105 protein-coding genes and 1 riboswitch (1 of these 106 cut by a window edge) are annotated in these 113,716 nt (G+C 72.7%); of the genes, 36 read left to right on the forward strand and 69 right to left on the reverse strand.

The features are described from left to right. Positions 1-228 precede the first annotated feature (228 nt). Complete coding sequence (locus ABTW95_RS11675; RefSeq protein ID WP_396451731.1) at positions 229-1,563, forward strand: UDP-glucose dehydrogenase family protein; 1,335 nt, start codon at positions 229-231, stop codon at positions 1,561-1,563. A 42-nt stretch (positions 1,564-1,605) separates the two neighbouring features. After that, positions 1,606-2,019: a CoA-binding protein gene (locus ABTW95_RS11680; protein WP_396451733.1), complete on the forward strand. Its 414-nt coding sequence runs from the start codon at positions 1,606-1,608 to the stop codon at positions 2,017-2,019. A 4-nt stretch (positions 2,020-2,023) separates the two neighbouring features. On the opposite strand, the gene purE is transcribed toward ABTW95_RS11680, so the two are convergent. Then, the gene (purE, locus tag ABTW95_RS11685; RefSeq protein WP_396451756.1) at positions 2,024-2,491 is read right to left on the reverse strand and encodes a 5-(carboxyamino)imidazole ribonucleotide mutase; all 468 of its coding nucleotides are present in this window, start codon (positions 2,489-2,491) and stop codon (positions 2,024-2,026) included. 19 nt (positions 2,492-2,510) lie between these two features. Further along, positions 2,511-3,755, reverse strand: a complete 1,245-nt coding sequence (locus ABTW95_RS11690; protein WP_500226234.1) for a 5-(carboxyamino)imidazole ribonucleotide synthase — start codon at positions 3,753-3,755, stop codon at positions 2,511-2,513. A gap of 221 nt (positions 3,756-3,976) precedes the next feature. On the opposite strand from ABTW95_RS11690, the gene ABTW95_RS11695 reads away from it, so the two are divergent. Then, entirely contained in the window at positions 3,977-4,561 is a 585-nt protein-coding gene (locus ABTW95_RS11695) for a GtrA family protein (protein WP_396451737.1), read from the forward strand. Here the strand turns inward: ABTW95_RS11695 and ABTW95_RS11700 are convergent. The 5 genes from ABTW95_RS11700 to glgX form a co-directional block, all read right to left on the reverse strand. Further along, a complete protein-coding gene (locus ABTW95_RS11700) occupies positions 4,558-5,829 on the reverse strand; it encodes an ATP-binding protein (RefSeq protein WP_396451739.1) in 1,272 nt (423 codons plus the stop codon). The genes ABTW95_RS11695 and ABTW95_RS11700 overlap by 4 nt on opposite strands. A gap of 98 nt (positions 5,830-5,927) precedes the next feature. Further along, positions 5,928-6,599, reverse strand: a complete 672-nt coding sequence (locus ABTW95_RS11705; protein WP_026402549.1) for a response regulator transcription factor — start codon at positions 6,597-6,599, stop codon at positions 5,928-5,930. 140 nt (positions 6,600-6,739) lie between these two features. Further along, positions 6,740-8,512, reverse strand: a complete 1,773-nt coding sequence (treZ, locus tag ABTW95_RS11710) for a malto-oligosyltrehalose trehalohydrolase (protein WP_500226235.1) — start codon at positions 8,510-8,512, stop codon at positions 6,740-6,742. Continuing rightward, the gene (treY, locus tag ABTW95_RS11715) at positions 8,509-10,842 is read right to left on the reverse strand and encodes a malto-oligosyltrehalose synthase (protein ID WP_500226237.1); all 2,334 of its coding nucleotides are present in this window, start codon (positions 10,840-10,842) and stop codon (positions 8,509-8,511) included. Before treY ends, treZ begins: the two co-directional genes overlap by 4 nt. A gap of 12 nt (positions 10,843-10,854) precedes the next feature. After that, complete coding sequence (gene glgX / locus ABTW95_RS11720) at positions 10,855-13,041, reverse strand: glycogen debranching protein GlgX (protein ID WP_396451743.1); 2,187 nt, start codon at positions 13,039-13,041, stop codon at positions 10,855-10,857. A gap of 230 nt (positions 13,042-13,271) precedes the next feature. Between glgX and ABTW95_RS11725 the strand changes: the two genes are divergently transcribed. Both ABTW95_RS11725 and bfr read left to right on the forward strand, forming a co-directional pair. Continuing rightward, entirely contained in the window at positions 13,272-13,589 is a 318-nt protein-coding gene (locus ABTW95_RS11725) for a (2Fe-2S)-binding protein (protein WP_396454881.1), read from the forward strand. Positions 13,590-13,690: 101 nt separating this feature from the next. Further along, positions 13,691-14,188, forward strand: a complete 498-nt coding sequence (bfr, locus tag ABTW95_RS11730; protein WP_396451746.1) for a bacterioferritin — start codon at positions 13,691-13,693, stop codon at positions 14,186-14,188. Positions 14,189-14,239: 51 nt separating this feature from the next. On the opposite strand, the gene ABTW95_RS11735 is transcribed toward bfr, so the two are convergent. After that, positions 14,240-15,277, reverse strand: a complete 1,038-nt coding sequence (locus ABTW95_RS11735) for an adenylate/guanylate cyclase domain-containing protein (protein ID WP_500226238.1) — start codon at positions 15,275-15,277, stop codon at positions 14,240-14,242. A 123-nt stretch (positions 15,278-15,400) separates the two neighbouring features. Further along, the gene (locus ABTW95_RS11740; RefSeq protein WP_396451750.1) at positions 15,401-16,246 is read right to left on the reverse strand and encodes a biotin--[acetyl-CoA-carboxylase] ligase; all 846 of its coding nucleotides are present in this window, start codon (positions 16,244-16,246) and stop codon (positions 15,401-15,403) included. Between the two features lie 81 nt (positions 16,247-16,327). On the opposite strand from ABTW95_RS11740, the gene ABTW95_RS11745 reads away from it, so the two are divergent. Next, positions 16,328-17,101 carry an enoyl-CoA hydratase/isomerase family protein gene (locus tag ABTW95_RS11745; RefSeq protein WP_396451752.1) on the forward strand — a complete coding sequence of 258 codons (774 nt, stop codon included), beginning with the start codon at positions 16,328-16,330 and terminating at the stop codon, positions 17,099-17,101. Positions 17,102-17,262: 161 nt separating this feature from the next. Here the strand turns inward: ABTW95_RS11745 and ABTW95_RS11750 are convergent, their stop codons facing one another. The 4 genes from ABTW95_RS11750 to ABTW95_RS11765 form a co-directional block, all read right to left on the reverse strand. Further along, complete coding sequence (locus ABTW95_RS11750) at positions 17,263-18,000, reverse strand: DUF899 family protein (protein ID WP_500226239.1); 738 nt, start codon at positions 17,998-18,000, stop codon at positions 17,263-17,265. 87 nt (positions 18,001-18,087) lie between these two features. Next, positions 18,088-19,299: an RNA polymerase sigma factor gene (locus ABTW95_RS11755; protein ID WP_500226240.1), complete on the reverse strand. Its 1,212-nt coding sequence runs from the start codon at positions 19,297-19,299 to the stop codon at positions 18,088-18,090. After that, positions 19,296-19,631: a YciI family protein gene (locus ABTW95_RS11760; RefSeq protein WP_500226241.1), complete on the reverse strand. Its 336-nt coding sequence runs from the start codon at positions 19,629-19,631 to the stop codon at positions 19,296-19,298. The genes ABTW95_RS11755 and ABTW95_RS11760 overlap by 4 nt, the downstream gene beginning before the upstream one ends. 21 nt (positions 19,632-19,652) lie before the next feature. Continuing rightward, entirely contained in the window at positions 19,653-22,241 is a 2,589-nt protein-coding gene (locus ABTW95_RS11765) for a phosphoenolpyruvate carboxylase (protein ID WP_500226300.1), read from the reverse strand. Between the two features lie 133 nt (positions 22,242-22,374). Between ABTW95_RS11765 and ABTW95_RS11770 the strand changes: the two genes are divergently transcribed. The 4 genes from ABTW95_RS11770 to ABTW95_RS11785 all read left to right on the forward strand — a co-directional run bounded on the left by ABTW95_RS11770 (position 22,375) and on the right by ABTW95_RS11785 (position 26,706). Further along, positions 22,375-23,967, forward strand: a complete 1,593-nt coding sequence (locus ABTW95_RS11770) for an acyl-CoA carboxylase subunit beta (protein ID WP_396452700.1) — start codon at positions 22,375-22,377, stop codon at positions 23,965-23,967. A gap of 28 nt (positions 23,968-23,995) precedes the next feature. Further along, complete coding sequence (locus tag ABTW95_RS11775) at positions 23,996-24,238, forward strand: acyl-CoA carboxylase subunit epsilon (RefSeq protein ID WP_396452701.1); 243 nt, start codon at positions 23,996-23,998, stop codon at positions 24,236-24,238. A 118-nt stretch (positions 24,239-24,356) separates the two neighbouring features. Further along, positions 24,357-25,406 (forward strand): NYN domain-containing protein, encoded by a 1,050-nt coding sequence (locus ABTW95_RS11780; protein ID WP_396452703.1) that lies wholly within the window; start codon positions 24,357-24,359, stop codon positions 25,404-25,406. Positions 25,407-25,491: 85 nt separating this feature from the next. Further along, complete coding sequence (locus tag ABTW95_RS11785; RefSeq protein ID WP_500226242.1) at positions 25,492-26,706, forward strand: YncE family protein; 1,215 nt, start codon at positions 25,492-25,494, stop codon at positions 26,704-26,706. Between the two features lie 34 nt (positions 26,707-26,740). Here the strand turns inward: ABTW95_RS11785 and ABTW95_RS11790 are convergent, their stop codons facing one another. The 11 genes from ABTW95_RS11790 to ABTW95_RS11840 form a co-directional block, all read right to left on the reverse strand. Continuing rightward, on the reverse strand, positions 26,741-29,863 hold the full coding sequence (locus ABTW95_RS11790; RefSeq protein ID WP_500226243.1) for a BTAD domain-containing putative transcriptional regulator: 3,123 nt from the start codon (positions 29,861-29,863) through the stop codon (positions 26,741-26,743). 61 nt (positions 29,864-29,924) lie between these two features. Continuing rightward, the gene (locus ABTW95_RS11795; RefSeq protein ID WP_396452139.1) at positions 29,925-30,353 is read right to left on the reverse strand and encodes a pilus assembly protein TadG-related protein; all 429 of its coding nucleotides are present in this window, start codon (positions 30,351-30,353) and stop codon (positions 29,925-29,927) included. A 10-nt stretch (positions 30,354-30,363) separates the two neighbouring features. Further along, on the reverse strand, positions 30,364-30,807 hold the full coding sequence (locus ABTW95_RS11800) for a TadE family protein (protein WP_396452138.1): 444 nt from the start codon (positions 30,805-30,807) through the stop codon (positions 30,364-30,366). Continuing rightward, positions 30,804-31,253, reverse strand: coding sequence for a TadE family protein (locus tag ABTW95_RS11805; protein ID WP_500226244.1), 450 nt, complete (start codon positions 31,251-31,253; stop codon positions 30,804-30,806). Before ABTW95_RS11805 ends, ABTW95_RS11800 begins: the two co-directional genes overlap by 4 nt. 6 nt (positions 31,254-31,259) lie before the next feature. Continuing rightward, entirely contained in the window at positions 31,260-31,481 is a 222-nt protein-coding gene (locus ABTW95_RS11810; protein ID WP_396452136.1) for a Flp family type IVb pilin, read from the reverse strand. A gap of 37 nt (positions 31,482-31,518) precedes the next feature. Then, a complete protein-coding gene (locus ABTW95_RS11815; RefSeq protein WP_500226245.1) occupies positions 31,519-32,466 on the reverse strand; it encodes a type II secretion system F family protein in 948 nt (315 codons plus the stop codon). Next, a complete protein-coding gene (locus ABTW95_RS11820; RefSeq protein WP_396452132.1) occupies positions 32,463-33,443 on the reverse strand; it encodes a type II secretion system F family protein in 981 nt (326 codons plus the stop codon). Before ABTW95_RS11820 ends, ABTW95_RS11815 begins: the two co-directional genes overlap by 4 nt. After that, a complete protein-coding gene (locus ABTW95_RS11825) occupies positions 33,440-34,741 on the reverse strand; it encodes a TadA family conjugal transfer-associated ATPase (RefSeq protein WP_396452131.1) in 1,302 nt (433 codons plus the stop codon). Before ABTW95_RS11825 ends, ABTW95_RS11820 begins: the two co-directional genes overlap by 4 nt. Further along, positions 34,742-35,674, reverse strand: a complete 933-nt coding sequence (locus ABTW95_RS11830) for a hypothetical protein (protein WP_500226246.1) — start codon at positions 35,672-35,674, stop codon at positions 34,742-34,744. A 2-nt stretch (positions 35,675-35,676) separates the two neighbouring features. Beyond that, complete coding sequence (locus ABTW95_RS11835) at positions 35,677-36,549, reverse strand: hypothetical protein (protein WP_500226247.1); 873 nt, start codon at positions 36,547-36,549, stop codon at positions 35,677-35,679. Between the two features lie 228 nt (positions 36,550-36,777). Further along, positions 36,778-37,479 (reverse strand): TetR/AcrR family transcriptional regulator, encoded by a 702-nt coding sequence (locus ABTW95_RS11840; protein WP_500226248.1) that lies wholly within the window; start codon positions 37,477-37,479, stop codon positions 36,778-36,780. 111 nt (positions 37,480-37,590) lie between these two features. Between ABTW95_RS11840 and ABTW95_RS11845 the strand changes: the two genes are divergently transcribed. The 3 genes from ABTW95_RS11845 (at position 37,591) to ABTW95_RS11855 (ending at position 43,561) form a co-directional block, all read left to right on the forward strand. Then, a complete protein-coding gene (locus ABTW95_RS11845; protein WP_500226249.1) occupies positions 37,591-38,070 on the forward strand; it encodes an SRPBCC family protein in 480 nt (159 codons plus the stop codon). 50 nt (positions 38,071-38,120) lie between these two features. Further along, the gene (locus ABTW95_RS11850) at positions 38,121-39,062 is read left to right on the forward strand and encodes an NAD-dependent epimerase/dehydratase family protein (RefSeq protein WP_500226250.1); all 942 of its coding nucleotides are present in this window, start codon (positions 38,121-38,123) and stop codon (positions 39,060-39,062) included. An 83-nt stretch (positions 39,063-39,145) separates the two neighbouring features. Further along, positions 39,146-43,561 carry a type VII secretion EssC family protein gene (locus ABTW95_RS11855; protein ID WP_396452122.1) on the forward strand — a complete coding sequence of 1,472 codons (4,416 nt, stop codon included), beginning with the start codon at positions 39,146-39,148 and terminating at the stop codon, positions 43,559-43,561. Here the strand turns inward: ABTW95_RS11855 and ABTW95_RS11860 are convergent, their stop codons facing one another. From ABTW95_RS11860 to ABTW95_RS11895, 8 genes are all read right to left on the reverse strand, one after another. Then, on the reverse strand, positions 43,562-43,993 hold the full coding sequence (locus tag ABTW95_RS11860; protein WP_396454748.1) for a hypothetical protein: 432 nt from the start codon (positions 43,991-43,993) through the stop codon (positions 43,562-43,564). 62 nt (positions 43,994-44,055) lie between these two features. After that, the gene (locus tag ABTW95_RS11865) at positions 44,056-44,526 is read right to left on the reverse strand and encodes a hypothetical protein (RefSeq protein ID WP_500226251.1); all 471 of its coding nucleotides are present in this window, start codon (positions 44,524-44,526) and stop codon (positions 44,056-44,058) included. Between the two features lie 110 nt (positions 44,527-44,636). Further along, the gene (locus tag ABTW95_RS11870) at positions 44,637-46,793 is read right to left on the reverse strand and encodes a hypothetical protein (RefSeq protein WP_500226252.1); all 2,157 of its coding nucleotides are present in this window, start codon (positions 46,791-46,793) and stop codon (positions 44,637-44,639) included. A gap of 3 nt (positions 46,794-46,796) precedes the next feature. Beyond that, positions 46,797-47,045: a hypothetical protein gene (locus ABTW95_RS11875; RefSeq protein ID WP_396449822.1), complete on the reverse strand. Its 249-nt coding sequence runs from the start codon at positions 47,043-47,045 to the stop codon at positions 46,797-46,799. 102 nt (positions 47,046-47,147) lie between these two features. Continuing rightward, positions 47,148-47,417 carry a WXG100 family type VII secretion target gene (locus ABTW95_RS11880; protein WP_067795563.1) on the reverse strand — a complete coding sequence of 90 codons (270 nt, stop codon included), beginning with the start codon at positions 47,415-47,417 and terminating at the stop codon, positions 47,148-47,150. A gap of 233 nt (positions 47,418-47,650) precedes the next feature. Continuing rightward, positions 47,651-48,193: a hypothetical protein gene (locus ABTW95_RS11885; protein WP_396449823.1), complete on the reverse strand. Its 543-nt coding sequence runs from the start codon at positions 48,191-48,193 to the stop codon at positions 47,651-47,653. Between the two features lie 136 nt (positions 48,194-48,329). Then, positions 48,330-48,659, reverse strand: coding sequence for a hypothetical protein (locus tag ABTW95_RS11890; protein WP_500226253.1), 330 nt, complete (start codon positions 48,657-48,659; stop codon positions 48,330-48,332). 12 nt (positions 48,660-48,671) lie between these two features. After that, complete coding sequence (locus tag ABTW95_RS11895) at positions 48,672-49,700, reverse strand: SPFH domain-containing protein (RefSeq protein ID WP_396449825.1); 1,029 nt, start codon at positions 49,698-49,700, stop codon at positions 48,672-48,674. A 204-nt stretch (positions 49,701-49,904) separates the two neighbouring features. On the opposite strand from ABTW95_RS11895, the gene ABTW95_RS11900 reads away from it, so the two are divergent. Both ABTW95_RS11900 and ABTW95_RS11905 read left to right on the forward strand, forming a co-directional pair. Continuing rightward, the gene (locus ABTW95_RS11900; RefSeq protein WP_396449826.1) at positions 49,905-51,671 is read left to right on the forward strand and encodes an acetyl/propionyl/methylcrotonyl-CoA carboxylase subunit alpha; all 1,767 of its coding nucleotides are present in this window, start codon (positions 49,905-49,907) and stop codon (positions 51,669-51,671) included. Positions 51,672-51,822: 151 nt separating this feature from the next. Further along, a complete protein-coding gene (locus tag ABTW95_RS11905; protein WP_396454495.1) occupies positions 51,823-53,310 on the forward strand; it encodes a hypothetical protein in 1,488 nt (495 codons plus the stop codon). Between the two features lie 129 nt (positions 53,311-53,439). Here ABTW95_RS11905 and ABTW95_RS11910 read toward each other — a convergent pair whose 3' ends face one another. Continuing rightward, positions 53,440-54,033, reverse strand: coding sequence for an SPFH domain-containing protein (locus ABTW95_RS11910; RefSeq protein ID WP_396449828.1), 594 nt, complete (start codon positions 54,031-54,033; stop codon positions 53,440-53,442). 156 nt (positions 54,034-54,189) lie between these two features. Between ABTW95_RS11910 and ABTW95_RS11915 the strand changes: the two genes are divergently transcribed. Continuing rightward, on the forward strand, positions 54,190-55,203 hold the full coding sequence (locus ABTW95_RS11915) for a HAMP domain-containing sensor histidine kinase (RefSeq protein WP_396449829.1): 1,014 nt from the start codon (positions 54,190-54,192) through the stop codon (positions 55,201-55,203). On the opposite strand, the gene ABTW95_RS11920 is transcribed toward ABTW95_RS11915, so the two are convergent. Then, positions 55,200-55,859 carry a response regulator gene (locus ABTW95_RS11920; RefSeq protein ID WP_396449830.1) on the reverse strand — a complete coding sequence of 220 codons (660 nt, stop codon included), beginning with the start codon at positions 55,857-55,859 and terminating at the stop codon, positions 55,200-55,202. The genes ABTW95_RS11915 and ABTW95_RS11920 overlap by 4 nt on opposite strands. A gap of 303 nt (positions 55,860-56,162) precedes the next feature. Here ABTW95_RS11920 and ABTW95_RS11925 point away from each other — a divergent pair, with 303 nt between their 5' ends. Together ABTW95_RS11925 and ABTW95_RS11930 are read left to right on the forward strand one after the other, a co-directional pair. Then, a complete protein-coding gene (locus ABTW95_RS11925) occupies positions 56,163-56,621 on the forward strand; it encodes a CBS domain-containing protein (RefSeq protein WP_396449831.1) in 459 nt (152 codons plus the stop codon). Between the two features lie 43 nt (positions 56,622-56,664). Further along, on the forward strand, positions 56,665-57,948 hold the full coding sequence (locus ABTW95_RS11930) for an ArsB/NhaD family transporter (RefSeq protein WP_396454496.1): 1,284 nt from the start codon (positions 56,665-56,667) through the stop codon (positions 57,946-57,948). 102 nt (positions 57,949-58,050) lie between these two features. On the opposite strand, the gene ABTW95_RS11935 is transcribed toward ABTW95_RS11930, so the two are convergent. After that, on the reverse strand, positions 58,051-59,436 hold the full coding sequence (locus tag ABTW95_RS11935) for an NAD(P)H-quinone dehydrogenase (RefSeq protein ID WP_396449833.1): 1,386 nt from the start codon (positions 59,434-59,436) through the stop codon (positions 58,051-58,053). A gap of 150 nt (positions 59,437-59,586) precedes the next feature. Between ABTW95_RS11935 and ABTW95_RS11940 the strand changes: the two genes are divergently transcribed. The 3 genes from ABTW95_RS11940 to ABTW95_RS11950 all read left to right on the forward strand — a co-directional run bounded on the left by ABTW95_RS11940 (position 59,587) and on the right by ABTW95_RS11950 (position 62,569). Continuing rightward, the gene (locus ABTW95_RS11940) at positions 59,587-60,039 is read left to right on the forward strand and encodes a gamma-glutamylcyclotransferase family protein (protein ID WP_396449834.1); all 453 of its coding nucleotides are present in this window, start codon (positions 59,587-59,589) and stop codon (positions 60,037-60,039) included. Between the two features lie 36 nt (positions 60,040-60,075). Continuing rightward, positions 60,076-60,876: a purine-nucleoside phosphorylase gene (locus ABTW95_RS11945; RefSeq protein ID WP_396449835.1), complete on the forward strand. Its 801-nt coding sequence runs from the start codon at positions 60,076-60,078 to the stop codon at positions 60,874-60,876. 70 nt (positions 60,877-60,946) lie between these two features. After that, a complete protein-coding gene (locus ABTW95_RS11950) occupies positions 60,947-62,569 on the forward strand; it encodes a phospho-sugar mutase (RefSeq protein ID WP_396454498.1) in 1,623 nt (540 codons plus the stop codon). A gap of 11 nt (positions 62,570-62,580) precedes the next feature. On the opposite strand, the gene ABTW95_RS11955 is transcribed toward ABTW95_RS11950, so the two are convergent. The 5 genes from ABTW95_RS11955 to ABTW95_RS11975 form a co-directional block, all read right to left on the reverse strand. Continuing rightward, on the reverse strand, positions 62,581-63,225 hold the full coding sequence (locus tag ABTW95_RS11955) for a PH domain-containing protein (RefSeq protein ID WP_396449837.1): 645 nt from the start codon (positions 63,223-63,225) through the stop codon (positions 62,581-62,583). 7 nt (positions 63,226-63,232) lie between these two features. Next, positions 63,233-64,324, reverse strand: coding sequence for an adenosine deaminase (locus tag ABTW95_RS11960; protein ID WP_396449838.1), 1,092 nt, complete (start codon positions 64,322-64,324; stop codon positions 63,233-63,235). Between the two features lie 256 nt (positions 64,325-64,580). After that, complete coding sequence (locus ABTW95_RS11965; protein WP_396449839.1) at positions 64,581-64,937, reverse strand: cupin domain-containing protein; 357 nt, start codon at positions 64,935-64,937, stop codon at positions 64,581-64,583. A 144-nt stretch (positions 64,938-65,081) separates the two neighbouring features. After that, on the reverse strand, positions 65,082-65,687 hold the full coding sequence (locus ABTW95_RS11970) for a class F sortase (protein ID WP_396449840.1): 606 nt from the start codon (positions 65,685-65,687) through the stop codon (positions 65,082-65,084). Between the two features lie 63 nt (positions 65,688-65,750). Then, entirely contained in the window at positions 65,751-66,299 is a 549-nt protein-coding gene (locus tag ABTW95_RS11975; protein WP_500226254.1) for a hypothetical protein, read from the reverse strand. Between the two features lie 845 nt (positions 66,300-67,144). On the opposite strand from ABTW95_RS11975, the gene ABTW95_RS11980 reads away from it, so the two are divergent. Genes ABTW95_RS11980 through ABTW95_RS12000 form a run of 5 tightly spaced genes read left to right on the forward strand, consistent with a single transcriptional unit; the run spans position 67,145 to position 70,814 of the window. Beyond that, positions 67,145-68,806 carry a sensor histidine kinase gene (locus tag ABTW95_RS11980; protein ID WP_500226255.1) on the forward strand — a complete coding sequence of 554 codons (1,662 nt, stop codon included), beginning with the start codon at positions 67,145-67,147 and terminating at the stop codon, positions 68,804-68,806. 30 nt (positions 68,807-68,836) lie between these two features. Next, positions 68,837-69,271 (forward strand): roadblock/LC7 domain-containing protein, encoded by a 435-nt coding sequence (locus ABTW95_RS11985; RefSeq protein ID WP_500226256.1) that lies wholly within the window; start codon positions 68,837-68,839, stop codon positions 69,269-69,271. After that, entirely contained in the window at positions 69,268-69,633 is a 366-nt protein-coding gene (locus ABTW95_RS11990) for a DUF742 domain-containing protein (RefSeq protein ID WP_396449843.1), read from the forward strand. Before ABTW95_RS11985 ends, ABTW95_RS11990 begins: the two co-directional genes overlap by 4 nt. Continuing rightward, the gene (locus ABTW95_RS11995; protein ID WP_396449844.1) at positions 69,614-70,198 is read left to right on the forward strand and encodes a GTP-binding protein; all 585 of its coding nucleotides are present in this window, start codon (positions 69,614-69,616) and stop codon (positions 70,196-70,198) included. Before ABTW95_RS11990 ends, ABTW95_RS11995 begins: the two co-directional genes overlap by 20 nt. A gap of 34 nt (positions 70,199-70,232) precedes the next feature. Next, positions 70,233-70,814 carry a GAF domain-containing protein gene (locus ABTW95_RS12000; protein WP_396449845.1) on the forward strand — a complete coding sequence of 194 codons (582 nt, stop codon included), beginning with the start codon at positions 70,233-70,235 and terminating at the stop codon, positions 70,812-70,814. A 9-nt stretch (positions 70,815-70,823) separates the two neighbouring features. On the opposite strand, the gene ABTW95_RS12005 is transcribed toward ABTW95_RS12000, so the two are convergent. Continuing rightward, on the reverse strand, positions 70,824-72,323 hold the full coding sequence (locus ABTW95_RS12005) for an acyl-CoA dehydrogenase family protein (protein ID WP_396449846.1): 1,500 nt from the start codon (positions 72,321-72,323) through the stop codon (positions 70,824-70,826). 879 nt (positions 72,324-73,202) lie between these two features. Then, positions 73,203-73,658 (reverse strand): TIGR03618 family F420-dependent PPOX class oxidoreductase, encoded by a 456-nt coding sequence (locus ABTW95_RS12010; protein WP_500226257.1) that lies wholly within the window; start codon positions 73,656-73,658, stop codon positions 73,203-73,205. A gap of 59 nt (positions 73,659-73,717) precedes the next feature. On the opposite strand from ABTW95_RS12010, the gene ABTW95_RS12015 reads away from it, so the two are divergent. Both ABTW95_RS12015 and ABTW95_RS12020 read left to right on the forward strand, forming a co-directional pair. Then, a complete protein-coding gene (locus ABTW95_RS12015; RefSeq protein ID WP_500226258.1) occupies positions 73,718-74,515 on the forward strand; it encodes an ArsR/SmtB family transcription factor in 798 nt (265 codons plus the stop codon). A 23-nt stretch (positions 74,516-74,538) separates the two neighbouring features. Continuing rightward, on the forward strand, positions 74,539-75,009 hold the full coding sequence (locus ABTW95_RS12020; protein ID WP_500226259.1) for a DinB family protein: 471 nt from the start codon (positions 74,539-74,541) through the stop codon (positions 75,007-75,009). Between the two features lie 9 nt (positions 75,010-75,018). Here the strand turns inward: ABTW95_RS12020 and ABTW95_RS12025 are convergent, their stop codons facing one another. Further along, the gene (locus tag ABTW95_RS12025) at positions 75,019-75,552 is read right to left on the reverse strand and encodes a DUF6817 domain-containing protein (protein ID WP_500226260.1); all 534 of its coding nucleotides are present in this window, start codon (positions 75,550-75,552) and stop codon (positions 75,019-75,021) included. A 215-nt stretch (positions 75,553-75,767) separates the two neighbouring features. Between ABTW95_RS12025 and ABTW95_RS12030 the strand changes: the two genes are divergently transcribed. After that, positions 75,768-76,685 (forward strand): LysR family transcriptional regulator, encoded by a 918-nt coding sequence (locus tag ABTW95_RS12030; RefSeq protein ID WP_396449851.1) that lies wholly within the window; start codon positions 75,768-75,770, stop codon positions 76,683-76,685. Positions 76,686-76,697: 12 nt separating this feature from the next. On the opposite strand, the gene ABTW95_RS12035 is transcribed toward ABTW95_RS12030, so the two are convergent. Continuing rightward, positions 76,698-77,351, reverse strand: a complete 654-nt coding sequence (locus ABTW95_RS12035) for a maleylpyruvate isomerase N-terminal domain-containing protein (RefSeq protein WP_500226261.1) — start codon at positions 77,349-77,351, stop codon at positions 76,698-76,700. 240 nt (positions 77,352-77,591) lie between these two features. Here ABTW95_RS12035 and ABTW95_RS12040 point away from each other — a divergent pair, with 240 nt between their 5' ends. After that, complete coding sequence (locus tag ABTW95_RS12040; RefSeq protein ID WP_500226262.1) at positions 77,592-78,356, forward strand: alpha/beta hydrolase family protein; 765 nt, start codon at positions 77,592-77,594, stop codon at positions 78,354-78,356. 127 nt (positions 78,357-78,483) lie between these two features. On the opposite strand, the gene ABTW95_RS12045 is transcribed toward ABTW95_RS12040, so the two are convergent. The 10 genes from ABTW95_RS12045 to ABTW95_RS12090 form a co-directional block, all read right to left on the reverse strand. After that, a complete protein-coding gene (locus tag ABTW95_RS12045; RefSeq protein WP_396452415.1) occupies positions 78,484-78,693 on the reverse strand; it encodes a DUF397 domain-containing protein in 210 nt (69 codons plus the stop codon). A 123-nt stretch (positions 78,694-78,816) separates the two neighbouring features. After that, entirely contained in the window at positions 78,817-79,401 is a 585-nt protein-coding gene (locus ABTW95_RS12050) for a Uma2 family endonuclease (protein ID WP_500226263.1), read from the reverse strand. 139 nt (positions 79,402-79,540) lie between these two features. Next, positions 79,541-80,815 carry a thymidine phosphorylase gene (locus ABTW95_RS12055; RefSeq protein WP_396452411.1) on the reverse strand — a complete coding sequence of 425 codons (1,275 nt, stop codon included), beginning with the start codon at positions 80,813-80,815 and terminating at the stop codon, positions 79,541-79,543. A 4-nt stretch (positions 80,816-80,819) separates the two neighbouring features. Beyond that, positions 80,820-81,224, reverse strand: coding sequence for a cytidine deaminase (locus ABTW95_RS12060; protein WP_396452410.1), 405 nt, complete (start codon positions 81,222-81,224; stop codon positions 80,820-80,822). Positions 81,225-81,229: 5 nt separating this feature from the next. Then, positions 81,230-82,585, reverse strand: coding sequence for an ABC transporter permease (locus ABTW95_RS12065; RefSeq protein ID WP_396452408.1), 1,356 nt, complete (start codon positions 82,583-82,585; stop codon positions 81,230-81,232). Next, a complete protein-coding gene (locus ABTW95_RS12070) occupies positions 82,582-83,949 on the reverse strand; it encodes an ABC transporter permease subunit (protein ID WP_396452407.1) in 1,368 nt (455 codons plus the stop codon). The genes ABTW95_RS12065 and ABTW95_RS12070 overlap by 4 nt, the downstream gene beginning before the upstream one ends. After that, the gene (locus ABTW95_RS12075; protein ID WP_396455001.1) at positions 83,946-85,484 is read right to left on the reverse strand and encodes an ABC transporter ATP-binding protein; all 1,539 of its coding nucleotides are present in this window, start codon (positions 85,482-85,484) and stop codon (positions 83,946-83,948) included. The genes ABTW95_RS12070 and ABTW95_RS12075 overlap by 4 nt, the downstream gene beginning before the upstream one ends. Positions 85,485-85,608: 124 nt before the next feature. Next, positions 85,609-86,670 carry a BMP family lipoprotein gene (locus ABTW95_RS12080; RefSeq protein WP_396452403.1) on the reverse strand — a complete coding sequence of 354 codons (1,062 nt, stop codon included), beginning with the start codon at positions 86,668-86,670 and terminating at the stop codon, positions 85,609-85,611. Between the two features lie 244 nt (positions 86,671-86,914). Then, positions 86,915-88,321 carry an amidohydrolase gene (locus ABTW95_RS12085; RefSeq protein WP_396452418.1) on the reverse strand — a complete coding sequence of 469 codons (1,407 nt, stop codon included), beginning with the start codon at positions 88,319-88,321 and terminating at the stop codon, positions 86,915-86,917. Positions 88,322-88,454: 133 nt separating this feature from the next. Beyond that, positions 88,455-89,621 carry a glutamate--cysteine ligase gene (locus tag ABTW95_RS12090; protein ID WP_396452401.1) on the reverse strand — a complete coding sequence of 389 codons (1,167 nt, stop codon included), beginning with the start codon at positions 89,619-89,621 and terminating at the stop codon, positions 88,455-88,457. Between the two features lie 483 nt (positions 89,622-90,104). Between ABTW95_RS12090 and ABTW95_RS12095 the strand changes: the two genes are divergently transcribed. Further along, positions 90,105-91,358 carry a D-alanyl-D-alanine carboxypeptidase family protein gene (locus tag ABTW95_RS12095; protein WP_500226264.1) on the forward strand — a complete coding sequence of 418 codons (1,254 nt, stop codon included), beginning with the start codon at positions 90,105-90,107 and terminating at the stop codon, positions 91,356-91,358. A gap of 24 nt (positions 91,359-91,382) precedes the next feature. On the opposite strand, the gene ABTW95_RS12100 is transcribed toward ABTW95_RS12095, so the two are convergent. From ABTW95_RS12100 to ABTW95_RS12115, 4 genes are all read right to left on the reverse strand, one after another. Further along, positions 91,383-92,471: a YihY/virulence factor BrkB family protein gene (locus tag ABTW95_RS12100; protein WP_500226265.1), complete on the reverse strand. Its 1,089-nt coding sequence runs from the start codon at positions 92,469-92,471 to the stop codon at positions 91,383-91,385. 100 nt (positions 92,472-92,571) lie between these two features. Continuing rightward, positions 92,572-93,216: a 2'-5' RNA ligase family protein gene (locus tag ABTW95_RS12105; protein ID WP_500226266.1), complete on the reverse strand. Its 645-nt coding sequence runs from the start codon at positions 93,214-93,216 to the stop codon at positions 92,572-92,574. Continuing rightward, positions 93,206-94,273, reverse strand: coding sequence for a tryptophan--tRNA ligase (trpS, locus tag ABTW95_RS12110; protein WP_396446629.1), 1,068 nt, complete (start codon positions 94,271-94,273; stop codon positions 93,206-93,208). Before trpS ends, ABTW95_RS12105 begins: the two co-directional genes overlap by 11 nt. A 13-nt stretch (positions 94,274-94,286) precedes the next feature. Beyond that, positions 94,287-95,276 carry a hemolysin family protein gene (locus ABTW95_RS12115; protein ID WP_500226267.1) on the reverse strand — a complete coding sequence of 330 codons (990 nt, stop codon included), beginning with the start codon at positions 95,274-95,276 and terminating at the stop codon, positions 94,287-94,289. A gap of 83 nt (positions 95,277-95,359) precedes the next feature. On the opposite strand from ABTW95_RS12115, the gene galE reads away from it, so the two are divergent. Both galE and galK read left to right on the forward strand, forming a co-directional pair. Then, positions 95,360-96,313 (forward strand): UDP-glucose 4-epimerase GalE, encoded by a 954-nt coding sequence (gene galE / locus ABTW95_RS12120; protein WP_500226268.1) that lies wholly within the window; start codon positions 95,360-95,362, stop codon positions 96,311-96,313. Then, on the forward strand, positions 96,310-97,446 hold the full coding sequence (gene galK / locus ABTW95_RS12125; protein WP_500226301.1) for a galactokinase: 1,137 nt from the start codon (positions 96,310-96,312) through the stop codon (positions 97,444-97,446). Before galE ends, galK begins: the two co-directional genes overlap by 4 nt. Positions 97,447-97,465: 19 nt before the next feature. Here galK and ABTW95_RS12130 read toward each other — a convergent pair whose 3' ends face one another. Continuing rightward, positions 97,466-100,150 carry a hypothetical protein gene (locus tag ABTW95_RS12130; RefSeq protein ID WP_500226269.1) on the reverse strand — a complete coding sequence of 895 codons (2,685 nt, stop codon included), beginning with the start codon at positions 100,148-100,150 and terminating at the stop codon, positions 97,466-97,468. Further along, on the reverse strand, positions 100,147-101,910 hold the full coding sequence (locus ABTW95_RS12135) for an HSP90 family protein (protein ID WP_500226270.1): 1,764 nt from the start codon (positions 101,908-101,910) through the stop codon (positions 100,147-100,149). The genes ABTW95_RS12130 and ABTW95_RS12135 overlap by 4 nt, the downstream gene beginning before the upstream one ends. A gap of 283 nt (positions 101,911-102,193) precedes the next feature. Here ABTW95_RS12135 and ABTW95_RS12140 point away from each other — a divergent pair, with 283 nt between their 5' ends. Further along, positions 102,194-103,258 (forward strand): class I SAM-dependent methyltransferase, encoded by a 1,065-nt coding sequence (locus ABTW95_RS12140; RefSeq protein WP_396454625.1) that lies wholly within the window; start codon positions 102,194-102,196, stop codon positions 103,256-103,258. A gap of 106 nt (positions 103,259-103,364) precedes the next feature. On the opposite strand, the gene ABTW95_RS12145 is transcribed toward ABTW95_RS12140, so the two are convergent. The 3 genes from ABTW95_RS12145 to ABTW95_RS12155 all read right to left on the reverse strand — a co-directional run bounded on the left by ABTW95_RS12145 (position 103,365) and on the right by ABTW95_RS12155 (position 106,418). Continuing rightward, positions 103,365-104,354, reverse strand: a complete 990-nt coding sequence (locus tag ABTW95_RS12145) for a malate dehydrogenase (RefSeq protein ID WP_396446636.1) — start codon at positions 104,352-104,354, stop codon at positions 103,365-103,367. A 267-nt stretch (positions 104,355-104,621) separates the two neighbouring features. Further along, positions 104,622-105,839, reverse strand: a complete 1,218-nt coding sequence (locus ABTW95_RS12150) for an NADP-dependent isocitrate dehydrogenase (RefSeq protein WP_396454626.1) — start codon at positions 105,837-105,839, stop codon at positions 104,622-104,624. A gap of 126 nt (positions 105,840-105,965) precedes the next feature. After that, entirely contained in the window at positions 105,966-106,418 is a 453-nt protein-coding gene (locus ABTW95_RS12155; protein WP_500226271.1) for a DUF3017 domain-containing protein, read from the reverse strand. 239 nt (positions 106,419-106,657) lie between these two features. Between ABTW95_RS12155 and ABTW95_RS12160 the strand changes: the two genes are divergently transcribed. After that, a complete protein-coding gene (locus tag ABTW95_RS12160) occupies positions 106,658-107,386 on the forward strand; it encodes an FHA domain-containing protein (protein ID WP_396446640.1) in 729 nt (242 codons plus the stop codon). Between the two features lie 163 nt (positions 107,387-107,549). On the opposite strand, the gene ABTW95_RS12165 is transcribed toward ABTW95_RS12160, so the two are convergent. The 4 genes from ABTW95_RS12165 to purN form a co-directional block, all read right to left on the reverse strand. Further along, positions 107,550-108,398, reverse strand: a complete 849-nt coding sequence (locus ABTW95_RS12165; RefSeq protein WP_396446642.1) for a bifunctional methylenetetrahydrofolate dehydrogenase/methenyltetrahydrofolate cyclohydrolase — start codon at positions 108,396-108,398, stop codon at positions 107,550-107,552. Positions 108,399-108,452: 54 nt separating this feature from the next. Continuing rightward, positions 108,453-108,537: riboswitch (ZMP/ZTP riboswitch) on the reverse strand. A gap of 70 nt (positions 108,538-108,607) precedes the next feature. Next, positions 108,608-108,784 carry a hypothetical protein gene (locus tag ABTW95_RS12170; RefSeq protein ID WP_500226272.1) on the reverse strand — a complete coding sequence of 59 codons (177 nt, stop codon included), beginning with the start codon at positions 108,782-108,784 and terminating at the stop codon, positions 108,608-108,610. 150 nt (positions 108,785-108,934) lie between these two features. Continuing rightward, complete coding sequence (gene purH, locus ABTW95_RS12175; RefSeq protein ID WP_396454627.1) at positions 108,935-110,500, reverse strand: bifunctional phosphoribosylaminoimidazolecarboxamide formyltransferase/IMP cyclohydrolase; 1,566 nt, start codon at positions 110,498-110,500, stop codon at positions 108,935-108,937. Continuing rightward, positions 110,481-111,170, reverse strand: coding sequence for a phosphoribosylglycinamide formyltransferase (gene purN / locus ABTW95_RS12180; protein WP_500226302.1), 690 nt, complete (start codon positions 111,168-111,170; stop codon positions 110,481-110,483). Before purN ends, purH begins: the two co-directional genes overlap by 20 nt. 105 nt (positions 111,171-111,275) lie before the next feature. Here purN and ABTW95_RS12185 point away from each other — a divergent pair, with 105 nt between their 5' ends. Then, on the forward strand, positions 111,276-111,746 hold the full coding sequence (locus ABTW95_RS12185; protein ID WP_396454628.1) for a hypothetical protein: 471 nt from the start codon (positions 111,276-111,278) through the stop codon (positions 111,744-111,746). 21 nt (positions 111,747-111,767) lie between these two features. Here ABTW95_RS12185 and ABTW95_RS12190 read toward each other — a convergent pair whose 3' ends face one another. Beyond that, positions 111,768-113,531, reverse strand: coding sequence for a cell division protein PerM (locus tag ABTW95_RS12190; RefSeq protein WP_500226273.1), 1,764 nt, complete (start codon positions 113,529-113,531; stop codon positions 111,768-111,770). Positions 113,532-113,664: 133 nt separating this feature from the next. After that, on the reverse strand, positions 113,665-113,716 hold the 3' end of the coding sequence (gene sucD, locus ABTW95_RS12195) for a succinate--CoA ligase subunit alpha (protein WP_500226274.1). 836 nt of this gene lie beyond the right edge of the window; 52 of the gene's 888 nt are visible here — the last part of the coding sequence; its start codon lies off the right edge, out of view — the gene reads right to left on this strand; the stop codon is at positions 113,665-113,667.

A 113,716-nucleotide genomic window follows, 5' to 3' on the forward strand; every position in this document is an offset into this window, starting at 1 on the left:
CTCATCCACCTCCGCCGCGAAAGGAGCGATCTTGGCCTCGGCCAGCTCACGCACCGTACGCCGCAGCAGCTCATGCTCCTCCGACGGCGCGTACGTGGGAAAGTCAGAACTCATGCCGCAGATGCTACCCGTCAGTAGGGGTTGCCGGGCGGCGCGGGTGCGTGTCCGCAGCGGGCACGCTGCAAGTAGGGCCGCTAGTCGGCGACCGCGAATCGAAGGGAGCGGGTCTTGACCCACCGGCTGACGGTCATCGGAACGGGATACCTGGGCGCCACCCACGCGGCGTGCATGGCGGACCTGGGTTTCGAAGTGCTCGGCCTCGACGTCGACGCGGAGCGGATCGCGCGGCTCTCCGCGGGCGACCTGCCGTTCTACGAACCGGGCCTGGAGCCCGTGCTGCGCCGCGGCCTGGAGACCGGGCGGCTGCGGTTCACCACGTCCTACGAGGAGGCCGCCGAGTTCGGCGACGTCCACTTCCTGTGCGTGGGGACGCCGCAGAAGGCCGGGGAGTACGCGGCCGACCTGAGCTTCGTCGACGCGGCGGTCGCGTCGCTCGCGCCCCTGCTCCAGCGGCCCTGCCTCATCGTCGGCAAGTCCACCGTGCCGGTCGGGACGGCGGCGCGGCTGGCGGAGACGCTGAACCGGGTCGCGCCGGCCGGGGGCGACGCCGTCCTCGCCTGGAACCCGGAGTTCCTCCGCGAGGGGTTCGCCGTCCAGGACACCCTGCACCCCGACCGGATCGTGGCCGGGCTCCCCGCCGAGCAGGGCGCCGCCGAGTACGCGGAGAAGGTGCTCCGCGAGGTGTACCGGACGATGATCGCGGAGGGCACGCCGTTCATCACGGCCGACTTCCCCACGGCCGAGCTGGTGAAGGTGTCCGCCAACGCCTTCCTGGCCACCAAGATCTCGTTCATCAACGCGATGGCGGAGGTCTGCGAGGCCGCGCACGCCGATGTGACGAAGCTCTCCGAGGCGCTCTCCTACGACGACCGGATCGGCGGCAAGTTCCTCGGCCCCGGGCTCGGCTTCGGCGGCGGCTGCCTGCCCAAGGACATCCGGGCGTTCATGGCGCGGGCGGGGGAGCTGGGCGCCGACCAGGCCCTCACGTTCCTCCGCGAGGTCGACGAGATCAACATCCGGCGCCGCATCCGGATGGTGGACCTCGCCCGGCAGATGCTCGGCGGCTCGTTCGCCGGGCGGACGGTCGGCGTCCTCGGCGCCGCGTTCAAGCCCAACTCCGACGACGTCCGCGACTCCCCGGCGCTGGACGTGGCGGCGTCCATCCGGGCGCAGGGCGCGCAGGTGACCGTGTACGACCCGCAGGCCATGCCGAACGCGCGCCGCGCGCATCCGACCCTGGAGTACGGCGAATCGGCCCTGTCCGCGGCCGGCGGCGCGCACGTGGTGCTGCTGCTGACCGAGTGGGCCGAGTTCCGGTCCATGGACCCGTCCGAGCTCGCCGGGGTCGTCGCCGAACGCAACATCGTGGACGGGCGCAACGCCCTCGACCCCGAGCGGTGGCGCGCGGCCGGCTGGAACTACCGGGCCCTCGGACGCCCCTGAGCCGGCGGGAAGCAAAGGCGCACGGGGGCTGTTGTGCCGGACATGGCTGACGAATTCGCCGACCAGGACGTGATCCGGCGGCTGCTTAGGGAGTCCGGGACGTGGGCGTTCGTCGGGCTCGGCGACAACCCCGCCCGCGAGGTCTACAACCAGGCCCGGCTGATGCAGCAGCGCGGGAAGCGGATCATCCCCGTCCACCCGGACGCCCGCGAGGTGCTCGGCGAGCCGGGGTACGCCTCGCTCGCCGACGTCCCCGGCGAGATCGACGTCGTCGGCGTCTACCGGCGCGCCGAGCACGCGGGCAAGGCGGTGGACGAGGCGATCGCGGCCGGCGCGAAGGCCGTGTGGCTGCCGCTCGACGTGGTCGACGAGGCGGCGGCGCGGCGCGCGAAGGACGCCGGGCTCGACGTCGTGATGGACCGCTGCCCGGCGGTCGAATGGGCCCTGCGCCGCTAGGCGCTCAGAGCCTCTCGCGGAGCCGCGCGCCCTTCGCCTTCGCCTGCCCGTAGAGGTCCCGCTGGAAGACCTCCATCTTGGCCCGCAGCTCCTCGTCGGACGCGGCGAGGACGCGGACGGCCAGCAGCCCGGCGTTGCGGGCCGCGCCGACCGCGACCGTCGCGACCGGGACGCCCGCGGGCATCTGGACGATCGAGAGCAGCGAGTCCATGCCGTCGAGGTACTTCAGCGGGACGGGGACGCCGATCACCGGCAGCGGCGTCACCGACGCGAGCATGCCCGGCAGGTGCGCGGCGCCGCCCGCCCCCGCGATGATCACCCGGAGGCCGCGGGAGGCCGCCTGCTCCCCGTAGGCGATCATGTCGTGCGGCATGCGGTGCGCCGACACGACGTCGGCCTCGTACGGGACGCCGAACTCGGCCAGCGCCTGCGCGGCGCCCTCCATGACGGGCCAGTCGGAATCGCTGCCCATCACCACGCCGACGACCGGATCAGTCACCCGTGCCTCCTCTGCGGGGCGCCCTTGCCCCCATCTTCGTCCCCCACCGCAGGTAGTCGGCGGCGTGGCGGGCCCGTGCGCGGACGTCGGCGAGGTCGGAGCCGAGCGCGGTCACGTGGCCGATCTTGCGGCCGGGGCGCGACTCCTTGCCGTACATGTGCACTTTGACCGCCGGGTCGTGGGCCATGACGTGGAAGTAGCGGGAGTAGACGTCGGGGTCGTCGCCGCCGAGCACGTTGGCCATGACCGTGTACGGCGCGGTGGGCTCGGTGGAGCCGAGGGGCAGGTCGAGGACGGCCCGGAGGTGCTGCTCGAACTGCGACGTGCGGGCGCCGTCGATCGTCCAGTGCCCGGAGTTGTGCGGCCGCATGGCCAGCTCGTTCACCAGCAGCCCGTCGCCGGTCTCGAACAGCTCGACCGCGAGGAGCCCGACGACGTCCAGCTCGTCGGAGATGCGCAGCGCGAGGTTCTGCGCCTCGGCGGCGAGGTCCTCCGGCAGGCCGGGAGCGGGCGCGATCACCTCGGTGCAGATCCCGCCCTCCTGGACGGTCTCCACGACCGGGTACGCGGCGCCCTGCCCGTACGGGGACCGGGCGACGAGCGCGGCCAGCTCCCGGCGGAACGGGACGTGCTGCTCGACCATCAGGCCGACGCCCGCCGCGAGCAGCCGCTCCACCTGGCCGGACGGCTCGTCCACGATCCAGACGCCCTTGCCGTCGTATCCGCCGCGGGTGGCCTTGAGCACCAGCGGCCGGCCGTGCTCGCGGCCGAACTCCTCCAGGAACTCCACCGGCGACGTCTCCGGCACGGGCGCGTACGCCGGGCAGGGGAAGCCGAGCCCGCTCAGCTTCCGCCGCATGTACAGCTTGTCCTGCGCGTGGGCCAGGGCCGCCGCGTCCGGCCGGCACGGGACGCCCGTCTCCTGCAGCGCCAGGATGTGCGGAGCCGGGACGTGCTCGTGGTCGAACGTCACCACGTCGCAGCCCTTGGCGAACGCCAGCAGGTCGTGGTGGGACCGGTCGTCGCCCACCCTGACGTCGGACACGACCTTGGCGGCCGAGTCGTCCGGCGTGCCGGCGAGGACCCGCAGCGACACGCCGAGCGCGATCGCGGCCTGCTGCGTCATCCGGGCGAGCTGCCCGCCGCCCGCCATGCCCACGACCGGGGTGTCCGCCCGGCGGGGCCGGTCCGCCGGGCCCGGTGGGCCGTCGTCCCCCGAAGAGCGCTGAAATGTCACGTCAGAAGGTTACCGGCCGCCCGCCCCGAACGAATCCGCGGCCGCCGGCGTCGTACGTGTGTGGGCATCTCGGCAATGGGCAGGGAACGCCTGGTGAGGGTGAAACGTTCATGTTCCGACGTCCCCGCGGCAGCGGGCGTCTATCCTCGTGGTGCCTCCGCAGCAGCCGCCGCGCCGTCGGCAGCGGCGTTCGACGCAGTCCGGAAGGACGGTTCCCCTCTGTGAGCCTGGTCGCCAGTCTCCATCGGCGGTTCGCGCACCTCGTGCGGGAACTCGCCAAGTTCGGCAGTGTGGGCGCGATCGCGTTCGTGATCACGGTCGTGATCGGGAACGGCCTGCACACTGGGCTCGGGGTGGGCCCCCTGACGTCCAACGGCGTCGCCACGGTCGTCGCGACGACCTTCTCGTACCTGGCGAACCGCTACTGGACGTTCCGGCACCGCGACCGCACCGGCCTCGGCCGCGAGTACGTGCTGTTCTTCGCGCTGAACGGCGTCGGGCTCGTGATCACCGAGCTGTTCATCGGCTTCTCGCACTACGTCCTCGGCCTGGACGGCGCCGTCTTCTACAACATCGCGCTGATCATCGGCACCGGCGTGGCGACGCTGTTCCGCTTCTGGTCGTACAAGAAGTGGGTGTTCCTGCCGTCGACCGCGCCGAGCGTCGCCCCCGCGTCCGGCCTCCCGGAGGCCCCCGGCGCCGAGGGGGCGGGCATCCACCGCGCGGGCGACCGCCCCGCGCCGCGCCTGGGCCACCCGCTGGACGCCCCCGCCGAGAACTACACCGGGAACTACGCCGAGATCTAGGCGGGGCCCATCACCACCCGTTCGGCGGCGAGGCGCGCCTCGGCGGGTTCGCGCAGGAAGACGCCGAACACGGCCGGGCGGGACTGGATGAGCTCCAGCCGGCCGCCGTCGACGACGGCCAGGGAGCGGGCCAGGTAGAGGCCCAGCCCGGTGCCGTGGCCGCCGCTGACGCTGCGGTCGAAGATGCGCGGCTCCAGTTCGGGCGGGATCCCGGGGCCCTCGTCGCCGATCTCGACGACGACCGAGCCGGCGCCCGGCTTGGTGTGGATGGTGACGGTGCCGGCGCCGTGCGCGAGGGAGTTCTCCAGGAGGGTCGCGACGATCTGGGAGAGCCCGTCGGGGTTGGTGAGGCCGACGAGCCCCTGCTCGCCGACGATGCGGACCTCCCGGCCGGCCTTGCGGAAGCTGGGGCGCCACTCCTTGACCTGCTGGGTGATGATGTCGTCGATCGGGGACGGGACGGCGCCGCCGGTCGGGTCGTGCCGGGCGCGGGCGAGGAGCTGCTCGACGACGGCGACGAGGCGTTCGGCCTGCGCGACCGCGGCGGCGCCCTCCTCGCGGACGACGTCGGGGTAGTCGGCGGCCTCGATCATCTCCTCCAGCCGCATGGACAGCGCGGTCAGCGGGGTGCGGAGCTGGTGGCTGGCGTCGGTGGCGAACTGGCGGCCGGCCACGACCAGGTCGGTGATGCGGACGGCGCTGCGGTCGAGCACCTCGGCGACCTGGTCGATCTCCGGGATGCCGTAGCGGCGGGGCCGCGGGCGGGCGTTGCCGCTGCCGAGCCGGTCGGCGGTCTCGGCGAGTTCGCGGAGCGGCAGCATGAACCTGCGGGCCTGCACCATCGCGAGGCCGACGGTGACGGCGACGCCGAGCAGCGCCAGGCTGGCGATCAGCAGGATCAGCCGCAGCGCGGAGTCGCGGACCTCCGACTCCGGTCGCGACACCCGGACGCGGACGGCGCCGTGCGCGGCGGCGGCGGTGAGGGCGGGGCCGCGCCTCGGCGGCCCGGCGGTGATGGTGCGGCCGTCCGGCAGGGTGACCGAGACGTGCCGGCCCGGATACTCGCGGGCGATGACCTCGCCGGTCACGGGCTGCGGCTTCTCCAGGCTGTAGCCGACGCTGCCGGCGATGGAGGACGCCTCCCGGTCGAGCGACCGGCCGGCCTCCTCGTAGACGAGCTTGTGGGCGGCGTAGGCGAGGGGGATGCCGAGCAGGAGGATCGCGACCACCGCCACCGCGAGCGTCGACAGGAGGAGTCGGCGCCTCATCAGGGCTCCTTCGAGGGTGGGGCCGCGGACCGCGCGGCACGCGCCGGGGGCCTCTCGGGAAGGCCCCCGGTCGTCCCGCACGGCCGCGGCGGCCGGTGCTAGTCGCCGCGCTCGAACCGGAAGCCGACGCCCCGCACCGTGGTGATGTAGCGGGGGCTGCCGGCGTCGTCGCCGAGCTTGCGGCGCAGCCAGGAAATGTGCATGTCGAGGGTCTTGGTGGAACCCCACCAGTTGGTGTCCCACACCTCGCGCATGATCTGTTCGCGGGTCACGACCTTGCCGGCGTCCCGGACGAGGACGCGCAGCAGGTCGAACTCCTTGGTGGTCAGCTGGAGCTCCTGCTCGCCCATCCAGGCGCGGCGCGACTCGGCGTCGATCCGCACCCCCTGGACGATCGGGGTCTCGGTGCTGCCCCGGCGCAGCAGCGCCCGCACCCGGGCGAGCAGCTCGGCCAGCCGGAACGGCTTGGTCACGTAGTCGTCGGCGCCCGCGTCGAGCCCGACGACGGTATCGACCTCGTCGGCCCGGGCGGTCAGGATCAGGATGGGCACGCCGTGCCCTTCGGCCCGTACCCTGCGGGCCACCTCAAGGCCGTCCAGCTCGGGAAGGCCGAGATCCAGGACGATCAGGTCCACACCGCCGCCGAGCGCCCGCTCCAGCGCCTGCGGGCCGTCCGGGCTTACTTCGACGGTGTACCCCTCGCGACGCAGCGCGCGGGCGAGAGGCTCGGAGATGGACGTGTCGTCCTCGGCGAGCAGTACTGAGGTCATGAACCGATCGTATGACCATTCTTGACCATTACCGGGCCGCCTCCGCGCTCTTGACCTGCGGTTTGCCACTCGTAGTACATTCGCGAACACGGCATATCCGGCGTTACCCGTATCTACGCCACATTACGCGTGGTCACAGGTCAGCGAAAAACCGCGATCGAGGCGCCCGGAAGCTCCACCGAGGGCGTTCCGGAATCGCCGAGTTCGTCGGCATCGAGATGTATCGCCGGATCCGATGCGAGGAGCAGCCGCGGACGCCCGCCGGGCGGCGCGGCGGGCAGGACGACCGGGACGGCGCCGAAGTTCGCCGCGACGCAGATCTCCCCGCGCCACATCATCAGCCAGCGGGCGCCGTTCTCGTCCACCTCGACGCGCGTCGCGGTGAGCCGGGGATCGTTCAGCTCCGGCCTGGACCGGCGCAGCGAGATCAGCGCGCGGTGCCATTCCAGCAGGTCGGCGTGGTCGGGCTCGTCCGGCTCGGTCCAGTCGAGGACGGAGCGCCGGAAGGTTTCCACAGCCTGTGGATCGGGCACCTCGCCCGCCCAGCCGTGCCGCGCGAACTCCCGCCGGCGCCCCTCGCTGACGGCGCGCGCGAGCTCGGGGTCCTGGTGGTCGGTGAAGTAGCACCACGGGGTGGACGCGCCCCACTCCTCGCCCATGAACAGCATCGGCGTGAACGGCGCGAGCAGCAGGAGGGCCGCGCCCACTTTGAGCAGCCCTGGGGACGGCAAGAGGGTGCCGATGCGGTCGCCCGAGGCGCGATTGCCGACTTGGTCGTGGTTCTGCAGAAAGCCGAGGAAACGGTGTGCGGGTGTTTCCCGGACGTTCACCGGCCGCCCGTGCCGCCTGCCCCGGTACGCGGACATGGTCCCGTCGTGGACGAAGACCCGGGTGACGGCCTTTTTCAGCGTTTCCAGCGAACCGAAGTCGCAGTAGTACCCCTGCCGTTCCCCGGTGAGGGCCGCGTGCAGGGCGTGGTGGAAGTCGTCGCTCCACTGCGCGTCCAGGCCGTATCCGCCCGCCTCCCTGGACGTCACCAGGCGCGGGTCGTTCAGGTCGGATTCGGCGATGAGGAACAGTGCGCGCCCGAGATGAGCGGACTCCGCGGCCACCGCGCGCCCCATCTCCTCAAGGATGTGCACGGCGCTGTGGTCGGTGATGGCGTGCACGGCGTCGATGCGCAGCCCGTCGAAGTGGTAGTCGCGCAACCACATGAGCGCGTTCTCCACGACGAACGCGCGGACCTCGTCCGAACCCTCCTGGTCGAAGTTCACGGCGTCGCCCCACGGGGTGGCGTGGGCGCCGGTGAAGTACGGTCCGAAGCTCCCCAGCCGGTTGCCGTCCGGGCCGAGGTGGTTGTAGACGACGTCCAGGATGACGGCGAGGCCGCGCGCGTGGGCCGAGTCCACGAACCGCTTCAGCCCGTCCGGCCCGCCGTACGGCTCGTGCGGCGCCCAGAGGTGGACGCCGTCGTACCCCCAGCCGTGGTGGCCCGGGAACGACGCGACGGGCAGCAGCTCCACCGCGTCTATGCCGAGCGCCACCAGATGGTCGAGGCGGTCGGCGGCGGCGTCGAACGTCCCTTCCGGCGTGAACGTCCCGACGTGCATCTCGTACAGGACGCTCCCGGGCAGCGGGCGGCCGTGCCAGTGCTGATCCGTCCAGGCGAACCGGTCGTGGTCGTAGACGCGGCTCCGGCCGTGCACACCGTTGGGCTGCCACGGCGAACGCGGGTCGGGCAGCACGTCGCCGCCGCCGTCCAGGACGAACCCGTAGTCCGTGCCGTGCCCCGCGCCGGCGACACGGGCCTCCCACCAGCCGGAGGCCAGCGCCTCCATGGGATGCCTCATCCCCTCGACCACGACCTCGACGCGTTCGGCGTCCGGCGCCCACACCGCGAACCGATTGCTCAACTATCGATCTCCCTGGGGACGAGGAGGGCCACGGGGAGGTGCTCGAAGACGCGCGCCGCGTCCAGGATCGGGCCCATGTGCGTGCAGCCGGTAAGGACGTCCCGCCAGCCCTGGTGCCGGACGTCCACCCGCGTGCCGTCCCAGCCGCCGCGGCGCTCCAGCCCGCGGGGCAGCCGGGTGGCGAGCGCGATCGCGTCGCCCCGGGCGAACCCGATCAGGTGCTCGGCGGCGGGGCCGCGCGCCGCGACCGGCTCGTGCCGCGAGCCCGGCCCGAACCACTCGGGGTGGGCCCGGCGCAGCCGCAGCGTCCGCGAGGTGACCAGCAGCTTCTCGTCGTCGACCTCCTTCGGCCGGCGGCCGGTGTCGAGCCGGGCGAGGTGCTCGCGGCGCCGCCCGAAGTCGACCGGGCGCCGGTTGTCGGGGTCGACCAGCGCCAGGCCGGTCAGCTCGCACCCCTGGTAGACGTCCGGGACGCCGGGCATCGCCAGCTGGACGAGCTTCTGCCCCAGCGTGTTCACCCGCGCGTAGGGGGCCATCTCGGCGACGAACGACGTCATGTCGGTGACGAGGTCGGCATCGGACAGCACGCCCCGCGCGTAGGCGAGCACGGCCTCTTCGTAGTCCGCGTCCTGCTCGGCCCAGGACGTGCGGGTCTTGGCCTCGCGCATCGCCTTGGTGAGGAACTCCTCCAGACGGCCGCGGGTGATCGGCCACGCGCCGACGAGCGTCTGCCAGAGCAGGTATTCGAGATCGGGTTCCAGCGGCGAGGGAGCCGGACCCCACGTCCGCCACCGCTCCACCGCCTCCGCCCACTCGCCCGGGATCTCCGCCAGCACCGCCAGCCAGGCCCGCACGTCCTCCTCGCGCTTGGTGTCATGCGTGGAGAGCGTCGTCATCGTCAGCGGCCAGTCGCGGGCGAGACGGATGCAGTGCGCGTGGAAGTCCTCCGGGCCGACGGAGAACCGCCCCGGCGCGCCGCCCACCTCGTTCAGCGCGGCCATGCAGTTCCACCGGTAGAACGCGGTGTCCTCCACGCCCTTGGCCGCGAGCGGCGCGGACGTCTGCTGGAACCGCACGATGAACTCGGCGTCGGTGCGCTCGCCGCGCCCCAGGGCCAGGTCGACGACGGTGTCCAGGTCGCCGTGCAGGTCTTCGGGCAGGTGGGCGCGGGCCCGGCCGGCGGCCTCGTTCAGCACGTCCACGGCCTGCTGCGGCGCCTCCTCACCGGGCACGACATACGCCCGGTACACGGGCATGGCGACGAGCAGCTCGACCAGCGCCCGTTCCAGGCCGGGGCGGCGTTCGCCCACCACCCGGCGGAGGACGCGCAGCAGCCGGTCGATCTCGGGCTTCAGCCCGTGCGTGGCGGCGTGCAGGCGCGAATCGTGCTCGACCTCCTCGAATGCGGCCGGGTTGCCCGTCAGCGACACGTAGTAGTCGGTGAGCGGCTTCTCGCCGGCCGGGTCGATGAACAGCCCGCCGACCATGCCGAGCGAGTCGTAGCCGGTGGTGCCCGCGCACGGCCAGTCCGGCGGCAGCCGCTCCTCCCCCTCGGTGATCTTCTCGACGAGGATCCAGCGGCCCGGCGCGGCCTCCGCCAGCCGCCGCAGGTAGCCGCGCGGATCGGCGAGCCCGTCCGGGTGGTCGATGCGCAGGCCGTCCACGAGGCCCTGCTCCACCAGGCTCAGCAGCAGCCCGTGCGTGCGCTGGAAGACCTCCGGGTCCTCCTGCCGCAGCCCGATCAGCCCCGAGATGTCGAAGAACCGCCGGTAGTTGGGCTCGCCCTCGCCGGGCAGGACGATCCGGCCGCCGCCCGCCTCCCAGTCGATGTCGAACCACCTCGCGAACGGCGAGGCCGCCCCCTCCTCCAGCACCTCCGCGAGCGGCAGGTTCAGGTCGTGCGGCTCCGGGATCGCCATGTGGTTCGGGACGACGTCGACCAGCACCCGCAGGCCGTGCGCGCGGAACCGGGTCGCCATGGCGCCGAACGCCTCCGCCCCGCCGAGCTCGTCGGAGAGCCGGGAGTGGTCGACGACGTCGTAGCCGTGCGCGGAGCCGGGCGCCGCCTGCAGGACCGGCGACAGGTAGACGTGGGACACGCCGAGGGACGCCAGGTAGGGGGCGAGGGCTGCGGCCTCGGCGAACCCGAAGCGCCCCTCGGGCGTCCCGCGCAGCTGGAGGCGGTAGGTGCCGGACGGCGGCGCGGCGGCGGGGTCATCGGCGGGAGCGGGCGCGTCGGCCCAGGCGGTCTCGGTGCTGTGGTCCTCGGACACGGCTTCCTCTGGGGGGTCGGCGGGGAGCGGTTCCTCGGCGGCGGGTTCGGCGGACATGGACGGACGCCCTCAGACGCGGCGCAGGACCTGGATCGAGCGGGCGGCGACCGGGACGTTCTCGCGGGCCTTCACGATGGGCGACTCCTCCTCGGCGAGCAGCGGGTCCGCGGTGTCCAGCATCTTGATCCACATCTGCCCGTAGACGGCGGGCGGAAGCGTGAACGGCAGGTCCCCGTCGTGCGCGTTGAACAGCAGCAGGAACGAGTCGTCCCCGACCTGCCGCCCGCGCCGGTCCGGCTCGCCGATCGCGTCGCCGTTCAGGAACACGTTCAGCGACTTGTTGAAGCCCGCCGACCAGTCCTTGTCGGCCATCTCATGCCCGCCCGGCGTGAACCAGACCAGGTCGGGCAGCTCCTCCGACTCCGCCGCCGCGTCCGACTTGCGCCGCGCGGCCTTGCGGGCGCGCTTCGTCCGCTGGTCGCCGAGGAAGAAGCGGCGGCGCCGGAAGACGGGGTGCTCGGTGCGCAGGGCCGACAGCCGGCGGACGAAGTCGAGCAGCGGGCCGCGCTCGTCGAAGAACGTGTCGTCGCGCAGGCCCGTCCAGTCGACCCAGGAGATCTCGCCGTCCTGGCAGTAGGCGTTGTTGTTGCCGCCCTGGGTGCGGCCTATCTCGTCGCCGTGCGACAGCATCGGGACGCCCTGGGAGAGGAACAGCGTGGTCAGGAAGTTGCGTTTCTGCCGCTCGCGGAGCGCGATGATGTCGAGGTCGTCCACCGGGCCCTCGTGCCCGCAGTTCCACGACCGGTTGTCGTCGGTGCCGTCCCGGTTGTTCTCCCCGTTCGCCTCGTTGTGCTTGCCGTCGTAGGAGACGAGGTCGTGCAGCGTGAACCCGTCGTGGCAGGTCACGAAGTTGATCGAGGCGATCGGGCGGCGGCCGTCGTCGGCGTACAGGTCGGACGAGCCGGTCAGCCGGGACGCGAAGTCGGGCAGCGCGCCCGGCTGCCCCCGCCAGTAGTCGCGCATCGTGTCGCGGTACTTGCCGTTCCACTCCGTCCACAGCGGCGGGAAGTTGCCGACCTGGTAGCCGCCCTCCCCGACGTCCCACGGCTCGGCGATGAGCTTCACCTGCGAGACCACCGGGTCCTGCTGGACGAGGTCGAAGAACGCCGACAGCCGGTCCACCGCGTGCAGCTCGCGGGCCAGCGTCGCGGCGAGGTCGAAGCGGAACCCGTCCACGTGCATCTCGGTCACCCAGTACCGCAGCGAATCCATGATCATCTGAAGTACGTGCGGGCTCCGCATCAGCAGGCTGTTGCCGGTGCCCGTGGTGTCCGTGTAGTAGCGCGGGTCGTCGTCGGCGAGCCGGTAGTACGAGGCGTTGTCGATGCCCCGGAACGACAGCGTCGGCCCGAGGTGGCTGCCCTCGGCGGTGTGGTTGTAGACGACGTCCAGGATCACCTCCATGCCCGCCTCGTGCAGCGCCTTCACCATCGCCTTGAACTCCAGCACCTGCTCGCCACGCTGCCCGGACGAGGAGTACTCGTTGTGCGGCGCGAAGAAGCCGATCGTGTTGTAGCCCCAGTAGTTGCGCAGGCCGCGGCTCGTCAGCGCGTCGTCGTGGACGAACTGGTGGACGGGCATCAGCTCCACCGCCGTCACCCCGATCGAGCGCAGATGATCGGTGATCACCGGATGCGCGAGGCCCGCGTAGGTGCCGCGCAGCGCCGGCGGGATGTCCGGATGCCGCGCCGTGAGGCCCTTGACGTGCGCCTCGTAGATCACCGTCTCGTGGTACGGGATGCGCGGCGGGCGGTCGTCGCCCCAGTCGAAGTACGGGCTGACCACCACCGACCGCATCGTGTGACCCGCCGAGTCGGCGTCGTTGCGCGACCACGGGTCGCCGAAGTCGTAGCCGAAGCACGACTCGTCCCAGTCGACCTCGCCCTCGACGGCCTGCGCGTACGGGTCGAGGAGGAGCTTCGCCGGGTTGCAGCGGAGCCCGCGGCGCGGGTCGTACGGCCCGTGCACCCGGTAGCCGTACCTGCGCCCCGGCATCACGCCGGGCAGGTAGGCGTGCCAGACGAAGGCGTCCACCTCCGGGAGCGGGAGCCGCGTCTCCTCGCCGTCGCCCGCCGGCCCGTCGAACAGGCACAGCTCCACCCGCTCGGCCGCCTCGGAGAAGACGGCGAAGTTCGTCCCCGCGCCGTCGAACCGGGCCCCGAGGGGGTACGCGTCGCCCGGCCAAACCTGTGCCACTGACCCGCCCTCCCGTCCAAGGCGCGCGCCGCGGGCCGGCCGCCCCGGCCCGGCGTCGCACGCGGGAAGCCCTTCCCCGTGAGGGGTGGATCACACCGATTGGGAGCCCACTGGCCAGAACGGACATACCTGAGCTATCTTAGGCTTGCCTTACCTCAATAAGGGCGCCCTAAGACCGGGGTCGGGTGCGCCCGAGCCAGCTTCCCGCCGCACGGAAGGCTCCTAGCCGCATGTACGTCTGCATCTGCAACGCCATCACCGAGGATGACGTTCACGGCTGCATGGCGAGCGGTTGCGCGACCGCCAAGGCCGTCAAGGCCGCGTGCGGCTTCAAGCCCGGGTGCGGCATGTGCACGAAGCGCATCTACACCATGGTCAGCGAGTACCGGACGGCGAACGAGCTGGCGGACGCCCTGACCGGCGGCCCGCTCGCCCTCATGGCCGCCCCGGAGCCCCGCCCGGCCGAGCGTTCCGAACCGTCCGCGCCCGCCCCGCCGGCCGTCACGGACATCACCGCCGAGGGAGCCGCCCCGCCGACCGCCGCCTGAGCGCCGTCCAGCACACCCGCACGGCCCGCCACAGGGGCGGACATGCACCGTGCGGGGGTTAGTGCTGTCCTCAACTGTGCGCGCGTGACAGCATGGGCGCCATGGAAGGCGACAAGGACATCATCGCGCTGCTGAACGAGCAGCTCACCGCGGAGCTCACCGCCATCAACCAGTACTTCCTGCACTCCAAGATGCAGGAGAACTGGGGCTTCCTCCGGATGGCGAAGCACACCCGCGACGAGTCGTTCGACGAGATGCGGCACGCGGAGCGGCTCACCAACCGGATCCTGTTCCTGGAGGGACTGCCCAACTACCAGAAGATCGGCACGCTGCGCATCGGGCAGACCGTCCTCGAGCAGCTCAAGGCCGACCTGGAGATCGAGATGGAGGCCGTGGCGCGGCTGCGCCCCGGCATCGAGCTGATGCGCTCGCGCGGCGACGTCACGTCCGCGCGGCTCTTCGAGGACATCCTCGCCGACGAGGAGGAGCACATCGACTACCTGGAGACCGAGCTGAGCCTCGTCCAGGCGCTCGGCGAGCAGAACTACCTGCAGCGCCTCACCGACTCCCCCACCGAGAGCGGCCCCAGCGCCTACTGAACCGGCGCCCTGAACCGGCGCCCACCGAGCCGGCGCCTACCGAATCGGCGCCTACCGAGCCGGCGCCTTCCCCTCGGCGGGCTCCGGGTCCGGCCCGGTCCGGCGGCGCAGCACGTACGGCTGGACGATGCCGAGGCCGCGGACCGGGCGCCGCACGATCCGCGTCACCTGGTAGGCCGGGTCGTTCTCCAGCCGCGCGGCCAGCTCGCCGTCGATCACGACCGAGCCCGGCCGGGCCAGCGAGGTGAGCCGGGCGGCCAGGTTGACCGTCGTCCCGAACACGTCCCCCATCAGCGGCAGGACGGGGCCGTGCGCGACGCCCACCCGGACGTCGGGGACCTCGGTCTCGTCCTGGATGGCCGCCGCCACCGTCAGCGCTATCTCCGCGCCGACCCGCGGCTCCTCCGCGCTGAACAGCACCTCGTCGCCGAGCGTCTTGACCAGCCGCCCGCCGCAGGAGGCGATGATGTCGGCGGCGGTCTCCTCGAACCACTCCACCACCCGGGCCAGCTCGATCTCCTCCAGCTCCCGGCTGACCTGCGTGAACGACACCATGTCGGCGAAGCCGACGGTGGTCATCGGGCGGCCCGCCGGGTCGCCGTTCTCCCGGGTCGCCGCGCCCGCCAGCGCCCGCGTCCCGGCCGCGGCGAGCTGGCGCCGCCAGGCGTGCACGACCAGCGGCTCGAACTCGCCGATGTGCTTCTCGGCGATGTCCACGACCGTGTCGACCGCCTCGGCGGACGGCGTGTCGTGCGGGTCCGTGGCGAGCGTGCTGCGCAGGAGGCTGACCTGCCATTCGGCGAGCCGCGTCATCGTCTGCCCGTAGGCCCGGACGAGCCGTATCACGCCGTCCTCGTCGAGGATCCCGTCGTCGACGAGCTTGCGGAGCCGGTCCAGCGCCGCGACGTCGCCCTCGGTGTAGGCGACGGTGTCGTCCGGCATGGACGGGTAGCCGAACGCCCGCCAGATCCGGCCGGCGAAGTCGCGGGAGACCCCGGCGCGCTGGACGGCCTGGACGCGGTTGTACCGCAGCTCGCCGCCGAGCAGGAGCTCCTCGATCTCCTTCGGATCGGGCAATCCGGCCGCCATTCTCCGCCCCTCAGTCCGCCGCCGCCCGGTGCGGGGGCGGCGGCGTCATGACTAGGTACCAGGACATATCGTCGCAGATCAGCAATCGAGTCAACGCGCGGACGGCCGATCCTCGTTCCCCGTTCACCGGACGTGCACCACGTCGCCGGCGCTGATCGCGCTGTCCCCGACCACCAGGCGCCCCGTCCCGTCCACGTCCCGCGCCGTCCCGGTCAGCCGCTCGCCGCCGGGCATCTCCACCCTGACCTGGCGTCCGAGCGTGGAGCACAGGTCCCGGTAGGCGGTACGCAGCCCGCTGGTCTCCGGATCACCGCCCAGCGCCGTCCACTCCCGGTACCAGGTGGCGAACTCGCGCAGGATCGCGCGCAGCAGCGGCGCACGGTCGCTCAGCGGCGCGCCCTCGATCGCCAGGGACGTCGCGGTCGGCACCGGCAGCTCGTCCTCCCGCAGCCCCACGTTCAGCCCGACCCCGATCACGAGGCCGTCCTCGACCTTCTCCACGAGGATCCCGGCGAGCTTCCGGTCCCCGACGAGCACGTCGTTGGGCCATTTGAGCCGGGCGTCGACGGCCACGTCCGCCGCGTCGCCGAGGAACCGGGCACCCGTCTGCGACCAGGCGGTCATTCTCCGCACGGCCGTGGCGACCGCGACGCCCGTCAGCAGCGACGCCCACCCCAGCCGCGGCACCGGCACGGCGGGCCGCATCAGCATCGAGAACGCCAGCCCGGACCGCGCCGGCGCCGTCCACACCCGGCCGAGACGTCCCCGCCCCGCCGTCTGCAGCTCGGTGACCAGCACCGTCCCCTCCGGCGCGCCCTCCTTCGCCCGCGCCGCGAGGTCGGCGTTGGTGGAGCCGGTCTCGGCGACGACCCGGACCTCCCGCCACAGCCCGCCGTCCCGGACGAGCGCCCGCTGCAGCGCCCGCTCGTGCAGCGGCGGCCGGTCGAGGTCCCCGTAAGGTGAGTCCACACCCCCATCCAACCCCAAAGCCGCCGCGATCTTGGGGCCGCCCGTCAGGGAAGGCGTCCCCCGGTCGTTAGGGTGCGACCTATGGATGGTGTGACGCTGCGGCGCGACGGGAACGTCGCGGAGATCGTGCTGGACCGGCCCGAGGCCCTCAACGCCCTGTCGACGGCGATGGCCAGGCGCCTCGCCGACGTCTGCGCGGAGGTCTCATCGGACGCGGCCGTCCGCGCCGTCGTGCTGAGCGCGGCGGGCGAGAAGGCGTTCTGCGTCGGCGCGGACCTCAAGGAACGCAACGCGATGACCGACGACGAGATCCTCGCGCAGCGCCCGGTCTTCCGCGCCGCCTTCGGCGGCGTCCTGAACCTGCCCCAGCCGGTCATCGCGGCCGTGCACGGCTACGCGCTCGGCGGCGGCTGCGAGTTCGCCCTGTCCACCGACCTGATCGTCGCGGACGAGACCGCCGTGTTCGGGCTGCCCGAGGTGAGCGTCGGCCTCGTCCCCGGCGGCGGCGGCACCCAGCTCGCGCTGCGCCGCCTCGGCCCCGGCAAGGCCGCCGACCTGGTCTTCACCGGCCGCCGCCTCGGCATCGACGAGGCCCTCGCCATCGGCCTGGTCGACCGCAAGGTCCCGGCCGGCGCCGCCCGCGAGGAAGCCCTGGCCCTCGCCGGCCAGATCGCGCAGAACTCCCCGATCGCCGTCCGCGCCGCCAAGCGCGCCCTGCGCCAGGGCGCCGGCGTCAGCCTCGACGCCGGCCTGGACTTGGAGGAGAACGCCTGGCGCACCGCCGCCTTCTCCCCGGACCGCCGCGAGGGCGTCGCCGCCTTCGCCGAAAAGCGCAAACCCAACTGGGATGCCTAAAGCGTCTTTGCCGGGACCGGCCTCCCGCATCCGGGAGAACCGGCGGCAGCTCTCTGAGGCGGCGTGGCACTGCGTTACCTCATGACCGCAGTGCCACGCCGTCTCCCTGCCGCCCCTGAGCAACTCGCCCTACGCGAGGTTCTTCCGGCTGTGGCGGTCGATCAGGCGGGGGTGAGGTCGTCGGAGTGACCGGCTGCCAGGCGCGGCAGCTGGGCGGTGGGGCGGCCATCGGTGCGGAAGAAGCCGGCCTTGTCCGAGCCGTCGCGGGGCCAGCCGGCGGGTGAGTCCTCCCAGTTCTCCTGGCGGCCGTAGACGGTCATGTCCATGAGGGAGTAGGCGATGTCCATCGCTTCCACGCCGCGGCCGTTCGTCCAGTAGGTCTCGAAGACGCGGTCGCCGTCGCGTAGGTAGCAGACCAGGTGGAACATGCCGGCCTTGCGTCCGGTCAGCAGGGTCTCGGCGGAGTCCTGGGCGGAGTACCAGGGCATGGTCCAGCCCATGAAGTCGCGGTAGCGGACGCTCTCGTCGTACGGGCCCTGGCAGAACGTCGCATAGGTGATGTCCGCCGCGTGCAGGCTGGACAGCTCGCGGACCTGCCCGTTGTAGTACGTGCAGCCCTCGCACTGCTCGATGGCGGGACGGCCGGTGTACCACATCATGTAGTACGCGATCAGCTGGCGGCGGCCCTCGAACGTGTCGAGGAGGGTCACGGGGCCGTCCGGGCCGATCAGCGGGGTCTTCGCGTCCACCTCCACCATCGGCAGCCGCCGGCGGGCCGCCGCGATCGCGTCGCCCGCGCGGGTGTGCGCCTTCTCCCGGACGCGGAGCGCGTCCAGTTCGGCCTGGAAGGCGGCCCGGTCGACCACGTCGGGCATCGGCTGTGTCGTGTGGGTGCTCATGGGATCTACCCTTCCTCTCGGCGGACCTTCACCCCACCGACGAAGGGCATCCGCCCGGGATCGACATCGCCGAGAAAAAAGTTCGGATCAGAGCTCGCGGAGACGTTTCGCCAGGAAGCGGCGCTCAGCTTCGGTCGGCGCCAGTTGCAGGGCCTCTTCGTAGGCAGCTCTGGCTTCGGTTATGCGGCCCGCCCGGCGGAGCAGGTCGGCGCGGGTCGCGGGCAGGAGGTGGTATCCGGCCAGACGCCCGGACGCGGCGAGTTCGTCGACGAGGGCCAGGCCGGCCGGGACGCCGTCCGCCATGGCGATCGCCACGGCGCGGTTGAGTTCCACGACCGGGGACGGCGCCAGCCTCGCCAGTTCGCCGTACAGGGCCTTGATCTGCGGCCAGTCCGTGCCCGCCGGGTCGGGCGCGGTGGCGTGGCAGGCGGCGATGGCGGCCTGCAGCTGATAGGGACCGGCTTTCCGCCTGGTCAGCGCCTTGTCGAGCGTTGTCACGCCTTCGGCGATCAGCACCTGGTCCCAGCGGGAGCGGTCCTGGTCCTCCAGCGTGACCAGGACGCCGTCCCGCGTGCGCGTCGCGCGCCGGGCCTCGTGCAGGAGCATGAGGGCCAGCAGGCCGCGCGGTTCCGGTTCGGTGGGCATCAGCCGGACGAGGGTCCGGGCCAGGCGGATGGCCTCGGCGGTCAGGTCGCGTTGCGGATCCGGCTCGTCATAGCCCTGGTTGAAGATCAGGTAGAGGACGACGAGGACGGCGGCGAGCCGCTCCGGGAGCAGTTCGGCGGGCGGGACCCTGTACGGGATGCCGGCCTCCTGGATCTTCCGCTTCGCGCGGACCAGGCGCTGCGCCAGGGTCGACTCGGCGGTCAGAAGGGCGCGGGCGATCTCGGCGGTGCTCAGCCCGGCCAGCGTGCGCAGGGTGAGCGCGACCCGGGCGGGGAACGGCAGCGCCGGATGGCAGCAGGTGAAGATGAGCCGTAGCCGCTCGTCCGGGATGTCCTCGTCAGCCGCCCCGGGGTCGCCCGTCACCGTGAGCCGGCGCAGCTTGGCGGCGCCCGCGGCATCGCGGCGGAGCCGGTCGAGCGCGCGGTTGCGGGCCGCGGTGGTGAGCCAGGCGCCGGGACGGCGCGGGACGCCGTCGCGCGGCCACGTCGTGAGGGCCGCGGCGAACGCGTCCTGGGCGCAGTCCTCGGCCAGGTCCCAGTCGCCGGTCAGGCCGATCAGGGTCGCGACCACCTGGCCCCACTCGTCCCGGTACGCGGCGTCGATCGCCGTCCGGACGTCGTCCGGCGCGGTCATTCCCAGACGGGGCGGACCTCGACGCCGCCCCAGCGCGCGTACGGATGCCCGGCGGCGATCTGGATCGCCTCGTCCAGGTCCGCGCAGTCGACGATCACGAAACCGCCGACGAAGTCCTTCGTCTCGGCGAACGGACCGTCCGAGACGAGGGTCTCGCCGTCGCGGACCCGGACCGTGGTGGCGTCCACCACCGGACGCAGCCGCACGCCGAAGAGCTTGCCGCCCCGCCGCTCCAGGTCGTCCGCCCAGGCCCGGTGCACGGGATCGGCCTCGATCTCCTCGTTGGACGGCGAGACCTTCTCGTCATCGCAGATCAGCAGCGCATACTTCATGCAGCCGATTCTGCCCCCAAGTCAGCCGGTGTTCTGGAGGCCGGCGGCCACGCCGTTGACCGAGAGCAGGAGCAGGTCTTCCAGGTGGGCTCGTTCTTCTTCGTTCTCCACGCCCGCGCGCAGCGCCTTCAGGGCCCGCAGCTGCAGGTGGGACAGGGCGTCCACGTAGGGGTTGCGGAGTTCGACCGCCCGGGAGAGCACGCGGCGGTTCTCCAGGAGGCGCTCGTGGCCCGTCACCGCCAGGACCAGGCGGCGGGTGCGGTCGTACTCGGCCAGCACGGTCTCCGACAGCTCGGGGCGCTCGCCCAGGGCCAGGTAGCGCTCGGCGATCGCGCGGTCGGACTTGGCGAGGCTCATCTCGGCGTTGTCGAGCAGGGTGTTGAACAGCGGCCACGCCTCGTACGCCTCGCGCAGCTCGGCGAGGTCGCGGCCGTCGTCGGAGACGGCGGCGAGGCCGCTGCCCAGGCCGTACCAGCCGGGCAGGTTGACGCGGGTCTGCGTCCAGGCGAACACCCAGGGGATGGCGCGCAGGTCCTCCAGGCCGCGGGCGGCCTTGCGGCGGGCCGGGCGGGAGCCGATCCGGAGTTCGGAGATCTCTTCGAGCGGGCTGACCTGGGCGAACCAGACGGCGAAGCCGTCGGTTTCGATGAGCGCGCGGAACGCCGTCCTGGCCGCTTCGCTGATCTTGTCGGCGAGCGGGCGGAAGCGGGCGGCGGCCTCGCGGGCGCGGTCCTGGACGGGATCGGTCGAGGCGAGCAGGACGGCGCTGGTGACCTGCTCGACGTGCCTGCGGGCGATCTGGCGGTGGCCGTAGCGGGCGAAGATGACCTCGCCCTGCTCGGTCACCTTGAAGCGGCCGGCGACCGAACCGGGGGCCTGGGCCAGGATGGCGCGGTTGGCGGGGCCGCCGCCGCGGCCGAGGGAGCCGCCCCGGCCGTGGAAGAGGGTGAGCCTGATGTCGTGGCGGGCCGCCCACGCGGCCAGCGCCTCCTGGGCGTCGTAGAGGCGGAGGGTGGCGGTGGTCGGGCCCAGCTGCTTGGCGGAGTCGCTGTAGCCGAGCATGACCTCCATGCGGCGGCCGGTCTCGTCCAGGCGGCGCTGGACGGCGGGGATCTCCAGCATCCCGTCCAGGACGGACGGGGCGCGTTCCAAGTCCTCGCCGGTCTCGAAGAGGGGGATCACGTCCAGGACGGGCGCGCCGTCGCCGAGGGATTCGGCGAGGGCGTGCACGTTGGCCACGTCCTCGGCGGAGCGGGTGAAGGAGACGATGTAGCGGTGGCAGGCGCGGACGCCGAAGCGCCCCTGGATCCAGGCCACCACGCGGAGGGTTTCGAGGATCTCCTCCGTCATCTCCGAGCGGGGGCCGCCCGCGCGGACCTCCTCCAGGGCCTGCTCGTGCAGCTCCGAGTGCTGGCGGATCTCCAGCTCGGCGAGGTGGAAGCCGAACGTCTCGACCTGCCAGATCAGCTGCTGGACGCGGCCGTACGCCTGGCGCACCGCGCCGGCGGCGGCGAGGGAGTCCTGCACGGCGCGCAGGTCGGCGAGGAGCTCGTCCGGGGACGCGTAGGCCAGGTCGGCGTCGCGCTCGCGGGTCGCGGCGATGCGGGCGGCGGCGTGCAGCAGCACCTGGCGGTGCGGCTCGCCCGGCGACCGCTTGCCGATCTCGGCGATCAGCCTCGGGTGCGCGGTGCGCGCGGCGGCGAGGACGTCCAGCAGCTCCCCGGACGCGGGCGTGGTGATCTCGTGGACGGTCAGCTCGCGGCCGATCCGGGCGCACGCGTTCTCCAGGGCGCGCAGGACGTGCTCCGCCTGGATCATGATCGCGTCCCGGGTGACCTGCGCGGTGACGTAGGGGTTGCCGTCGCGGTCGCCGCCGATCCAGCTGCCGAACCGCAGGTAGGGGCGGGCCTTCGGCGGGCGGGTGCCGGTGCGGCCGCCGTCGAGCGCCCGGTCGAGGGAGCGGTAGATGTGCGGGACGACCCGGAAGATCGTCTCGTCGAACGCGGCCATCGCGGTGCGGACCTCGTCCAGCGGGTCGAGCTGGGTGTGCCGGCGCAGCGCCGTCCGCCACAGCAGGTCGATCTCCTCGCGGAGGCTGCGCTCGGTCTCCTCGCGCTCGGACGCGCCGGTCTCCTCGTTCAGGTGGGCGAGCAGGTCGCTGATCCGCTGGATCGCGGTGACCACCGCGCGGCGCCGCGCCTCGGTCGGGTGCGCGGTGAACACGGGCCGGAACTCCAGGCCCTCGATGATCGCGTCGAGGCGGCCGTCGCCGGACGCCTCGATCTGCTCGACCGCGGCGGCGACGGAGCCGGGGACGGCGCCGCCGCGGTCGCGCTCCCGCAGCGTCCGGATGCGGTGGTGCTCCTCGGCGAGGTTCGTCAGGTGGAAGTAGACGGTGAACGCGCGGGCGACCTGGCCGGCGCGCTCCAGCGACCAGCCGTCGACGAGCGCGGCGACCTCCTCGATGCCCGTCTCGCCGCGGCGCGCCGCGATCACCGCGTGGCGGAGCCGCTCGACGTCGTCCAGCAGCCCTTTCCCGCCGTACTCCACGAGGGAGTCGCCGAGCATCGCGCCCAGCAGCCGCACGTCGCGGCGCAGCGGTTCGGGCATGTCCTGCCGAAAGGTGTCACGCGTCTTCGTAGCCACCCGCCAAGCCTAACGAGCGGCGCGGGCGCGGGGCCGCGTCCCGGTCACCGGCACCCGGCCGGACCCGCCGGATCAGCGTGCGGTTACCCTGGCCCGCATGGCGACGGAAGCCCCTGAACCCCCCGTGGACTACGACGTCCACACCACGGCGGGAAAGATCGCGGACCTGGAGCGGCGCCGGTACGAGGCGGTGCACGCCGGCTCGGCGCGCGCCGTGGAGAAGCAGCACGCCAAGGGCAAGATGACGGCCCGGGAGCGGATCGACGCGCTGCTCGACCCCGGCTCGTTCGTGGAGTTCGACGAGATGGCCCGGCACCGCTCCACCAACTTCGGGATGGAGAAGAACCGCCCGTACGGCGACGGCGTCGTCACCGGGTACGGGACGGTGGACGGCCGCCCGGTCGCGATCTTCAGCCAGGACTTCACCGTCTCCGGCGGGTCCCTCGGCGAGGTGTTCGGCGAGAAGATCGTCAAGGTGATGGACCACGCGCTCAAGACCGGCTGCCCGGTCATCGGGATCAACGACTCCGGCGGCGCGCGGATCCAGGAGGGCGTGGTCGCGCTCGGCCTGTACGCCGAGATCTTCAAGCGGAACGTGCACGCCTCCGGGGTGATCCCGCAGATCTCGCTGGTCATGGGGCCGTGCGCGGGAGGCGCGGTGTACTCGCCGGCGATCACCGACTTCATCGTCATGGTCGACCGGACGTCCCACATGTTCATCACCGGACCGGACGTGATCAAGACCGTCACCGGCGAAGAGGTGACGATGGAGGAGCTGGGCGGCGCGCACTCGCACAACTCCCGGTCCGGCGTGGCCCACTACCAGGGGTCCGACGAGGACGACGCGATCGAGTACGTCAAGGCGCTGCTGTCCTACCTGCCGTCCAACAACCTGTCGGACCCGCCCGCGTTCGACGCGCCGGTGGACGTCACCGAGCTGGACGAGGAGCTCGACGCCCTCATCCCCGACTCCCCGAACCAGCCGTACGACATGCACACCGCCATCGAGCGGGTGCTGGACGACGGCGAGTTCCTGGAGGTCCAGGAGCAGTTCGCGCCGAACATCATCGTCGGGTTCGGGCGGGTCGAGGGCCGCTCGGTCGGCGTCGTGGCGAACCAGCCGATGCAGTTCGCCGGGACGCTCGACATCGACGCGTCCGAGAAGGCGGCCCGGTTCGTCCGGACCTGCGACGCGTTCAACATCCCCGTGCTGACGTTCGTGGACGTCCCCGGCTTCCTGCCCGGCACCGACCAGGAGTGGAACGGCATCATCCGGCGCGGCGCGAAGCTGCTGTTCGCCTACGCCGAGGCCACCGTCCCGCTCGTCACGATCATCACGCGGAAGGCGTACGGCGGCGCGTACGACGTCATGGGCTCCAAGCACCTCGGCGCCGACATCAACCTGGCGTGGCCGACCGCGCAGATCGCGGTGATGGGCGCGCAGGGCGCGGTCAACATCCTGTACCGGCGCGAGCTCGCCGCCGCCGACGACCCGGACGCCCGCCGCGCCGAGCTGATCACCGAGTACGAGGACACGCTCGCCAACCCCTACATCGCGGCCGAGCGCGGCTACATCGACAACGTCATCAAGCCGTCGGAGACGCGCGGCCAGGTGGTGCGGGCGCTGCGGGCGCTGCGCGACAAGCGCGCGACGCTGCCCCCGAAGAAGCACGGGAACATCCCGCTGTGAGGCGGACACGCCCGGAAGGCCGGATTTCATGAACGCCGAGCAGAGGCCGCACCTGCGGATCGTCCGCGGCGACGCGACCCCGGAGGAGATCGCGGCGCTCGTCGCCGTGCTGACCGCCCGCGCCCGGGCCGCCGCCGCGGCGCGGGACGGCGCGGGCGCGGCCCGTCCGTCGAGGTGGGCGGACCGGTCCCGGCTCGTCCGCGGGACGTTCGCGGGCGACCCCGGGCCGCGCGGCCCGGGCGCCTGGCGGGCCAGCGCCCTGCCCCGCTGACCTGCGCCGTCGGCCGCCGGGCCGGACACCCGCGCAGACCCCCGCAGGGCCGCCACGAGCCACATCTAACCGTGGTTCGCGCCCAGCGGGGCGCTTCGCACGAATAAGGTGGAAGGCCATGGCCACCTCGGAGTACGTTGCCCAGCCCGCGCGATACGCGATCTTCGTCGACGCGGGATACCTTTACGCGGCCTCCGGTGCGCTGCTGCTCGGCTGCGGGTCCCGGCGCGAGTACCGGGTCGCCGCGGAGAAGCTGATCAAGGCCCTGACCGACCACGCCGACGAGCAGCGGCGCGGCGAGCTGCTGCGGGTGTACTGGTTCGACGCCGCGCCGAAGAAGCAGCCCACGGTCGACCAGCGCGTGATCGCCAACCTGCCGCTGGTGAAGCTGCGGCTCGGCAACCTGAACGCGCAGGGCCAGCAGAAGGGGGTGGACGCGCAGCTGCGCGCCGACCTGGAGGCCCTCGCCCGGCACCGCGCGATCACCGACGCGGTGCTGCTGGCCGGCGACGAGGACATGCTGCCCGCCGTGGAGGCCGCCCAGCGCTACGGCGTCCGCGTGCACCTGTGGGGGGTCGAGCCGACGCACGGCTCCAACCAGGCCGAGTGGCTGGTGTGGGAGTCCGACACCGTCGAGGTGCTGCCCGCCGAGTTCCTCCGCCCGTACTTCACCAAGGCCAAGGTGCTGCCGGTGCCCGCGCCGGGCAGCGCCGCCGCCATCAAGGACGCCGCGGCCGCCGCGCAGCGCGCGAACCCCGTCCCGTCCCCGTCCCAGGTGTTCGCCGGCAAGCCGCCGTCGGTCAAGCCGGCGCCCGGCGCCGTCCGCACCGCCGTCCCGGTGACCGGCGCGGTGACGCCCGCCACGGTGGCCGCGTCGATGAACGCCGCCCAGGCCGACGGCAAGCTCGGCCCCGACCGCGACCACATGCTGGAGATCGGCGAGCACGTCGCGCAGAAGTGGATCTTCGAGCGGGGCCGGGACAACATCCGCGACCTGCTGCCCGGCCCGATCCTGCCGCCGGTCATCGACAAGGAGCTGCTGATCGAGGCCGAGAAGGAGCTCGGCTCGTCGCTGCGCCCCTACCAGGAGGCCCGCACCTGGCTGCGGGACGGCTTCTGGGAGCGCGTCTACCGCGAGTTCGGCATCGGCATCGGCAAGTCCGGCTGACCGCTCCGCGAACACGTTTGGCGATTAGCCGGGCACTGCGCGTCATCTCTCGGTAAGGTCCCCGCCGTAATGGGGGTGACCGCGCGTGGGATCTGACGAGCGACGACCTCGGGCCGCCGCGGCCGTGTCCGCCGCGGTCCTCGCGCTGAGCTGCGGCGTCCTCGCCGGGTGCGAGTCGCCCGTCGCGTTCCACCGGCCCGGCGAGCGGTCCCCGGACGACCCGGTGGTCGGGCTGGGCGGCCCCGCGCCCTACCTGAGCGTCCCGCCGGACGCGAAACGCACGGCGGCGCAGGACCCGCCGGCCGCGGACGGCGCGGTGCCGGTCGCGCCCGCCGGCGGCCGGGTCTACGCCGCGACCGGCCCCGGGATGATCGCGCCGCGGGCGCGCGGGCTGCCGCCGCGCGTCTACGTCGCGAACGGGCAGGTGATCGACGTCATCGACCCCGCCGCCGCGCGCGTCACCGGGCGGCTCCGGGCCGGGGCGGCGGCGTCGCGGGTCGTGCCGTCGTGGGATCTGCGGCGGCTGTGGGCCGTCGACCGCGCGCACGGCAGGATCGTCCCGGTGGGGCGGCGCGGGCGCCCGGTCGAGGTCGCCGCCCCCGCCGGCCTCTACTTCACGCCGGACGGCCGGGACGCGCTCGTCCCGGCGCGCCGGCCGCGGCGCATCGACGTCCGCGACCCGCGCACGATGGCGCCGCGGGCGTCGGTGCCCATGCCGTGCTCGGCGGGCCACGCCGACTTCGCGCTCGGCGGCGCCTCCCTGGTGGCGACGTGCACGGCCGCGGGCGCGCTGGCCCGCGTCGACCTCACCGCCCGCCGCGTCGCCGGGACGATCCGGCTCCCCGGCGGGGCCAGGCCCGGCGACCTGCGGCTGTCGCCCGACGGCGGCGTGTTCTACGTCGCGGACGCGGCCAAGGGCGGCGTGTGGCTGGTCGACGCGCGGCGGTTCGCCCCGCTGGGGTTCGTCCCGACCGCGCCGGGCGCCCGCGGCCTCGCGATCAGCCGGGACGCGCGGCGGCTGTTCGTCGTGGGCGGCGGCACGCTCACCGCCGTCGACTTCCGCACGCGGCGGGTCGTGTCGAGCTGGCCGCTGCCCGGCGGCGGCTCGCCCGTGCCGGGCGGGGTGTCGTCCGACGGGACGGCCCTGTGGCTCGCCGACCCCGCCGGGCTCGTCTACGCCGTGTCCACCCGGACGGGGCGCGTCGTCCGCAGGGTCCGGGTCGGCGGCCGCCCGTCCGGGCTGTGCGTCCATCCTCAGCCGGGCCGCTACTCGCTCGGCGGCACCGGCCTCTACCGCTGACGGGAGCCTCCGCCGCCGGCGGGAACCCCTGCCGCTAGCGGGAGCCGACGCGGTGCCAGTCGGGGACGAGCTCCTCCACCAGGGCCTCCGTCTCGGGCTGGAGCTGGTCGAGGTACGGGTCGCGGGCGAGGCGGGCGCGCAACTCGTCCACGACGACCCGCACCTGCGCGACGTCGCCGGTCGCGTGCGTCGCGCGGAGCAGGTCGCGCCACAGGCCCTCGTCGTCGGGCGCGAGCCGCAGCCCGGCGCGGGCCGCGCCGACCGCGCCGCGCGGGTCGCCCTCCTCCAGCCGCAGCACGACGAGCCGGTGCGCGACGTCGATGATCCGCGCGGGGATCTCGTACTCCAGCTCGTGGCCGGCGAGCCACCCGTACCGGCCGCGCGGCCGGTCGGCGAGCAGCGGGCCGCGGACCAGGTCCAGCGCGTACGCCATGTAGGCGGTCTCGGACGCGGGCTCGGCCGCCGACCGCCACACCAGCCAGCGGAACGCGGCGATGTCGACCCGCACCTCCGAGCCGAGCCGGATCCGGCCGCGCTCGTCGTAGTACAGGTTGGGGCGGCCCCGCGCGTCCCGGCCGAGCCAGTCCGACACGCGCGCCACGCACGCGTCGCGGACGCCCGCGCTGACGCCGCGCGGCCAGATCGCGCCGGACAGCACCGTCGGGTGGACGCCCTCCGGGTGCGCGGCGAGGTACACCAGCAGCTCGGTGCAGAGCGCGCGGCGGCTCTCGTCCATCGGCCCGGGCGCCTCGATCTCGATCGGGCCGAGCAGCCGGATGTCGACCGAGGACTGCTGCGCGGTCGGCGGCTCCGCGCCGCCGGCCAGGCCGGGGAGCCGCACCGAGTCCAGCCGGCCCGCCGTGCGGAACAGCTCGAACACACCGCGGTAGTCGTCGTCGCGGACGAGCTGCGCGTCGACGTCGAAGCCGAGCACGCCGGCCTGCAGCCGCCCGGCGGCGTCGACGTCCCACGTCCAGGTGGCGCCCTGCACGTCGCCGGGGACGATGTACCCGGCGGCCATCCGGGTGCCGGTGCGGGCGAGCGCGACGAGCCGGTCGGCCTCCCGCTCGTCCGGCCGGTCCGCCATGATCAGGTAGTGCGGCATCCACGCCTCGCCGAACACGCCGCGGCAGCGCCCGGTGAGCACCGAGTCGACGCCGGACGCGGCGAGCGCCTGCCGCACCTCCTCGCTGCGCCCCTCCAGCTCCGGCAGCGCGTCCTGGAGCGTCGGCGCGGACCGGACGCGGTCCGGCGCGATCTCGGCGAGGCCCTCGCCCAGCTCCGCGTCGAACCCGACGAGCGTGATCCGCATGTGGTCGGACCAGCGGTTGGTGGCCAGCTCCAGCGCGATCGCGGACAGCGCGGCGCGGCGCACGTCCGCGGGGCCGCGGATCGCGATCAGCCCGTGCGCCGCCTCCAGGTCGACGAGGATGCGGCCGTTGGCGTTCGTGCCGATCGACACCAGGCCCGGGTAGGGGGCGAGGACGTCGCCGAGGTCGGCCGCCTCCAGCATGGGCAGCGCGTCGCCGCGCAGCCGCCACACCTGGCCGTCGTCGAACGCCTGCCAGGGGGCGGGCGGGTTCCGGTCGGCGGGCGCGATCCACAGGTCGAGGCTGCCGCGCCCGAGATGCACCCCGTAGACGGTGGGCAGCGCCCGGCCGCCCGCCGCCATGGACTTCGACATGTGCCGCAGCCCGAGGTCGAGGAGCCTGGCCGCGTCGTCGTCGGCGCCGATGCGCAGCGCCCGCTCCGCCTCGGCCGCCTCCCCCTCCGGCCGGACGACCATGTGCCCGAACGCGCGGTGCCACAGCTGGGTGCGGCGGCGCCGGCCGAGCGCGGCGAGCAGCCCGGCGGCGATCAGCGACGCCGCGGCGAGGCCCTGCGGCCAGCCGACGTCGAACCCCGCGCCGGTCTCCTCGTGCCGCGGCGAGCCTCCGCCGGGAACCTCCGCGCCGCCGGTGCCGGCGCCGCCGCCCATCTCGCTGGACGGCCCGCTCCCGTGCGCGGGCGGATGCGCGGGCTCGGACTCCTGGGGCGCGCTCTGTTCGGGGGCGTGGCTCTGCTCAGGCGCGGGGCTGTGCTCGGGCGCCTGGCTCTGCTCGGGGGCGGGGCTCTGCTCGGGCGCCTGGCTCTGCTCGGGGGCGGGGGTCTGCTCGGGGGCCTGGGTCTGCTCGGGCGCCTGGCTCTGCTCCGGGGCGGGGCTGTGCTCGGGTGCCGGGGTGTGCGACGCCGGCGGTTCCGGTGACGCGGGCGGGGCCTCCGCGGCCGGGGGCGGCGCCGGCTGCTTCGGCGCCGGGTCGGGGTCGGGCGCGGGCTTGTCCGGCTCGTCCGGGACGGCGTGCCCGTACCGGAAGTAGTCGTGCAGGTCCTTGGCCGGGATGACCTTCGCGCCCTTGGCGTCCGCCGGCATCTCCAGGATCCAGCCGGGGCGGATCAGGCTCGCGATCGTCAGGCGCGTCCCGTCCGGCTGGATGTGGTTCTTGTTGAGGGCGAAGATCTCCTTGTAGCGGCGGCCGTCGCCGAGGCACTTCTCGGCGATCTCCCACAGGCTCTCGTGGTGGCGGCCCTCCGGGGGCTGCACCCGGTAGATCTTCGTGGTGGCGGACTTCTCGACGGGGTCGGCGGCGAGGTCGTCGGCGACCCGGTCGGCGGCCCGGTGCTCGGGCGCGTCCGGGACCTGGTGGAACGACGCCGCCTGCGGCTGCATCCGCGCCTGGACCGGCGGGCGCTGCGCCAGCCCGCCCGCGGAGAACGCGGGCATGATCGTGGTGGTGGCGGTGAACAGCAGCAGCGCCGCCACGACGAGCCGGTGCACGAGCGACTGCGTCCCGCCCGCGAGGGGCACCCGCGCGGGGACGCCGACGCCGCGGATCCCCGCGTACAGCTCGACGGCGACGCACACCGCGAGCTGCAGCCAGGCGAGCCACACCAGCGCCACCAGGATCGCGATCAGCGAGCCGGGGCCGATCTTCCGCGTGAGGTCGGACGCCGCCGGCACGTGGTCCGGCAGCGGCGACCCGAACAGCGCCAGCAGCGCGAACGGGACGCCGATCACCAGCGCGGCCAGCGCGATGACCGCGCCGATCCCGGCCAGGACGTCGCCCGCGCTGCGGCGCCCGTTCACCCGGACGGGCGTTCGCCGATCCTGCCGCGTCACCATCGCGTCCCTGCCGTTTCCCCGGACGTGGCCCTCATCGTAAATCCGTTCTCGCGCTCGATCACGGCCCATTTCCTCCGGTGACCGGGCGGGCGGTCGCGCCGGAGGTCAGCTGGAACTCGCCGAAGCCGGGGATGATCCCGAGCAGTTGCGGCTTCACGCTGATCTGGACGGTGACCGCGACCTCCTGCTCGTCTGCGTCGCACCGCGACGCGGTGACCTCGTCCGGGTAGGCGGCGAGCAGGTCGCACGCCGCCGCCCTGGCCCGGCCCGGATCGAGGACGGGCTCGCCGGTCTCGCGGAGCGCGTCGGTGTCGATCTGGTTCGCGCCCGCGCGGGCGGCCTGCTCGGCCATGTCGGCGGCGCGCTGCCGGGCGTGGATGGCCAGGCCGCCGTCCACGAGCAGCCCGGCGAGCAGCAGGACCACCGGCGTGAACAGCACCGTGTACATGGCGATGGTGCCGCGGTCGCCGCGGCCGGCGGTCCTCATGGCGCGGTCCTCATGGCGCGGCTCCCGGGTCGTCGGCGCCGCCCGCGTCCGTCCCCCGGTCGGTGAAGGTGTCGACGGGCGCGATCGCGTGGCCCTGCAGGCGCTTGCTGCCGGGCAGCCCGATGAACGCGAGGTCGCCGAGGTCGACGTCGCAGGTGACGGTCACGCCGACGCGCCCGCCCGGCCCCCAGTCGGACACGTCGGTCTGGACGCGGGGGCCGCCCGAGCACCAGCCGGTGCCGCGCATCCCGGCGGCGGCGGTGTCGGCGGCGAGGTCCCGCGCGGATCCGGGGCTGCGGGCGATGGACGCGGCGCGGGCGGCGTCCCGGGCCGCGCCGTCCACCTGGCCCTTCGCGTCCACCATCCGCCCGGCGCCCGCGAGGAACAGCAGGAACGCGACGAAGACGGGCGTGACGATCACCATCTCCAGCGACATCGATCCGCGGTCCCTCACCGGCCGGCCCCCCGCTGGCAGGCGGTGCCCGACCCGACGTCCGGGCGGAAGCACTCGATCGGCCCCTGCGAGCGCTGCGACACGTGGAACGTCATGAACGGGACGACCTGGACCGCCTCGCCGCTGACCTCCACCCACCGCTCGTCGTTCTCCTCGCCGACCCGCACCTGCAGGCCGCTCAGCAGGTCCGGCCCGATCTCGCGGACCGACCCGGTCGCCTTCGCGGACGCCGCGCCCTCCCAGCCGCCGCCGACCGGCGACGTCCGCGCGACGCGGGCGCCCGCCTGCGCGGCGGCCAGCGCCACGTGCCGGGCGTGGAAGACCATGGCGAACTGCACGACGACGAGCATCACCAGGATGAGGATCGGGGTGAGCATCGCCCACTCCATCGACGAGACCCCCGCGTCCGACCGCGGCCGGGACGCGAGGCGCTGCCGGGCCCGCATCGCCGCTCAGCCCGTGTTGATGCTGTTGGCCTTGTCCTGGATCTTCTTCTGGATCACCGCGCCGATGGTGATCGCGATCAGCGCGAGGATCGCGGTGATGATCGCCCACTCGATGGCGGACGCGCCGCGGCTGCGCTCCTCCTCGGCGCGCAGCCGCGCCAGCCGGGCGCCGAGCACGGCGCGCAGATAGGCGACGGCGGGATCGTTCAGGGGGTTGAGCGGATTCATCCAGACACCTCCACGGGGGTTCGGGCGGGCCCTGGGGTCATGACGCGAGCACCCGCATCAGGGCCGGATAGGCGAGGAAGATCAGGAATCCGGCGCACAGGAACAGCTGCGCGACGAGCATCGACTGGGACCGCTCGCCGGCCTTGCCCTCCAGCTCCGACAGCTCCCGGCTGCGCATGGACGCGGCGCGGGCGGCGAGGGACTTGCGGATCTGCGCGCCGTCGTCGGAGACGAGCGCGAGCGCCCCGGCGAGGTCGCGCAGCTCGGCGATGTCGAGCTCCTCGCCGAGCCGGCCGAGCGACTGCCAGGGCGTCTGCCCGGTGATGCGGGCGTTGGACAGGGCGTCGCGGATGCGGAGCATCGCCCAGCCCTCGCCGACGCCCGCCGCGGTCATCAGCGCCTCGGGGACGCCGCGCCCGCCCGCCAGGTTCATCGAGACGAGGTCGAGGAACGCGCCGACGACGTGCCGGAAGTCCTGCCGGCGGGCCTGCGCCTCCTGCCGGAGCTGCATGTCGGGGAAGAAGAAGAACAGCGCGGCGAACAGCACGCAGATCCACGCGGGGACGGCGACGGACGAGCCGAGCCCGAGCAGCGTGAAGTACGCGACGATCAGCGGGATGAACAGCAGCGCGGCGGCGGGCAGCAGGAACTTCGTGGCGAGGAACGCCTCCAGCGACCGCTCGGTGATCGCGAGGTCGGCGCGGACCGACCGGAGCTGCCAGCCGCGCGCCTCGCAGAACCGGGCCAGCTCCCGGCCGACCTTGGCGCGCATCCGGCCGGCCCGCTCGAACCCGGGCGCCGTGCCGCGCCCCCGCGCCCCGGCGGCCCCGGGCCGGCCGAGCTGCTGCTCCTCCAGGTCGCGGCGGCGGGCGGCGTCGAGCGCGGCCATCCGGGCGGCGAGGCCCGGCCGCGCCGGGAACAGCGCCCGGACGAGGACGTAGAGGCCGAGGCCGACGACCGCGCCCGCGATCATCGCGGCGTTCACGGCGCGCCACCCCCTCCGGCGTCCATGGTGTGCCGGCCGCGCAGCGGGAGCTCCCGCTGCTCGCCGCCCTGCCAGCCGGCGACCGTGCTCGGCACCTCGCCGGGCACGCCCGGTTCGGCCGGCCTGCGCGGCTCGCTGAGGAACCGGCTCGGCAGTTCGTACCGCGAGAGCCGCCGCAGCCACAGGAACGCCGCCCCGTACAGGGCGACCACGACGCACAGGACGAGCTGCCCGAGGAAGTCGTCGTACGGCTCGACGTAGGAGTGGTTGAACACGGCGAGGGCGAGGGCCGTCCCGACGGAGACGGCGACGACGATGCGGACGCTGCGCCGGGTGGCGCGCCGGTCGGCCTCGACGCGGCGCCGCATGTCCAGCTCGGCGCGGGCGGACGTCGCGAGCGCGCCGAGCATGTCGCGCAGGCCGGGGCCGCGCAGCTTGGCGTTCAGGATCAGCGCGGCGATCACCAGGTCGGCGGACGGGTCGTCCAGGTCGTCGGCGAACCGGCGCAGCGCCTCCGGCATCGGGACCCGGGTGTGCAGCCGGTCGACGAGGTGCCGCAGCGGCTCCCGCAGGGCGGGCGCGGCGGCGCGCTGCGAGGCGGGGATCGCCTGTTCGAGGCCGACCGCGCCGGCGATCGTGTCGCGGAGCGACTCCGTCCAGCCGGCGAGGGCCTCCAGGCGCGCCATGCCGCGCCGCTCCTCGGCGGCGCCGCCGGCCAGCCCGTCCCAGGCGAGGACGAGCGCGCCGGTGCCGGCCGCGGCGATCGGCCACCGGGTGACGACCAGCACGAGGAAGCCGGTGATCACGGCGACGGCGGTGCGGGTGGTGAGGGTGCGGACGAGGTCCTCGCGGCTGCGCCCGCGCGCCGGCCGCGTGCGGGCGGGCAGCCCGCGCAGCGCGACGGCCAGCAGCAGGAGCCCGCCGCCGGCCGCGGCGCCCGCGGCGATCGCGAGCAGGACGTCCGGCGCGTACGTCACCAGCCACCTCCCGCCGACGGGTCGTAGCCGTGCTCGGCCAGATCGGCGGCGCAGGAGATCGGCGCGGACGGGACGGCGTAGCCGCCCGGCCCGAGCGCGAACACCTCCGACGACAGGACCCGCCCGTCCACGCCGGTGACCTCCCGGACGCTGGACACGAAGCGGCGCAGCCGCCCCCCGGACGCGTAGTCGTTGCGCTTCTCGATGAACACGACGAAGTCGATCGCGCCCGCGATCAGCATGTGCGTCGCCTCGACCGGCAGCCGCTCCTCCGACTGGATCGCGTACGTGGCGACGCGGTTGAAGACCTCCACCGACGAGTTCGCGTGGATGGTGGACAGCGACCCGTCGTTGCCCTGCGTCATCGCGTTCAGCATGGTGACGATCTCGTCGCCGAGGACCTCGCCGACGATCACCCGGGACGGGTTCATGCGCAGCGACCGGCGGACCAGCTCCGCCATCGAGATCGCGCCCTGCCCCTCGGAGTTCGGCAGGCGCTGCTCGAACGCGACGCAGTTCGGGTGCAGCTCGGGGAACGCGTCCAGGCCGAGCTCGAGGGCGCGCTCGACGGTGATGAGCCGCTCGTGCGGCGGGATCTCGTTGGCCACCGCGCGCAGCAGCGTCGTCTTCCCCGCGTTGGTCGCGCCCGCGATCATGATGTTCTTGCGGGCGAGCACGGCGGCGCGGAAGAACTGCCCCAGCTCCGGCGTGAACGTGCCGTTGCCGACCAGGTCGGCGAGGAACACCTTGCCGAGGCGGGCGCGCCGGATCGACAGCGCGGGGCGGACGGTCACGTCCATCACGGCCGACAGCCGGGACCCGTCCGGGAGCCGCAGGTCGAGCTGCGGGTTGGCGGTGTCGAACGGGCGCGACGACAGCCCGCTGTAGGCGGCGAGGATCTGGATCAGCTCGACGAGCTCCTCGTCGCTCTCGGCGACCGGCTCGCCCATCACCTCGCGGCCGTCGGCGTAGCCGATGAACACCCGGTCGCAGCCGTTGATGTCGATGTTCTCGATCTCGGGGTCTTCGAGCAGCGGCTGGAGCCGGCCCACGCCGAACAGCGCCGCGTGCACGCCGGCGGCGAGCGCCTCCTCCTCTTCGGCGTTCGGCGGGCGCCGCCCGGAGGTGATCTCGCCGCGCGCGTACTCCTCCAGCACCTGGCCGATGAGCGCGCGGGCGAACTGCCGCTCGTCCTCCCCGGACATCGGCGGCAGGCCGTTCGCCGCGTCCAGCCGGCGCTGCTGCGCCAGCCGGTCGCCGACCTCCTGGCGGAGGCGCTTGACGAGCCCGTGGTCCATCTACCTCCCCTCCTGCGGGACGCCGGCCGGAACGTGCGGGGCCGCCCCCGGGGGCTGCGCGGAGAGCGGCCCGCCGGGCGGTGCGGAAGGCGGTGCGGAAGGCGGCGCGGCGGGCGCGGCGGCGGCGAGCCGCCCGGTGAGGTCGGCGGCGACCTCGCGCGCCGACCGGATCAGCAGCGACCGGTCCAGCCGCCCGCCCCACCGGCCGGACAGCAGGTCGGCGCCCTTCGGGTCGAGCGCCAGGCCGCCGAGGACGGTCACCCCGGGCGGCGGCGGGCCCTGCGCCGGGTCGGCCGCCTGGCCGCGGCCGCGCGTTCCGGCGACGATGCGGTCGACCTCGGCGACCGAGCCGCGGAAGTCGCGCGGGTCGGCGAGCACGAGCACCCCGATCGGCGGGCCGCCGCGCAGCTCCCCGGTCAGCGCGGCGACGCGCTCGCGCAGGTGGGCGACCTGTTCGAGGGTGGCGCGGGTGAGCAGGACGACCATGTCGGCCTCGCGCAGCAGCTCGATCAGCGGGGTGCCGGCGCCGAGCCGCCCGCAGTCGGCGATCACGTCCACCGGGGCGAGCCCGGCGAACGCGCGGCCGAGCGGCCCCCACAGCCACGTCATCGCCTGCGCCTGCTCGGCGTTGGTGATCCCGACGAGCACGTCGAGGCCGCCGACGAGCCGCTGGCAGTGCTCGGCGATCTGGTCCGGGCGCAGGCCGCGGCGGGCCGTCGCGGCGAGGCTGAGCAGCCCGCGGGACGGGTTGAGCATGCCGCCGTCCCCGTCGCCGCCGTCCGGCGGGGCGGCGGGCAGCCGGTACACGAGGTCCCCGCCCGCCTGGTCGCACTCCGCGACCAGCACGGGACGCGGCCACACGGCGCCGAGCGCGACCGCCGCGGTCGTGACGCCCGGCGCCCCCTTGTCGGCCGCGAGCGCGATGAGTGCCACCGTCAGTACCCGCCCGTGCCCTGGCCCTGCGTGCCCGGCCCCTGCGTGTTCGGGTTCGGCGTGCCGCCCGGGACGGGGTCGACGCCGCCTCCGGGCTCATCGCCGGCGGGCTTCCCGGACGGCGCGGCCGCCTTCGTCCCGGCCGGGATCAGCGCGATCGCGACCGCTCCGGCGGACGCCGCCTGCGTCACCTGCGCCGCGTCCGCGGGCAGGACGGCGACGTCCACGCTGGTCTGGTCGGAGCGCAGCCGGGTGGGGCCGCCGTCGTCCGCGGCTCCGACGGCGACCACGACGGCGTCCTGCGCGAGGACGGTCCCGGCGCGCGGGCCGCCGTTCTGCCCGCCGCCGACCGCGTACAGCGCGACGCGGCTCCCCTCGATCACCTTGGCGGACGGCATCTGGCCGACCTTGAGCGCCAGCCCGACGATCACCCGCCCGTTCTCCGGCGCGCTCTCCGGGCTGATCATGCCGTTGGTCAGCAGCGCGCCCTTCACCAGCGGGACGGCCGCGATGTACCGGGTCACCCTCTCCCGCTCCGACCAGGCGAGGTACTGGATCCCGGTGTCGCCGATCTGCACCTCTTCCAGGGCGCTCGCCGGGATCGGCTGCCCGGCCGCGACCGGCTGCGCCACGCGGATCGCCGACACCCGCTCGCCGCTCGCCATCACCAGGTAGGCGCTGGCGAGGGCGCCGCCGAGGATCAGCAGCACCGCGAGCGCCGCCAGCGCCGGCTTGCGCTCGCGCGGCGAGCTGGGGAGCCGCTGCCCCCCGGAGGTGCCGAGCCCCGACCGGCCGAGGCCCGCCGCACCGCCGGGCGAGCCCGCCGCGCCACCGCCGGAGACGGTCGACTGGTTGGCCTTCATCGCGCTGCCCACGCGCTCCTTCCCGCCCTCCCGCCGGACCCCGTCCTGCGGGATTCCGCGACACCGAGCGATCCATGCTTGCGGGGTCGGCAAGGTCACGTCAATGGATTCGGTCGAGTCAAGCCGTCCCATATCCGGCCGAACCGCGGTGACCTGCGAATTCATTGATCACATGGTCACTTACCACCAGTCACATCCGTCACTGACCACATGCTGGACACCTCCGGAGCGCCCGCGCCGTCACGGTTTCAGGCCGATGAGGCGGCCGAGCAGGGCCACCGAGTGGTCGAAGTAGGCGGCCCGTTCCTCGATCACACCGTTGAATTGCCCGAACACTTCGAAACTGACCGTCCCGTACAAACCGGCCCATGCGGTAAAGGCGCGGGCGATTACGTCGTCGGGGAGGTCCATGGTGAGCGCGTCGCGCGCGCGGGCCAGGTCGGCGGCGATCGAAGGCGGCGCCGGCGGGCACGGGCCCGCGGGGTCGAGCGCGCCGGCGGCGTGGGCCTCGGTGACGATGCGCGTGAACACGACCGTGTCGCGCATCGCGGCGGGGACGGTGTCCTGCGGCGCCTTGTAGCCGGGCACGGGCGACCCGTACAGCAGGGCGTACTCGTGCGGGTGCTCCAGCGCCCACTCCCGGACCGCCCGGCACACCGCGAGCCACCGCCCGGCGAAGTCGCCCGCGGCGGCCTTCGCGTCGGCCCGCTCGACGGCCTCCCCTACCGCGTTGTAGCCGTCGATGATCAGCGCGGTCAGCAGGTCGTCGCGGCTCGGGAAGTACCGGTAGATCGCCGACGACACCATGTCCATCTCGCGGGCGACCGCGCGCAGCGACAGCCCCGCCGCGCCGGCCGTCGCCAGCTGCCGCCTCGCGATCTCGGTGATCTCCCGGATCAGCTCCGCCCGGACCCGTTCCCGTGCCGTACGACCTGCGCTCATGGTCCGAGACTAACAGAGCGGGGCACTGAACCGAGAGCACTGCTCTTGACATCGGTGCTCTCATGAGAGAGCATCGCTCTCGCCACAGAGCACTGAACCAAGGAGGCGGCCATGCCGGACCTGGCGACCCTGCACGACGAGTACGCGCTGCGCGGCCGGATCGACGAGGCCGCGCCCGTCACCAACACGTCCAGCACGTGGATCGACGCGCCGCCGGCCCGGGTGTGGGACGTCCTCGCCGACCTGCGCGGCTGGGAGGCGTGGGCGCCCGGCTTCAGGCTGCGCGCCCTGGACGCCGTCGAACCGGGCCGCGAGTTCCGCTGGAGCCAGAACGGCACGCCGCTGCGCTCCCGCTTCGCCGTGGTCGCCCCTGAGCGCGAGCTGAGCTGGACGGGCAGCTTCCTCGGCTTCTACCGCGCCGTGGACCGCATGGTGCTGGCGCCGGAGCGCGGAGGCACCCGCGTGACCCTCCAGGAATCGCTGGACGGCCCGCTCGTCCGCCTCATCTACGGCCCGGACAAGCTCCGCGCCGGCCACGAGGCCCGCCTGGCCGCCCTGAACTCCCACATCGGGAACCGAGCCCGGCCGTAGCGGCGCTCGCGCCCGCCGCGTCCGGCGAGAACCAGCAGAGGAGAAACACCATGGGAAAGCACGTGATCGTCGGAGCCGGGCAGGTCGGGGTGCACCTGGCCGAGCGGCTCATCGAGCGCGGGCACGACGTCGTCGTCGTGACGCGGTCCGGGTCGGGGCCCGCGGGCGTCGAGCGGGTCGCCGCCGACGTCGAGGACCGGGCCCGGCTGACCGAGGTCGCCAAAGGCGCCGACGCCCTCTACAACTGCGTGAACCCGCGGTACAGCCGGTGGCCGCGGGACTGGCCGCCGATGGCGTCGTCCTTCCTGGGGGCGGCGGAGGACACCGGCGCGGTGCTCGTGACGCTCGGTTGCCTGTACGGGTACGGGCCGGTGGACGGGCCGATGACCGAGGACCTGCCGCTCGCCGCGACGGGCGTCAAGGGACGGGTACGGGCCAAGATGTGGCAGGACGCCCTGGCCGCGCACGAGGCGGGCCGGGTCCGGGCCACCGAGCTGCGGGCGTCCGACTACTACGGGCCGCGCAGCACCGACCAGGCGTACATCGGCGAGACGCGGTTCGTGAAGCCGCTGCTGGCGGGAAAGCGGGTGCCGTACCTGAGCGACCCGTCCGTCCCGCACGCCTGGACCTACCTGCCGGACGTCGCCGAGGCGCTCGCCATCGCGGGGACGGACGAGCGGGCGTGGGGCAGGCCGTGGCACGTCCCGACGGGCCCGGCCGTGTCCACGCGGGAGGTCGCCGAGCGGCTCTGCGCCATCGCCGGCGCGCCGGAACCGCGGATCTACGAGGTGCCGCGCGGCGTGTTCAAGGCGCTAGGGCTGTTCTCGCCGATGATGAGGGAGCTGCGCGAGACCCGCTACCAGTTCGACAAGCCCTACATTCTGGACTCTTCCGCGTTCCAGGCGACGTTCGGGTTGGCTCCCACACCGCTCGACGACGCCCTCAGAACGATCGTCGCCGCCTACCGGGAAACGGCGGGGGCCGGTAATTAAGCTGAACGGGAATTCCAGAGACGTCGGAGGCTCGGATGCGGATCTCGTTCACGGCGCTGACCGGCGAAGGACCTCGCGATGTCGTGATAAATGTCGATTCCGAGGTCACCGTGGGCGGGGTCGCGCAGTCCCTCGCCGCCACTCTGGACGGCCCCGCGCCCGCCCTCACCCCCCGGTTCTCCAAGGCGGCCCTGCTCGCCAAGGACGGGCACGGCCCGCGCCGGGCGCTGTGGATGGACGGCCGCATGCTCGACCCGCAGGCCCTCGCCGTCAAGGAGCTGCGGGACGGCGCCGTCGTCGCCGTCGAGCAGCGCGGCGCCGCCGCCACCGTGCTCGCCGAGCCGACCGGCCTCGTCGAGGTGCGGGTCGTCGGCGGCCCTGCGGCCGGGTCGGTGCACCGGCTCGGCCTCGGCACCAGCACGATCGGGTCCGGCCAGGACGTCGACGTGGTGCTCGACGACCCGTCCGTCCCGGCCCGGTCCCTGCGGCTCACGGTCGGGCGGGAGGCCGTCGAGGTCGAGCCGTCCGCGCTGACGATGCAGGGCTCCGCCGCGCTGGACGGCACGCCGCTCGGCGCGAAGACGATCTGGCCGGCCGGCGCGATGCTGACGGTGGGCGGCAGCGTGCTGACGCTCGCGCCGAGCACCGCGCCCGACACCCACCTGGAGCCGCTGCCCGGCGGCGGGCTGGCGTTCAACCGGCCGCCGCGGCTGCTCCCGCCGCCCCGGGTGCGGACGCTGGACGTCCCGAAGCGCCCCGAACGCAACCCGCGCGAGCGGCTCCGGCTGTTCGGCGCGCTGCTGTTCTCGGCGTTCGGGCTCGTCATGGCGTTCGCGCTCGGCCAGTGGTGGTGGGCGCTGTTCGCGCTGGCCTGGCCGGTGATGACGCTCGGCGAATGGGTCGGCGACCGGCTGCACGGCCGCAAGTCCTACAAGAAGGCGCTGAAGGAGTACCACCGCAGGACGGGCGAGTTCGACGGGGAGATGGAGCGGCTGCGCCGCGAGGACGAGGCCGAGCGGCGCGCCCTGCACCCCGACCCGGCGGAGGTGCTGCTGACCGCGACCGGGCCGCGGCGGCGGCTGTGGGAGCGGCGCCGCGACGACGCCGACGCGCTGCACCTGCGGGCCGGCCTCGCCGACCTGCCCGCCCGCATCGAGCTGACCGGCGAGCCGGGCGAGGTGCGGATCCCGGCGGCCCGGCAGGTCCCGGTGGTGCTGCCGCTCGCCGACCTCGGCGTCATCGGGCTGACCGGCCCGCGGCACGCGTCGCGCGGGCTGGCGCGGTGGCTCGTCGCGCAGGCCGCCGTCCTGCACAGCCCCCGCGACCTGTCCATCGTCGTCCTGTCCGCCGACCAGCGGGCCGGCAACGAATGGAACTGGGTGCGCTGGCTGCCGCACTGCGCGCCGCGCGAAGGCGAGGACTGCGTGGCCCTCGTCGGCACCGACCCCGAGTCGGCCGCGCACCGCGTCACCGAACTCGCGATCCGGGTGACGGAGCGGCGGCGCGCCGCGCAGTCGGAGTCGTCGTTCTTCGGGCGGGACGGGGCGCCCTCCGCCCCGTACAACATCCTGATCGTGCTGGACGGAGCGCGCGCGCTGCGCCGCATACCCGGCATGCCGATGCTCCTGTCGCGAGGCGCCGAGTACGGCCTCTACGCCATCTGCATCGACGACGAGGAGCGGCTCCTCCCGGAGGAATGCCAGGCCGTCGCCGCATGGGAGCCGCAATGGCCGTCACTGGTCCGGCTCCAGGGGCAGGGGCTCGAAGCCATCGGTCCCGTGGTCGCCGACCAGGTCTCGGCGATCTGGTCCGACCGGGTGGCGCGCGCGCTGGCACCCGTCCGGGACGTGTCCCGGGAGGACGCCGAAGACGCGATCCCGGCCGACGTGCGGCTCCTCGACGTCCTGGACATGCCCGAACCCACGGCCGAGCACATCCTCCAGTCGTGGAACCGGACGGGCGGGCGCACCACCCGCGTCCCCATCGGCCTCGGCTCGGGCCGGCCCTACGAGATCGACCTCCGGACGGACGGCCCCCACGCGCTCATCGCGGGCACCACCGGCGCGGGCAAGTCGGAGCTGCTGCAGACGCTCATCGCGTCCCTCGCCGTCGCCAGCCGCCCGGACGAGATGACGTTCGTCCTCATCGACTACAAGGGCGGCGCCGCGTTCAAGGACTGCGCCGGCCTCCCGCACACCGTCGGCATGGTCACCGACCTGGACGGCCACGCGACCGAGCGCGCCCTCGAATCCCTCGCCGCCGAGCTGCGCCGCCGCGAGGAGATCCTGCTCGACGCCGGCGCCAAGGACGTCGACGACTACAACGACCTTCGGATCACCGACCCGCGGCTGCCGGCGGTGCCGCGGCTGGTCCTCGTCATCGACGAGTTCGCCGCCATGGTGACCGAACTGCCCGACTTCATCACCGGGCTGGTCGACATCGGGCGCCGCGGCCGGTCCCTCGGCGTGCACCTGATCCTCGCCACGCAGCGCCCCGCCGGGGTCGTCACCGCCGACATCCGCGCCAACACCAACCTGCGGATCGCGCTGCGCGTCACCGACCCGGACGAGTCCACCGACGTCCTCGACTCGCCCGACGCCGCGCAGATCTCCAAGTCCACGCCCGGCCGCTGCTACGTCCGCTCCGGCGTGGCGGCGCCGCAGGCCGTGCAGTCCGCGCGGATCGGGGGGCGCCGGCCCGGCGCCGGCCCCGCCGCCGGCCCGACCGTCCTGCCGCTGCCCTGGCAGGGCCTCGGCCACCCGCTGCCCGCGCCCCGCGAGGCCGCCGACGACACCGCGACGGCCACCGACCTGGGCGTCCTCGTCCAGGCGATCGACGAGGCGGCCCGCCGCGCCGGCATCGGCCGCCGGCCGTCCCCGTGGCTGAGCCCGCTGCCCGAGCAGGTCAGGCTGGCGCCCCGCACCGCCGCCGGGGGCTCCGTCGTGGACGTCCCGCCGATCCCGTTCGGCGTCACCGACCTGCCCGCCGTCCAGTCCCGCGAGGAGCTGGCGCTCGACCTGACCTCCGGCGGCCACCTCTACCTCGCCGGGTCCGCCCAGTCGGGCCGCTCCACCGCGCTGCGCACCATCGCCGGCTCGCTGGCGGTGTCCTGCTCCCCCTACGACGCCCACCTGTACGCGATCGACTGCGGCGCGAACGCGCTGCTTCCGCTGATCTCCCTGCCGCACTGCGGCGCCGTCGTCACCCGCGACCAGCTCGACCGCTGCGAACGCCTCCTCACCGCGCTGGCCGCCGAGGTCGCCCGCCGCCAGCAGCTCCTCGCCGAGGCCGGCTTCGCGTCCCTCGCCGAGCAGCGCACCGCCGTCGCCGCCACCGACCGGCTCCCCTGGATGGTGCTGCTCCTCGACCGCTGGGAGGGCTTCCTCGGCGCGTTCGAGCACTACGACTACGGCCGCCTCGTCGACCAGGTCATCCGCCTCCTGCGCGAGGGCGCCGCCGTCGGCCTCCGCGCCGTCTTCACCGGCGACCGCTCCGGCCTCGGCGGCCAGATCTCCACCGTCTTCGACCGCCGCCTCATCCTGCGCATGGCGGACCCGAACGACTACGGCTACGGCGGCCTCCAGGACAAGCAGGTCCCCGCCGCCATGCCGCCCGGCCGCGCCCTGGAGCCCACCACGCCGGGCGCGCCGCCGCGCGAATCCCAGATCGGCCTGCTGGGGGACGACCCGTCCGGCACCTCCCAGGTGGCGGTCCTCCAGGAGATCGCCCGTACCTGCGTCTCCCGCTACGGCCGCCTCCCCCGCCGCCGGCGACCCCTGCACGTCGACGAGCTGCCGGTCCGCGTCACCTACCGCGAAGCCATGTCGCTCGACCCCGAGTTCACCGCCCCGTCCCCGCTGTGGGCCCTGGTCGGCGTCGGCGGCGACACCCTCGCCCCCGTCGGCATCGACCTGCTGAACGAGGGCCCCGGCTTCGCCGTCGCCGGCCCGCCCCGCTCGGGCCGCTCCACGACCCTCCGCACGATCGTCCACTCCCTCCTCGACCCGTCCGTCGGCGGCGGCCTGGTCCCGGTCGTGCTGATCACCCCCCGCCGCTCCCCGCTCCGCCTGCTCTCCAGCCGCCCGGGCGTCCTCGGCCTCCTCACCTCCGACGCCGACCCGGACGACCTCGCCGAAGCCATCGGCGACGAGCACCGCTACGCCGTCGTCGTCGACGACGCCGAACTCCTCGACGAGACGGACCTGGACGACGCCCTCCGCGACGTGCTGCGCACGGCCCGCGACGGCGAGCACGCCGTCGTCATCGGCGGCACCACCGCCGACCTGGGCCGCGGCTACCGCGGCTTCCTCTCCGACACCCGCCGCTCCCGCTCCGGCGTCCTGCTGTCGATCGACTCCCCCGACGACGGCGACCTCTTCGGCCTCCGCCTCCCCCGCAACGCCCCCCTGGGCGGCCCCACCGGCCGCGGCCTCTTCGTGGCCACCGGGGTCACCACCCAGATCCAGGTGGCCCTCCCACCCCCCGCCAACACCGACTGATCACCGCCGCCGCCGGTAGTCCACGGTCCCGAACGACGGATCCATCCACTGCGCGACCTTCTCCGGCTCCGGCCCGCCCTTCGCCGACCGCCACACCCAAAAGAACACCACCACGAACGCCACGGACAAATAGAACGCATAAGCGGCGCCGTACATGAGCTCGTACTCCGCACCGCCCGGTTCGAAAGAGAAGGCCAATGTCGAAACGACGGTGACGCAGCCGACCAGCCACGTCACGCACGAGAGCACGCGCGTCGCCGCCGCACTCGCCGCCACTCCCAGCAGAAGCGTGGTCATCATCAGCAGGGGCAGCCAGCGGCTGGGGGCGCTCACGGCCTCCATCGCGCCGAGCTCCCAAAGCACATGAGGCGTGTCGTCCACCTCGACCCACGGCGCCATCGTCCACCCGGTCAGCGCCATGGTGACGGCCATCCCCCACACCGCACACCGGATGCGCCGTTCGAACTCCGCAGCCCGCACGGCAGGCCCTTTACTCATGACGGCCTCACCTCGCACTTGTGGATCTCCCCGAACCGCTTCTCCGCGATCCGCATGAAGTCGAACATGTCCTGCACCGCGTCCCGCCCCCGAACCACCGGCGCAAAATCAATACTGATCCACGGTCGCTTCTTCCCGCATTTGAAGACGGCGATCACATAGTTGGGACGTTTGTTGGCGCCGGCGGTGTGGATGACGACGGCGAGCCCTCTGCCCAACTCGGCGGGAACCTTGTGGGGATCGCTGTCAGCCCAGTTCCGCTCCTGAAAGCGAACGGTCTTCTCTCCGTTCCGGTACTCCCAGCTCACGCCGAGCGGCCACTCGTTGCCCGTCCCCGACGCCAGGCAGAGCCCGTTGTCGGTCTGCGGCCCGTCCCAACTCGATGTGAGCGCGCCGGAGTAACCCGTCACCTGCCTGAAAGCACGCTCCGGAACGAGATCGCAGAGGTAGGGGCGACTGTCGCTCACCGGCTCGTTCACCGGACGCGGCGGGGCAGGAGCAGAACCGCCCCCGTCACAGCCGAGGCTCAACGGGACCAGCAGTACCGATAAGAAAGCAAAACGGATTTTTGCGGGAATCACTTGCGAACACTCTTTGGAACTTCGGATCCGTCGGAGCTCACATAGTTCCGCACGGCCTTCTCTGCGCCGACCTCCATGGAGAGAGTCACATGTTCGCCATGCTTTTCGATCGGCAATTTGTTGCTCGCCCAACGCATGAAATCTTCGAGCTGCAATGGGGTCATCTGCTCCACGGGAATGATCTTGTCATGTCCGTCCACGAAAGACCTCCCGTGGAGAGAGTCCGCCGGATATCGGCCATGAGCCACCAGCGAAGAGGCGATCATCTGTCTGAAGAGGCGCTCCACGCCCTCGACATCGGTCGTCGGCGCGGAGACTGCCGGGTCCTCCTTGTCGGCAAGCTTCGTGGCCAGCACGTCGGCGATCTTGGAGGCGAGCCTGCCAACCGTCGCGGTGAAGAAGTCGCCCGCGATGGGCACCTTGGCGATGGGAGTGTTCTCGACGGGGATCATGCCGAGGCCGAAGCCGATGTAGTTGCGCATCAGGGCGAGGTCATTCGCGAGGCGCAGATTCTCCGCGCCGAGCGACTGGTGGCGCGCCTCCACGATACGGCCGAACATGCCGCCCTCAGCGGCAATGATGTTCGCCAGGTCCCCGTTGTGGGCGACAGAGCGGTCGATGGCGACTTTGGCGTGGGCTACCTGGCCCAGGAGAAGGGTCTCGTAGGCTTTGGCGCTGCGGGTGACGTCCAAGAGCAGATAGTCGAGATCCGATCCCGTCAGGCCAGTGGAGCCCGGCTCGCGGGATTCATCGGCTACCCGGCGGATGTCGTGCAGGTTCTCGATATGCGCGACCAGGACAGTCGCCATGGCAGGACGCAGGCCCGACAGTTCGTCGTAGTGCTTGGGGCGGGCGATGGCGTCAGCGGGAGCGTTGTCCATGAGGGCGTCGAGCGGCGCCTTGTCTCCGACCTGGATCTTGCCGTCCTTGACCACGAAGTTCTTGCGGGCGTCAGCTACGAGGATCTTGCTGGCCTCGAAGGCCAGACGGGTGGACTCCTTGTCATTGCCGATGGCGGCGGCCTGGATGGTCTTGCCCAGGGCGGTGCCGTGGTCGGTCAGGCCCCAAGTGGGGCGGCGGTCGTGGAGTAGGTACTGGAGGGTCGAGCCCTTGAAGTTCGGCTCTGTGCCCTCTTGGAACGGCCCCATGTACACGTGGGTCAGGAGGGCTTGGGACGCCTCCTTCCCGGCGACGGCTGCGGCGGTGAAGAGGGACGCTAAGAAGTCGGTCTTGCGGTCGCTGGGGACGACTTTGGTCGCGGTGGGGTCCAGCGCGTTGCCGAGGCCGGCCTTGCCGGCGAGGGTGGGGAGCGGCTCCTGGCCGAGCGGCCTTCGCAGGCGGCTGTCGTAGGCGATCATGTCGCTGCCCACGACCTCGATGAAGTGGGTGGAGAAGCGGGTGTCGCCTGCGGCGGTCAGGAGGGCGCCCAGGGACTGGTAGCCGGACGTGCCGTTCGGCGGGGTGCTGAGGGGCGGGAAGTTCTTGCGGCCCGCCAGGGTGAGGTTGCGCAGGTAGTCGTCGCCCAGGTAGGCCCCGGTGTCGGGGCGGGTCGCCAGGGCGAGGCTGCGGCCCAGGAGGGCCAGGGTCGCGCGGGTTTCGGCGGCGTTGGCGTCCGCACCCTCTCGGTTGTGGCGGACGTCTGCGGCCAGCGGGACGATCAGGTCCATCGGGAGCTTGAGGAGCGCCTCGGGGCCTAGGGCTTCCAGGAGGCCCTTGGCGAACATCGGGGTGATGTCCTCCGCGTGGAGGCGGCGCAGGGCGGCCTTGGCCTCGGGGTCGCCCGCGGCCGCGCGGCGGAACAGGTCGGCGCTGCGGCGGCCGGCGGCGTACGCGACCTGGTCGGTGTAGCGGTCGGGGAGCTTCAGGTAGTCGCCGTCCTGGTGGCAGACGACGAAGGCGAGCTTCTGCCGGTCGAGGTCGTGCGCCAGCTGGTTGCGGCGGCGCAGGTCGGAGGCGGCCTTGTCGGCCCACGCGGCGATGCGCTTGATCTCCATCGCGGGGGCCGTGCTCACCTGGGCGGCGTGCAGCGCCTGCCACAGCTTGTCGGCGAGTTCGGCCAGCTTCGGGGCTGCCTGCGTCATCTGCCGGGTCATGTGCTCGAACTCGGCGAGCTTCACGCCGCAGGTGTCGGGGTCGAGCCAGGTGTCGCCCACGGCTCAGCCCTTCCGGAGCGGGCTGCGGTCCAGCTCGTCGCGGACGAGTTGCAGGGCCTTGCGCAGCTCGGTGTGCAGGGCGGCGTCGTTGGCGTCGAGGTCGCGGGCGAAGCCGCGGGAGGCGCTGCCGCCGACCCATGCGCGGTCGTCCATGGCCTGGCGGGAGGCGGTGAACAGGTGCCAGTGCTGGTCCGACAGCGTCTGGATGTGGCCGAGGAGGAATTGCAGCTGCAGCGGCGTCGGCTTGCTCACGGAGAGTCCCTCTGGCGTGGGGCGGCTGCGGGGACGCCGGGGTGGGAGCTGATGCGGGTCCCGGCCTCGGGGGGATGGGCCGGGACCCGCGGCTCAGGGGGGTCAGCGGGTGGCGGCCTCGATGTTCTGCTGGGACTTGCGGATGTCCTGGCTGCCCTGCTCCAGCGCCAGCGCCATCTTGTCGAAGGCGGTCTTGGCCTCGGCCCAGGCGGCGCGGAAGCGGTCGGCGCCGGGGCCCCACCAGGCGGCGCTGCTGCTGACGGTGCGGCCGTTCAGGTCCTTGATCAGGGCGTCGAGGTTGCGCGAGTGCTTGCTGAAGATGCGGGACAGTTCCTCGAGTTCGCCCAGGTTGGCTCCGCGCTTGTCGCCCATCGCTCCGGCCCTTTCGTCGCTGATCGCCGAACGTTTTGCGTCGTGGTGCGGAAAGAATGGCGTCAGCTTACGCCCCATCTCTCACGACAATCCAGATGCGCCTCGCCCGTCGTCCCCCGAAACTGCCCTAATCGCACCATCTTGCGGTGTCCGGATGTGGCCACGGCGGGGTTGTGACGAGCTTACTTACTGTCCGTCAAGGGCATTTCAGAGTGTTTTCAGGGGAAAGCGGGTCAGCGGTCGGGGATGACCGGGTCGTTGACCGGGTGGGCGTCCGGGTCGAGGACGCGCTCGGCGACGAGGGTGATCTGCTCGCCGCGCGTCCGGAACACGAACCGCCGCCGCACCGACTGGACGACCTTGCCGCCGCCGTACCGGACCTCGGTGTGCTCGACGGCCTCCAGCGTGATCCGGTCGCCGGACCGGACGGCGCGCGCCGGGTCGAGCCGGGTGCGGGCGCCGGTGTAGGCGGGGCCGCCCTCGACGGGCGCGCGGTTGCGGGTCTCCAGCTCCCGGACGGCCCGCGCCTGCGAGCGCGCCAGCTTCGGGGAGATCCGCACGCCGAGGACCTCGGTCGGCATGTCGCGGCGGTCCCGGTCGTGGTGCGGGACGAGCGCCTGGGAGCGGCGCTGCAGGAAGGTGCTCGCGACGGCGGTGAGCTGCCGGGTGAGGTAGTCCTCCACGGCGGGGCTGTCCCGCCGGACGCCCGACGACGGCGCCGCCAGGCACGCCGCCAGGGCGACGGCGAGGCCGGCCCGGGGCCACGGGCGCACCATCGGCGCCTCCCGCTGATCATGTGGGGGCAGATTCGAGCCGAGGGTACACCGGTCGGTGCGGCGCCGAGCCGGCGCTTTCCCGCGAAGGCCCGCGCCGCCGCGGTGGCGAGCGCGGGCCTTTCCGGGAAATGGCAGGTCAGTTCGCTTCGCTCTGCAGCGCGGCGACGCGGGAACGGGCCTGCGCCATCGCCTCGTGATAGCGCTGCTCCCATTCCGGGTCGCCGTCCGGTATGGCCGCGACCGTCTGCCGGCCGAGCTCGGCGAGCAGGTCGCCGGCGCCGTTCCGGGTGACCTGCCGGACGACGACCGTGGTCACCCCGCCGGACGATTCGGTGTGCGCCTCCCAGCGGGCGCCGCGCTCGATCGCGGCCCTGCCCGCGGACGAGCGGTCGGCGAACGCGTACATCAGCAGGACGACCACCGCGGCGGCCACCGCCAGCGCGGCCAGAACGATCAGGAACCGCACGCTCGGCCTCCGTCACTTGTCCCGCAGGAGCGCCCCGTTCGGGTTGCCGGGCGCGTAGACGGTGATGCCCTGCGGGAGCGCCTTCAGCTCCTCGATCCTCGCGCAGGTCGGGCACTTGTTGTAGCCGTTCTGCCGGGCCTTGTTGGCCGCGGCCTCCGCCTTGGCCGTGGCGACCTTCGCCTGCGCCTCGCTGACCTGCGCGAACGCGGCCTGGGCGCGGTCGACGGCGTCCTGCACCTTCTCCGGCAGGGTGATCCGGACGAGGTTGAAGTGGATGTTGGTGACGAACTTCCCGCCGAGCGTCTGCTCCAGGTCGGCGGCGAGGCTCGTGTTGATCGCGTTCTGCACCTTGGCGATGTTGGCGTTGTTGCTCTGCGCCTTCTGCCCGACGGCCTGGACGTTCTTCGGCTGCGCGGAGGCGTTCTGGACGAGGGCGCAGGACGAGACCAGCTCGGCGCAGCGGAAGCTGTTGATCTGGCTGCGCAGATCGTTGTCGATCACCGGCCGGACGATCTGGTCGAGGAACGCCGACCAGCCCTTGTCGCCGTCGTAGACGTTGTACATCTCACCGCCGGCGCTGCGGAACTTGCGCGTCCCGTACTTCTCGTCGAAGTCCCTCAGCGCCGCGTGGTCCTGGTTGAGGGTGAAGTACAGCGTCCCCTCGATGCCCATGTTGACGCCGTCGGAGCTCGGCACCGTGACGACGTCCACGCCGGTCTCGTCGCCCTTCCGGGCGTCGGAGGTGATCGTGTAGAAGCGCTGCTGGGCGGGGTACTTGTGGACCTGCGAGTAGAGCCCGATCCAGACGCGCCCGGAGCCGGGGTCGATGACCTGCCGGATCCTGTTGTTGTCGAAGAACCCGCCGTTGCGGACGACGGCGATCTCACCGCCGCTGGTCCGCTCGAACCCGCCGAACAGGGCGCTCAGCACCGGCCAGCCGACGACGACCAGCAGGACGGCGGCGATGACGGCGGTGCGCCGGCGGGGCCTGCTCAGCCCGGAGAACCGGTTCCCGCCCGCGGACGACTCCTTCTTGGCCACGATCACTCCTCTCACACCCGCACCACTCGGCTCGCGGGTCCCCGATGAGACGGCGGAGGACGTGTCCGGGCTCCGCCGGTCACCAGACCGTTATCGGGCGAGACCTCCCGCTACACGGGACCTGCACCCAAATAAGGAGGGCCTTACGAAAGCCTGAATCGGCGGTTATCTAGACTGCCTGCGTAGTTCAGGGAGGAGACCCACGTGCGCAAGGTCCTGATCGCCAACCGCGGTGAGATCGCGGTCCGTATAGCCCGTGCCTGCCGCGATGCGGGGCTGGCGAGTGTGGCGGTGTACGCCGAGCCCGATCTGGAGGCGCTGCACGTTCGGGTCGCCGACGAGGCGTTCGCCCTCGGGGGGCGGACGGCCGCCGAAAGCTACCTGGACATCGAGAAGCTGCTGAGGATCGCGAAGGAGTCGGGGGCGGACGCCGTCCACCCCGGATACGGGTTCCTGGCCGAGAACGCCGACTTCGCGGCCGCGGTGGAGAACGCCGGGCTGACCTGGATCGGTCCGCCGCCCGCCGCGATCACCGCGCTGGGCGACAAGGTGCAGGCCCGGCACATCGCGCAGAAGGTCGGCGCGCCGCTGGTGGCGGGCACCAAGGACCCCGTGTCGGGCGCGGACGAGGTGGTCGCCTTCGCCGCGGAGCACGGCCTGCCCATCGCGATCAAAGCGGCGTTCGGCGGCGGCGGGCGCGGCCTGAAGGTCGCCCGGAAGCTGGACGAGGTCGCCGAGCTGTACGAGTCCGCCGTCCGCGAGGCCGTGGGCGCGTTCGGCCGCGGCGAGTGCTTCGTCGAGCGGTACCTCGACAAGCCGCGCCATGTGGAGACCCAGTGCCTGGCCGACAAGCACGGCAACGTGGTCGTCGTCTCCACCCGCGACTGCTCGCTGCAGCGCCGGCACCAGAAGCTCGTCGAGGAGGCCCCGGCCCCGTACCTGTCGGACGAGCAGGTCGAGCTGCTGTACAGCTCGTCCAAGGCCATCCTGAAGGAGGCCGGGTACGTCGGCGCCGGCACGTGCGAGTTCCTCGTCGGGCAGGACGGCACGATCTCCTTCCTTGAGGTCAACACCCGCCTCCAGGTCGAGCACCCGGTCACCGAGGAGGTCGCGGGCATCGACCTCGTCCGCGAGATGTTCCGCATCGCCGACGGCGAGGAGCTCGGCTACGGCGACCCGGAGCTGCGCGGCCACTCGTTCGAGTTCCGGCTGAACGCCGAGGACGCGGGCCGCGGGTTCCTGCCGGCCGTGGGAACGCTGACCGAGTGGCGGCCGCCGTCCGGTCCGGGCGTCCGGCTGGACGCGGGGTACGAGGCGGGCCAGACCGTCCCGCAGGCGTTCGACTCGCTGGTCGCGAAGCTGATCGTGACGGGCGCGACGCGGCGGCAGGCCGTCGAGCGGTCCCGCCGCGCCCTCGCCGAGTTCGTCGTCGAGGGCATGCCGACGGTGCTGCCGTTCCACCGGGCGGTGCTGGACGATCCGGCGTTCGTCCCGGCGGACGACGAGACGCCGTTCTCCGTCCACACCCGGTGGATCGAGACCGAGTTCGACAACCGGATCCCGCCGTTCGACCACGCTCCCGCCGGCGAGGCCGAGGACGGCGAGCGCGAGCGCGTCACCGTCGAGGTCGGCGGCAAGCGCATCGAGGTCGTCCTGCCCGCCGGGTTCGGCGCCTCCGCGGCCCCGGCCGCCGGGAACGCGCAGCCCGCCAGGCGGCGCGGCGGCAGGAAGGGCGGCGGCGCGCAGGCGTCCGGCGACTCCCTCGTCAGCCCGATGCAGGGCACCATCGTCAAGATCGTCGCCGAGGACGGCGCGACGGTCGCGGCGGGCGACACCGTCGTGGTGCTGGAGGCCATGAAGATGGAGCAGCCGCTCACCGCGCACAAGGCCGGGACGATCACCGGGCTGTCCGCCGAGGTCGGGCAGACCGTCTCCGCCGGCGCCGCGATCTGCGAGATCAAGGACAGCTGACCGCCGGCCGCCACGCCCGGACGCGCGACCGCCACGCTCGGACACCGGGCGGGGCGGCACCCGGCATGGGTGCCGGACCCCATTTGAGGACGTCCGCAAATCCTCCTCGCGAACGAGGCTTTAGGCCGTCCACATGGGCAGATAGTAGAACATGAGCACCGAGAAGCGGGCCATCCGGGCGGCACGCCGCGGCGCCGCTTCGGCGATCATCGGCGCCCTCGCCGTGCCGGCGTTCGCCCTGACCGCCCCCGCACACGCCGCCGCGACGCAGTTCGCCCCGCCCCAGAACAGCACACACCGCACGACCGCCCCCCAGACCACCGGCCTCCAGGCCGCGGCCCAGGACGGCGCCCGGGCGAGCGTGCCCCAACCCGCCGCGGACCGGACGGGCGCGCTCGTGATCACGTCCCGGAACGCGGCCCCGCAGAGCAGCGCGGCGGCGGACACCGTCGGGCAGATCGCCAACGGGCTCATCGACTCGCGGCTCTACGTGACCAGCGAGGCGGGGAACGTGCTGTCCGCGGCCGACCAGAGCCAGATCGAGCAGAGTCTCGCCGGTGAGCGGGACGCCGACATCCGGGCCGTGGTCATCAGCAACGCCGCCACGGAGACGCAGGTCAAGCAGCTGCTCCCCGCGGTCGCGCAGCGGGTCGGGAAGGGCGAGACGTTCGTCGCGGTCACCGCCGACGGCAGCCGGATGGCGGCGATCTCCAAGAAGCTCGACCGCGCCGAGATCAACCAGATCATCACCCGCACCAACGGGCAGCCGCTGAAGCAGCGGCTGATCGACTTCGGGGACCGCGCGGAGAAGAAGGTCGACGACAACGCGGCGTCCAGCGCGGTCGTCGGGTACGTCGTGATCGGCCTGCTCGCGCTGCTGGTCGCGGCGGCCGTGGGCGTGTTCCTCACCGCGAGCAAGCGGCGCCGGGCCCGCGAGGCCCGGGAGATGCTGGACCTCAAGCAGGGCGTGCAGGAGGACGTCACCCTCCTCGGCGAGGACATCGCGCGCCTCGACCTCGACGTCATGGACAAGGACCTCGACCCGGCGACCCGCGCCGACTACGAGCGCGCACTCGACTCCTACGACCACGCCAAGCGGGCGGCGGAGCGCGCCACCAGGCCGCAGGACATGCAGGCCGTGACGACCGCGCTGGAGGACGGCCGCTACTACATGACCGCCACCCGCGCCCGGCTCGCCGGCGAACCCGTGCCCGAGCGGCGTCCCCCGTGCTTCTTCAACCCGCAGCACGGGCCGTCCGTCGAGGACGTCATGTGGGCGCCGCCCGGCGGCACGCCCCGCTCGGTCCCGGCGTGCGCGGCCGACGCGGAGGCCGTCACGCACGGCACGGACCCGGACATCCGGATGGTCCCGTACCAGGGCGCCCGGCAGCCGTACTGGAACGCGGGCCGCGCGTACGCGCCGTACGCCGGCGGCTACTACTACGGCTACGGCGGGTTCGACCTGCTCGGCGGGCTGGTGATCGGCACCGCGCTCGGCTCGATGATGGGCTCCGGCCTCGGCTGGGGCGGCTACGGCGGCATGGACGGCGGGTTCGGCGACGGCGGCGGCGACATCGGCGGCGGCTGGGACTTCGGCGGCGGCGACTTCGGCGGGGGCGGCGACTTCGGCGGCTTCTGACCCCGGCCCGGTCAGCCCGGCCCGGTCAGCTCGGCCCGGTCAGCTCGTCCCGGTCAGCTCGTCCCGGTCGGCGCGTCCCGGCCGGCGCGGCCCGGTCGGCCCCGGCCCGCCGGGGCAGGCGCGGGCCGGTCAGCTCGGAGCGGCCTCGTACGCGCAGCGCTCCGAGGCAGGGGCGGAGCGGACCGGGACCGTCGCGTCGGTGATTGAGACGAGGCCGGCGGCCACTCCCCACGGCCGAACCGCCTCGTTGACGCGCCGGACCAGCTCCGGATCGTCCCCGTCCGCCAGCAGGGACGGCAGGTCCGCCAGGTCCCGGTCCGCTATGACGCCGCGCAGGACGGCTTCGGTGCCGGCCTGCGCGGCGGAGGACGGCGAGTCCGCGGACTCGGCGTACCTGACGGGGTCGTCGGCTCCCATCAAGGCGCGCGCCTTCACGCGCACGGACACGCCGTCCCTGGTCGTCGCCCTGAGCCAGATGTCGTGCGGCCGCGCACCCACCGGGACGCGCACGCCGGTGTCGGCGAGCGGCAGCAGGTAGCGCAGCCCGGGGCCGCGGACTCCGCGCGTCCGGCCGAAGCGGCGGACGACGAGCCGCTCGGACGCGCCGACGCGGCGGAGCCCGGACACGGCGAGCACGGCGACCGCCAGCCCGAGGACGATCAGGAACGCGGTGGACGCGGCCAGCGGGCCCTCCCGCACGGCCAGCGCGGCACGGACGACCATCTGCCCACCTCCACCTGTTCTCACCCTCCACCATCGGCGAGGGGGCGGGCTGCCGCCATCGGGCCTGGTGCCCATAGTCGAGGGGGCGCGTCATGCAGGCGGATCGCGGGGTGTCCCGCATGGACAAGAGGCGGTGTCATGCGGTGACGTGGACCCATGAGCAGGACACCCGCCTCGGCACTCTACTGGCGCATCCTGGGCATCAACGGGCTGATCTTCGCGATCGGCACCGCCCTGCTGGCCGTGGCGCCGGTCACCATATCCTCGCCGATCCTGCTGCGCGAGCTGCCCGTCCTGGCGGTGGGGCTGGTCGTGATGATGGCGGCGAACGCGCTGCTGCTGCGCGCCAGCCTGTCGCCGCTGGAGCGGCTCACCGCGCTGATGGCGCGGCTCGACTCGCTGCGCTCCCGGGACCGGCTCTCGAACACCGGCAACGGCGATCTGTTCCATCTCGTCGACCAGTTCAACGCGATGCTCGACCGGCTGGAGGCGGACCGCAGCATCAGCACGGCCGTGGTGCTGGACGCGCAGGAGGCCGAGCGGCGCCGCATCGCGCAGGAGCTGCACGACGAGATCGGGCAGTCCCTCACCGTGGTGCTGCTCGAGCTGAAGTCGGTGGTGGACCGGGCGCCGGAGGAGGTGGCGGAGGAGCTGCGGGGCGTCCAGGAGGTCGTCCGGTCCAGCCTGGACGAGGTGCGCCGCGTCGCCCGGCGGCTGCGTCCCGGCGTCCTGGACGACCTGGGCCTCACCAGCGCGCTGACCGCGCTCGCCGGGGACTTCTCCGAGGCGGGCGACGGCCCGCGCGTGACCCGCCGCGTCCAGGCCGGGCTGGAGGGCCTCGGCCCGGACGCCGAGCTGGTGATCTACCGGATAGCGCAGGAGGGCCTGACCAACGTGTGGCGCCATTCGGGCGCCCGCAACGCGGAGCTGTCGCTCACGCAGGACAAGGACGGAAGCGTCGTGCTGCGGGTCGTCGACGACGGGTCCGGCCCGCCGACAGAGTCGGAGGTCGGCTCCGGCATCCACGGCATGCGGGAACGCGCGATGCTCATCGGCGCGCGGCTGACGATCGGACCGGCCGATGGCGGCGGGACGGAGGTGCGGCTGGAGGTTCCGCCGGAGGGCACGAGGGCCGCCCCGGAGGGCACGAGGCCCGCCCCGGCCGGCTAGGGCTCGACGAGCCCGACCCTGATCGCGTACTTCGTCAGCTCAAGCCGGTCGCGCATGCCGAGCTTGCCGAGGATGTTCGCGCGGTGCCGGTCGACGGTCTTCACGCTGATCGTGAGCGTCTCCGCGATCTGCTTGGAGGAGTAGCCCTCCGCGATCAGCTTGATGACCTCCTCCTCGCGCGGGGTGAGGATGCCGTCCGGGCCGTCGCCGTTGCGGTCCCGGCCGAGGTACTCGCGGATCAGGGCCGTCACCGCCCCCGGGTACAGGAACGGCTCGCCGCGCATCGCGGCGCGGACGGCGTGCAGCAGGTCGCGGTCGGCGACGGACTTCAGCACGTAGCCGGACGCGCCCGCCTTCAGCGCCTCGAACAGGTACTGCTCGTTGTCGTACATCGAAAGGATCAGCATCCGGACGGTGGGGAACCGCCGGGAGATCTCCCGCGCCGCCTGCAGCCCGGTCATCCGCGGCATCGCGATGTCGAGGATGGCGAGGTCGACGCCTCCGGCGGCGAGCGCGGCGAGCGCCTCCGCCCCGTCGGACGCCTCCGCGACCACCGTCATGTCGGGTTCGGCGTCCAGGATCAAGCGCAGCCCGCGGCGCACCAGTGCGTGATCGTCGGCCAGCAGTATCCGGGTGGCGGACTCGCGAGTGTGCACCCGATCACCTCCGGTCTCCCCTCCATCCTAGGCTGGGGCACCGGAAACGGGACTCCTTCAACTGCGAATACATGATCCACGACGCCCATATGGGGGATGCCCCCTATATAGGCGTGAGCCCCCGACGCGAAGACTGGACAGTGTACGCGAAAGGGGCGGAGCATGGCACAGCGAATGACCGGCGGGCATCGCCACCCGCCGAAAGCGCCGCGGAGGCCGTCTTGCGACTCGGCCGCCCCCGGCGTCAGAAGGAGGAACCTATCAACTCGAAGGGCGAGGCTTTCCGGAAGCCGAAAGGACGACATGCAAGCGCGGGACATCGCCATAAAGGTGCCGACCGTGACGCGCGACGATTCGATCGCGCACGCGATTCAGGTCATGGCACTCGGCCGGCTGCCCGGCCTGATCGTCGTGGACGAGGACGACCGTCCGCGGCTCGTGCTGCCCGGCACCCAGGTGCTGCGCCTGGCGGTGCCCGTCGCCTACCAGGAGGACGCGGCGCTCACCCGGGCCGTGGACGAAGCGCACGCGGACATCTTCTGGCACGAGATCCGCGACATGAAAGTGGGCGAATGCCTCGGCACGCACACTCCCCGCCCGGTCATCGTGAAACCGTCCGCGACACTGCTGGAGATCGCCACCCTGATGGCCCGCCAGCGCAGCCCCCTCGTCGCCGTGGTGGACGACGACGGCCTGCTCACCGGGGCGGTCATCCTCGACCGGCTGCTGTCGGCGCTGGCGCTGACCAGGCCCGAGGACTGACCCTCCCGCCGCCCCGCAGGCCCGGCACGGCAGGGGTCCTGCGATGACGGCGGTGGCGGCGCTCGCCATCTTCGTCGTCGCGTTCTTCTTCATCGCCACGGAGAAGGTCGACAAGGTCAAGGTCGTCCTGATCGCCGCGGGCCTGATGACGGTGCTCGGCCTCGCGCCGGGCGCCGACGTCTTCTTCTCCGAGCACGACGGGATCGACTGGAACGTCATCTTCCTGCTGCTCGGCATGATGATCATCGTTGGGATCATCAAGGGCACCGGGCTGTTCGACTTCCTGGCGATCTGGGCGGCCAAACGCTCGAAGGGCAGGCCGTACCGGCTGCTGGTGATGCTCATGGTGATCACCGCGGTCGCGTCCCCGTTCCTGGACAACGTCACCACGATCATGCTGGTGGCGCCGGTGACGGTGGTGGTCTGCAACCGGCTGCGGATCCCGGCGCACCCCTACCTGATCGCCGAGGTGCTGGCGTCCAACATCGGCGGCGCCTCGACGCTCATCGGGGACCCGCCGAACATCATCATCGCCAGCCGGGCGGGGCTGACGTTCAACGACTTCCTCGTCCACATGGCGCCGATCGTGGTGGCCATCTTCATCGCGTTCGTGCTGCTGGCGTGGGTGCTGTTCCGCAAGTCGTTCCATTACAACGAGCAGTACGTCGCCGAGGTGATGTCGCTGGACGAGCGCAAGGCGATCACCGACGCGAACCTGCTGGTGCGCTGCCTGATCGTGCTCGGCCTCGTCATCATCGGGTTCACGCTGCACTCGGTGGTGCACGTGGAACCGTCGATCGTCGCCCTCGTCGGCGCGGGCGTGATGCTGCTGGTGTCGCGGGTCGAGGTGTCGGACGTCCTGGCGGAAGTCGAATGGTCCGTGCTGGTCTTCTTCATGGGCCTGTTCGTGATGGTCGCCGGCCTCGGCCACACGGGCGTCATCGAGTCGATCGGGACGTGGGCGGCGGACGCCATCGGCGACAACTACTTCGTCGCCGCGACCAGCCTGCTGTTCGGGTCCGCGGTGCTCGGGGCGTTCTTCGACAACATCCCCTACGCGGCGACGATGGCCCCGATCGTGGAGGGGATGGCGGCGGGCGCCCCCGACCCGGACACCGCGCAGGCGCTGTGGTGGTCGTTCGCGCTGGGCGCCGACTTCGGCGGCAACGGCACGGCCGTCGCGGCCAGCGCCAACGTCGTCGCGATCGGCATCGCCGCCAGGACCGGCAACCCGATCAGTTTCTGGCAGTTCACCCGCTACGGCATCGTCGTCACGCTGCTGAGCACGCTGATGGCGTGGGTGTACGTGGCGCTGCGCTACTTCTAGCGGACGCTGCTTCCAGCGGACGCCTCCTCCGGGGGGCACTGCCTCCGGGGGCACTGCCTCCGGGGGGGACTGCCTCCAGCGCGGCTGCGGCCGGGCGCGCCTCTAGTAGGCGTGCTCGGCCATCAGCCGCCGGGACGCCTCGGTGATGCTGCCCGACAGCGACGGGTAGACGGCGAACGTCTGCGCCACCTGGTCGACGGTCAGGTGCTGCTGCACGGCGATCGACACGCCCAGGATCAGCTCGCTCGCCCGCGGCGCCACGATGACGCCGCCGAGCACGATCCCCGTGGACGGGCGGCAGAACAGCTTCACGAAACCGTCCTCGAAGCCCTGCATCTTGGCGCGCGCGTTGGTGAACAGCGGCAGCATGACCGTCCGGGCGTTGACATCGCCCGAGTCGACCATCTGCTGCGTCACGCCGACCGCCGCGACCTCGGGGTCGGTGAAGATGTTGGACGCGACCCAGCCCAGCTTGAGCGGCTGCACCGCCTCACCCAGCGCGTGCCACATCGCGATGCGCCCCTGCATGCCCGCGACGGACGCCAGCATCAGCACGCCCGTGCAGTCGCCGGACGCGTAGATGTGCGGGACGGACGTCCGCGACACCTTGTCGACCACCACGAAGCCGCGCTCGTCGCACCGCACGCCGACCTCCTCCAGGCCGATCCCGGTGGTGTTGGGGACCATCCCGACCGTCATCAGGCAGTGCGAGCCTTCGAGTTTCGTCCCGTCCACCAGGGTGACGATCACACCGTCGCCGGAGCGCTCCACGCTCGCCGCCCGGGACCGCGACATGACCTTCATCCCGCGCCGCAGGAACACCTCCTGCAGGACGGCGGCGGCGTCGGCGTCCTCGGTCGGGAGTATCCGGTCGCGCGACGACACCAGCGTGACCTTGGACCCGAGCGACAGGTACGCGCCCGCCAGCTCGGCGCCCGTCACACCGGACCCCACCACGATCAGGTCCTCCGGCAGCTCGGGCAGGTCGTAGAGCTGGCGCCAGTTCAGGATGCGCTCGCCGTCCGGCTCCGCGCCCGGCAGCACGCGCGGCGTGGCGCCCGTCGCGATGAGCACGATGTCGGCCCGGATGTGCCGGTCGCCGACCGCGACGACGTGCGGCTCCACCAGCCGCGCCTCGCCCCGGACGATCTTGACCTCCTCGTAGGCGAGCCGTTCGGCGACGTCGAACGACTGGGCCCGCGCGAGGTCCTTCACGCGTTTGTTGACCTCGGCCATGTCGGCCTCCAGGGCGCCGACGATGCCGTCCGGGCCGCCGTTGAAGCGCAGCCCGAGGCGGCTCGACTCCGACATGACCGCCATCCGGGTCGAGGTGGCGATGAGCGTCTTGGAGGGCACGCAGTCGGTGAGCACGCAGGCGCCGCCGGGACCGTCCCGTTCGATGACGGTCACGTCCGCGCCGAGCTGGGCCGCGACGAGCGCGGCCTCGTAACCGCCCGGGCCTCCTCCGATGATCACGATGCGGGTCACATCTTCCATTCTTTCCTACTCCGGACAGTGAAAAGTCCGGCCCCGCGCCCCGACCCACGGAACCCCCACACCCCCGAAACAAGCGTGGCGTATCACTGTGGGGGACAACCCCCACACCCCCGAAACAGCCTTGGCGTAGCCTTGGCCAACGTGGCACTGTACGCGGCGTACGCCTCCAACATGGATCCCGAGCAGATGGCGAGCCGGGCTCCGCATTCCCCGATGCGCGGCACCGGCTGGCTGGCCGGCTGGCGGCTGACCTTCGGCGGGCAGGACAAGGGCTGGGAGGGGGCCCTCGCGACCGTCGTCGAGGACGACTCCGAGCAGGTGTTCGTCGTCATCTACGACGTGCCCGCCTGGGACGAGAAGGAACTCGACGCCTGGGAGGGGGCCGCGCTCGGCGTCTACCGCAAGATCCGGGTCCGGGTGCAGACGCTGGACGGGGACGTCCTCTGCTGGATGTACGTCCTGGACGACTACGAGGGCGGGCTGCCGTCCGCGCGCTACCTCGGCATCCTCGCGGACGCGGCGGAGAAGGCCGGCGCACCCGACGACTACGTCAAGGACCTGCGCACACGTCCCTGCACGTCGCTCGGCGACTGATCGAAACGGCCGCGACCCGGCGGTAGTGTCGGGCTTGTGAGCAACGACGCTTTTGCACTGGCGCGGGCGGCCGCGGACGCGCTGCGCGACCGGACGTCCATCGACTCCTTCGACGTCGCCCTCGTGATGGGCTCCGGCTGGGTCCCGGCGGCCGACCGGCTGGGCGGACCCGTCGCCGAGCTGGCGGTCACCGAGCTGCCCGGCTTCGCCCCGCCCGCCGTGGAGGGGCACGCCGGGAAGATCCGGGTCGTCGAGGCCGGCGGGCGCCGCGCGCTGGTGTTCCTCGGCCGGACGCACCTGTACGAGGGGCGCGGCGTCGACGCCGTGGTGCACCCCGTCCGGACCGCGCTGGCCGCCGGGGTGACGACGATGGTGCTGACGAACGCGGCGGGCGGGCTGCGCCCCGAGCACCAGAGCGTCGGCGACCCGGTGCTGATCTCCGACCACCTGAACCTGTCCGGCGCGAACCCGCTCACCGGCCCGACCTTCCTCGACCTGACCGAGGTGTACTCGAAACGGCTGCGCGCCCTCGCCAGGGAGGTCGACCCGGCGCTGTCGGAGGGCGTGTACGCGGCGTTCCGCGGCCCGACCTACGAGACGCCCGCCGAGATCCGGATGCTGCGCACGCTGGGCGCCGACATGGTCGGCATGTCGACCGTCCTGGAGGCGATCGAGGCGCGGCGCGGCGGCGCGGACGTCCTCGGCGTCTCCCTCGTCACCAACATCGCGGCGGGGCTCTCGGACGAGCCGCTCGACCACGAGGAGGTCCTCGCGGCGGGCCGCGCGTCCGCCGGGCGGATGGGCGCCCTCCTCGCGACCGTCCTGCCGAAGCTGTGACGCGGCTGGACCGGCGCGGACGGGGAACGTGCAGGCCGTGAGGCCTACCGGAGATGAGGCTGGTCGAGGAATGAGCGATCTGCGTGCACGGGCCGAGGAGTGGCTGGCTCAGGACCCGGACCCGGAGACCCGGGACGAGCTCCGGGCGATCATGGACGACGACCGGGCGCTCGCCGAGCGGTTCGGCTCCCGCCTGGAGTTCGGGACGGCCGGCCTGCGCGGCGAGCTCGGCGCGGGCCCGAACCGGATGAACCGGGTGACGGTCATGCGCGCCGCCGCCGGCCTCGCCGCCTGCCTGCCGCCCGGCGGCCGCGTGATCATCGGCTTCGACGCCCGGCACGGGTCCCGGCGGTTCGCCGACGACACCGCGGCCGTGCTCAGCGGGGCGGGGCTGCGCCCCGAGGTGTTCGCCGACCCCGTCCCGACGCCCGTCCTGGCCCATTTCACCCGGTCGTTCGACGACATCGCCGCCGGCGTCATGGTGACGGCCAGCCACAACCCGCCGCGCGACAACGGCTACAAGGTGTACTGGTCGGACGGGGCGCAGATCGTCCCGCCCCGGGACGCCGAGATCTCCGCCGCCATCGACGCGGTCGGCCGCGTGGACGAGCTGCCGCTCGGCTCCGGCTGGCCCGTGCACGACACGGCCGACCTGTACCTGGACGCGGTGTCGTCCCTCCGCCTCGGCGGCGACCGCGACATCTCGGTCGTCTACACCCCGATGCACGGCGTCGGCCGCGACGTGCTCCTCGCGGCGTTCGACCGGGCCGGGTTCCCCGCCCCGATCGTCGTCCCGGAGCAGGCGGACCCCGACCCCGACTTCCCGACCGTCGCCTTCCCGAACCCGGAGGAGCCGGGCGCGCTCGACCTGGCGCTCGCCCTCGCCGAGGCCCGCGGCGCCGACCTGGTGATCGCGAACGACCCGGACGCGGACCGCTGCGCCGTCGCCGTCCCGTCCGCGGACGGCTGGCGGGCGCTGACCGGGGACGAGGTCGGCGGTCTGCTCGCCGAGCACGTCCTGCGCCACACCACCGGCGGCGACCGCCTGGTCGTCACCACGATCGTGTCGTCGTCGCTGCTGCGCTCGATCGCCGCCGCGCACCGCGTCCGGTTCGCCGAGTCGCTCACCGGCTTCAAGTGGATCATGAAGGCGGGCGGTCCGTCCGACCGCCTCGTGTTCGGCTACGAGGAGGCCCTCGGCTACAGCGTCGGCGACGACCGGGGCGTCCTCGTCAACGACAAGGACGGCATCGGCGCTGCGCTCGCCGTCGCCGCCCTCGCCGCCGACGCGAAACGCGACGGGCGCACCCTGCTCGACCTCCTGGACGCCCAGGCCCGCAAATACGGCCTGCACGCGACGTCCCAGCTGTCGATCAGGGTGCACGACCTCTCCCTGATCACCGCCGCCATGACCCGGCTGCGCGCCGACCCCCCGCGGGAGCTGGCGGGCCGCCGCGTCGAGTCATTCGACGACCTCGCCCACCCCGAGGACGGCCTTCCGCCCACCGACGGCCTCCGCTTCCGCCTGGCGGACGGCGCCCGCGTCGTGATCCGCCCTTCCGGCACGGAACCGAAGCTCAAGTGCTACCTGGAGGTCGTCCTCCCCGTAGCGGGCGACGTCGCCGCCGTCCGCGCACGCGCAGCCGCCGATCTGGCCGCTCTCCGCGAAGCCCTCTCCGCCGCCCTCGGCTGACGCCGAGCGGATCAGTTGACGAGGGCGGTGATCAGGCAGGCGATCAGGGCGGCGAAGGGGACGCCCAGCGAGGCGATCGCCGGGAGGGACCAGGCGACCTCGCCCCTGGCGGTCTCTTCCGCCTCGGCCGCCGCCGCCTTTCCGGGGGCGCCGGACTTCGTCTTCGGGCGGTGCCGGTCGCGCATCTCGTTGAGCTGCTGTGCCGCGAAGCCGGTCGGCGTCCGGCCGCGCAGGTCGATATCGGGCCCCTGCTCCTTGCGGGCCTGCTTCTGCGCGCGCGCCTCCGCCTTGAGCTGCGCGCGCGGCGACGTCTGGTGCACCCAGGCGCGGGTCTCCAGGTCCGTCCCGTCCTGGCCGGTGAAGCGCACCATCACCGCGTTCTTGCCTTCGATCCCGCGGATCGCGCCCCAGGGCGCGCGGGCGTCCCGCAGCGGGTTGCGGACGGTCAGCCCCTCGTCGTCCGCGACGATCGCCGGGCGCAGCCCGACCGTGTAGGCGACGCCGCAGCCGAGCAGCAGCAGGAAGGCGATCGAGACCGTCGTCAGCGAGTAGTCGGGGTCACCGGTGATGCCGACGAACAGGTCGACGAAGTTGAGCACGGCGAACACGAGCCACGCGTAAGCGGCGACGCGCCCGCCGATGGAGCGAATGGTCATGGCCCGATCATGCCAGCGGCCTGGCGCCGCTCCACTTGATCTGCGCGAACCCGGGCTTGATCACCCCGTTGATCAGTTCGAGCCGCTCGTTGAACGGCACGAACGCCGACTTCATCGCGTTCACCGTGAACCACTGCAGGTCGTCCCACCCGTAGCCGAACGCCTCGACCAGCTTCGCGAACTCCTGCGACACCGACGTCCCGCTCATCAGCCGGTTGTCGGTGTTGACGGTGACGCGGAAGCTGAGCCGGCGCAGCAGCCCGATGGGGTGCTCGGCGATCGACTTCGCCGCGCCCGTCTGGATGTTGGACGTCGGGCACATCTCCAGCGGGATCCGCTTGTCCCGCACGTAGTTGGCGAGCCGGCCGAGCCGCGGCTCGTCGCCGTCCAGCTGGATGTCGTCGATGATCCGGACGCCGTGCCCGAGCCGGTCCGCGCCGCACCACTGGATCGCCTGCCAGATCGACGGCAGCCCGAACCCCTCGCCGGCGTGGATGGTGAAGTGCGCGTTCTCCCGCTGCAGGTACTCGAACGCGTCCAGGTGCCGGGTCGGCGGGTACCCGGCCTCGGCGCCCGCGATGTCGAACCCGACGACGCCGAGGTCCCGGTACCGGACGGCCAGTTCCGCGATCTCCATGCTGCGCGCCTGGTGCCGCATCGCCGTGACGAGCGTCCCGACCCGGATGCCGAAGTCCTTGCGGGCGCGCGCGAACCCGTCCAGGACGGCCTCGACGACCTGCTCCAGCGTGAGCCCCATGCCGAGGTGCTGCTCGGGCGCGTACCGGACCTCCGCGTAGACGACCCCGTCGTTCGCGAGGTCCTCCGCGCACTCGTAGGCGACCCGGGTGAGCGCCTCGACGGTCTGCATGACGCCGACGGTGTGCGAGAACGTCTCCAGGTACCGCTCCAGCGACCCGGAGTTCGCCGCCTCCTCGAACCACGCGCCCAGGCTCTCCGCGTCGGTGGCGGGCAGATCCGTGTACCCGGTCTCCCGCGCCAGCTCGATGATGGTCGCGGGGCGCAGTCCGCCGTCCAGGTGGTCGTGCAGCAGCACCTTCGGCGCCCGGCGGATGTCCTCAAGAGTCGGCCGCTCGTTCATCCCTCGAACCTACCCGGACCCACCCGCCCCCACGTCGTCAACTTCCGCCAACCGGCGCCGTCCGGCTCGGGCGAGCGCAAGAACACCCGCGTCGTCGCGACATAGGCGATGAGAACGCCGCCCGGCCCCTTCCATCGCCCCCACTACATGACCGACGGGCGCGGCAGACGCGGGTTCACAGCAGAACCGCTCAGACTGCGGCCGGGGGGCGCTTCTCCGCATCCCCCGGCCGCAATCGGTCGCTGAACGTACCGGGTCAGCCGGCCTTGGCGTAGTCGCCGATGCCGCCCGCGAAGTCGAGCGCGACGCACGGTTCGTCACCGACGACCCATGCGTCATGGCCCGGCTCGACGACGAAGACGTCCCCGGGGCCGACCTCGCCCTCGGAGCCGTCCTTCATCCGGATCCGCAGGCGTCCCTGGAGGATGTAGCCGTTGTGGTGGACTTCGCACAGCTCGGTGCCCGCGATGTCCTTGAGGCTCTCCGTCCAGCGCCAGCCGGGCTCGAACGTCGCCTTCCCGAAGATGAGGCCGGTGAGGTTGACCACCTCCAGGTGCCCCCTGGGGAAGTCGCGCCGGTCGTCCGGCTTCTCGATGCTCTTGATCTCGGTCATGATGGTTCCCCCCTTAACACCATCACCTTTCACGCTCGCACCGCCTCTGAACTGCGTCAAGACGGTTGCGCCCTCAGCCCTTGCGGCCACGCCGGCGCAGTAGCGCGCCTCATGCGGATCGGCGGGGCGCCGACGCGTTCCGGGTCACCGGACGGACGTGAGGGCCGCGTAGACGATGACGTTGTCGCGGTAGCTGCGCGCCGCGCGGTCGAACGCGCCGCCGCAGGTGACGAGCCGCAGGCCGGCGTGGTCGAGCGGGCCGTAGACGCGGCGTGTCGGGAACCGGTCCTTGGCGACCCGTTCCACGGACTCGACGGTGAACACGGCCACGCGGCCGTCCGCGCGGGACACCTCGACGCGGTTCCCCGGCCGCAGGCGGCCGAGGTCGTAGAAGACCGCCGCTCCCCTCGCCGAATCGACGTGCCCCAGGAGCACGGCCGCGCCGCGCTCCCCGGGCGTCGGCCCCCGGTCGTACCAGCCGGCCTCGCTCGGACGGGACGGGACCTCCACCGAGCCGCCGGCGTCGAGGCCCAGCCCGATCAGAGGCGCGCGGACCCCGATCGACGGGACGTCGACGCGGACGGGCACCGAGCGGGGCAGCGCCGCATGGTGAGCGACAGGCCGGGTGGCCGCCGCCCACGCGGGCGGCTGCGGCGGCCCGCCGGAACCGCTCAGCCCGAAAACCACAAAGGTCAGGCCGGCCGCCAGCAGAACGACCGCGAGCACCCACAGGCCGGCCTTTCGCACCATTGCCGTTCATCCATTTCGTGAAAAGGGATCGGCGGCCGCTTCGGCGGCCGCCGATTCCCGCGATCAGGCGTCGCCGCCGCTCCGCCGGCGGGCGGCCATGGCGCCGGCGCCGACCGCGCCCAGCATCAGGACCCCGCCGCCGGCCAGCAGCACGAGGTTCGCGCCGTCGGAGCCCCCGCCGAAACCGGTCTTGGCGCCGCCGCTCGGCGTGGGCTGCGCGCTGCCCAGCGGCGTCGGGTGCGACGTGCCGGTCGGCGTGGGCTGGTGCGTCGTGCCCCCGAGCACCTTGAGGTACCCGACCGACCGGTGGGTCCCGCACCGCACCTGCACCGTGTAGTCGCCGGGGGACGCGTCCGGCTTGACCGTCGCCAGCCCGGCCCGCCCGTCGACCTCTTCGGCGCCGTTCAGCGGGACGGCCCCGCCCACGAAGGCCAGCGAGCCGGCCTCGCCGTCCACCTGGCACTTCTTGCCGACGACGGTGACCTTGTCGCCGGGCCGCGCCTGGCTCGGCTGCACGACCACGTCGCCGCCCTCGGCCATCGCGGGCGCGGCCAGGCCGAGCGTCATCCCGCCGAAGACGAGGCCGAGCACGGCCGCCTTTCCAAGTCGCATCTCTCCCCCATGACGACACGGCGGCTTACTTCCTTCTTCGGCCTGTCACCGTGCCTCTTATGTCCTCATTCGATGCCCCGCCCCCGCCATTGGTTCGCGCGTTTTCTCGGGACCTCAAGATCAGAATTACTCGTCCGGAAGTTCATGTGATAGCCGTCACATCAGCCCTCGGCAGCCCCCCGGAGCACCGCGGCGACGATCGCCACCGGCGGCCCGCGCCGCCTGGTCCGCGCGCGGTCGGCCGCGCGGCATCACCCCGGCCCGGGCCAGCCCAGAGTGTCCTATCGGCAGGCCGGCAGCCGATCGCCGCACCGCCGACGCCGCACAGGAAGATCGCGCATCGATCACGCCGTCGGCGTTCGGGTCGAGTGGGCCCGGCGGAAGTGCGCACTTGAGGCCGTCGAGCGGCCGGTTCGTCCTCTTGGTCTTGCCGAGGGCGTGCGGCGGGTGAGTGGCCGGGAGGCGGCGGGGGTCTTAATGATCTTTTATGCGGTTGAATGCAAGGGGCGTTCTGCTGACTGAGGGTGACGTGCGGCCGGGCGGCGGGGGCAGTCGGCGGAGGTGGCCACTAAAGGTCGTGCAATGGCGTGTTTCGGCGTTGGCTGGTAAGGCGGGCGAGGGGACGAACTCGTTCAATCGTAATATCCGCGTACATTTGCCCGAATTCGGGCGAAATGGGCATAGGGGATGGGGATACTGAAAGTGGGCTGATATCTCTGGAATCTCGGCGATCCGCGCTTGCCCGAACGAGTGCTGTGTCAGCCTAGATACGGACTGTACCCGTAACAGTATGCCTTGCTCAGTAATGTGACCCTGCCGTGCCGTCGACCGTGCTGAGGACGCCGATGTCTGTTTTCTCCGAACCCGACGCCGAACGCCAGGATTACGGGCGGCATGGCAGGCCGCCCGGCCGGGGTGCGCGCCGGCAGAGCCCCATACGGTCCTTTCACCTGTGCATTTCCGTCCTTCCCGCGGTCGTCGCGATAGTCCTCTGCGGCGTCGCCCTGGCGGTGCTGTACAACCGCGACACCGCCACGCGCGGGACGCATCTGATGCTGGCCCTGCTCGCCGTGGGGCTCGTGGTCACCCTGGGCGCGGCCGTGTTCGCGGCGGACGCGGCGACCCGGCGGGTGGACCGGCAGCAGGCCGGCCTCCTCCGCGGGCAGGAGGACGTCCAGCGGCGGCTCGGCGAGCTGTGGTTCTCCATCGCGCGCGGCCGGCAGGGGCTGCGGGAGCTGGTGGAACGCGTCAGCGCCGGGGAGACCGCGCCGCGCAGCGAGGACGTCCCCGTCACCGACTCCAGCGACCCGTTCGTCCGGCTCGCGTACGAGCTGCGGCAGGCGCAGGGCGAGGCGTGGAACGCCGTGCTGGACGCCATGAGCCGGCAGCCCGCGAAGAGCGCCGACCAGCGGGTCGACGTCTTCGTGAACCTCGCGCGGCGCATGCAGTCGCTGGCCCACCGGGCGATCCAGGGGCTCGACGAGCTGGAGAACCAGGTCGAGGACCCCGACCTGCTGAAGGGGCTGTTCCGGGTCGACCACCTCAGCACCCGCATGCGCCGCCAGGCCGAGAGCCTCGCGGTGATCGGCGGCGCGGCGTCGCGGCGGCAGTGGAGCCGGCCGGTGACCGTGTACGAGGTGCTGCGCTCGGCCATCGCCGAGGTGGAGCACTACAACCGGGTCAAGGTGGTGCCGCCCGTCGAGGGGACGCTGGACGGCCGCGCGGTCGCCGACGTCATCCACCTGCTCGCCGAGCTCATCGAGAACGCCACCAGGTTCGCGCCGCCGCACACGCAGGTGCTGATCCGCGTGGACGCCGTCAGCGCGGGCCTGGCGATCGAGGTCGAGGACCGCGGTCTCGGCATCCCGCGCGAGAACCAGCGGCGGCTGAACGAGGTGCTCGCCGACGCCGACCCGGCGGCCACCGGCGAGCTCCTGCAGGAGGGGCGCATCGGGCTGCTCGTCGTCTCGGCGCTCGCGCGCCGGCACGGCGTCCGCGTCCAGCTCCAGGACAACCTCTTCGGCGGCACGCAGGCCGTCGTCATCGTGCCGAAGGACATGATGGGCGCCGAGGAGGACGAGCAGGAGCAGGCGCAGGAGCAGGCACAGGCCGAAAGGGTTCCGGTGGCGGCCGCCGCGACCGTCGGCGCGGCGGCCGCGGCGCCCCAGCCCTCGGCGGCGCGCTCCGAGCGCGAGCCCGTCCCCGCTCATGCGGCGCACCGGCAGCCCGCCGCGGGCGCCGAGCGGCCGGTGCTGCCCGTGCGGTCCGGGGAGCGTGAGCCCGCGGCCGGCCCGCCCGGACCGGCGGACGGCGGGGAGCGGCCGTCGCTGCCGCGCCGGCGCGTCCAGGCGAACCTGGCGCCCGAACTGGTCGATCCGCCCGCGCCGCAGCAGCAGGACGAGGACGAAATCGAACACAATCCCGGGCTCATGGCGGCATTCCAGCGGGGTGTCCGCGGCGCCGAGGAGGATGACGACATTGCGGATGGCGCCGATAGCGCGGGCTGACGAAATTTCACGAGCGATAAGGAGCGTCCATTGAGTGCTGTCTCCCCGAACCAGGCTCAGGATCTTGCATGGTTGCTGCGGGGGCTGGGCGAGGAGGTTCCGGTCATTCGCGGCAGCGTTCTGCTGTCCTCCGACGGCATGCTGAAAGCGGCGCACGGTTTCGACCGCGCCACCGCGGAGCAGTTCGCCGCGCTCGCCTCCGGCCTTTTCTCCATCGCCCGCAGCGCCGGAACGAAGTTCGACGGCAGCAACGAGGTCCGCCAGGTGGTGACGGAGCTGAAGTCCAGCCAGCTGTTCATTTCGTGGGCCGGCTACAACTCCGTCCTGGCGGTTCTGGCGAAGGGGGAGGCGGACCCGGCCGTCGTCGGGTTCGAGATGGCCCGGCTCATCAAGTCCGTCCGGCCGTTCCTCGGCACCGCGGCGCGGACGGCGCCCACCGCGAGCAACCCGAACCCGTCGCCATGACCGTCGGCGACGACGAACTGTGGCTCGACGACGACGCGGGGCCGCTGGTACGCCCGTACACGGTGACGTCCGGCCGCACCCGCCCCGCCGTCGACCTCGACCTGCTGTCCCTGGTGGTGGCGACCGGCCCGCCCCCCGCGTCGCTGGACCCGGAGCACGCCGCGGCGCTCGACCTGTGCCGCACCCCGACGTCGGTCGCCGAGGTCGCGGCGCACCTGCGGCTGCCCGTGGCGGTCGCCAAGGTCCTGCTCGCCGACCTCGTGCACTGGCGGGCACTGACCACGCGGGCGCCGCGCCCCACCGCCGACCTCACCGACCGAGACCTATTGGAGAAGCTGCTCGATGGTCTACAACGAGCCTGATGAGGTGTTCCCCACCCAGGTCAAGATCCTGATCGCGGGCGGCTTCGGCGTGGGCAAGACGACGTTCGTGGGCGCGGCGAGCGAGATCGAGCCGCTCAACACCGAGGAGCTCATCACCGCGGCCAGCGTCGGCATCGACAACCTGGGCGGGGTGGAGCAGAAGACCACGACGACCGTGGCGCTCGACTTCGGCCGCATCACGATCGAGCAGCACGGCATCGTCCTGTACCTGTTCGGCACGCCCGGGCAGCAGCGCTTCTGGTTCATGTGGGACGAGCTGTGCGCGGGGGCGCTCGGCGCCGTCGTGCTCGCCGACACCCGCCGCCTGGAGGCGTGCTTCGAGGCCGTCGACTTCTTCGAGAACCGGGGGACGCCGTTCATCGTCGCGGTGAACGAGTTCGACGGCGCGTTCCGCTACACGGCCGAGGAGGTGCGGGCCGCCCTGGAACTCGACCCGCGCGTGCCGATCGTGCTGTGCGACGCGCGGGACCGCGGCTCCGCCACCTCGGTGCTGCGGGCCCTGATCCGCCATCTCCTCGCCGCAGTGCCCGCCCCATCCGCCTGACCAGCCCGACCGCCCCGCCGCAGAGGGAGATCCCGTGACCCACGAACCGCTGTACGAGCCCGCCGGCCACCTCCTCACCCCCATCGACCACGAAGTCCCGCAGCGCGTCGCGCGCCTCCGCGAACTCGGCCTCGGGCAGGCGCCCGACCCCGAGTTCGACGCGTTCGCCCGGGACCTCGCCGAGGCCGCGCGGCGCCTCGTCGGCACCGGCGTCCCGCCGTTCGCGATGGTCAACTTCGTCACCGACCAGCAGTTCCTCGCCGGCCTGTACGCCCCGGAGGCCCCGGGCGCCGGTCCGGGCGGCGCCGTGCAGCTGGGCCGGGAGGTGCCGCTCGACCACGGGTACTGCCCGCACGTCGTCGTCCGGCGCAAGGCGCTCGTCCTGGACGACGTGTGCGACTACCCGCGCTTCGCCGGCAACCCGGTCGTCGACAAGCTCGGCATCCGGACGTACGTCGGCGCACCGCTCATCGACCGCACCGGCACGGCCCTCGGCACGATCTGCATCATCGACCAGGAGCCGCGCCCGTGGGGCCACCCAGGGCTGAACCTCATCAAGGAGCGGGCCGCGGAACTCGTGCAGCTGATCCGGCGGCGCGAGGAGGTGCTGGGCTGACCGCCCCGGTCACGCCTCGGCGGGGACGGGCACGGACCGCGAGAACCGCACCCCGGCCGGGGCCGGGACGGCGCCGTCCTCGATGCCGAGCACACCGGACGACAGCAGCCCGAACTCCGTGGCGACACCGGCGATGTCGGCCTTGAGGAACTCGATCGCCGCCCGCGCCTGCGCCGGGTCGGCGCCGGGCCTGCCGGCCCACCGCATGACCTGGCCGATGGCGAACGCGTAGGCGATGGCGCGGCCCGCGAGGACGAGGTGCTCCTGCCGGAGGTCCCGGTCGAGGAAGCCGAGGTCGAGCCCCTGCGAGGTGATAGCGGACGCGGTGAGCGGCCACTCCGCCAGGAACTTGCTGAGCGGCAGGCCGTCCGTCCTGGCGAGGCAGTACTCGGTGAGCTGCTGGCTGAGCAGGTCGTTGGTGCCGTCGAAGATGGTGTAGACGCGGGCGTCCAGGAACGCCTGCGCGGAGATGTTGGTGGGCGACCCGCACCGGTACCCCTCGCCGCCGGCGAGCTGCTGGTAGTGGTGCGCGGCGCTGAGCATCCGCTCGGTGGCGACCGTCTTGATCGCCTGGACGGCGGGGAACGCGCCGATCATCTCGGACTTCATGTCCAGCTCGGTCTGCAGGTAGTCGTTGAGCGCCGCGCAGATCGTGGCCGAGGTGTCGATCGCCGCGAGCCGGTAGCGGACGAACCGGATCGCCGACTGCGGGCCGGGACCGATCCGGCGCCGCTCGGCGTAGGCGTGCGCCTCGCGGCTGAGCCGGCGCAGGAACCCGGCGCCCATCGCCGCCATCATCGCGCGCGACGCCATGAGCATCTCGACCATGGGGCGCAGGTTCCGCCCGTCCGCCTGGATCCGGCGGTGCCGGGGGACGACCGCGTCGATCTCGTTCAGCCCGTAGTCGATCACCTTGAGGCCCAGCGGCTCGTACGGCTGCAGCGTGCGGAACCCCTCGCTGCGCTTGACGATGAAGTAGCCGTACTCGCGGCCGCGGTCGTCGTTCTTCGCGCTGACCAGCCACCAGTGCGCGCTGGAGCTGAACGCCTGCCAGTGCTTGCGGCCGCGGATGCGGTAGCCGTCCCCGGCCTCCTCGAACGTGGTGGTCATGCCGGACATCGCCGAGCCGCAGCCGGGCTCGGTCGAGGCGAACCCGGCGACCATGGGGTCGCCGCTCGCGTACTGCGGCAGGACCTCCCGCTTCGCCTCCTCGCTCGCCCACAGCGCGATGGGCCGCAGCGCCACCCCCGTGACGACGGTCACGTACATGCCGAGCGGAAGGTTCCACTCCGAGATCGCCTCCACGACCCGGCACATCTCGACGTGGCTGTCGCGGCCCCCGTACGCCCTCGGCAGCGTCGGAAGCAGCACGCCGGCCCTGGTGAGCAGGGTCCAGTCGTCCGCCGGGAGGTTCTGCTGCGGGTAGCTCGCGGTGTCGAATCGGGGGGCGACGGCCTGGATGCCGGCGATGAAATCGTTCGTGGACAGGGCCTGAAGGGCGTTCGTCATGGTTTCCGCTCTCACGGGTGGGCATTTCGTGCAGGGGAAGTCGTGAGATCTCGCTGATCAGAAAGACACACTGCTGCCCGATCGGCCTCCGGGCCGACCGCGCGAACCTCCTCGCCGAATCGGTTGCGTGAAACTCTCACGCCATACTGAAACGAACGATCACCAGACGCAAGGCGCTCCCGCCTGACCGTAATCAGCCACAGGCGAGTGGGGGCTGCAAACCGTGTTCCGTCCGCGCCCGCGAGTGCCGACGTGATCGACTTGGGATTGCTGAGTTTAATGTGCAACTAGCCGCCGGTGTGACGCGAGCGGCTCGTTTCCAGCGCCCATCCGGGCGGCCTCCCCGCTTGCGCCGGACGTTCCCGTGCCACCCGTCCCAGCGGCCCCAGGCGCGCCGCGAACACGAAGTCGGCGCAGCTCAGGACCGATTTCGTCGCGGGAACCGCACTGCGGCCGAGGATCCGGCGGAACCGGTTGACAGACTCCTCACCGGGTGCGAAAAATTCGTGTCCGACGTTCTGCGATCACGAATGATTCGATCTAGAAGAGGCTCTGCCGCCGAGCCGGATACGAGGCTCCCCCATCCGATACAAATCCCTAGCGGATCAGTTATTGCGGACATCTTCCCGAGATTGATGCATGCCCAGTAACGGTTTTCGGCGGCCCGGTAATGGTATCGGTCAGCACGCGTGACGGCCGGCGACGACCGCGCTCACCCCCGGACGATCACGACGAAAAACCGTCCGCTACCAATGGAATCGTCCATTTTTCGGCATTCCAGCGCCGTTTCTGCCGCCTGCATCTGCTCAGCGTCGTCGATGCCCTCAAGGCCGTCTGACGCTCGCACGTCGCCGCCGGGGCCGTCAGCGCCGTCCGGGCCTACGAGGTCTGCGGATTGGTGTAGACGCGGCGGGGCGCGATGAGCACGGCGGCCCGCCGTTCCTGCGCCATGACCCGGTCGTAGGCGTCCCAGTCGTCGTGCGTGCCGCCCGCGGCCCGGAAGACGTCCTGGAGCAGCAGCCGCAGCGCTTCGCCGTCGACGTCGGGGTGCAGGTCGTCCGGGCCGATGATCTGCGCGTCGCCCTCGACCGCCGCCCACTGCCAGCCCGCCCGGACGACGATCGTCGCCCGGGGGTCGGCGCGCAGGTTGTCCAGCTTGCGCGACCCGCCCCTGGCGACGAGCCCGACGACCCGCCCGCCCCCCAGCGGATGCTCCAGTACACCGGCGTTGACCACGGACGACTGGATGCTCCCATCGCTCCGCAGCGTGCTGACGACGCACAGGCCATGGTCGCGCGGTATCAACTCGGCGAACGCCGAAAGATCGGTCCCCATGCCCCCACTATCTCACGCGGCCTTGACGATAGGCAGGTAAATACCTGCATAATGGCCGGGTGAGCCACGGAGCGAACACGATGGACGCCGTCTTCAAGGCGCTGGCCGATCCGACCCGGCGCCTGCTGCTCGACCGCCTGCGCGAGCAGAACGGGCAGACGCTGCGCGAACTGTGCGAGCGGCTGGACATGGCGCGCCAGTCGGCGACGCAGCACCTCGACATCCTGGTGCGGGCCGGCCTGGTCACCGTCGTCCGGCGTGGGCGGGAGCGGCTCCACTACCTGAATCCGGCGCCGATCCACGAGATCGAGGAGCGCTGGATCTCCGTGTTCGACAAGCCGCGCCTGCAGGCGCTCAGTGCCATCAAGAATCGCGCAGAGGAGTACGCCATGACCGATACGTCCGTACCGAACTACGTCTATGTCACCTACATCCGCGCCGGCGCCGAGCAGGTGTGGCAGGCCCTGACGGACGCCGACCTCACCGCGCGCTACTGGGGGCACGCCAACGTCTCGGACTGGCGGCCGGGCTCGTCCTGGGAGCACCGCCGCACCGACGGGTCGGGCGCCGTCGACGTCGTCGGACGGGTGCTCGAAGCCGAGCCCCCGGTGCGGCTGGTCATCACCTTCGAGGACAGCCCCGACGCCCAGCGGGAACCGTCGGTCGTCACGTTCCTCGTCGAGCCGCACCAGGACATCGTGCGTCTCACCGTGACCCACGAGAACCTGCCCGACCGGGAGATGCTCGACGGGATTTCGAGCGGGTGGCCGGCCGTCATGGCGAACCTCAAGTCGCTGCTGGAGACCGGGGACGTCCTGCCGCAGGCGCCCTGGGAGATGTCCAGCGCGCACGCCTGACGCGCCGGCAGGAGGAAGCAGACATGATGGACACCGCACCGCTGCGGGCCGCGTACGGCGCGCTGCTGGACGCCGCCACCGCGGCCGAGCCCGGAACCGCGCCGCCGCCCGGCGAGTGGAGCGCCGACCAGATCCTGGCGCACGTCGTCCTGATCAACACCGCCACGATCGCGGCCGTCTCGTCCGCCGCCACCGGAGCGGTCACGACCTACGACAACCGCCTGGCGCAGGACGCATGGACCATCGACCGCGTCGTCACGCTCACCGGCGGCGGCGCGGGACTCCGGAACCGCATCGGCCACCAGGCGGACGCCTTGTGCGCGCTCGCCATGTCATGCGGCGAGGCCGAACTCGACACGCCGGTGCCCGCCCTGCTGCTGTCCAAGGGCGAGGTCCTCGTCGACCAGCCGATGCGGGTGCGAGACCTCGTCACCGGCCTCGCGGAGTCTGAGATCCCCGGCCACACCCGGCAACTCCGTGCCCTGCACGACTAGGCGGGCGCTTCAACGGCGAAGGGCGCGGACGGCGCGGATCGCGGACGGGCTGAGCAGCGGCCGCCAGGCCGTGAACAGCTCGGCCAGCGAATCACCGTGCGCGGCGCGCAGTTCGGGGGAAGCGGCCATCACGTCGAGTTCGTTGGCGACGGTGAGTTCGGCGAAGTCGCGGCGATCCGCCGCCGGAGGACGAAGAGCGGTCCCGGTGAAGCGGTCGGTGAAAGGGCCGTCAGGCGAGACCAGATGCGGATAGGACCGGGAGCGGTCGCAGCTCGCATACAGGTAGACCAGGCGTTCGGCCTCCGCCCCGATGACCCGGCTCAACTCCTCCCGCCACGTGCGGGCGCCGAGTGCCGTAGCGAAGCCGTCGGTTCCATAGAAGGCATGGCACAGGCCGGCGAGACGGAGCTCTGGGCGCGCTCCCCAATCGCCGAGCACCGCGTGGACGCGCCGCAGATGAGCCAGCAACGTGCCGCCCGGATGCTCCACACGCTCCGCCCCTTTGGCGAGCAGCAGTCTCTCCGCCTCGGCATCGGCGCGCATCGCCTGTCCCCCTACTCGAAGGTCGGCACCCGCCCGCTCGCCCATCCGCCGTCCGACCGTATGTCCCGGGGCACCAGCGCACGGCGCAGGCTTCGCGGGCGGGTTGCCGCCGCTAGCGGAAACCGTCCGGTTCCGTAGGAGGTAGCTTGGATCGGCAGCAGACTCCAGTCAATTCTTGGATTTCCTTATGGATCTCCAAGCGATACCTTTGGTGAGTGACACTCGACGATCTGCGGGTCTTCCTGGCCGTGTGCGAGAGCCGCAACCTGAGCGCCGTGGCGCGCGACCTTTCCTGCAGCCAGCCCGCGGTCAGCCAGCACGTCAGGCGGCTCGAACGGGAGATCGGCCTCACGCTGATCGAACGCCGTCCCCGCGGAGTCTCCCCGACCGACGCGGGCCAGGTCCTGTACCAGGCGGCGCTGACCGGCATCGCCTCGCTCGACGCCGCGCTGCGCCACCTCCGGGAGCTCCGCGACGGCAACGGCGGCACCTTGAAGATCACCACCGGGGGCGTGACCGTGCGGCACTTCATGCCGGACGCCATCACCGCCTTCCGCGACCGGCACCCGGAAGCGACCCTGCACTTCCAGTCCGCCCAATCCACCCGCCGCTGCCTGGAGCTGCTGCGCGGCGGCCAGGTGGACCTGGCATGGATCACCCTCGACGGGCCGGTGGCCGACATCCAGCAGCGCCCGGTCACCGACCTGCCATGGGTGCTCGTGGTCAACGCCGCCGACCCGCTCGCCGACAGGAGCACCATCGAGCCGTCCGACCTGCGCGGCATCCGCTACATCGCGCATCCGGCCAATTCGGCTTCGCACCGGCGCCTTGAGGAGAACTTCGTCCGCCTCGGATGCACGCCCTCGGAGACCGCCGGGGTCGCCGACTGGGACACGGCCGTCCTCCTCGCCGAACTCGGCGTCGGCCACGCCGTCCTGCCGTCCCTGCCCAGGCTGGCGCTCGCGCCGTCCAGTACAGTGCGGACCGTCCCGATCCCGGCGCTCTCCCCCATCACGGTGGGCTGGGCCGCCCGCCAGTGGGACGCGCTGAGCCCCCTGGCCACCGAATTCGCCGACCTGGTCGCCGCCGACCAGACCCGTCCGCACAGCGGATCAGCCGTCTCGTCCGGGTGACGGAATCGCGGGTCAGCCGAGGACGAAGGGGAGTTCCGCCGACAGCTCTCCCAGCGCGGCCCTCTCGGATTCTGTCGGGGAGCGGCGCCCGGTGCCGATGAGCAGCGCGTCCTTGTCGGAGAGCGACGCCGGGAACGGCGCACCGGCGATCTTCTCCAGTCCCTCCCGCGCGGCGGCGAGGGTCTCGGGCGGCGGATCGGCGGCCGAGGGCAGGTGCGCGATCAGGTCGAGGTGGTGCAGCGTCCATTCCATGACGTACGCGGACAGGTAGTCGCCGGCGGTCAGGACCATGTCCTGGGTGCTGACCCGGAGGTCGCGGTCGGCGAGTTCCGCGGCGCGGCCGGCGGCGGAGCCGACGTCGTCGAAGTGGAACCTCAGCAGGCTCGGGTCGCCGTAGGCGGCGGCCAGCCGCGGGATCAGCGCGTCGAGCGGGTCGTCGCCGGTCGGTGGGTCGACGAGCTTCCAGTAGGTGACCGCATCCGCGGTCGGCTCGGCGTCGGCCGGCGTGACCAGGGTGATCAGGACGTCCTGGGCGTCGATGACCAGGTGGCACACCAGGTCGCGGACGAGCCAGCCGGCGCAGCCGGACGGGCGCTCCCACTCGTCGCCCGAGAGTCCGCCGACCGCCGCGCGCAACGCCGTCCAAGAGCGAGAGAACAGATCCACTTCGGCAAAGTTAGTGCCGCTCCGAACCCACGGCCAACCCTGCCCGGCGCCACCGGAAAAGGAGTTGGCCGGACGGCGAGCGGCTGTTACCGTGCCGGAGGCCGTGGCATCGCGCGAGGAGGTGAGACCCATGAACGCTGTATCGATGTGGGTGCTCCCCTCGTCGTCACGGTAGGCGGTTCGACGTAGGGGTCGCCGGGAGCGCCGCAGCAGGCAAGGCACTCCCGAAAGGCGAAACCCATGAACTCTGTGCGTTTTACCGCGGAGACATCGTCCAACGGTGTCACCGAACGCGAATTCGCCGTGGGTGATATCCCCGGCATGCTCTGGACGCCCGATTCCGGCGGCGACCGCGCGCCTCTCGTCCTGCTCGGACACGGCGGCGGCCGGGACAGCAAGGCCCCGCCGACGGCCGGCCGCGCACACCTCCTCGTCGAGCACTGCGGTTTCAACGTCGCGGCCATCGACGCGCCCGGCCACGGCGGCCGCCCGCGCACCACGACAGACGAGCGGGAGATCGCCGCGATGCAGCAGGCGATGGCCTCGGGTGAGCCGGTCGGCCCGATCGTCGTCCCCTACAACCTGCATCTGGCGGAGCGCGCCGTGCCGGAATGGCAGGCGGCCCTGGACGCCCTCCAGGAACTGCCCGAGATCGGCGACGAAGGCCCGGTCGGCTACTACGGGCTGAACATGGGCACCGCGATCGGCATGCCGCTGACGGCGGCCGACCCCAGAATCACTGCTGCGGTGTTCGGCCTCTTCTGGCACGACGAATACCTGGCCGAGGTAGCGAGTCGCATCACCGTTCCAGTCGAGTACGCGCTCCAATGGGACGACGAGCACATCCCGCGGCAATCCGGCCTCGCGTTGTTCGACGCCTTCGCCTCAAAGGAGAAGACACTGCACGCGAACACCGGCACGCACAAAGAGCTGCCCAGGTTCGAGGCCGACAGCGCCGTGCGCTTCTTCGCCAGGCACCTGAGCGGCACGACGTCACCAGCCTGACATGACCGGTATCGGCGTCCACCAGCGTGTGGACGCCGATACCGGCCCCCACCGCAAGCGACCGCCTCCCCGGTGGCGACGAGTGCCACGGGCCGCGTCACATCGGCGCCATTACCGAGAGACGGTCTCAGTAGTCCAGGTCGGACTCGCGCGCTTTCGCACGCTGCGCGAACGCCCGCCACTCGGCCGCGCCGAACACCAACTGAGGACCATCCGGATCTTTGGAATCCCGCACCGCAACTACAGGAGCAAGCCCGATCTCCCACCCGAACTGGTGCAGCCAATCGAGGTTGGAATCGTCGAAACGACACCGAGCCTGTCCGAATGGCTGTGGCACTGGGCAGAGGGCGGAATGATTCGTCCGCGATTAGCGCTTCCAACGCCGTAGAGCGGGTGTGATCGCGGCGGCCGAACCGACGTCGATTCTGATCATCGCGCGGGGAGGACGACTTTTCCGTTGTCAGGGCTCTCGTACGGCCTTGAGTTCGATATCGAGGTCGAACGGCAGTGCGGTGGTGAGCCGGTCATGGTGGACGCCGGTCGCGACATATCCGCCTGTAGCGTCGTCCAACTCGTATGTGTAGATCGCGAACGCCGGTGCGGTCTGGTCGGTCTCCACGCGCCAGTAATGCCGAATCCGGGCCTCCGCGTACAGGGCCGGCTGTATCCGCCGGTCCTCGCGCTTGGTGGACGGCGACACCACCTCGACGACCAGAGCCACCAGATCGGCAGGGATGGGACGTTCGTAGACGTCGTGCTCGGCGGAGTAAACGACAATGTCGGGAGCGATCTCTACCGGCTCGACCTCGTCGTCATCCAGGAGGACGTCCACGTCGGTGTCGACCTGCCAAGCATCGGGGGCGGCGTCCTCGATACGGGTCGCCAAACGCCGGGCAATGCGCTGATGGATCGGGCGGAGGCGGGGGTTCACGACGAGTTCTCCGTGGATGAGGCTCACACGTACCGGGAGGTCTTCGGGCAGCGCCTCATAGTCTGCCCGGGTCCAGATGTCACCGGACGGCAATGGAAGAGTCAGCGATTGCATGGCTCGTTGCGCCTCCGGACAGGGTTGGTACGCGTACCCGGCCAGACTACCTTCAGCGCATTTTCCCGGCCCCCGGCAAACGCCGACCTGCTGATCGGCCGACGTGGCCACCGCCTCCAGCGCGGCTTGCGCTGATTCGTCAGGCGATGCGGTCGATGATCAACGGGTGGAGGGACGGCGTCCCGCCGTCCTCGATCTCGTAGGCGCCGTCGAGGGCTTCGAGAGCGCGCGCGAAGCGGGCCTCGTCGTCGGTGTGGAGGGTCAGGAGGGGCTGGCCCTTCGTGACCGTTTCGCCCGGCTTGGCGTGGCAGATCACGCCCGCGCCGGACGAGACCGGGTCTTCCTTGCGGGCGCGGCCGGCGCCTAGGCGCCAGGCCGCGACGCCCACCCCGTAGGCGTCCAGCCTCGTCAGGACGCCGGAGGACGGGGCCGTGACCGTGTGGGTCTCGCGGGCGGACGGCAGCGGCGCGTCCGGGTCGCCGCCCTGGGCGGTGATCATGCGGCGCCAGACGTCCATCGCGGAGCCGTCCTTCAGGGCGTCGGCCGGGTCCTTGCCCGCGACGCCCGCGGCGGCGAGCATCTCGCGGGCCAGGGTCAACGTCAGCTCGACCACGTCGGACGGGCCGCCGCCCGCCAGGACCTCCACCGACTCGGCCACCTCGACCGCGTTGCCCACCGCGTTGCCCAGCGGGCGGTCCATCGCGGTCAGCAGCGCGATCGTGCGGAGGCCGTGGTCGGTGCCGATCGCGACCATCGTCTCGGCCAGCTCGCGGGCGTCCCCGGCCGTCTTCATGAAGGCGCCGGAGCCGACCTTCACGTCCAGCACCAGGGCACCCGTGCCCTCGGCGATCTTCTTCGACATGATCGAGGAGGCGATCAGCGGGATCGACTCGACCGTCCCCGTCACGTCGCGCAGCGCGTACAGCTTGCGGTCGGCCGGGGCCAGGCCGCTGCCCGCCGCGCAGATCACCGCGCCCGCGCGGCGCAGGACGTCCAGCATCTCCGCGTTCGACAGCGACGCCTTCCAGCCCGGGATCGACTCCAGCTTGTCCAGCGTCCCGCCCGTGTGCCCGAGGCCGCGGCCGGACAGCTGCGGGACGGCCGCGCCGCACGCCGCCACCAGCGGCGCCAGCGGCAGGGTGATCTTGTCGCCCACGCCGCCCGTCGAGTGCTTGTCGGTGGTCGGGCGGTCCAGGGACGACCAGTCCATCCGCTCGCCGGAGCGGATCATCGCCTCCGTCCAGCGCGCCACCTCGGCGCGGGTCATGCCGTTCAGCAGGATCGCCATCGCCAGCGCCGACATCTGCTCCTCGGCGATGGCGCCCCGCGTGTAGGCGTCGACGGCCCAGTCGATCTGCGCGGGGGTCAGCTCGCCCCCGTCGCGCTTGGCGCGGATGACGTCGATGGCGTCCACGGGATCACGCTCTCTCGATCAGGTCGTCGGGGCCGAAGGCGTCCGGGAGGACGTCCGACATGGGCAGGATGCCGCGGACGGTCTCCAGCAGCATCGGGGCGCCGCCGTGCTCCCAGAGGAGCTGGCGGCAGCGCCCGCAGGGCATCACGGGGTCCCCGTGCTTGTCGACGACCGACACCGCGACCAGGCGCGGCCGCGCCGACTTGCCGGGGCCGTGCAGCGCCGACACCAGCGAGCACTCCGCGCAGAGCCCGACCCCGTAGGAGGCGTTCTCCACGTTGCACCCGGTGATGATCCGGCCGTCGTCGACCAGCGCGGCGGCGCCGACCGGGAAGCCGGAGTACGGGCAGTACGCGCGCGTCATCGCCTCCCGCGCGGCGTCGCGCAGGGCGGGCCAGTCGATCTCCATACCGGCTATCTTGCCTCGCCCCGCCGGTACTGGAGCCCGTTGGCGGCGGGCATCCGGAGCCGCTGGCTGGCCAGGGCCAGGACGAGCAGCGTCGTCAGGTGCGGCGTGAAGGAGACCAGCTCGCCGGGGACGATCTCGCTCATCATGAACCAGACGAGCAGCCCGGCGGCCGACACCAGCGCCAGCACCGCGCCGAGGTAGGCGTTGCGCAGCTCGCGGCGCGCCAGGTCGGTGACCGCCTGCGGCCGCAGCCGGTTCGCGCGGACGCCCTGCCAGAGCGCGACGCCGATCAGCAGGATCGCCACGAACAGCAGCAGCGCGTGGACGGACTGCCCGCCGCCGCGCACGTTCATCGCGTCGGTGTACCCGAACAGCAGCGAGCCCGCGGCGAGCCCGCCGGGACGCCAGTTGCCGAAGATCATGGCGGCGAGGCCGATGAAGCCGCGGCCGTTGGTCTGGCCGTCCTGGTAGAGCGGGGCGGCGACGGTGACGAGGAACGCGCCGGCCAGGCCGGAGAACGCGCCGGAGATGACCACCGCGGCGTACTTCATCCGGTACACCTGCACGCCGAGCGACTCGGCCGCGTACGGGTCCTCGCCGCAGGAGCGGATGCGCAGGCCGAACGGCGTCCGCCACAGGATCAGGAAGCTGAGCGGGACGAGCAGCAGCGACACCAGCGTCAGCAGCGACATGTCGCTGGTCAGGCCGCGGACGATCCCGGCGGCGTCCGACACCGCGAACCAGTGGTGGTTCTCCAGCGAGCCGAGCCAGTCCGGGCTCTGCCAGCCGCCGATCTTGCCGCCGGACAGCACCGGTAGCGTCAACGTCATGATCGGATCGACCGGCGGCGACTGCCGGGGGCCGCCGCCCAGGGCCTTCGCCTGGCCGGTGTCGAAGATCAGCCCGGCCAGGAACTGCGTCAGGCCCAGCCCGAGGATGTTGATCGCGACGCCCGACACGATGTGGTCGACGCCGAACGACACGGTCGCGATGGCGTGCAGCAGCCCGCCGAGCGCGCCGCCGATGATGCCGGCGAGGACGCCGATCCACGGGCCCCACTGGTAGCCGGCCCAGGCGCCGGTCCAGGTGCCGAGGATCATCATCCCTTCGAGGCCGATGTTGATCACACCGGACCGCTCGGACCAGAGCCCGCCGAGCCCGGCCAGGAAGATCGGCACGGCGAGGCGCAGCGCGGCGCTGACCGTCCCGCTGGAGGTCACCGGGTCGGCGTCGTCGATCACGCGGACCAGCGACAGCAGCACCAGCAGCCCGGAGGTGATCAGCAGGTAGTGCGGCCAGCGCAGCCGGATCTTCCCGTTGGCGGCCTGCTTCGCGGCCACCGTCTCGGTCACGGCGCTCATGAGGCGCTCCCAGCGGCCTCGCGGGCCAGGTCATGGCCGGTGGCCAGCTCGGCGGCGACGGCCCGCTGCTGCAGCCGGATCTCCCAGCGCCGGACGAGCTCGTACACGATGACGACGGTCAGCACGACCACGCCCTGCATGACCCCGACGATCTCCTTCGGCACGTCGACCTCCTGGAGCACGTCGGAGGTCTGGTCGAGGAACGCGAACAGCAGCGCGGCGAGCGCGATGCCGGCCGGATGATTGCGGCCGAGCAGCGCCACCGTGATGCCGGTGAAGCCGAGCCCGGCCGGGAAGTTCAGCGAGTACTCGTAGGACGCGCCGAGCAGCTCCGGCATGCCGATCAGCCCGGCCACCACGCCGGACGCGACCATGGTGTACACGATCATGCGGCGGGCGTTCACGCCGCTGGCCTGCGCGGCGGACGCCGACAGCCCCGAGATCTTCAGGTCGAACCCGAACCGGGTGTAGTTGATCACGACCCAGAACACGATCCCGACGACGATCGCGAGCGGCAGCAGCCCGTACACGTTGCCGGGCAGGTCGAGGCCGAGCGAGGACAGGAACCCGTTCAGCGGCCCGACCCGCCCCGACTCGGGGATCTGCGGGGTCGCGACGTTGTTGCTGCCCGGCCGCACCTCGGCGAGCCGCTTGTCGTTCAGCAGGTAGGCGATGATGCCGGTCGCGATCGCGTTCAGCATGATCGTGGACAGCACCTCGCTGACCCCGCGGGTCACCTTCAGCACGCCCGCGATCGCGGCCCACAGCCCGCCGACGACCATCGCCGCGACGATCACCAGCAGCTGCCCGAACGGCGCGGGGAGGGTGAGCGCGCCGCCGAGCGCGGCGGCGAGGAACGCGGCGATCCGGTACTGGCCGTCCACGCCGATGTTCAGCAGCGCCATCCGGAACCCGATCGCCACCGCGACCGCCGACAGGTAGTACCGGGTCGCGCGGTTGACGATGTCGACGAGCGAGTTCTCCGTGGTGCCGTAGTCGATCATGCTCTGGATCGAGCTGATCGGGTCGGCGCCGGTGATCCGCAGCAGGATCATCGTGATGCCGAGCGAGATCAGCAGCGCCAGCAGCGGCGCGCCGATCTTCAGCCCGAGCCCGGTGGGGCCCATCCCCTTCAGGATCGCCTTCCACGCCGGGACGGCGGAGATCTCCGCGGCGCCCGGCGTGGTCGCGGTCCGGCCCGCGGGCGGCGGCGCACCGGCGTCCGCGCCCGGCGCCGGCTCCGCCGGCCGCTCCGCCGCGTCCGGGCGCTCGGGCGCGTCCGGCTGCTCCGAGGCGTCCGGTCCGCGCTGCACCGGGACGGACGGCTCCTCGCCCGGCGGCGTCGGGTCGTTCGGCTCGCTCATGAGGCGCCGCCCGCGCCGGTCATGGCGGAGCCGAGCTCCTCGGGGGTGACGGTCCGCGGATCGACCTCCGCGACCAGCCGCCCCCGCAGGATCACGTGCAGGGTGTCGGACATTCCGATGAGTTCCTCAAGATCGGCGCTGATCAGCAGCACGGCCAGCCCGTCCGCGCGGGCCTGCCGCAGGTACTCCCAGATGGCGGCCTGGGCGCCGACGTCGATGCCGCGGGTCGGGTGCGCGGCGATCAGCAGGTGCGGGTCGCCGGACATCTCCCGCCCGACGATGAGCTTCTGCTGGTTGCCGCCCGACAGCGCGGCGGCGGGCACCTCGATCCCGGGCGTCCGGACGTCGTACTCGCGGACGATCCGGGTCGTGTCGCGGCGCGCGCCGCGCCGGTCGATCCAGGGGCCGCGGACGTTCGGCCGCTGCGTCTGGTGGCCCAGCATCCGGTTCTCCCAGAGCGAGCCCTCCAGGACGAGCCCGTGCCGGTGCCGGTCCTCGGGGATGTAGGCGATGCCGGCCTCGCGGCGCCGCCGGGTCGGCCAGTGGGTGATCTCCTCGCCGCCGTAGACGATCGTCCCGGTGTCCGCGTTCCGGATGCCCATGATCGCCTCGATGAGCTCGGTCTGCCCGTTGCCCTCGACGCCGGCCAGCCCGACGATCTCGCCGCGGCGGATGCGCAGCGACACGTCGTCGACCACCGGGCGGCCCTCGGGGGTGAGCACCGTCAGCCCGCCGACCTCCAGCTGCACGTCCGACGTGACCGTGGACTCGCGCAGTTCCGGGGTCGGCAGCTCGGACCCGACCATCAGCTCGGCGAGCCGCCGGGAGGTGACCTCCCGCGGGTCCAGCCGGGTCGCGACGGTGGTGCCGCGCCGGATCACCGAGATCGTGTCGGCGACGGCCAGCACCTCGTCCAGCTTGTGCGAGATGAACAGGACCGTGAGGCCCTCGGCGCGCAGCTCCCGCAGGTTGCCGAACAGCTCGTCGACCTCCTGCGGGACGAGCACCGCGGTCGGCTCGTCCAGGATCAGCACGCGGGCGCCCCGGTACAGGACCTTGAGGATCTCCACGCGCTGCCGCTCGCCGACGCCGAGGTTCTCCACCAGCGTGTCCGGGTCGACGTGCAGCCCGTACGCCTGCGACATCTCCTTGATCTTGGCGCGGGCGGCGGCGAAGTCGATGCGGCCGCGCCGCCATCCCTTGGCGCGGGGCTCGGCGCCGAGGACGACGTTCTCCAGCACGGTCAGGTTGTCGGCCAGCTTGAAGTGCTGGTGGACCATGCCGATGCCGCGCTCGATCGCGTCGGCCGGGCTGCGGAAGGAGACCTGCTCGCCGCCGACCTCGATGGTGCCCTCGTCCGGCTTCTGCATGCCGTAGAGGATCTTCATCAGGGTGGACTTGCCGGCGCCGTTCTCGCCGCAGAGCGCGTGCACCTCACCGCGCTCGATCGTGAGGTTGATGTCGCGGTTGGCCACCACTCCGGGGAACCGCTTGGTGATCGATGTCAGCCGTACGGCCGGCACCTGGTCAGGCACGAGTGCCCCTCCTCCTGCCTAGGACGCTGCCTCGGACGCGCCGACGACGACGGCGGGCGCGGGCGCGCACCGGAAGCCACCCGGCCGGATGGCTCCCGGTGCGGCGCACGGCCGGAACGCCGGGTCAGGCCTTGGTCGGGACCTTGATCTCGCCGCTGACGACCTTGGCCTTCAGCTCGTCCAGCTTGGCCTTGATGTCGTCGACGTTGCCGCCGGACGCGGAGTAGCCGACACCGTCGTTGCTGAGGTCGTAGGTCTTGGTGCCCGCCTTGAACGTGCCGTTGGCGACGCTCTCCACGAAGTCGAACACCGACACGTCGACGTGCTTCACCATCGAGGTGAGGATGTGCTCCTTCACCCCGGCGACCGCGGGCTGGTTGTACTGGTCGGAGTCGACGCCGATGGCCCACTTGCCGGCCGCGCCGACGGTCTTGATGACGCCGATGCCGGCGCCGCCCGCGGCGTGGTAGATGACGTCCGCGCCCTGGTCGAGCTGGCCCTTGGCGGCCTCGTTGCCGAGGCTCGTGTCCTTGAAGCCGTTGAAGTTCGGCGGCTGCGTCAGGTACTTCGGCGGCAGGATCTTGATGTCCGGCTTGGCCTTCTTCGCACCCGCCTGGTAGCCGGCGAAGAACTTCTGGATCAGCGGCACGTTCACGCCGCCGATGAAGCCGATCGTGCCGCTCTTGGACTTCAGCGCCGCGGCGGCGCCGACCAGGTAGGACCCCTGCTCCTCGGCGAAGCAGGCGCCGCTGACGTTCGCGCCCTCGACCTTGCACTGGTCGGCGTCCACGACGAGGAACTTGGTGTTCGGGAAGTCCTTGGCGACCTTGATGATGGAGGTGGTGTAGGCGAAGCCCACCCCGATGATCGGGTTGTAGCCCTTGTTGGCGAGCAGCCGCAGGCGCGACTCCTTGTCGGAGTCCGGCTCGTCCGGCTTGGCCGAGATCTCCTCGGTCTGGACGTTCAGGTCCTTCTTCGCCTTGTCGAGACCGGCGGCGGCCGAGTCGTTGAAGGACTGGTCACCGCGGCCGCCGATGTCGAAGGCCAGGCCGATCTTGAGGGTCTTCTTGCCGCCCTCGTCACCACCGCCACCGGTGTCCGCCTTCTTGCCACCGCATGCGGAAGCGCTGAGCAGCAGCGCCGCACCCGTCACGGTGACGAGCGAAGTCTTCAGTCCACGGCGCAAGGTAGCGCTCCTTCCGTTCCCCACCCACGGTCAGGCGACCGGTCCGGTCACCGAAATCGATCGGACGCTACCCCGCGAAAGAGGGCAAACTTCCCGCCTGCACCGATTCGCAATAGGTCCGTTACCAATGCGTACGCATATCGCCACAGGTCAGCGGCGACGTCGGTGGCCGGAGGGACGTGCGGAGTTGCCAAGTCACAGGGTACCGGCGGGGGGCGGGAGGTCACGTTGCGTGACACGGCGGCTACGCGAGCGCCGCGCCCTCGATCTGCTCGGCGTCGCCGGGGCGGCCGCCCTCCCACAGCGCGGTCAGCGCGGTGGCGCTCAGCACCCGCAGGCCGACCGCGATGCACCGCTCGTCGACGTCGAAGTCGCCGCGGTGCAGGTCGTACTCGCCGGGCGAGCCGGGGGTGCGGACGCCGAGCCGGGCGAGCGCGCCGGGGATCGACTCCAGGTACCAGCCGAAGTCCTCGCCGCCGAGGCTCTGCGGGGTCGGGACGACGCCCTCCTCGTCGATCACCTGCGCGGCGGCGTCGCGGAACATCTGCACGCTGGCCGCCTCGTTCACGGTCGGCGGGACGCCCCGCACGTACTCCAGCGACGCCTCCACGTCGTAGGCGGCGGCGACCGACTGCAGCAGCGCCTTCATCATCTCCGGCGCGCGGTGCCACGCCTCGTCGTCCAGGCAGCGGACGGTGCCCTCGGCGATCCCGTCGTCGGGGATCGCGTTGGCGACCGACCCGGCCGAGACGCGCCCCCACACCAGCGACAGGCTGGAGCGCGGGTCGACGCGCCGGGACAGCGCGGACGGCAGCTCGGTGACGATCTTGGCGAGCGCGTACACCAGGTCGGCGGTCAGGTGCGGCCGGGCGGTGTGCCCGCCGGGGCCGGTGACCTTCACGTACACCTTGTCGCAGGCGGCGGTGATCGGGCCGGTGCGCAGCCCCAGCTGGCCGACCTCGATGCGCGGGTCGCAGTGCAGCGCGAACGCGCGGTCGACGCCCGCGATGCCGCCGGCGGCCATCACGTCCAGCGCCCCGCCGGGGGTCTCCTCGGCGGGCTGGAACAGCAGCCGGACCCGGCCCGGCAGCAGCCCGGCCTCGGCCTGCTGCGCGAGGAACAGGCCCGCGCCCAGCACCATCGCGGTGTGGACGTCGTGGCCGCACGCGTGCGCGACGCCGGGGACCGTCGACCGGTACGGGACGCCCTCCTTCTCGTCCTGCAGCGGGAGCGCGTCGATGTCGGCGCGCAGCGCGACCGTGGTGCCGTCGGCGGGGCCGATGTCGCAGAACAGGCCGGTGCCCTTGGGCAGGACCACCGGGTCGAGGCCGGCGGCGCGCAGCCGCTCGGCGATCTTCGCGGTGGTGCGGTGCTCGGCGTAGCCCAGCTCGGGGTGGGCGTGCAGGTCGCGGCGGAACGCGATCAGCTCGTCCTCGTGCGCGGCCAGGAACGCGTCGAGCTGCGGCTGCAGGACGGCGCCGCCGAGCACCGCGGGCACGCTCGCGCGGCCCGGGCCGGGCGTCCCCGCCCGGGGTCCGCCGGCTGCCGCGGTTCCGTTCAGGGGGCCGGCCTCGCCGGCGTCCCGGTCCACGGGGTCCGCGGCATCGGGTGGTTCAAGGCCGGGCATCACCCCGGGTCCCGGATGTGTCATCTGCGCCCCCTGTGCGACGGCGGAGCCGAACGGCGCCCGCCCGGTGGTGTTCTCGTTCTCGGGAACGTTCTCTACGACGTGTTCGCTCTTCGGCGGCTTCGCGTTCGCGGGGCGGGCCGTCCGCTGCGGCCTCTCAGGCTCCGGCATGTACGACCTCCCCCAGTGTGACGAACCGGTCCTCCGCGAGCTCCGTGATCGCCGCGTCGACGATGTGCTCCAGCGTCCCGCCCTCGGCGCGGATCGCGCGCTGCCGCTCGTACGCGGCCCCCTGCTCCAGGACCTCGCCGGCGACCTTGAGCTCCTCGGCGCAGCCGAGCCGGTCGGCGACCGGCTCCAGCTCCCTGATCAGCTCGTACAGGTCGTCGCGGAGCGGCGCGGTGTTGCCGCTGTCGTCGGTGATGATGATGGCGTCCAGCCCGTACCGGGTCGCGCGCCACTTGTTGTCGCGCACCACCCAGGCCGCCGGTTTCGGCAGCGTGTAGCCCCGGTCGAGCTGCTGATCGAACAGCGTGACCAGGCTCTGGCACAGCGCCGCGGCCATGCCCACCTCGCGCAGGGTCGGGATGCCGTCGAACATCCTGATCTCGACCGTGCCGAAGTCGGGATGCGGGCGGATGTCCCACCACACCTCTTTGATGCTCCGGATAGTTCCGGAACGCATCAGCGTCTCCATGTAATCCTCGAACGCCGCCCAGCCGTCCAACAGGTGGGGCGGTCCGGCCGTCGGGAGCTGGCCGAAGACGACCGCCCGGCAGGACGCCAGGCCGGTGTCGCCGCCGCTCCAGAACGGGCTGGACGCGGTGAGCGCCAGGAAGTGCGGAAGGTAGGACGAGAGCGCGTTGACGATGGGGATCGCCTTGGCGCCGTCGGAGATGCCGACGTGGACGTGAACGCCGAACGTCTGGATGCGGCGCGCCAGCCACTGCATCTCCTCGACGAGCTGGGCGTAGCGGCCCATCGGCGCCATCACCGCGTCCCGCCAGTCGCTGATCGGGTGGGTGCCCGTGCAGGCCAGCGCGATGCCGCGGTCGGCGGCGGCGGCCCGAAGCGCGCCGAGCGTGCCGGCCAGGTCGGCCTTGGCCTCGCCCACGGTGCTGCAGATCCCGGTCACGACCTCGACCATCGACTCCATCAGCTCGTGCCGGATGCGGGGGTTGTCCCCGTCCAGGCTGAGCGCGGGCAGGGCGGCGAGCACCTCGCGTGCGTCCTGCCGCAGGTGCCTGGTCTCCGCATCGACCAGCTGGATCTCCCACTCGACGCCGAGCGTCGCGCCGTTCGATGCGTTGAAGTCAATGGCCACGGCCAACCTCCGTCCACAATCCTTGCAGGTCGTTGCGTGGCACGTGGCGCAATTCAGCCAGCGGGTCCCTAAGCCTGGACAAACGCCGGTCCAGGTCACGTGTTCGCTCCATGATGGCGCTCGTGCCCGCCACCCTGCCGGGTGTCCATGCCCTTTGCGGATCATTTGACTCATGCGGGCGGGGGACGGACGTCCGGGGGTCCTACTTTTCGGTCATCGATCTTGTTCGGGGCATCACTAGATCGAACTAGTCAGCCCGTCCCAAAATACCGTCCGTGACGGACTGTGACCAATGAAGCGTGTCCCTTACGTACCGTCATATCACGTCTGCTCCATGCGTCGCGTCCGTCCCATGCTTGCCGTCTTCGCGGTCGGGTACCCCTTCGCCGGATACGTCGCCTAGTCTTCGGGGGAGTCATGGGCGTTGGGCGCCTGCGCGTCGGGAGCGGCACGGCTCCCACGGGAAAGAGGAGCGTCGAGAGCTTGCGAGCCGAGCGACGAGGGCCGGCCGGCGTCCGCCGCGCCCTGACGGTGTGCACGATTCCGGTCGCGGCGGCCGCCGTCGCCGCGGCGCCCGCGCTGGTCGCGGCGCCCGCCGCGGCGGCGGGCCGGGCGGCCGCGGCGCCGTCCGCCGCGCCCACGGCGGAGACGGTCGGCGGGCCGCTGCTCGCGAGCCGCGGCATCGTCGTCGACAAGGCGCCGGGCGTCCCGGCCGTCCCGAAGATCAAGGCCGCGTCGTGGCTGATCGCGGACGCCGACACCGGCGAGGTCCTCGCCGCCAAGGACCCGCACGGCCGCTACCTGCCGGCCAGCACGATCAAGACGCTGACCGCGCTGACGCTGATCCCCAAGCTGGACCCGAACCGGCTCGTCCGCCCCTCCCAGAAGGCGTGCGACGTCGAGGGCACCAAGGTCGGGCTGACGCCCAAGATGCGGTACAAGGTCTCCGACCTGTTCCACGCGATGCTGATGATGTCGGCGAACGACGCGGCGTTCACGCTCGCGGAGGCGGACGGCGGCGTGCGGAAGACCCTCGCCGACATGAACGCCGAGGCGAAGCGGATCAACGCCCACGACACCCTGGCCGGGTCGCCGAACGGGCTCGACCGCGACCTCGGGCTGACCGTCCGGACCCAGCACACCTCGGCCTACGACCTGGCGCTGATCCTGCGCGAGGGGATGAAGAACCCCGACTACCGCAGGTACATGCAGGCCATCGACATCAAGTTCCCCGCGCCGCCCACCAAGAAGGAGCGCAAGAAGGGCAAGAAGGTCGGCGGGTACCCGATCCACACGCACAACCACATGCTGCCGGGCGAGCGCGAAGCCTACCCGGGCATGCTCGGCGGCAAGAACGGCTACACGATCGCCGCGAAGCAGACATTCGTCGCCGAGGCGCGGCGCGGCGGGCACACCATCGTGATCTCGCTGATGCGCGCGGACCGGCCGCCGTCCCCGTACGCGGCGAAGCTGCTGGACTGGGGGTTCGCGGCACGCGGCAAGGTGCAGCCGGTGGGCGCGCTCGTCCCGCCCGGCGACGCGAAGCAGGCGAAGAAGGACGGCGCGGCGGGCGTGCTGCCGGACGCCCCGCCGGCCTCGGACGACCCGTCCCGCATGTGGCTGCTCGTGGGCGGGGGCGCGGCCGGCGCCCTGCTGGCGATCGCGGTGCTGTTCGTCGTGCTGCGCCGCCGGCGCCGCCTGGAGGCGGCCCGCTTCCGCGACCTCTCGGGCCGGTAGGCCCAGCGGGGCGCCGGGGCCGGGTCAGCGCGCCGGATGCGCCGACGACGGCTCCTCGGCGCCCGCCTCGGCGCCCGCCTCGGCGCCCGCCTCGGCACCCGCCTCGCCGCCTGCTTCGCCGCCCGCCTCATCGCCCGCTTCGGCGCGTTTCCGCAGCGCCTCGACCTCGGCCTCGTCCGCGCAGTTCTCCGGGTTCTCCGCGTCGGCGGTGAGGACGACGCGGCGCGTCGCCGTCCACGCGGCGGCGAACAGCCCGAACCGGGACGCGATGTTGATCCACACCATCAGTCCGACCAGGACGGCGAACGTGCCGTAGACGGGGTTCTGCGTGGTGCGCGCCACCAGGATCGCCGCGACCTGCTTGAGGGCCTCGAACCCGACGGCGCCGAACAGCGCGCCGCGGATGATCCGCCGCCACGGCGCCCGGGTGCCCGACAGGCGGCTGAACAGCACCAGGAATACCACGGTGTCGAACATGATCGCGATGGCGAGGGACAGCAGCCGCAGCCCCGTCCCGGCGCCGGTGACGTCGTCCCAGCCGAGCCAGCCGAGGACGGTGTGCGTGGCGGAGTTCGTCACCGTCGTGACCGCCATGCCGCAGATGAGGACCACGCCGAGGAACGCCAGCACGGCGGCGTCCCAGAGCCGCATCAGGAAGAAGTTGCCGCCGCCGCCCGGCTCGTTGCCCCAGATGTCGCGCAGCGACTCGCGCAGCACCTGCACCCAGCCGAGGCCGGTGAACAGCAGCGCGACCAGGCCGACGATCCCGACCGCCGTCTTGGACTGGGCGATCTGCTCGACCTGCAGCTGGTCCGCGAGCCCGGGAAGCTGCGAGTTGACCGCCCGGACGAAGTAGTCGCGGGCCTGCGCGCTGACCCCGACGAGGTAGCCGAGCAGCGCGTACGCGAGCGCCAGCAGCGGGAAGAACGACAGGAACGCGTAGCAGGTGAGCGCGGCGGCGAGCCGGTCGCCGCGCCGCTCCTGGTACCGCTCGAACGCGCGGACCTGGTGGTCGAACCAGGGCCAGCGCTCGCGGGCGCCCCGCAGCAGGCCCTTCCCCTTGCCGAACAGAGACTCGATCCGCCCCTGCGCCCTGTTGACGACCTGCCGCATGTACGCAACGTACCCACGCCGCACCGCCCGATGCGGCATTCGGTGACCACCGGTTCAACGCAGCGGATACGCCGGGGCCGGGAGCGCCCGCGAATCGGCGTCAGCCGGGGGCGGGGACGGCGCCGTCACCGAAGACGTAGTCGCAGCGGCGGCGCCATATGCCGTCGAGGCCGTGCTCGTAGAGGGAGAAGCCCCACGCCTGGAAGTCGGCGCTGTAGCTCGCGAGTTCCTTGAAAGCGCGGTCCATGACGTCGTCGGGCAGGTGGTGGGCGATGGTGACGTGCGGGTGGTACGGGAAGGGGAGGGGCCGGGCGAGGGGGCCCGACAGAACCTTCTCCTGGACGCGCTCGCAGCCGCCGATTCCCTCGGCGAGCGCCACGAACACGACCGGGGACACCGGCCGGAACGTTCCGCTGCCGCGCAATCTGATGGTGAAGGGGCGCTCCTCGCGCGCGATCCCGAGCAGGTGCTCCTGGATGGCGTCCATATCGTCCACGTCCACCTCGGTGGGCGGGAGCAGGGTGATGTGCGTCGGGATCGCGTGCGCGAGGGGGTCGCCGAACGAGGCGCGCCGCGCCTGCAGGAACGAGCCGTGCGGGTCGGGGATCGGGATGGCGACGCCGATGGCGCGGCGGCCGGCCGCGGGCACCGCCGGGATGCCCCCGGTCATCGTGGTCTGGGCCGCGGAGGGGGCCTCCCCCTGGCCCCCCGCGGCGTCGTCGAGCGGTGCGCGGTCAGCGACCACGTCCCACGAATCCCACCCGTTCGCGCACGGTCTCCATCGTCCGCACGGCGACCTCGGAGGCGCGCTCGGCGCCCTGGGCGAGGAGCCGGTCGAGGTGGTCCTCGTCGTCCAGCAGCTTGAGGGTGCGCTCCCGGATCGGCGTGAACGTGTCGAGGACGACCTGCGCGAGGTCCTTCTTGAACTGCCCGTAGCCGGAGCCCTCGTAGCGGCGCTCCAGGTCGGGGACGGGGGTGCCCTCCAGCGCGGAGTAGATCCGCAGCAGGTTGGTGACGCCGGGCTTCTTCTCCTCGTCGTAGACGACCTCGGAGCCGGTGTCGGTGACCGCGCGCATGATCTTCTTGCGCATCGGGCCGGGCTCCTCCAGCACGTCGATGATGCCCTGCGGCGACGACGCCGACTTGCTCATCTTCGCGGCCGGCTCCTGCAGGTCGGTGATCTTCGCGGCGCCCTCGGGGATGTGCGCGTCCGGCTGCACGAACGTCTCGCCGAACCGGTGGTTGAACCGCTGCGCGAGCGTGCGGGTGAGCTCCAGGTGCTGCCGCTGGTCCTCGCCGACGGGCACGCGCAGCGGGCGGCCGCCCGCCGGGTCGGGGGTGTAGAGCAGGATGTCGGCGGCCTGCAGGATCGGGTAGGTGAACAGGCCGACGCTCGTCCCGGCCGTGCCCTGCTTGGACGACTTGTCCTTGAACTGGGTCATGCGGCCCGCCTCGCCGAACCCGGTGAGGCAGCCGAGCACCCACGCCAGCTCCGCGTGCTCGGGGACGTGGCTCTGCACGAACACGGTGGCGCGGTCGGGGTCGAGGCCCATCGCGAACAGCTGCGCGGCGGCGACCTTCGTGCGGCGGCGCAGCAGCGCCGGGTCGTGCTCGACGGTGATCGCGTGCAGGTCGACCACGCAGTAGAACGCCTCGTGCGTGTCCTGCATCGCGACCCACTGCCGGAGCGCGCCCAGATAGTTGCCGAGGTGGAAGGAGTCGGCGGTGGGCTGGATTCCGGACAGCACGCGCGGCTTCCCCGCGGCGGTTCCGGACGCTGGCTGGCTGGGCGCTTCGGGCATGTGCACGATTCTCTCAGGTGTCACTCGAGACTCCGCCCCCGGTGGTCTGCCCGCTCGGCGGGGCGGTGGCGGCGTCGCCGGGCACCGCCCGCGGGGTCGCGGACGGCGTGCCGGGCGGCACCGGAAGGGCCTGCTGAGCCGCCCGCGGCATGACGCGCACGCGGGCCACCCGCCGGCCGTCCATCCGGGCCACCGCGAGGCGGCGGCCGCCGGCCTCCACCGAGTCGCCCTCGGCGGGCACCCGGCGCAGCACCGCCATGATGTGCCCGGCGACGGTCTCGTAGGGCCCGTCCGGCAGCCGGATGCCGGTCTCGGCGGCGAAGTCGTCCAGGTTGAGCAGGCCGTCGACCTCGACAACCCCGCCGTGCAGGCGCCGTGCCTGCGCGTCCTGCACATCATATTCGTCGCGGATGTCCCCGATGAGCTCCTCCAGGAGGTCCTCCATCGTGACGATCCCGGCGACGCCGCCGTACTCGTCCATGACGATCGCCAGGTGGCAGCCCTCGCGGCGCATCTCCGACAGCGCGGGCAGCACCCGCTTCGAGGACGGGAGGAACTTCACCGGGCGCACCAGATCGCCCACCGGGACGTCCCGCTCCGGCGGGTCGGGCGCCAGCAGGTCGCGGATGTGGACGAACCCGACCACCTCGTCGTGGGAGTGGCGGCAGACGGGGAACCGGGAGTGCGGGCTGCGCGCGGCGAGCCGGGCCGCGGCGGCCAGCGCGAGCGCCGCGTCCAGGAACACCACCTCGGTGCGCGGCACGAGGACCTCGCGCAGCGGCCGCTCCCCCGCCGCGAACACCTCCTCGATCAGCGCCCGCTCCTCGGCGGTGAGCTGGGTGTTCTCGGCGACGAGCGCGCGCATCCGCTCCGCGGTGATCTCCTCGCGCAGCGCGTCCGGGTCACCGCCGGAGAGGCGCACGACCAGGTTGGCCGAGCGCGACAGCAGCCACACCAGCGGGCGCACCGCGCCGGCCGGCGGCCGCGGCGGCGTCCGGTCCATGCATTCAGCCTTCCCCGATCGGCGTTCCGGATAGCCTGAGACGAACCCCGCCGTCCCAGAGTCTTTCTCCTGGAGGTCCGTCAGTGAAGCTGCTCGTCACCGGAGGCGCCGGCTACGTCGGCAGTGTCGTCTCCGCTCTGCTCCTGGAGGCGGGGCACGAGGTCGTCGTGCTGGACGACCTGTCCACCGGGCACGAGGACGCGGTGCCCGAGGGCGCCCGGCTGGTGCGCGGCACGCTGCGCGACACGGCGGCGGACGTGCTCGCCGGCGCCGGGTTCGACGCCGTGCTGCACTTCGCGGCCAAGTCCCTCGTCGGCGAGTCGGTGGAGAAGCCCGGCCTGTACTGGGACAAGAACCTCGGCGAGTCGCTCGCGCTGCTGGAGGCGATGCGCGCCGCCGGCGTCCCGCGGATCGTGTTCTCCTCGACGGCCGCCACGTACGGGGAGCCGGAGTCGACGCCGATCCTGGAGACCGACCCGACCCGCCCGACCAACCCCTACGGCGCGTCCAAGCTGGCGATCGACACGGCCCTCGCCGAGTACGCGCGGCTGCACGGCATCGGCGGGGTGTCGCTGCGGTACTTCAACGTGGCGGGCGCCTACGGGCGGCACGGCGAGCGGCACACCGTCGAGACGCACCTGATCCCGAACGTGCTGAAGATCGCGCAGGGCGACGGCGCGGCGGTGAAGATGTTCGGCGACGACTACCCGACGCCGGACGGCACCTGCGTCCGCGACTACATCCACGTGACCGACCTCGGCCGCGCCCACCTGCTGGCGCTGGACGCCTGCGAGCCCGGCGACCACCGGGTCTTCAACCTCGGCAGCGGCACGGGCTACTCCGTCCGGGAGGTCGTCGAGGCGTGCCGCGAGGTCACCGGCCGCGAGATCCCCGCCGAGGTCGCCCCGCGCCGCGCCGGCGACCCGGCCGTGCTGGTCGCCTCGTCGGAGAAGATCCAGGCCGAGCTCGGCTGGAAGCCCGAGCGGGACCTGCGCACCATGATCGACGACGCGTGGACCTTCCTGCGGTCCCGATGACCGGGGAGTTCGCGGAGGCGTACGGGCGCGCGCCGGACGGCGTCTGGCGGGCGCCCGGCAGGGTCAACCTGATCGGCGAGCACACCGACTACAACGACGGGTTCGTGCTGCCGTTCGCGCTGTCGCGCGGCGTCTCGGTGGCCGCCGCGCGCCGCGACGACGGCGTGATCGAGGTGCGGTCGCGGCAGGCCGCGGCGGCCGTGACCGCGCCCGTGGACGGGCCGCCGGTCGTCTCCGAGGGGTGGCCCGCCGAGCACGCCTGGGCGGCGTACCCGGTCGGGGTGGCGCGGGTGCTCCGCGAGCACGGGACGGGCGGCGCGTCGCTGCTGATCGACTCCGACCTCCCGCAGGGCGCGGGGCTGTCGTCGTCGGCCGCGCTGGAGTGCGCGACGGCGCTGGCGCTGTGCGACCTGCACGGCGTGGCGATCGACCGCCCGGCCCTGGCCCGGCTGGCGCAGCGCGCGGAGAACGAGCAGGTCGGCATGCCGTGCGGGCTGATGGACCAGGCGGCGTCCCTGCTGTGCGCGGCCGGGCACGCGCTGCTGCTCGACTGCCGCAGCGGGCTCACGTCGCAGGTCCCGTTCGACCCGGCCACCGCGGGCCTGACCCTCCTGGTCGTGGACACGCGCGCCTCGCACGCCCTGACCGGCGGCGAGTACGGCCGGCGCCGCGCCGAATGCGAGGAGGCCGCGTCCCTGCTGGGGGTGGACGCGCTGCGCGACGTCAAGGACCTGGCCGGCGCGCTCGGCAGGCTGCGCGACCCGGTGCTGCGGCGCCGCGTCCAGCACGTCGTCACCGAGAACCACCGCGTCGAGGCGAGCGTCGGGCTGCTCCGCGCGGGGGCGCTGCCGGAGTTCGGCGGCATGCTGAACGCCTCGCACCTGTCCCTGCGCGACCAGTTCGAGGTGTCGTGGCCCGAGGCCGACGCCACCGTCGACGCGGCGATCCGGGCCGGCGCCCGGGGCGGGCGCATGGTCGGCGGCGGCTTCGGCGGCTCCGTCATCGTGCTGGCCCCCGCCTCCCGCGCCGGGAAGGTGCGGGAGGCGATCACGGACGCCTACGCGAAGCGCGGCTGGACGGCCCCGCAGTTCCTGGAGGCCGTGCCCGCGCAGGGCGCCCACCGGGTCAGCTGATCGTCTTCGGGGGCCGGCGTCAGCCGAGGGCCGATTTGATGTCCTCCAGGAGGCGGGTGGCCTCTTCGGCGGCGTCGGAGGCGTCCAGGGCGGTGAAGCCGTCGATGGCGGCGGACGCCTGCGCCGCGGCCTCGCCGAGGCCGCCCGTCCGGGCGAGGATGCGGGCCTGCTCGTAGGAGACCAGGGCGGTCTCCCAGATGCGGGCGGGCTCGTCGTCCGGGGGCAGGCCCGCCAGCGCGGCGCGGGCCGTCTCCATGGCGGGCCCGGCCGCGTCGAGGTCGCCGCTCCACATCAGGCACACCGCGGCGCGGCGGCGGGCGCGGACCACCCCGTACGGGTCGCCCGCCTTCTCGTACGCCTCGGCGGCCTCGGCGTACCGCTCGGCGGCCGCCGCGTCCATGTCGAGATCGGTCAGGACGTCGGCGGCCTCGTAGCGGAAGTGGGCCTCGGCGTCGTGCTCCCCGTCGCGGGCCGCGTCCTCCGCGAGCGACGTGAACGTCTCCGCGGCGCCCTCCTCGCGGAGCTGCTTCTGCGCGTGCGCCAGGATCAGCGTCGCGCGGCGCCTCGCGTGGTGGACGGCCGGGTCGGCGTCGCCGCCGGACTCGGGGAGCGCCTGCAGGACCTCCTCGGCGGTCTCGGCGGCCTCCAGCGGCCGGTCGGTCGACAGGTAGCCGCCGGCGAGGTCCACCCGCAGGTGGACGGCGTTCTCGTGCATGCCCTCGGCCGTCCACTCGGCGATGGCCTCGACGAGGTCGGGCACGCCGTCGGCCGGGCGGTCCAGGGAGATCAGCGAAGCGCCGCGCTCGGCGAGGGCGGCGGCGCGCATCGGCGACGGGCCGGGCATCGCGGCGAGCGCCTCGTCGAGCAGCGCGAGGGTCTCCTCGTCCGGGGCGTCCCGCCGGCGCGCCAGCGCGCGGGCGAGCTGCAGGGCGGGCGCGGCGATCTCCTCCGGGTCGTCCGACGCGCGGGCCAGCTCGGCGGAGCGGCGCAGCGCCGCGATCCCGTCATCGGCCTCCCCGGACATCAGGAGCGCCTGGCCCCGCAGGTACCACAGCTCGCCGGCGAGGTCGGGCACCTCGTCGGCCGCGACCCGGTCCAGCGCGGCGAGGGCGTCGGCGGGGCGGTCGGCGCGCAGGTGCGCGGCGGTGAGGCGGAGCAGCGCGGAGGCCAGGTCGGTGGGCTCCCCGGGGTGCGCGGCGAAGTGGTCGGCCGCGGCGTTCATCAGGTCGAGCCCGCCCTCGTCGCCGAGGTCGTGGCGCACCGCGCCGAGCCGGCCCAGCGTGCGGTGCCGGCGCGTCTGGTCGCCCAGCTCGCCGAACATCCGGGCCGCCTCCTCCCAGGCCGCGGCCGCCTCCGCGCCGTAGCCGCCGACGGCGTGCTCGAAGCCCCGGGCGTCCAGGCGGCGGGCCCGCTGCAGCGGCGTCGGCTCGGCCGTACCGGCGACGGCGTCGAACCGGCGCCAGGCGGCCCGCATGCCCGGCACGTCCTTGCGCCTGCGGCACCGGTCGCCGGTGTCGAGGAGCTCGTCGAGATCGTCGACCGAGGCGAAGTCGTCCCGCGGGGCCGGTTCCGGCGCGGGGGCCTGCGCCGCCGGCCGGCGGTGGTGGGCGGCCAGCGGGAGGAAGCCGGTGACCGGCTCGGCGGCCAGCGTGGCGCGCACCTGGTCGCCCTGGTGGGAGGTGCCGTTGCGGGCGTCGAACCGGGCGGCGAGCCCCGTCGCGCGTTCCGCCAGCTCGGCGCCCAGCTCGGCCGCGGGGACGTCGGCGGCCGGGCGGCCGCCGGCGGCGGGGCGCCGGACCGTCGCGGCGCCGTGCCCGGCGGCGGTCAGCCGGCGGAGGAGGAGGCCCGCCGCGGCGGAGAAGCACATGTCCGCGTAGGCGCTCGGGGCACGGTCCAGCCAGCCGAGATGCCGCTGCAGGATCTCCAGGCCGCGCGCCTCGTTGCCGGTGACCGCGCAGAACTGCAGGTGCTCGGCGATGTCGGTGAGGTCGGCCAGCCGCGTCCGGTGCACCCGGTAGGCGCGGCGGTGCACGTCGGCGGCCTGCTCGGCGCGGCCCGTCCGCAGGTACACCGGCAGCAGCGTCGTCTGGATCGACTGCGGCTGCTCGTTGCAGTTGAGCTGCGCGTCCAGCACCGGCGCGGCGACTTCGAGGGCCTCCTCGTGGCGGCCCGCCTCGATCAGGTGGCGGGCCATGCCGGTGGGGTCGCAGCCCTGGCAGTCCGACAGCTCGTCGCGTTCGGCGGCGCGCCACTTCAGGTACCACTCGTCGGCCGTCCCGTCGCCGACGTGCCGCGCGACCACGTTGCGGTAGTGGTACACCGCCTGGAGGCTGTGGCCGCCGGCCTTGTAGCGGCGCTCCATGTCGTCGAGGACGGCGTAGGTGCGGTCGAGGGGGATCTCGGGGAAGAGGGTGAGGGAGCTGACGATCGCCTTCATCTGCCACAGCAGGCCGTGGGCCTCGTCGTAGCGGCCGGGGTCGCGGTCGTGGTCGGCGAGCGTCCGGCTGAACGTCGCGAACGCCTTCGCGGGCTCGCCGCCGTACCGGTACGCGTCGGTCAGCCGGATCCGCACGTGGAACGCCAGCACGTCGTCGCCCGCGGCCTCCGCGCGGCGCAGCGCGTCCTCGACCAGGACCGTGCGGGCCTCGCCGTAGGGCAGCTCCTGGGAACGCGCCATCAGCGCGTAGACGTCGTCCGTGCTCATTCGGGAGCCTCCGGGGAGTGGACGGCCCACTCCAGCAGGCCGATGAAGGAACGGTTCAGGACCGCCGTGTCGGCGGGCCGCAGCGGATGGTGGCCGAGCAGCAGCGCCTGCCCGTACAGGGCCTGGACGGCCAGTTCGACCGGCCCGCCGTCGCCGAGCGACGTGACGCGCCGGGCCAGCGGATTGCGGTAGTTCAGCACCAGCCGGGGGCGTTCGACGCCGACCGGGTCGACGGCGCCGAGCACGTCCGCCCACAGCTCGCCGGCCTCCTCCCTGGCCCGCGTCAGCTCCTCGCGGAACTGCGCGTCGCGGCTGGTCAGGAACAGCGCGGGCAGGGAGGCCGGGTCGAAGTCGCGGACGACCACCTCGCAGCCGAGCCGCTCCACGGCGCGCTGCGCCGCCGCCAGGAACGGCCGCAGCGCCAGCTCCGCCGCCGGGTCGAGCACGCCGAAGGCGGTGGTCAGCTCCGCCGCGTCGAGCCGGGCCAGCCGGATGTCGGGGTCGAGGTCGGGCAGCCGCTCGATGATCTCGGTGTCGTGGACGTAGCCGCCGTTGACGAGCCCGACGCCCTGCGCGCCCGCCACGGCCGACAGCCGCCGGAACTCGTCCACGCTCGCGGTGAACCGGCCGTCCGGGTGCCGGCGGCGGAACTCGTGCAGCGTCATGGGGCCGGAGGACGTCTCGTACTCCAGCCAGCGGTCCACGATCCGCAGCATGTCGTCGTCGTGCAGCGCCATCGCCTTCACGCCGAGCTGGTGCAGCCGCAGGAACGCGCGGAGCCGCGCCGGGTCGGTCTCGGCGAGCTTCACCAGCCACTGCCGCAGCACCTCGCCGAGCCCGAGCCGCGTCGATTCGAGCAGCTCGTCCTCGTAGAGGGCCTCGCGGCTCGCGGTCGGCCGCAGCTCGCCCGCGTCGACGACGCACCGCGCGAAGAACGCCCACTCGGGCAGCAGCCCCTCGACGCTCTCGGCCAGCAGCATCCGCTTCAGGTAGACGCGGTGCGCGGCGCGCGCGGTCGGCGAGACGGGCGCGGGCAGGATGAACGCGACACCGGTCAGCCCGGCCTCGGGCACGTCCAGGTCGACGACGTCGAACGGCGTGAACCCGTACAGCTCCTCGCAGTACTGCTCCAGCGCCCGCCTGCGCCGGGCCGGGTCGCGGTGGGACGCCTGCCAGGGCGGCCCCTCGCCGGTGACCGGCACGCCGTCCACGGCGAGGTCGACCGGCAGCAGCGACCCGTAGGTGCGGGCGAGCTCGGCGACGACCGGCGGGCTCAGCAGCTCCGCCGCCCCCGGCCGCGCCCGCAGCGTCACCGTCGTGCCCGGCTCATCCCGCTCGCCCGGCTCGACCCGGTAGCTGCCCTCGCTGCGGCCCGTCCACCGGACGGCGCCGCCGCCGCGCGCGGACTGCGTCACGACCTCGATCTCGTCCGCGACGAGGAAGGCCGACAGCAGCCCGATGCCGAACTGCCCCAGGAAGTCGTGCCGCGCGAACCCCAGCTCGTCCCGCTTGGACGACCGCCCGATCGTCGCCAGCAGGGTGTGGACCTCGTCCTCGGTGAGCCCGATCCCGTCGTCGTGGACCCGGAGCGTCCCGCCGCCGGTCTCGATCACGACCCGGCCGCCTTCGCCGCGCGCGGTGATCGCGTCCACCGCGTTCTGCAGCAGCTCCCGCAGGTACACCCGCGGACTGGCGTACAGATGGCGGCTCAGCAGATCCACCACACCCCGCAGATCCACCTGAAACGCCTGTTCCGCCACCGTCCGCCTCCTGACCGCCTTTTCGAGCGATCACACACACTAGCGACCGGCGCCGACGCCTTCAGATCATTTCCAGCCGCCGCCCCCGCGTGCGGCATGCCGCCGCAGGGCGCGGTGATCTTCGCCGTCCCCGTCGTCGCCGACCCCGCGGCCGAGCACCGGCGGCAAAGGTGATGAATTCCCCCAAGGTCGGCAAACAACTCGCCGCCCGGCTCCCCCTGGCCGTCCGGCCGCGATATGGACGGAAGAAAGTGGCGATGACGGTCTGACCAGGGGAGGAACCGTGTCACCGGACGCAACCCGGCAGGAGGAGTTCGCCGGCTTCATGGCCGACGTGCTCAACAAAGGAGCGCTCGGCCTCCTTGTGAGCGTCGGCCACCAGACGGGCCTGTTCGACACCATGAGCACGCTGCCGCCGTCCACGAGCGCCGACATCGCCAAGGCGGCGGAGCTCGACGAGCGGTACGTGCGCGAGTGGCTCGGCGGCATGGTCGTCGGCGGCATCGTGGAGTACGAGCCGGACGGCGCGACGTACACGCTGCCCCCCGAGCACGCCGCCTCGCTCACCACCGCCGCCGGGCCCGACAACCTCGCCGGGATGATGCCGTACATCGCGCTGATGGGCGAGGTCGAGCAGAAGGTCGTCGGGGCGTTCCGCGACGGAGGCGGCGTCCCCTACTCCGCCTACCCCCGGTTCCAGGCCCTCCAGGCGCAGGAGACGGCCCGCGTGTACGACGCGGCCCTCGTCGACACGATCGTCCCGCTGGTCCCCGGCCTCACCGAACGGCTGCGCGACGGCATCGACGCCCTGGACGTGGGCACCGGCCAGGGGCACGCGCCCATCGTCCTGGCGCAGGCCTTCCCGCGGAGCCGCTTCCACGGCCTCGACCTGTCGGAGGACGGCATCGCGGCCGCCCGCGCGCAGGCCGGCCGGCTGTCCCTGGACAACGTCGCCTACACGGTCGGCGACTCAACGGAGATCACCGGGCAGTACGACCTGGTCACCGCCTTCGACGTGGTCCACGACCTGGCCCGGCCGCAGGAGACCCTGAACGCGATCGCCGCGTCGCTCCGCGACGGCGGCGTCTTCCTGATGGGCGACATCGCCGCGTCCAGCAAGCTGGAGGAGAACCTCGACCATCCCTTCGGACCCGGGCTCTACGGCTTCTCGGTCTTCTACTGCATGACGACGTCGCTGAGCACCGGCGGCGCCGGTCTCGGCACGCTCTGGGGAGAGCAGACCGCGCGGCGGATGCTCGGCGAGGCCGGCTTCACCGACGTCCAGGTCCACACGATCGAGGGGGACCCGATCAACCTCTACTACGTGGCGACGACCTCCCCCACCTGACCCGCGCGGGGTGGAGCGAAGCCTTACTCGGTCTTCGCGCCGGGACGCGTCCCGGCCGGAGGACGAGCCCCGGGACTCGCGGCCGGGGCTCGTCCACGAGCGGGGATCAGATGAGGCCGAGCTTGCGGACGGCCTCGCGCTCCTCGGCGAGCTCGTTCACCGAGGCGTCGATCTTGGCGCGGGAGAAGTCGTCGATGTCCAGGCCCTGGACGATCTCCCACTTCCCGTCCTTCGTGGTGACCGGGAAGGACGAGATCAGGCCCTCGGGGACGCCGTAGGAGCCGTCCGACACGACCGCCATGGACGTCCAGTCGCCGTCGGCGGTGCCGTTCACCCACGTGTAGACGTGGTCGAGCGCGGCCGACGCGGCCGACGCGGCGGAGGACGCGCCGCGCGCCTCGATGATCGCGGCGCCGCGCTTGGCGACGGTCGGGATGAAGTCGTTCTCCAGCCAGTTCTGGTCGTTCACCGTCTCGGCGGCGTTCTTGCCGGCGATCTCGGCGTGGAAGATGTCCGGGTACTGGGTCGCGGAGTGGTTGCCCCAGATCGTCATCTTCTTGATGTCGGCGACGGAGACGCCGGCCTTCTTCGCCAGCTGGGCGAGGGCGCGGTTGTGGTCGAGGCGCGTCATCGCGGTGAAGCGCTCGGCCGGGACGTCCGGGGCGTGCTGCTGCGCGATCAGGGCGTTGGTGTTGGCCGGGTTGCCGACCACCAGGACCTTGACGTCGTCGGCGGCGCCCGCGTTGATGGCCTGGCCCTGCGGCTTGAAGATGCCGCCGTTGGCCTCCAGCAGGTCGCCGCGCTCCATGCCCTTCGTGCGGGGGCGGGCGCCGACGAGCAGCGCGATGTTGGCGCCCTCGAACGCCTTCGTCGCGTCGTCGAAGATGTCGATGCCGGACAGCAGCGGGAACGCGCAGTCGTCCAGCTCCATCGCGGTGCCCTCGGCGGCCTTCACCGCCTGCGGGATCTCCAGCAGGCGCAGGCGTACGGGCACGTCCGCGCCGAGGAGGTGCCCGGACGCGATGCGGAACAGCAGCGCGTAGCCGATCTGGCCCGCGGCGCCGGTAACGGTAACGGTGACTGGGGTGCGAGTCATGCGTCCTTCTCCTGCTGTGACCTGACGGGGCTCAGGCGGCCATCCTTCGAACCCGACCGCCGGAGAGCCGCGCCGCCGCGGTTTCTCTCGCCGTCGAGATATTTTCGTGGTTCAGGCTATCGCGCGCCCCCTACCCGCCACCGCCCAGGTGCACCCACCGGCATGGCGCCCCCGCCGCCGGAACACGCGAAAGGCCGCCCCGGACGAATCCGGGACGGCCTCAAACCCGCGTGCGCGGAGAGCACGGGCTCCGATGCCGCCGGCCGCTCAGCTGTTGATCTTCTTCTGGAGGTTGGTGTCGAGCGCCTCCAGGAAACCCTGGGTCGTCAGCCACGGCGTCTCATTTCCGACCAGGAGAGCCAGATCCTTGGTCATCTGCCCGGCCTCCACGGTCTCGACGCAGACCGCCTCCAGTTTGCGGGCGAAGTCGATGACCTCGGGCTGGTTGTCGAGCTTGCCGCGGTGCTCCAGACCGCGGGTCCAGGCGAAGATGGACGCGATCGGGTTGGTCGACGTCGGCTTGCCCTGCTGGTGCTGCCGGTAGTGCCGGGTCACCGTGCCGTGAGCGGCCTCGGCCTCGACGGTCTTGCCGTCGGGGGTCATGAGGACGGACGTCATGAGGCCCAGGGAGCCGTAGCCCTGCGCGAGGGTGTCGGACTGGACATCGCCGTCGTAGTTCTTGGCGGCCCAGACGAACCCGCCCTCCCACTTGAGCGCGGCGGCGACCATGTCGTCGATGAGCCGGTGCTCGTAGGAGAGGCCCTTGGCCTCGAAGTCCGACTTGAACTCGGTCTCGTAGATCTCCTGGAAGAGGTCCTTGAACCGGCCGTCGTAGGCCTTGAGGATCGTGTTCTTCGTCGACAGGTACAGCGGCATCTCGCGGCTCAGCGCGTACCGCATGCTCGTCCGGGCGAAGTCGCGGATGGAGTCGTCGAAGTTGTACATCCCCATCGCGACGCCGCCGCCGGGGAAGTCCGCGACTTCCATCTCCATCGGCTCGGAGCCGTCCTGCGGGGTGTAGGTGATCGTCACCTTGCCCGGGCCGGGGACGACGAAGTCGGTGGCCTTGTACTGGTCACCGTGGGCGTGGCGGCCGATGATGATCGGCTTCGTCCAGCCGGGCACCAGGCGCGGGATGTTGGACACCACGATCGGCTCGCGGAAGATCACGCCGCCCAGGATGTTGCGGATCGTCCCGTTCGGGGAGCGCCACATCTTCTTCAGGCCGAACTCCTCGACGCGCGCCTCGTCGGGGGTGATGGTCGCGCACTTGACGCCGACGCCGTACTCCTTGATGGCGTTCGCGGCGTCGATGGTGACCTGGTCGTCCGTGGCGTCACGGTGCTCGATCCCCAGGTCGTAGTACTTGAGGTCCACATCGAGGTAAGGCAGGATCAGCTGGTCCTTGATGAATTTCCAGATGATCCGCGTCATTTCGTCGCCGTCGAGTTCGACGACCGGGCCCGCTACTTTGATCTTGGGCATGCTTGTGCTGTCCCTTTCCTACACCTGGCCAGCAGTCCTTGTAAGGCTCAACTGGCTAGGCTAGCCGAGGCGGTCATGCGGTCTAGACCTGGCCTGGTCCCGGACGCCTCTGCCTGGGACGACGCGCTAGCCCGGCGGTCGGTTCCCGGGCGGGGAGGCCCTCCCGGAGCGGCGCCCGGCGACGAGCAGCCGGATGCCGCGGGCGACCGCGGTGAGCGCGATCAGCACGCCGAACGCGCCCGCGAGGGCGAGGCCGGTCTTGTTCATCGGCGGGACGCTCAGCGACACGAAGGCGACCATCTCGCCGAGGAGGACGAGCGTCCAGCAGTCGACGGAGCGGCTGCGGACGGCGAGCGGGCCGAGCTGCGACTCCGGCAGCAGCAGCCGGGCGAGGGCGCCGACGAGCAGCGCGGCGGCCATCAGGCCGGAGCCCTTGCGGAAGTAGTTGAAGGCGCACAGGGTCAGGCCGGCGCCCACCCCGCTGAGCACGAGGAGGTACGGGAGCTGCGCCAGCCAGTGCGGCGCGGCGCCCCCGCGGCGCGGCGCCCTGCGCCTGCGCCGGTGCACCTGGGTGCTCATGGCCCTCACGGTATCGCCGATCGCGGCGCGGGACGACATCGTGCGCGCGGAGCGGCGATGGAACGGTCCGTCTTGTCGCCCGTCGCCGGGAAAACCGGTGTGACGGAGGGTGCCCGGGTGATGCCCGAGAGGCCGGAATCCCTTGCACCATCGGTGCTACTCGCCAGTAGGAGGGTGTGACGGCACGGTGCCCGGGTAACCCGGCAGACAGGGGTCGCTAACTAGCTGGGAGGACTGCCGTGGAGGGGCCGTTCATGCGGATCGAGGACAGCGGGCTGGTGATGCCGCTGCGCCCCGACGTGACGACGGTCGGGAGAGGGAGAGGAGTCGACATACGCCTCGACGACCCGAGTGTGTCCCGCTTGCACGCAGAGATCGTCCGACGTGGCCCGTACGTCTACGTGGTGGACATGGGCCTGTCCCGTAATGGAACGCGCGTCAACGGCCGGCCGATCGCCCGCCGTGTCCTGGAGGACGGTGACGTCGTGAGCTTCGGCACGGCGCGCTGCCGGTTGGGGGGCATCCCCCGTGAGGAGGTCGACCCGGACGTCGAGCTTCGGCGCGCCGTCGCTCCGGAGCTCACCCGCCGCGAGGTCGACGTGCTGACCTCGCTGTGCCGTCCCGCCCTGTCCGACGAGGCGTTCGTGGCCCCCGCCACGGCGCGCGACATCGCCGGCGAGCTGGTGGTGACGGAGGCGGCCGTCAAGCAGCACCTGCTGCGCCTCTACCAGAAGTTCCGCATCCCCGAGGGCGCCAACCGGCGCACGCGGCTCGCGAACGAGGTCATCGCGATGGGCCTCGTCCGCCCGCTGCCGCCGGTGCACGTCCCGCACCAGGGCCGCCCGCCGATGGACGGGCGCGTCCCCGGCGTGCGGGGGACGGCGGAGACGCGCAGGCCGGGCAGTCCCGGCCACGGCCACGGTCCGGGCCGTCCGGCCCCCAGCGCGGCGGGACGGAGGGCGAGCTGATGTGAACCTGCGGTCGCCCTCCGGGCAGCGCGTACACGAGGGCGATCGCTGAACCTCCCGACGGGGCCGCGCAGGTGACGGCGCGGCCCGCCAGGAGCAACGGGTACGGGGCCGCCACCTCGGTGCTGAGTGGCGGCCCCGGCCACGTGCCGGGGGCCGCGGGTCAGCGGTTCTGCTCGGCCGCTTCGACGACGTTCGCGAGCAGCATGGCGCGGGTCATCGGCCCGACGCCGCCCGGGTTGGGCGCGACCCACCCGGCGACCTCGCGCACGTCGGCGGCGACGTCGCCGGCGAGCTTGCCGTCCACCCGGGAGACGCCCACGTCCAGGACGGCGGCGCCCGGCTTGACCATGTCGCCCGTGATGAGACCGGGGACGCCGGCGGCGGCCACCACGATGTCCGCGGCGCGGGTGTGCGCGGCGAGGTCGCGGGTCGCGGTGTGGCAGAGCGTGACGGTCGCGTTCTCCGTGCGCCGGGTCAGCAGCAGGCCGAGCGAGCGGCCGACCGTGATGCCGCGGCCGACGACGGTGACCTCGGCGCCCTTGAGCGGGACGTCGAAGCGGCGCAGCAGCTCGACGATGCCCTTCGGCGTGCAGGGCAGCGGGCCCGGCTGCATCAGCACGAGCCGCCCGAGGTTCGTCGGGTGCAGGCCGTCGGCGTCCTTGGCCGGGTCGATGCGCTCCAGCACGCGCTGCTCGTCCAGCCCCTTCGGCAGCGGGAGCTGGACGATGTAGCCGGTGCAGGCGGGGTCGGCGTTCAGCTCTGCGACGGCACGCTCGACGTCGTCCTGGGTCGCGGTGGCGGGCAGGTCGCGGCGGATGCTCTCGATGCCGACCTCGGCGCAGTCGCGGTGCTTCATGTTCACGTAGGCGCGGCTGCCGGGGTCGTCGCCGACCAGCACGGTGCCGAGCCCGACGGTGACGCCGCGGTCGCGGAGCGCCTCGACGCGGCCCTTGAGGTTCGAGCGGATCTCGGCGGCCGTGGCCTTGCCGTCCAGAATCTGTGCCGTCATGCGTTCCTCCGCGTGGATCTCGCCGGGGGCGCAGGACCGAGCCCGGCTCGAGGTCCCGTCCACCCAGGCGCGCGGTGTCCGGACTGTCGTTCGCTCCCCGGTGGTGATCCACCTTGCCGCGCCAGTCGCGTGAAAACCCATGCTAACGGCCGCGCGCGGCCGCAGACCGGCGCCGGGCGGCCGCGGCGGGCCGGAGCGGCGCGGGCGAGCTAGTCCTCGGAGCGCTGCCGCCGGGCGAGGAGGCGGTCGGTGCCGTGCCAGCCGAGCTGGGCGGCGAGGACGGCGGCCAGGAACGCGGCGACCAGCCCGATCACCTGCCGGGAGTCCATCAGCAGGGCGTCGACCTGGTAGACCGACCTCAGGATGAGGGCCAGCAGCACGTCCATTCGCGCCTCCGTCACGGAACGCCCGCGCCGGGTCAAGTGAGGGGTCATGATGGGCGCGGTCCGGGGCAGAGGCTACCCGCACCCGAAAGTAAAGAATCCGGCGGTAAACCCGGTGTGGCTGTGGCGCGCGCCACACCGGGCCGCCCTCGGTCAGTGGAAGAAGTGCCGGACGCCGGTGAAGTAGAGGGTGATCCCGGCCTTCTCGGCCGCCTCGATGACCTTGCCGTCGTTGACGGAGCCGCCGGGTTCGACGATCGCCCGCACGCCCGCCTCGGCCAGCACTTCGAGGCCGTCGGGGAAGGGGAAGAACGCGTCGGAGGCGCCGACGGCGGACGCGGCGCGCTCGGCGCCGGCCCGCGCGACGGCGAGCTTGGCCGAGTCGACCCGGTTCACCTGGCCCATGCCGACGCCCACGGTCGCCCCGTCGGCGGCCAGCAGGATCGCGTTCGACTTCACCGACCGGATCGCCCGCCACGCGAACGCCAGGTCCCGCAGCGCGGCCTCGTCCGCGGGCTCGCCGGTCTTCAGCTCCCAGGCCGCCGGGTCGTCGCCGGGCGCGTCCACGCGGTCGACGCCCTGCAGCAGGACGCCGCCGTCGATGCGCCGGTACTCGGTCGCGCCGGCGGGGGCGTCCGGGCAGACCAGCAGCCGGACGTTCTTGAACCGGTCCTTCAGGACGGCGACGGCCTCGTCGTCGAAGGCGGGCGCGACGACGACCTCGGCGAAGCTCTCGGTGACCTGCCGGGCCATGGCGGCGGTGACCGGGCGGTTCGCCGCGATCACGCCGCCGTAGGCGGACACGGGGTCGCAGGCGTGCGCCTTGCGGTGCGCCTCGGCGATGTCGGCGCCGACCGCGATGCCGCACGGGTTGGCGTGCTTGATGATCGCGACGCAGGGCTCGGTGAAGTCGTAGGCGGCGCGGCGGGCGGCGTCGGTGTCCACGTAGTTGTTGTAGGACATCTCCTTGCCGTACAGCTGCTCCGCGCCGGCCAGCCCGGTCTCGCCGGGCGAGCGGTACAGGGCCGCGCGCTGGTGCGGGTTCTCGCCGTACCGCAGGGTGTCCGACCGCTCCCAGGTGGCGCCGAGGAAGTCGGGCCAGCGCGTCTCGGCGGCGGTCTCGTCCGGGGCGTAGGCGCTCGCGAACCAGGAGGCCACGGCCACGTCGTAGGAGGCGGTGTGCGCGAACGCGCGCGCGGCGAGGCGGCGCCGCTCCTCCAGCGTGAAGCCGCCGGCCTTCACCGCGTCCAGGACGGTGCCGTAAGCGGACGGGTCGACGACGACGGAGACGCTCGCGTGGTTCTTCGCGGCGGCGCGCACCATCGTCGGGCCGCCGATGTCGATCTGCTCGACGCACTCGTCCGGCTTGGCGCCGGAGTTCACCGTGTCGGCGAACGGGTACAGGTTCGCGACCACCAGGTCGAACGGCTCGACGGCGAGGTCGTCGAGCTGCTGGAGGTGGTCCTCCTTGCGGCGGTCGGCGAGCAGGCCGGCGTGGATCCTGGGGTGCAGGGTCTTGACCCGCCCGTCCAGGCACTCGGGGAAGCCGGTGAGCTTCTCCACCCTCATCACCGGCACGCCGGCGGCGGAGATCCGGCCCGCCGTGGACCCGGTCGAGACGATCTCCACCTCCGCCTCGTGCAGGCCGCGGGCCAGCTCCTCCAGCCCGGTCTTGTCGTACACGCTGATCAGCGCGCGCCTAATCGCCACCCGACTCACCGGCCGAGCTCCCCTCATGGTCGTCGGAAGAATGCCTGTCGGCGGGATCACCGCAGGTCCTGCACTTCATCGAGACCCGCCTGCCGCGCGTGGTCCAGCCGTCGCGGGCGAGCCGTCCGACGACGTCGACGAGGAGCCGGCGCTCCACCCGCTTGATGCGCTCGTGCAGGGAGTCTTCGTCGTCATGCCGGCCCACGGGGACGGCCTCCTGGGCGATGACGGGTCCGGTGTCCACGCCTTCGTCGACGAAGTGAACGGTACAGCCCGTGACCTTCACGCCGTACGCCAGGGCGTCCCGTACGGCGTGGGCGCCGGGGAAGGACGGCAGCAGCGCGGGATGGGTGTTGACCGTCCGGCCGCCGAACCGGGCCAGGAACCGCGGGCCGAGGATCTTCATGAAGCCGGCGGAGACGACGAGGTCGGGGTCGTGCTTCGCGACGGCCTCGGTCAGCGCCGCGTCCCAGTCGTCCCGGGACGGGAAATCAGGGACGCAGACCGTGAAAGTGGGCAAACCCACACGCGCTGCGCGTTCGGTTCCCCCGGTACCGGGGCGGTCCGCGCCCACGGCCACGACCTTCGCCCCGTAGGCTGGATCCGCGCACGCGTCGAGCAGCGCTTGTAGGTTGGTCCCCGCGCCGGAGACGAGGACGACGAGCCGGGCGGACACCATGACTCCCAGGTGGACGTTGACGGGGTGTGCGGCCACCACGAAGCCTATCGGGCCGGTTCGACGCCGCCTCACCGCAGACAGCACCACGGCCAGGAGGAAAACGACGTGAGCGAGCAGCGGGGCCGCGAGGCCCGTCCCGAAGACCGCCCCGACGGGCGGCCGGCGGGGGAGCCGCCCGCGGGGCCGAACGAGGCGCGGCAGGCCGGTGTGCGGGCCCTCTGGCTCGGCGGCATCGCGCTGGTGACCTCCCTGTTCTTCTACCCCCTCGGCCTCGTGCTGGGCGTCGCCTCGCTCGTCGTCGGGATCCGGGCCCGGCGCAGGGCGCGCGGCACCCGGGACGCCGTGCCCGGCGCCGTCCCCGGCATGGTGATGGGCGCGATCGGCCTGGCCATGTCGGTGCTGATGGTGGGGATGGCGGTCTTCCTGCGCACGGAGTTCAGCGGCTACTGGGACTGCGTCAACGCCTCCAACACCCACACCGACCAGCAGGCGTGCCGGGACGAGTACTACCCGAAGATCGAGGACAAGCTCGACCTGCCGCCCGGCTGGATGGACAAGTACGGCCACCTGCTCTGAGCACCGCCCCCGCCGCGGGGTCTAGGCGTCCTGCTCGGGCTCCTCGCGCAGGACGTAGATCGCGCCGCCGCGGTTCTCGGTGCGGTTCGGGTCGGCGCGCGGCGGCGGAACGGGCCTGCGCGGCTCCTCGGGCTCGGGCTCGGGGTCGTCCACGAGGTGCCCCTCCACGACGATCGTGCCGTCGCCCGGCCGCGCCGGGGCCGGTTCCGGATCGGGCCGCTTCTCCTCGACCAGGTCGGGCAGCGGGTCGGGCCGCCTGCGGGGGCGGCGCGGGGCGAGGACGGGGTCGGCCTCCTCGAACTCCAGCGGGTCCGGGGCGTGCGGGGCTCGCGGGGGCTTCGGCGCGGGCTTCGCGGGCGGCTCGTAGTCGCCGGGGACCGGCGCCGACAGCGGCACCGTCGCGGGCTTCGGCCGGACGGCCCGCTTCGGCTTCCCCGCCCTTCTCCCGGCCTTCCCCGCCTTCTTGGTCCGCCCGGTCTTCTCGACCGCCGCGCGGGCCGGGCGGCGCAGCACCATCCAGTTCGCCGCCCACGCCGCGATGGCCGCCGAGATGCCCACCTCCAGGGCCGCGAGGAGCCCCACCTGCCAGGCCGACGGCCCGACGGTCGCCATACGCCCGCCGCCGAGCGGACCGCCGGACAGCGCGCTGAGCAGGGCCGCCACCGCGCCGGTCAGCGCGCCCGTCACGAACCCCCACAGCGGCGCGCCCTCCGCCACCGGGCTCGGCAGCGACCTGATCGTGAGGACGCCGCCGACCGCGCCCGCGACGAACGGCGCGGCCAGCGCGAGCAGCGACAGCGCGGGCGCCGGGCCGGGCTGCGGCAGCGCGGCGAGCGGCGGGAACGCGGGCACGATGTCCAGGAACACGCCGGTCGGCGAGACGCTCGTCCCCGCGCCGACGGAGAACCCCGGCCCGACCGCGTACGCCATCCCCCAGATCACCGCGTTCGGCAGGAAGGCCAGCTCGACCAGCAGCAGCAGGACCCCGCCCACGACGCCGGGCGCGAGCATGTCGTACAGGTCGTCGGCGCCCGCCATGTTCATCGCGAGCGCCGCGCCCACCAGCACCGCGCCCGAGGCGAGCAGCACGCCCAGCGCGCCCGCCACCCCGATGACCAGCGAGCGGGGCCGCTCGGGCAGCAGCCGCAGCAGCGCCCCCAGCCCGGACCTGACCCGCTCCCCCTTCGCCTCCGCCGCGACCTGCGCGGCGACCACGGCCCGCGCGGCGCCCAGCCCGCCCGCGATGAGGGCGACGAGGAAGCATCCGACGAGCGCCTGCCACGCCGACGGCCGCACCTCCCGGGACGACGCCGCCAGCGCGAGCAGCGCGGCCAGCCCCGCGTACGGGGCGGCCTGCGCGACCGCCACCTGCGCGACCGCGATCCGGGGGCGCCGCCGCAGCCCGGCGACCCGGATCATCCACCCGCCGCCCCGGTACAGCAGCACGCCGGGCAGGACGACGACGCCGAGCGGCAGCAGCCCGACCCGGCCGTGCCCGTAGGAGAAGCCCGCGTGGTGGGACACCAGCCAGAAGTTCACGGCCGTGCGGAACACCCCGGACATGCCGTGGCCGAGCGCGGTCTTCGGCGCCGCGATCCACCCGATGAGCGTGATCGTGGTGAGCACCGCGAGCCCGATCCCGACGCACCACAGCGCCGCGACGAGCCCCGTCACGTACAGCGGCCGCGCGGGCTGCGCCGCCGGCGCCGCGCTCGACGGCCCTGCGCTCGTCGGCGGTCTGGACGGCTCCCGCTTCGCCCGCGGCCCGGGGGTGTTGTCGCTCACCGCTCCATGCTGGCACCGCGTCCGCCCCCGGACCGCCCGCCCGCCCGGCGTGTCGCCTTGCCGCCGGGGCGGGAGCGGAAGACGCCCGGGCCGCGGGGGCCGGCGCCGGGCGTCTTTCCGGTGGTTCGCGGGATCAGCGGTTCTGCATGATCTCGCGCATGATCACGGCGGTCTCGCTGGGGGTC

The organism is Spirillospora sp. NPDC127506 (genome assembly GCF_040302145.1).
GTDB lineage: Bacteria > Actinomycetota > Actinomycetes > Streptosporangiales > Streptosporangiaceae > Spirillospora.

Bases quoted from the DNA above. Each gene is read 5' to 3' on its own strand.
- ABTW95_RS11680 (WP_396451733.1), top strand. From the start codon at position 1,606: ATGGCTGACGAATTCGCCGACCAGGACGTGATCCGGCGGCTGCTTAGG.
- purE (WP_396451756.1), bottom strand. From the start codon at position 2,491: ATGGGCAGCGATTCCGACTGGCCCGTCATGGAGGGCGCCGCGCAGGCG.
- ABTW95_RS11700 (WP_396451739.1), bottom strand. From the start codon at position 5,829: ATGAGGCGCCGACTCCTCCTGTCGACGCTCGCGGTGGCGGTGGTCGCG.
- ABTW95_RS11705 (WP_026402549.1), bottom strand. From the start codon at position 6,599: ATGACCTCAGTACTGCTCGCCGAGGACGACACGTCCATCTCCGAGCCT.
- treY (WP_500226237.1), bottom strand. From the start codon at position 10,842: ATGTCCGCCGAACCCGCCGCCGAGGAACCGCTCCCCGCCGACCCCCCA.
- ABTW95_RS11725 (WP_396454881.1), top strand. From the start codon at position 13,272: ATGTACGTCTGCATCTGCAACGCCATCACCGAGGATGACGTTCACGGC.
- bfr (WP_396451746.1), top strand. From the start codon at position 13,691: ATGGAAGGCGACAAGGACATCATCGCGCTGCTGAACGAGCAGCTCACC.
- ABTW95_RS11735 (WP_500226238.1), bottom strand. From the start codon at position 15,277: ATGGCGGCCGGATTGCCCGATCCGAAGGAGATCGAGGAGCTCCTGCTC.
- ABTW95_RS11745 (WP_396451752.1), top strand. From the start codon at position 16,328: ATGGATGGTGTGACGCTGCGGCGCGACGGGAACGTCGCGGAGATCGTG.
- ABTW95_RS11750 (WP_500226239.1), bottom strand. From the start codon at position 18,000: ATGAGCACCCACACGACACAGCCGATGCCCGACGTGGTCGACCGGGCC.
- ABTW95_RS11755 (WP_500226240.1), bottom strand. From the start codon at position 19,299: ATGACCGCGCCGGACGACGTCCGGACGGCGATCGACGCCGCGTACCGG.
- ABTW95_RS11760 (WP_500226241.1), bottom strand. From the start codon at position 19,631: ATGAAGTATGCGCTGCTGATCTGCGATGACGAGAAGGTCTCGCCGTCC.
- ABTW95_RS11765 (WP_500226300.1), bottom strand. From the start codon at position 22,241: ATGCCCGAACCGCTGCGCCGCGACGTGCGGCTGCTGGGCGCGATGCTC.
- ABTW95_RS11770 (WP_396452700.1), top strand. From the start codon at position 22,375: ATGGCGACGGAAGCCCCTGAACCCCCCGTGGACTACGACGTCCACACC.
- ABTW95_RS11775 (WP_396452701.1), top strand. From the start codon at position 23,996: ATGAACGCCGAGCAGAGGCCGCACCTGCGGATCGTCCGCGGCGACGCG.
- ABTW95_RS11780 (WP_396452703.1), top strand. From the start codon at position 24,357: ATGGCCACCTCGGAGTACGTTGCCCAGCCCGCGCGATACGCGATCTTC.
- ABTW95_RS11795 (WP_396452139.1), bottom strand. From the start codon at position 30,353: ATGAGGACCGCCGGCCGCGGCGACCGCGGCACCATCGCCATGTACACG.
- ABTW95_RS11805 (WP_500226244.1), bottom strand. From the start codon at position 31,253: ATGCGGGCCCGGCAGCGCCTCGCGTCCCGGCCGCGGTCGGACGCGGGG.
- ABTW95_RS11810 (WP_396452136.1), bottom strand. From the start codon at position 31,481: ATGAATCCGCTCAACCCCCTGAACGATCCCGCCGTCGCCTATCTGCGC.
- ABTW95_RS11825 (WP_396452131.1), bottom strand. From the start codon at position 34,741: ATGGACCACGGGCTCGTCAAGCGCCTCCGCCAGGAGGTCGGCGACCGG.
- ABTW95_RS11840 (WP_500226248.1), bottom strand. From the start codon at position 37,479: ATGAGCGCAGGTCGTACGGCACGGGAACGGGTCCGGGCGGAGCTGATC.
- ABTW95_RS11845 (WP_500226249.1), top strand. From the start codon at position 37,591: ATGCCGGACCTGGCGACCCTGCACGACGAGTACGCGCTGCGCGGCCGG.
- ABTW95_RS11850 (WP_500226250.1), top strand. From the start codon at position 38,121: ATGGGAAAGCACGTGATCGTCGGAGCCGGGCAGGTCGGGGTGCACCTG.
- ABTW95_RS11860 (WP_396454748.1), bottom strand. From the start codon at position 43,993: ATGGCCGTCACCATGGCGCTGACCGGGTGGACGATGGCGCCGTGGGTC.
- ABTW95_RS11880 (WP_067795563.1), bottom strand. From the start codon at position 47,417: ATGGGCGACAAGCGCGGAGCCAACCTGGGCGAACTCGAGGAACTGTCC.
- ABTW95_RS11885 (WP_396449823.1), bottom strand. From the start codon at position 48,193: ATGGTGCGCCCGTGGCCCCGGGCCGGCCTCGCCGTCGCCCTGGCGGCG.
- ABTW95_RS11905 (WP_396454495.1), top strand. From the start codon at position 51,823: ATGAGCACCGAGAAGCGGGCCATCCGGGCGGCACGCCGCGGCGCCGCT.
- ABTW95_RS11910 (WP_396449828.1), bottom strand. From the start codon at position 54,033: ATGGTCGTCCGTGCCGCGCTGGCCGTGCGGGAGGGCCCGCTGGCCGCG.
- ABTW95_RS11915 (WP_396449829.1), top strand. From the start codon at position 54,190: ATGAGCAGGACACCCGCCTCGGCACTCTACTGGCGCATCCTGGGCATC.
- ABTW95_RS11925 (WP_396449831.1), top strand. From the start codon at position 56,163: ATGCAAGCGCGGGACATCGCCATAAAGGTGCCGACCGTGACGCGCGAC.
- ABTW95_RS11930 (WP_396454496.1), top strand. From the start codon at position 56,665: ATGACGGCGGTGGCGGCGCTCGCCATCTTCGTCGTCGCGTTCTTCTTC.
- ABTW95_RS11950 (WP_396454498.1), top strand. From the start codon at position 60,947: ATGAGCGATCTGCGTGCACGGGCCGAGGAGTGGCTGGCTCAGGACCCG.
- ABTW95_RS11955 (WP_396449837.1), bottom strand. From the start codon at position 63,225: ATGACCATTCGCTCCATCGGCGGGCGCGTCGCCGCTTACGCGTGGCTC.
- ABTW95_RS11960 (WP_396449838.1), bottom strand. From the start codon at position 64,324: ATGAACGAGCGGCCGACTCTTGAGGACATCCGCCGGGCGCCGAAGGTG.
- ABTW95_RS11965 (WP_396449839.1), bottom strand. From the start codon at position 64,937: ATGACCGAGATCAAGAGCATCGAGAAGCCGGACGACCGGCGCGACTTC.
- ABTW95_RS11970 (WP_396449840.1), bottom strand. From the start codon at position 65,687: ATGGTGCGAAAGGCCGGCCTGTGGGTGCTCGCGGTCGTTCTGCTGGCG.
- ABTW95_RS11975 (WP_500226254.1), bottom strand. From the start codon at position 66,299: ATGCGACTTGGAAAGGCGGCCGTGCTCGGCCTCGTCTTCGGCGGGATG.
- ABTW95_RS11980 (WP_500226255.1), top strand. From the start codon at position 67,145: ATGTCTGTTTTCTCCGAACCCGACGCCGAACGCCAGGATTACGGGCGG.
- ABTW95_RS11990 (WP_396449843.1), top strand. From the start codon at position 69,268: ATGACCGTCGGCGACGACGAACTGTGGCTCGACGACGACGCGGGGCCG.
- ABTW95_RS11995 (WP_396449844.1), top strand. From the start codon at position 69,614: ATGGTCTACAACGAGCCTGATGAGGTGTTCCCCACCCAGGTCAAGATC.
- ABTW95_RS12005 (WP_396449846.1), bottom strand. From the start codon at position 72,323: ATGACGAACGCCCTTCAGGCCCTGTCCACGAACGATTTCATCGCCGGC.
- ABTW95_RS12010 (WP_500226257.1), bottom strand. From the start codon at position 73,658: ATGGGGACCGATCTTTCGGCGTTCGCCGAGTTGATACCGCGCGACCAT.
- ABTW95_RS12020 (WP_500226259.1), top strand. From the start codon at position 74,539: ATGATGGACACCGCACCGCTGCGGGCCGCGTACGGCGCGCTGCTGGAC.
- ABTW95_RS12025 (WP_500226260.1), bottom strand. From the start codon at position 75,552: ATGCGCGCCGATGCCGAGGCGGAGAGACTGCTGCTCGCCAAAGGGGCG.
- ABTW95_RS12040 (WP_500226262.1), top strand. From the start codon at position 77,592: ATGAACTCTGTGCGTTTTACCGCGGAGACATCGTCCAACGGTGTCACC.
- ABTW95_RS12050 (WP_500226263.1), bottom strand. From the start codon at position 79,401: ATGCAATCGCTGACTCTTCCATTGCCGTCCGGTGACATCTGGACCCGG.
- ABTW95_RS12060 (WP_396452410.1), bottom strand. From the start codon at position 81,224: ATGGAGATCGACTGGCCCGCCCTGCGCGACGCCGCGCGGGAGGCGATG.
- ABTW95_RS12065 (WP_396452408.1), bottom strand. From the start codon at position 82,585: ATGAGCGCCGTGACCGAGACGGTGGCCGCGAAGCAGGCCGCCAACGGG.
- ABTW95_RS12070 (WP_396452407.1), bottom strand. From the start codon at position 83,949: ATGAGCGAGCCGAACGACCCGACGCCGCCGGGCGAGGAGCCGTCCGTC.
- ABTW95_RS12085 (WP_396452418.1), bottom strand. From the start codon at position 88,321: ATGACACATCCGGGACCCGGGGTGATGCCCGGCCTTGAACCACCCGAT.
- ABTW95_RS12100 (WP_500226265.1), bottom strand. From the start codon at position 92,471: ATGCGGCAGGTCGTCAACAGGGCGCAGGGGCGGATCGAGTCTCTGTTC.
- trpS (WP_396446629.1), bottom strand. From the start codon at position 94,273: ATGCCCGAAGCGCCCAGCCAGCCAGCGTCCGGAACCGCCGCGGGGAAG.
- ABTW95_RS12115 (WP_500226267.1), bottom strand. From the start codon at position 95,276: ATGGACCGGACGCCGCCGCGGCCGCCGGCCGGCGCGGTGCGCCCGCTG.
- galK (WP_500226301.1), top strand. From the start codon at position 96,310: ATGACCGGGGAGTTCGCGGAGGCGTACGGGCGCGCGCCGGACGGCGTC.
- ABTW95_RS12130 (WP_500226269.1), bottom strand. From the start codon at position 100,150: ATGAGCACGGACGACGTCTACGCGCTGATGGCGCGTTCCCAGGAGCTG.
- ABTW95_RS12145 (WP_396446636.1), bottom strand. From the start codon at position 104,354: ATGACTCGCACCCCAGTCACCGTTACCGTTACCGGCGCCGCGGGCCAG.
- ABTW95_RS12150 (WP_396454626.1), bottom strand. From the start codon at position 105,839: ATGCCCAAGATCAAAGTAGCGGGCCCGGTCGTCGAACTCGACGGCGAC.
- ABTW95_RS12155 (WP_500226271.1), bottom strand. From the start codon at position 106,418: ATGAGCACCCAGGTGCACCGGCGCAGGCGCAGGGCGCCGCGCCGCGGG.
- ABTW95_RS12165 (WP_396446642.1), bottom strand. From the start codon at position 108,398: ATGACGGCACAGATTCTGGACGGCAAGGCCACGGCCGCCGAGATCCGC.
- ABTW95_RS12170 (WP_500226272.1), bottom strand. From the start codon at position 108,784: ATGGACGTGCTGCTGGCCCTCATCCTGAGGTCGGTCTACCAGGTCGAC.
- purN (WP_500226302.1), bottom strand. From the start codon at position 111,170: ATGGTGTCCGCCCGGCTCGTCGTCCTCGTCTCCGGCGCGGGGACCAAC.